Source organism: Priestia aryabhattai, from assembly GCF_023715685.1.
Lineage (GTDB): Bacteria > Bacillota > Bacilli > Bacillales > Bacillaceae_H > Priestia > Priestia aryabhattai_B.
On sequence record NZ_JAMBOQ010000002.1, the window covers coordinates 626511 to 741853 of the forward strand.

Annotated in this window: 115 protein-coding genes, 4 pseudogenes and 2 other annotated features (2 of these 121 cut by a window edge); of the genes and pseudogenes, 100 read left to right on the plus strand and 19 right to left on the minus strand. The window is 39.0% G+C overall.

Features of this window, described 5'->3' with window-relative positions:
- The 6 genes from M3225_RS10105 to M3225_RS10130 all read left to right on the plus strand — a co-directional run.
- Positions 1-404, plus strand: the 3' portion of a protein-coding gene (locus tag M3225_RS10105; protein WP_251393099.1) for a YeeE/YedE family protein. The gene continues 841 nt to the left of window position 1, outside the view; 404 of the gene's 1245 nt are visible here — the last part of the coding sequence; its start codon lies beyond the left edge, outside the window; it ends in the stop codon at positions 402-404.
- A 314-nt stretch (positions 405-718) separates the two neighbouring features.
- Entirely contained in the window at positions 719-1825 is a 1107-nt protein-coding gene (locus tag M3225_RS10110) for a CapA family protein (RefSeq protein ID WP_251393101.1), read from the plus strand.
- 92 nt (positions 1826-1917) lie between these two features.
- On the plus strand, positions 1918-2103 hold the full coding sequence (locus M3225_RS10115; RefSeq protein WP_251393103.1) for a DUF4083 family protein: 186 nt from the start codon (positions 1918-1920) through the stop codon (positions 2101-2103).
- Positions 2104-2203: 100 nt separating this feature from the next.
- Complete coding sequence (locus tag M3225_RS10120) at positions 2204-2437, plus strand: hypothetical protein (protein ID WP_251393105.1); 234 nt, start codon at positions 2204-2206, stop codon at positions 2435-2437.
- 103 nt (positions 2438-2540) lie between these two features.
- On the plus strand, positions 2541-3026 hold the full coding sequence (locus M3225_RS10125; RefSeq protein WP_251393107.1) for a GNAT family N-acetyltransferase: 486 nt from the start codon (positions 2541-2543) through the stop codon (positions 3024-3026).
- A gap of 127 nt (positions 3027-3153) precedes the next feature.
- Positions 3154-4488 (plus strand): TIGR00366 family protein, encoded by a 1335-nt coding sequence (locus tag M3225_RS10130; RefSeq protein ID WP_251393109.1) that lies wholly within the window; start codon positions 3154-3156, stop codon positions 4486-4488.
- Between the two features lie 80 nt (positions 4489-4568).
- Here the strand turns inward: M3225_RS10130 and M3225_RS10135 are convergent, their stop codons facing one another.
- Positions 4569-5408: an SDR family oxidoreductase gene (locus tag M3225_RS10135; RefSeq protein WP_251393110.1), complete on the minus strand. Its 840-nt coding sequence runs from the start codon at positions 5406-5408 to the stop codon at positions 4569-4571.
- A gap of 221 nt (positions 5409-5629) precedes the next feature.
- Between M3225_RS10135 and M3225_RS10140 the strand changes: the two genes are divergently transcribed.
- The 3 genes from M3225_RS10140 to M3225_RS10150 all read left to right on the plus strand — a co-directional run bounded on the left by M3225_RS10140 (position 5630) and on the right by M3225_RS10150 (position 8773).
- The gene (locus M3225_RS10140) at positions 5630-6592 is read left to right on the plus strand and encodes a carbohydrate ABC transporter permease (protein WP_251393112.1); all 963 of its coding nucleotides are present in this window, start codon (positions 5630-5632) and stop codon (positions 6590-6592) included.
- The gene (locus tag M3225_RS10145; protein ID WP_013057493.1) at positions 6592-7419 is read left to right on the plus strand and encodes a carbohydrate ABC transporter permease; all 828 of its coding nucleotides are present in this window, start codon (positions 6592-6594) and stop codon (positions 7417-7419) included. Before M3225_RS10140 ends, M3225_RS10145 begins: the two co-directional genes overlap by 1 nt.
- Before the next feature lie 70 nt (positions 7420-7489).
- Entirely contained in the window at positions 7490-8773 is a 1284-nt protein-coding gene (locus M3225_RS10150) for an ABC transporter substrate-binding protein (protein ID WP_251393114.1), read from the plus strand.
- Positions 8774-8856: 83 nt separating this feature from the next.
- On the opposite strand, the gene M3225_RS10155 is transcribed toward M3225_RS10150, so the two are convergent.
- Positions 8857-9180 (minus strand): YnfA family protein, encoded by a 324-nt coding sequence (locus M3225_RS10155; RefSeq protein WP_251393115.1) that lies wholly within the window; start codon positions 9178-9180, stop codon positions 8857-8859.
- Positions 9181-9456: 276 nt separating this feature from the next.
- On the opposite strand from M3225_RS10155, the gene M3225_RS10160 reads away from it, so the two are divergent.
- Positions 9457-10443, plus strand: a complete 987-nt coding sequence (locus tag M3225_RS10160; protein ID WP_251393117.1) for an MBL fold metallo-hydrolase — start codon at positions 9457-9459, stop codon at positions 10441-10443.
- Positions 10444-10485: 42 nt separating this feature from the next.
- On the opposite strand, the gene htpX is transcribed toward M3225_RS10160, so the two are convergent.
- Together htpX and plsY are read right to left on the minus strand one after the other, a co-directional pair.
- Positions 10486-11358 (minus strand): protease HtpX, encoded by an 873-nt coding sequence (gene htpX / locus M3225_RS10165; RefSeq protein WP_251393120.1) that lies wholly within the window; start codon positions 11356-11358, stop codon positions 10486-10488.
- Positions 11359-11678: 320 nt separating this feature from the next.
- Positions 11679-12266, minus strand: coding sequence for a glycerol-3-phosphate 1-O-acyltransferase PlsY (gene plsY, locus M3225_RS10170; protein ID WP_251393126.1), 588 nt, complete (start codon positions 12264-12266; stop codon positions 11679-11681).
- Between the two features lie 657 nt (positions 12267-12923).
- Between plsY and M3225_RS10175 the strand changes: the two genes are divergently transcribed.
- The 15 genes from M3225_RS10175 to M3225_RS29520 all read left to right on the plus strand — a co-directional run bounded on the left by M3225_RS10175 (position 12924) and on the right by M3225_RS29520 (position 24114).
- Positions 12924-13112: a hypothetical protein gene (locus M3225_RS10175; protein WP_225049418.1), complete on the plus strand. Its 189-nt coding sequence runs from the start codon at positions 12924-12926 to the stop codon at positions 13110-13112.
- Positions 13113-13439: 327 nt separating this feature from the next.
- Complete coding sequence (locus M3225_RS10180) at positions 13440-13751, plus strand: hypothetical protein (protein WP_251393128.1); 312 nt, start codon at positions 13440-13442, stop codon at positions 13749-13751.
- A gap of 147 nt (positions 13752-13898) precedes the next feature.
- The gene (locus M3225_RS10185) at positions 13899-14621 is read left to right on the plus strand and encodes a glycoside hydrolase family 25 protein (protein ID WP_251393129.1); all 723 of its coding nucleotides are present in this window, start codon (positions 13899-13901) and stop codon (positions 14619-14621) included.
- 33 nt (positions 14622-14654) lie between these two features.
- Positions 14655-14981, plus strand: a complete 327-nt coding sequence (locus M3225_RS10190; protein ID WP_251393130.1) for a nucleoside triphosphate pyrophosphohydrolase — start codon at positions 14655-14657, stop codon at positions 14979-14981.
- A 39-nt stretch (positions 14982-15020) separates the two neighbouring features.
- Complete coding sequence (locus M3225_RS10195; protein ID WP_251393137.1) at positions 15021-15995, plus strand: HNH endonuclease; 975 nt, start codon at positions 15021-15023, stop codon at positions 15993-15995.
- A gap of 138 nt (positions 15996-16133) precedes the next feature.
- Positions 16134-17078, plus strand: coding sequence for a sugar-binding transcriptional regulator (locus M3225_RS10200; RefSeq protein ID WP_026106623.1), 945 nt, complete (start codon positions 16134-16136; stop codon positions 17076-17078).
- Between the two features lie 188 nt (positions 17079-17266).
- A complete protein-coding gene (locus tag M3225_RS10205) occupies positions 17267-17407 on the plus strand; it encodes a hypothetical protein (RefSeq protein WP_251393138.1) in 141 nt (46 codons plus the stop codon).
- Positions 17408-17589: 182 nt separating this feature from the next.
- Positions 17590-18891: a pyrimidine-nucleoside phosphorylase gene (locus M3225_RS10210; protein ID WP_057235789.1), complete on the plus strand. Its 1302-nt coding sequence runs from the start codon at positions 17590-17592 to the stop codon at positions 18889-18891.
- A 21-nt stretch (positions 18892-18912) separates the two neighbouring features.
- Positions 18913-19587: a deoxyribose-phosphate aldolase gene (gene deoC, locus M3225_RS10215; RefSeq protein WP_251393139.1), complete on the plus strand. Its 675-nt coding sequence runs from the start codon at positions 18913-18915 to the stop codon at positions 19585-19587.
- Positions 19588-19646: 59 nt separating this feature from the next.
- Positions 19647-20045, plus strand: coding sequence for a cytidine deaminase (locus M3225_RS10220; protein ID WP_251393140.1), 399 nt, complete (start codon positions 19647-19649; stop codon positions 20043-20045).
- Between the two features lie 19 nt (positions 20046-20064).
- Positions 20065-21246, plus strand: a complete 1182-nt coding sequence (locus M3225_RS10225; protein ID WP_221777741.1) for a NupC/NupG family nucleoside CNT transporter — start codon at positions 20065-20067, stop codon at positions 21244-21246.
- Between the two features lie 148 nt (positions 21247-21394).
- Complete coding sequence (locus M3225_RS10230) at positions 21395-22009, plus strand: AmiS/UreI family transporter (protein ID WP_251393141.1); 615 nt, start codon at positions 21395-21397, stop codon at positions 22007-22009.
- Positions 22010-22051: 42 nt separating this feature from the next.
- Positions 22052-22296, plus strand: a binding site (T-box leader).
- Between the two features lie 67 nt (positions 22297-22363).
- Entirely contained in the window at positions 22364-23593 is a 1230-nt protein-coding gene (locus tag M3225_RS10235) for an MFS transporter (protein ID WP_251393142.1), read from the plus strand.
- Between the two features lie 47 nt (positions 23594-23640).
- A complete protein-coding gene (locus tag M3225_RS10240) occupies positions 23641-23778 on the plus strand; it encodes a DUF805 domain-containing protein (protein ID WP_251393143.1) in 138 nt (45 codons plus the stop codon).
- Positions 23779-23979: 201 nt separating this feature from the next.
- Positions 23980-24114, plus strand: coding sequence for a hypothetical protein (locus tag M3225_RS29520; RefSeq protein WP_285885380.1), 135 nt, complete (start codon positions 23980-23982; stop codon positions 24112-24114).
- A 67-nt stretch (positions 24115-24181) separates the two neighbouring features.
- Here M3225_RS29520 and M3225_RS10245 read toward each other — a convergent pair whose 3' ends face one another.
- The gene (locus M3225_RS10245) at positions 24182-25231 is read right to left on the minus strand and encodes an LLM class flavin-dependent oxidoreductase (RefSeq protein ID WP_251393144.1); all 1050 of its coding nucleotides are present in this window, start codon (positions 25229-25231) and stop codon (positions 24182-24184) included.
- A 317-nt stretch (positions 25232-25548) separates the two neighbouring features.
- Between M3225_RS10245 and M3225_RS10250 the strand changes: the two genes are divergently transcribed.
- From M3225_RS10250 to M3225_RS10275, 6 genes and pseudogenes are all read left to right on the plus strand, one after another.
- On the plus strand, positions 25549-26361 hold the full coding sequence (locus M3225_RS10250) for an amino acid ABC transporter substrate-binding protein (RefSeq protein ID WP_251393145.1): 813 nt from the start codon (positions 25549-25551) through the stop codon (positions 26359-26361).
- Positions 26362-26513: 152 nt separating this feature from the next.
- Positions 26514-27323: an HNH endonuclease gene (locus tag M3225_RS10255; protein WP_251393146.1), complete on the plus strand. Its 810-nt coding sequence runs from the start codon at positions 26514-26516 to the stop codon at positions 27321-27323.
- A 185-nt stretch (positions 27324-27508) separates the two neighbouring features.
- Positions 27509-28420 (plus strand): NAD(P)/FAD-dependent oxidoreductase, encoded by a 912-nt coding sequence (locus M3225_RS10260; protein ID WP_251393147.1) that lies wholly within the window; start codon positions 27509-27511, stop codon positions 28418-28420.
- Between the two features lie 113 nt (positions 28421-28533).
- Positions 28534-28812: a hypothetical protein gene (locus M3225_RS10265; RefSeq protein WP_251393149.1), complete on the plus strand. Its 279-nt coding sequence runs from the start codon at positions 28534-28536 to the stop codon at positions 28810-28812.
- A gap of 256 nt (positions 28813-29068) precedes the next feature.
- Positions 29069-29966: pseudogene (locus M3225_RS10270) on the plus strand (DUF3231 family protein).
- Positions 29967-30130: 164 nt separating this feature from the next.
- The gene (locus M3225_RS10275) at positions 30131-30478 is read left to right on the plus strand and encodes a DUF805 domain-containing protein (RefSeq protein WP_251393151.1); all 348 of its coding nucleotides are present in this window, start codon (positions 30131-30133) and stop codon (positions 30476-30478) included.
- Positions 30479-30510: 32 nt separating this feature from the next.
- Here the strand turns inward: M3225_RS10275 and M3225_RS10280 are convergent, their stop codons facing one another.
- Entirely contained in the window at positions 30511-31695 is a 1185-nt protein-coding gene (locus tag M3225_RS10280) for an iron-containing alcohol dehydrogenase (RefSeq protein WP_251393155.1), read from the minus strand.
- A 159-nt stretch (positions 31696-31854) separates the two neighbouring features.
- Here M3225_RS10280 and M3225_RS10285 point away from each other — a divergent pair, with 159 nt between their 5' ends.
- The 6 genes from M3225_RS10285 to M3225_RS10310 all read left to right on the plus strand — a co-directional run bounded on the left by M3225_RS10285 (position 31855) and on the right by M3225_RS10310 (position 37187).
- Complete coding sequence (locus M3225_RS10285; RefSeq protein ID WP_251393156.1) at positions 31855-32955, plus strand: sugar diacid recognition domain-containing protein; 1101 nt, start codon at positions 31855-31857, stop codon at positions 32953-32955.
- Between the two features lie 126 nt (positions 32956-33081).
- Entirely contained in the window at positions 33082-34350 is a 1269-nt protein-coding gene (locus M3225_RS10290) for a GntP family permease (RefSeq protein ID WP_251393157.1), read from the plus strand.
- A gap of 20 nt (positions 34351-34370) precedes the next feature.
- On the plus strand, positions 34371-35507 hold the full coding sequence (locus M3225_RS10295; protein WP_251393158.1) for a glycerate kinase: 1137 nt from the start codon (positions 34371-34373) through the stop codon (positions 35505-35507).
- A 185-nt stretch (positions 35508-35692) separates the two neighbouring features.
- Positions 35693-36415: an HAD family hydrolase gene (locus tag M3225_RS10300; protein WP_251393159.1), complete on the plus strand. Its 723-nt coding sequence runs from the start codon at positions 35693-35695 to the stop codon at positions 36413-36415.
- Positions 36384-36839 carry a GNAT family N-acetyltransferase gene (locus M3225_RS10305; protein WP_251393161.1) on the plus strand — a complete coding sequence of 152 codons (456 nt, stop codon included), beginning with the start codon at positions 36384-36386 and terminating at the stop codon, positions 36837-36839. Before M3225_RS10300 ends, M3225_RS10305 begins: the two co-directional genes overlap by 32 nt.
- A 132-nt stretch (positions 36840-36971) precedes the next feature.
- Positions 36972-37187 carry a DUF3951 domain-containing protein gene (locus M3225_RS10310; protein ID WP_251393163.1) on the plus strand — a complete coding sequence of 72 codons (216 nt, stop codon included), beginning with the start codon at positions 36972-36974 and terminating at the stop codon, positions 37185-37187.
- 9 nt (positions 37188-37196) lie between these two features.
- On the opposite strand, the gene M3225_RS10315 is transcribed toward M3225_RS10310, so the two are convergent.
- Positions 37197-37955 (minus strand): uracil-DNA glycosylase family protein, encoded by a 759-nt coding sequence (locus tag M3225_RS10315; protein ID WP_251393164.1) that lies wholly within the window; start codon positions 37953-37955, stop codon positions 37197-37199.
- A 332-nt stretch (positions 37956-38287) separates the two neighbouring features.
- Between M3225_RS10315 and M3225_RS10320 the strand changes: the two genes are divergently transcribed.
- The 6 genes from M3225_RS10320 (at position 38288) to abc-f (ending at position 46104) form a co-directional block, all read left to right on the plus strand.
- Positions 38288-39322: a LacI family DNA-binding transcriptional regulator gene (locus M3225_RS10320; protein WP_251393166.1), complete on the plus strand. Its 1035-nt coding sequence runs from the start codon at positions 38288-38290 to the stop codon at positions 39320-39322.
- A 320-nt stretch (positions 39323-39642) separates the two neighbouring features.
- Complete coding sequence (locus tag M3225_RS10325) at positions 39643-40902, plus strand: ABC transporter substrate-binding protein (protein WP_251393168.1); 1260 nt, start codon at positions 39643-39645, stop codon at positions 40900-40902.
- Positions 40903-40991: 89 nt separating this feature from the next.
- The gene (locus M3225_RS10330; RefSeq protein ID WP_251393169.1) at positions 40992-41924 is read left to right on the plus strand and encodes a carbohydrate ABC transporter permease; all 933 of its coding nucleotides are present in this window, start codon (positions 40992-40994) and stop codon (positions 41922-41924) included.
- Positions 41924-42754 (plus strand): carbohydrate ABC transporter permease, encoded by an 831-nt coding sequence (locus M3225_RS10335; RefSeq protein ID WP_251394374.1) that lies wholly within the window; start codon positions 41924-41926, stop codon positions 42752-42754. Before M3225_RS10330 ends, M3225_RS10335 begins: the two co-directional genes overlap by 1 nt.
- 26 nt (positions 42755-42780) lie before the next feature.
- Complete coding sequence (locus M3225_RS10340) at positions 42781-44103, plus strand: alpha-glucosidase/alpha-galactosidase (protein WP_251393170.1); 1323 nt, start codon at positions 42781-42783, stop codon at positions 44101-44103.
- A gap of 372 nt (positions 44104-44475) precedes the next feature.
- Positions 44476-46104: a ribosomal protection-like ABC-F family protein gene (gene abc-f / locus M3225_RS10345; protein ID WP_251393171.1), complete on the plus strand. Its 1629-nt coding sequence runs from the start codon at positions 44476-44478 to the stop codon at positions 46102-46104.
- 221 nt (positions 46105-46325) lie between these two features.
- On the opposite strand, the gene M3225_RS10350 is transcribed toward abc-f, so the two are convergent.
- Positions 46326-48458, minus strand: a complete 2133-nt coding sequence (locus M3225_RS10350) for a GDYXXLXY domain-containing protein (RefSeq protein WP_251393172.1) — start codon at positions 48456-48458, stop codon at positions 46326-46328.
- 336 nt (positions 48459-48794) lie between these two features.
- On the opposite strand from M3225_RS10350, the gene M3225_RS10355 reads away from it, so the two are divergent.
- The 9 genes from M3225_RS10355 (at position 48795) to mqo (ending at position 56646) form a co-directional block, all read left to right on the plus strand.
- Positions 48795-49148 (plus strand): YwqH-like family protein, encoded by a 354-nt coding sequence (locus M3225_RS10355; protein ID WP_251393174.1) that lies wholly within the window; start codon positions 48795-48797, stop codon positions 49146-49148.
- Between the two features lie 6 nt (positions 49149-49154).
- Positions 49155-49427, plus strand: coding sequence for a DUF5344 family protein (locus tag M3225_RS10360; RefSeq protein WP_251393176.1), 273 nt, complete (start codon positions 49155-49157; stop codon positions 49425-49427).
- Between the two features lie 208 nt (positions 49428-49635).
- Complete coding sequence (locus tag M3225_RS10365) at positions 49636-50391, plus strand: LXG domain-containing protein (protein ID WP_251393177.1); 756 nt, start codon at positions 49636-49638, stop codon at positions 50389-50391.
- Positions 50392-51549: 1158 nt separating this feature from the next.
- On the plus strand, positions 51550-51945 hold the full coding sequence (locus M3225_RS29895) for an HNH endonuclease (RefSeq protein WP_374109825.1): 396 nt from the start codon (positions 51550-51552) through the stop codon (positions 51943-51945).
- Positions 51946-51960: 15 nt separating this feature from the next.
- A complete protein-coding gene (locus tag M3225_RS10375) occupies positions 51961-52401 on the plus strand; it encodes an SMI1/KNR4 family protein (protein ID WP_251393179.1) in 441 nt (146 codons plus the stop codon).
- Between the two features lie 633 nt (positions 52402-53034).
- A complete protein-coding gene (locus tag M3225_RS29820; protein ID WP_251393197.1) occupies positions 53035-53661 on the plus strand; it encodes an EndoU domain-containing protein in 627 nt (208 codons plus the stop codon).
- A gap of 29 nt (positions 53662-53690) precedes the next feature.
- Positions 53691-54026: a tRNA-Val4 gene (locus M3225_RS10385; RefSeq protein WP_251393198.1), complete on the plus strand. Its 336-nt coding sequence runs from the start codon at positions 53691-53693 to the stop codon at positions 54024-54026.
- Between the two features lie 148 nt (positions 54027-54174).
- Positions 54175-54390: a hypothetical protein gene (locus M3225_RS10390; RefSeq protein ID WP_251393199.1), complete on the plus strand. Its 216-nt coding sequence runs from the start codon at positions 54175-54177 to the stop codon at positions 54388-54390.
- Between the two features lie 756 nt (positions 54391-55146).
- The gene (mqo, locus tag M3225_RS10395) at positions 55147-56646 is read left to right on the plus strand and encodes a malate dehydrogenase (quinone) (protein ID WP_251393200.1); all 1500 of its coding nucleotides are present in this window, start codon (positions 55147-55149) and stop codon (positions 56644-56646) included.
- Positions 56647-56792: 146 nt separating this feature from the next.
- On the opposite strand, the gene M3225_RS10400 is transcribed toward mqo, so the two are convergent.
- The gene (locus tag M3225_RS10400; RefSeq protein ID WP_251393201.1) at positions 56793-57359 is read right to left on the minus strand and encodes a DUF6434 domain-containing protein; all 567 of its coding nucleotides are present in this window, start codon (positions 57357-57359) and stop codon (positions 56793-56795) included.
- A 270-nt stretch (positions 57360-57629) separates the two neighbouring features.
- Here M3225_RS10400 and M3225_RS10405 point away from each other — a divergent pair, with 270 nt between their 5' ends.
- From M3225_RS10405 to imm48, 10 genes are all read left to right on the plus strand, one after another.
- Positions 57630-58562: an ADP-ribosylglycohydrolase family protein gene (locus M3225_RS10405; protein ID WP_308215737.1), complete on the plus strand. Its 933-nt coding sequence runs from the start codon at positions 57630-57632 to the stop codon at positions 58560-58562.
- A 58-nt stretch (positions 58563-58620) separates the two neighbouring features.
- Positions 58621-58788, plus strand: coding sequence for a hypothetical protein (locus M3225_RS10410; protein ID WP_251393203.1), 168 nt, complete (start codon positions 58621-58623; stop codon positions 58786-58788).
- A gap of 591 nt (positions 58789-59379) precedes the next feature.
- The gene (locus M3225_RS10415) at positions 59380-59685 is read left to right on the plus strand and encodes a PTS sugar transporter subunit IIB (RefSeq protein ID WP_116071691.1); all 306 of its coding nucleotides are present in this window, start codon (positions 59380-59382) and stop codon (positions 59683-59685) included.
- 11 nt (positions 59686-59696) lie between these two features.
- On the plus strand, positions 59697-61043 hold the full coding sequence (gene celB / locus M3225_RS10420) for a PTS cellobiose transporter subunit IIC (RefSeq protein ID WP_251393204.1): 1347 nt from the start codon (positions 59697-59699) through the stop codon (positions 61041-61043).
- A 39-nt stretch (positions 61044-61082) separates the two neighbouring features.
- Complete coding sequence (locus M3225_RS10425) at positions 61083-62411, plus strand: 6-phospho-beta-glucosidase (protein WP_251393205.1); 1329 nt, start codon at positions 61083-61085, stop codon at positions 62409-62411.
- Between the two features lie 99 nt (positions 62412-62510).
- Positions 62511-63419, plus strand: a complete 909-nt coding sequence (locus M3225_RS10430) for a phosphotransferase (protein ID WP_251393206.1) — start codon at positions 62511-62513, stop codon at positions 63417-63419.
- Positions 63420-63498: 79 nt separating this feature from the next.
- On the plus strand, positions 63499-65211 hold the full coding sequence (locus M3225_RS10435) for a TcaA NTF2-like domain-containing protein (RefSeq protein WP_251393207.1): 1713 nt from the start codon (positions 63499-63501) through the stop codon (positions 65209-65211).
- A gap of 602 nt (positions 65212-65813) precedes the next feature.
- Entirely contained in the window at positions 65814-67862 is a 2049-nt protein-coding gene (locus tag M3225_RS10440; protein WP_251393208.1) for a T7SS effector LXG polymorphic toxin, read from the plus strand.
- 13 nt (positions 67863-67875) lie between these two features.
- Positions 67876-68367, plus strand: a complete 492-nt coding sequence (locus M3225_RS10445) for a hypothetical protein (RefSeq protein WP_129710112.1) — start codon at positions 67876-67878, stop codon at positions 68365-68367.
- 9 nt (positions 68368-68376) lie between these two features.
- On the plus strand, positions 68377-68781 hold the full coding sequence (gene imm48 / locus M3225_RS10450; protein WP_098546773.1) for an Imm48 family immunity protein: 405 nt from the start codon (positions 68377-68379) through the stop codon (positions 68779-68781).
- Positions 68782-68875: 94 nt separating this feature from the next.
- On the opposite strand, the pseudogene M3225_RS10455 reads toward imm48, so the two are convergent.
- Positions 68876-69070 (minus strand): annotated as a pseudogene (locus M3225_RS10455) (IS3 family transposase); the annotation flags it as partial.
- 261 nt (positions 69071-69331) lie between these two features.
- On the opposite strand from M3225_RS10455, the gene M3225_RS10460 reads away from it, so the two are divergent.
- From M3225_RS10460 to ileS, 4 genes and pseudogenes are all read left to right on the plus strand, one after another.
- The gene (locus M3225_RS10460; protein WP_251393209.1) at positions 69332-69778 is read left to right on the plus strand and encodes an SMI1/KNR4 family protein; all 447 of its coding nucleotides are present in this window, start codon (positions 69332-69334) and stop codon (positions 69776-69778) included.
- Positions 69779-69991: 213 nt separating this feature from the next.
- Positions 69992-70192: pseudogene (locus M3225_RS10465) on the plus strand (phosphorothioated DNA-binding restriction endonuclease); the annotation flags it as partial.
- A gap of 102 nt (positions 70193-70294) precedes the next feature.
- A complete protein-coding gene (locus M3225_RS10470; protein ID WP_251393211.1) occupies positions 70295-71281 on the plus strand; it encodes a GIY-YIG nuclease family protein in 987 nt (328 codons plus the stop codon).
- A gap of 89 nt (positions 71282-71370) precedes the next feature.
- Positions 71371-71613 (plus strand) — a binding site (T-box leader).
- A gap of 52 nt (positions 71614-71665) precedes the next feature.
- Positions 71666-74764, plus strand: a complete 3099-nt coding sequence (gene ileS / locus M3225_RS10475; RefSeq protein WP_251393212.1) for an isoleucine--tRNA ligase — start codon at positions 71666-71668, stop codon at positions 74762-74764.
- A 43-nt stretch (positions 74765-74807) separates the two neighbouring features.
- Here ileS and M3225_RS10480 read toward each other — a convergent pair whose 3' ends face one another.
- Positions 74808-75311 carry an immunoglobulin-like domain-containing protein gene (locus M3225_RS10480; protein WP_251393213.1) on the minus strand — a complete coding sequence of 168 codons (504 nt, stop codon included), beginning with the start codon at positions 75309-75311 and terminating at the stop codon, positions 74808-74810.
- 96 nt (positions 75312-75407) lie between these two features.
- On the opposite strand from M3225_RS10480, the gene M3225_RS10485 reads away from it, so the two are divergent.
- From M3225_RS10485 to M3225_RS10495, 3 genes and pseudogenes are all read left to right on the plus strand, one after another.
- A complete protein-coding gene (locus tag M3225_RS10485) occupies positions 75408-76115 on the plus strand; it encodes a Type 1 glutamine amidotransferase-like domain-containing protein (RefSeq protein ID WP_251393214.1) in 708 nt (235 codons plus the stop codon).
- Positions 76116-76199: 84 nt separating this feature from the next.
- Positions 76200-76783 (plus strand): annotated as a pseudogene (locus tag M3225_RS10490) (hypothetical protein).
- Positions 76784-76838: 55 nt separating this feature from the next.
- The gene (locus tag M3225_RS10495; protein WP_251393216.1) at positions 76839-77081 is read left to right on the plus strand and encodes a hypothetical protein; all 243 of its coding nucleotides are present in this window, start codon (positions 76839-76841) and stop codon (positions 77079-77081) included.
- A gap of 53 nt (positions 77082-77134) precedes the next feature.
- On the opposite strand, the gene M3225_RS10500 is transcribed toward M3225_RS10495, so the two are convergent.
- Positions 77135-77800 carry a cupin domain-containing protein gene (locus M3225_RS10500; RefSeq protein ID WP_251393217.1) on the minus strand — a complete coding sequence of 222 codons (666 nt, stop codon included), beginning with the start codon at positions 77798-77800 and terminating at the stop codon, positions 77135-77137.
- A gap of 228 nt (positions 77801-78028) precedes the next feature.
- On the opposite strand from M3225_RS10500, the gene M3225_RS10505 reads away from it, so the two are divergent.
- The 4 genes from M3225_RS10505 to M3225_RS10520 all read left to right on the plus strand — a co-directional run bounded on the left by M3225_RS10505 (position 78029) and on the right by M3225_RS10520 (position 82681).
- On the plus strand, positions 78029-78859 hold the full coding sequence (locus M3225_RS10505; protein WP_251393218.1) for a glycosyl transferase family 2: 831 nt from the start codon (positions 78029-78031) through the stop codon (positions 78857-78859).
- Positions 78860-79000: 141 nt separating this feature from the next.
- A complete protein-coding gene (locus M3225_RS10510; RefSeq protein WP_251393219.1) occupies positions 79001-79885 on the plus strand; it encodes a superoxide dismutase in 885 nt (294 codons plus the stop codon).
- A gap of 470 nt (positions 79886-80355) precedes the next feature.
- The gene (locus M3225_RS10515; RefSeq protein WP_285885466.1) at positions 80356-80913 is read left to right on the plus strand and encodes a 3D domain-containing protein; all 558 of its coding nucleotides are present in this window, start codon (positions 80356-80358) and stop codon (positions 80911-80913) included.
- Positions 80914-81193: 280 nt separating this feature from the next.
- Positions 81194-82681, plus strand: a complete 1488-nt coding sequence (locus M3225_RS10520; RefSeq protein WP_028413037.1) for a DHA2 family efflux MFS transporter permease subunit — start codon at positions 81194-81196, stop codon at positions 82679-82681.
- 32 nt (positions 82682-82713) lie between these two features.
- Here the strand turns inward: M3225_RS10520 and M3225_RS10525 are convergent, their stop codons facing one another.
- A complete protein-coding gene (locus M3225_RS10525) occupies positions 82714-83394 on the minus strand; it encodes a YetF domain-containing protein (protein ID WP_251393220.1) in 681 nt (226 codons plus the stop codon).
- Between the two features lie 158 nt (positions 83395-83552).
- Between M3225_RS10525 and M3225_RS10530 the strand changes: the two genes are divergently transcribed.
- From M3225_RS10530 to M3225_RS10545, 4 genes are all read left to right on the plus strand, one after another.
- Positions 83553-84197, plus strand: coding sequence for a LytTR family DNA-binding domain-containing protein (locus M3225_RS10530; protein WP_014459738.1), 645 nt, complete (start codon positions 83553-83555; stop codon positions 84195-84197).
- A 131-nt stretch (positions 84198-84328) separates the two neighbouring features.
- Complete coding sequence (locus tag M3225_RS10535; RefSeq protein ID WP_251393221.1) at positions 84329-85843, plus strand: acetyl-CoA hydrolase/transferase family protein; 1515 nt, start codon at positions 84329-84331, stop codon at positions 85841-85843.
- Positions 85844-85962: 119 nt separating this feature from the next.
- Positions 85963-86925: a quinone oxidoreductase family protein gene (locus M3225_RS10540; RefSeq protein ID WP_251393222.1), complete on the plus strand. Its 963-nt coding sequence runs from the start codon at positions 85963-85965 to the stop codon at positions 86923-86925.
- A 104-nt stretch (positions 86926-87029) separates the two neighbouring features.
- Positions 87030-87800, plus strand: coding sequence for an SDR family oxidoreductase (locus M3225_RS10545; protein WP_251393223.1), 771 nt, complete (start codon positions 87030-87032; stop codon positions 87798-87800).
- A gap of 23 nt (positions 87801-87823) precedes the next feature.
- Here the strand turns inward: M3225_RS10545 and M3225_RS10550 are convergent, their stop codons facing one another.
- A complete protein-coding gene (locus tag M3225_RS10550) occupies positions 87824-88606 on the minus strand; it encodes an SDR family oxidoreductase (protein WP_251393224.1) in 783 nt (260 codons plus the stop codon).
- Positions 88607-88917: 311 nt separating this feature from the next.
- Between M3225_RS10550 and M3225_RS10555 the strand changes: the two genes are divergently transcribed.
- Together M3225_RS10555 and M3225_RS10560 are read left to right on the plus strand one after the other, a co-directional pair.
- Positions 88918-89115, plus strand: a complete 198-nt coding sequence (locus M3225_RS10555; RefSeq protein ID WP_014459743.1) for a hypothetical protein — start codon at positions 88918-88920, stop codon at positions 89113-89115.
- Positions 89116-89257: 142 nt separating this feature from the next.
- Positions 89258-89530 (plus strand): hypothetical protein, encoded by a 273-nt coding sequence (locus tag M3225_RS10560; RefSeq protein WP_251393225.1) that lies wholly within the window; start codon positions 89258-89260, stop codon positions 89528-89530.
- A 29-nt stretch (positions 89531-89559) separates the two neighbouring features.
- On the opposite strand, the gene M3225_RS10565 is transcribed toward M3225_RS10560, so the two are convergent.
- The gene (locus tag M3225_RS10565) at positions 89560-89796 is read right to left on the minus strand and encodes a hypothetical protein (protein WP_251393226.1); all 237 of its coding nucleotides are present in this window, start codon (positions 89794-89796) and stop codon (positions 89560-89562) included.
- A gap of 278 nt (positions 89797-90074) precedes the next feature.
- Between M3225_RS10565 and yjcZ the strand changes: the two genes are divergently transcribed.
- Positions 90075-90212 (plus strand): sporulation protein YjcZ, encoded by a 138-nt coding sequence (yjcZ, locus tag M3225_RS10570; RefSeq protein WP_013057409.1) that lies wholly within the window; start codon positions 90075-90077, stop codon positions 90210-90212.
- A gap of 193 nt (positions 90213-90405) precedes the next feature.
- Here the strand turns inward: yjcZ and M3225_RS10575 are convergent, their stop codons facing one another.
- Positions 90406-90606 (minus strand): cold-shock protein, encoded by a 201-nt coding sequence (locus M3225_RS10575; protein ID WP_013057408.1) that lies wholly within the window; start codon positions 90604-90606, stop codon positions 90406-90408.
- Between the two features lie 282 nt (positions 90607-90888).
- Here M3225_RS10575 and M3225_RS10580 point away from each other — a divergent pair, with 282 nt between their 5' ends.
- The 3 genes from M3225_RS10580 to pdxR all read left to right on the plus strand — a co-directional run bounded on the left by M3225_RS10580 (position 90889) and on the right by pdxR (position 94590).
- Positions 90889-92589: a pyruvate oxidase gene (locus tag M3225_RS10580; protein ID WP_251393227.1), complete on the plus strand. Its 1701-nt coding sequence runs from the start codon at positions 90889-90891 to the stop codon at positions 92587-92589.
- A gap of 140 nt (positions 92590-92729) precedes the next feature.
- Positions 92730-92882, plus strand: a complete 153-nt coding sequence (locus M3225_RS10585; RefSeq protein ID WP_251393228.1) for a hypothetical protein — start codon at positions 92730-92732, stop codon at positions 92880-92882.
- Positions 92883-93159: 277 nt separating this feature from the next.
- Positions 93160-94590, plus strand: coding sequence for a MocR-like pyridoxine biosynthesis transcription factor PdxR (gene pdxR / locus M3225_RS10590; protein WP_251393229.1), 1431 nt, complete (start codon positions 93160-93162; stop codon positions 94588-94590).
- A 207-nt stretch (positions 94591-94797) separates the two neighbouring features.
- On the opposite strand, the gene M3225_RS10595 is transcribed toward pdxR, so the two are convergent.
- Positions 94798-94998, minus strand: coding sequence for a cold-shock protein (locus M3225_RS10595; RefSeq protein ID WP_013057405.1), 201 nt, complete (start codon positions 94996-94998; stop codon positions 94798-94800).
- A 348-nt stretch (positions 94999-95346) separates the two neighbouring features.
- Here M3225_RS10595 and M3225_RS10600 point away from each other — a divergent pair, with 348 nt between their 5' ends.
- From M3225_RS10600 to M3225_RS10665, 14 genes are all read left to right on the plus strand, one after another.
- The gene (locus M3225_RS10600) at positions 95347-96225 is read left to right on the plus strand and encodes an NAD(P)-dependent oxidoreductase (protein ID WP_251393230.1); all 879 of its coding nucleotides are present in this window, start codon (positions 95347-95349) and stop codon (positions 96223-96225) included.
- Positions 96226-96248: 23 nt separating this feature from the next.
- Entirely contained in the window at positions 96249-97043 is a 795-nt protein-coding gene (locus M3225_RS10605) for a GDSL-type esterase/lipase family protein (protein WP_251393231.1), read from the plus strand.
- A 13-nt stretch (positions 97044-97056) separates the two neighbouring features.
- The gene (locus tag M3225_RS10610; RefSeq protein ID WP_251393232.1) at positions 97057-97968 is read left to right on the plus strand and encodes an ABC transporter ATP-binding protein; all 912 of its coding nucleotides are present in this window, start codon (positions 97057-97059) and stop codon (positions 97966-97968) included.
- Positions 97961-98941: an ABC transporter permease gene (locus M3225_RS10615; RefSeq protein ID WP_251393233.1), complete on the plus strand. Its 981-nt coding sequence runs from the start codon at positions 97961-97963 to the stop codon at positions 98939-98941. Before M3225_RS10610 ends, M3225_RS10615 begins: the two co-directional genes overlap by 8 nt.
- Before the next feature lie 392 nt (positions 98942-99333).
- Positions 99334-99780, plus strand: coding sequence for a DUF6376 family protein (locus M3225_RS10620; RefSeq protein WP_251393234.1), 447 nt, complete (start codon positions 99334-99336; stop codon positions 99778-99780).
- A 484-nt stretch (positions 99781-100264) separates the two neighbouring features.
- Positions 100265-103903 carry a multifunctional 2',3'-cyclic-nucleotide 2'-phosphodiesterase/3'-nucleotidase/5'-nucleotidase gene (locus M3225_RS10625; protein ID WP_251393235.1) on the plus strand — a complete coding sequence of 1213 codons (3639 nt, stop codon included), beginning with the start codon at positions 100265-100267 and terminating at the stop codon, positions 103901-103903.
- A 288-nt stretch (positions 103904-104191) separates the two neighbouring features.
- Positions 104192-104788, plus strand: coding sequence for a TerD family protein (locus M3225_RS10630; protein WP_251393236.1), 597 nt, complete (start codon positions 104192-104194; stop codon positions 104786-104788).
- Between the two features lie 23 nt (positions 104789-104811).
- Positions 104812-105390: a TerD family protein gene (locus tag M3225_RS10635; RefSeq protein WP_251393237.1), complete on the plus strand. Its 579-nt coding sequence runs from the start codon at positions 104812-104814 to the stop codon at positions 105388-105390.
- A gap of 35 nt (positions 105391-105425) precedes the next feature.
- Complete coding sequence (locus tag M3225_RS10640) at positions 105426-106004, plus strand: TerD family protein (RefSeq protein WP_251393238.1); 579 nt, start codon at positions 105426-105428, stop codon at positions 106002-106004.
- A gap of 94 nt (positions 106005-106098) precedes the next feature.
- Positions 106099-107715, plus strand: coding sequence for a YceG family protein (locus tag M3225_RS10645; RefSeq protein ID WP_251393239.1), 1617 nt, complete (start codon positions 106099-106101; stop codon positions 107713-107715).
- Positions 107716-107733: 18 nt separating this feature from the next.
- Positions 107734-108825 carry a toxic anion resistance protein gene (locus tag M3225_RS10650; protein ID WP_251393240.1) on the plus strand — a complete coding sequence of 364 codons (1092 nt, stop codon included), beginning with the start codon at positions 107734-107736 and terminating at the stop codon, positions 108823-108825.
- Between the two features lie 724 nt (positions 108826-109549).
- Positions 109550-110320 (plus strand): DeoR/GlpR family DNA-binding transcription regulator, encoded by a 771-nt coding sequence (locus M3225_RS10655; RefSeq protein WP_251393241.1) that lies wholly within the window; start codon positions 109550-109552, stop codon positions 110318-110320.
- The gene (locus tag M3225_RS10660; protein WP_251393242.1) at positions 110317-111351 is read left to right on the plus strand and encodes an oxidoreductase; all 1035 of its coding nucleotides are present in this window, start codon (positions 110317-110319) and stop codon (positions 111349-111351) included. The genes M3225_RS10655 and M3225_RS10660 overlap by 4 nt, the downstream gene beginning before the upstream one ends.
- A 13-nt stretch (positions 111352-111364) precedes the next feature.
- Entirely contained in the window at positions 111365-111838 is a 474-nt protein-coding gene (locus tag M3225_RS10665; protein WP_251393243.1) for a heme-degrading domain-containing protein, read from the plus strand.
- 36 nt (positions 111839-111874) lie between these two features.
- On the opposite strand, the gene M3225_RS10670 is transcribed toward M3225_RS10665, so the two are convergent.
- On the minus strand, positions 111875-113134 hold the full coding sequence (locus tag M3225_RS10670) for an erythromycin esterase family protein (RefSeq protein ID WP_251393244.1): 1260 nt from the start codon (positions 113132-113134) through the stop codon (positions 111875-111877).
- 86 nt (positions 113135-113220) lie between these two features.
- Positions 113221-113379 (minus strand): hypothetical protein, encoded by a 159-nt coding sequence (locus M3225_RS10675; protein ID WP_251393245.1) that lies wholly within the window; start codon positions 113377-113379, stop codon positions 113221-113223.
- A gap of 171 nt (positions 113380-113550) precedes the next feature.
- On the opposite strand from M3225_RS10675, the gene M3225_RS10680 reads away from it, so the two are divergent.
- The 3 genes from M3225_RS10680 to M3225_RS10690 form a co-directional block, all read left to right on the plus strand.
- On the plus strand, positions 113551-114312 hold the full coding sequence (locus M3225_RS10680) for an exodeoxyribonuclease III (RefSeq protein WP_251393246.1): 762 nt from the start codon (positions 113551-113553) through the stop codon (positions 114310-114312).
- Positions 114313-114429: 117 nt separating this feature from the next.
- Positions 114430-114867 (plus strand): MarR family winged helix-turn-helix transcriptional regulator, encoded by a 438-nt coding sequence (locus tag M3225_RS10685; RefSeq protein ID WP_251393247.1) that lies wholly within the window; start codon positions 114430-114432, stop codon positions 114865-114867.
- A gap of 193 nt (positions 114868-115060) precedes the next feature.
- Positions 115061-115343, plus strand: partial view of an MFS transporter gene (locus M3225_RS10690; protein ID WP_251393248.1) — the start only. The gene runs 1373 nt beyond the window's last position; only the first 283 of its 1656 coding nucleotides appear in the window; the start codon lies at positions 115061-115063; the stop codon falls past the right edge of the window.

The window sequence follows — 115343 nt, forward strand, 5'->3', positions numbered from 1 at the left end:
GAAAAGCGATGATGGCAGTTGGGATAGATGTATCGAGCTGGGGGTTTTTCCAAGGTGCGAATGGAGAAGCGCTAACGCAAAGTGTGCTAGCGGACTCTACTAGCGTGTTAAACTTTGGGATCATACTAGGCGCCTTCATTTCAGCGACGGCGCAAGGGACGTTCAAACCTGGAAAAATTAAGCCCGGCGTTGCAGGAGCAGCTGTTGTTGGCGGCCTTTTAATGGGATATGGTGCGCGTCTTGCTTTTGGCTGTAACATCGGCGCTTACTTTGGCGGCATTGCTTCATTTAGTCTTCATGGATGGGTATGGATGGTTATGGCGATGCTTGGCACAGGCTTAGCACTATTTATCCGACCGTTATTTGGACTCAAAAACCCTAAATCTAATGATTCGATTTGTTAAGTTTAGATAAAACCTTCTTTGCATGAGCAAAGGAGGTTTTTATTTTAGGTGATGTTTGGAAATCGCTATGCTTTTTTGTAAATTACTTGACATTTATTACAGCTCATCAGTTTTCTCCTTAGCGTTTGTACTACTTTTTCTTAGCAAAAACCTCTTGTCTTAACCCAAGAAGAGTATACATAACTTCCTTTTTTTATAAAAATTTCACTTATTTTGCCGATATAACAGGAGGATTGTATGTATTTGGCGAAATGTAGAGTAAACACCATGTCCAAACACAGTTATTAAAATGTAAAAAGGGGTTTTAACGTTACATGAATAAGTATTTAAAAAAAGCTGTTATTTATGGAAGTTTGTGTTTTTTACTGGGAGCATGCGGAGGAGCAGGAGAACAAACATCTTCTGAACCGCAGAAAAAAGAAGAAGCTGTAAAATCTAAAGAAGAAGCGACAAAAAAAGACAAAAAAGAGGGCATTAATACAACCATTAAAATTAGCGCAGCGGGAGATTTTACATTAGGAAATGATGAAAGCTTCAGCTACGATTCTACTTTTAATGACGTAGCGGCAAGAAATGGCCTGCCGTATTTTACACAACATGTAAAGTCGATCTTTGAACAAGATGATTTAACAACGGTTAATTTAGAAACCACGCTGACAACTGCGACCGAAAAAGCAAGTAAAACATTTCGTTTTAAAGGTGATCCTTCTTTTGTGAATATTTTAAAACAAGGAAGTATTGAAACCGTTAACTTAGCTAATAATCATACACGTGATTATTTACAGCAAGGATATGAAGATACAAGAGAGAACTTAAAGAAAAGCGGAATAGGCTATTTTGGCTATGAAGATACATATATCACAACGGTAAAAGGAGTCAAAGTAGGATTGCTTGGATATCCGGGCTGGGATGACACAAAAGAAATAAGAAGCGAGATTAAAGACGGAATTAAGTCTTTAAAAGAAAAAGGGGCTAAAATTATCATTGTGCATTTTCACTGGGGATCTGAACGACACTATGTTCCTGATACAGCGCAGCAAGCATTGGCGAAGTATACAATTGATAACGGAGCAGATTTGATTTTAGGTCATCATCCTCATGTTGTTCAAGGAATTGAAGAGTACAAAAATAAATTTATTGTCTATAGCTTAGGAAACTTTATGTTTGGCGGAAACAAAAATCCAAGTGATAAAGATACATTTGTATTTCAGCAGACGTTTACGATTAAAGATGGAAAGCTAACGACTAATAAAGACATCAACGTCATTCCATTCCGTATTTCTTCCACAACGGCGCGAAATGACTACCGACCTACGCCTTTAACAGGAGCCGAAAAGGACCGAGTGAAAAATAAACTGATTGATGTTTCCAATCAAATCAAACAGGAAAAGTGGACGGTTTACGATGAAGATAGTAAATGAAGCTCTCAGCACTGAGAGCGTTTTTTATAAAATAAAGCGATATACATCCATAAAAATGATATAATGTAAAAAAATAGATTAAAGGTGGAACTATGGTTAATATAGGTGATGTTATTCTTCAAATCGTTATGCTGCTTATCTTTATAGGAGGAGTAGGGGCAATTATTGCATTTATTATAGGCGTAAAAAGGCTGATTCAAAAGCAAGGGGCAAATGAAAAAAGGCTTCAGCGAATGGAGCAAAAGTTAGATGATATGCTGAAAAATAAAGAGTCTTGACTATACAGAAGCACTGTTAACATATCAGTGCTTCTGCACTTGACAATTTATAAAAAAGCAGTAAGATATGTATACATCATTTATATAGGGAGGAAGTTACATGGCAAAGTCAAAAGCAAAAAAAATGCGTGATAAAATGACGCGTGAAGGAAAACGAAATCCAGAATTAAACCGCAGTCTGTTTGTATTTGCAGACATGGAAACTCGCAAAACCAAAACAAAGCAGGAAAAACTTCAGCATCACGACACAAAACATAAAAAACGATTATCAGACGGAGCGTACAATACCGGAGATGATCGTTTTTTTGTTGCATTTAATATATCTACAAAATGAAACAGCGCTTTTGGACTATCTATCTTCACTTTGCCCCAAACATTCTTACTGTAAACTTCCGCAAAAAACCCTTATGATAGTAAAAAAAGGAGATGAACTAAGAATGCTTACTATTGAAAAAGTACCTAAAAGCCAAGCGGGCGTTTTGCAAAATTTGTATTCTCTTTATCTCCACGATTTATCTGCGTATACACCTTCTTTAGATATTCGCGAAGATGGAGCTTTTCATTTTGAAGAGCTGCCGCTGTTTTGGAAAGTAGAAGGCCTCTCGCCATACTTTATTAAAGTAGATGGTGAGCTGACGGGCTTTTTCTTACTTCTTGAACAGCCCGCGCTTCAGCAAGAAGCAGATTACTGCATCAATGATTTTTTTATCTTAAACAAATATCGAGGGCAGGGCATCGCTTCTAAAACGGTAAAAGACATTTTTTCTAATCGAAAAGGAACGTATATGATTATTGAGCTTGCAGACAACAAGCCAGCTATTTCATTTTGGAAGCATATTTATGAAAGTCTACATATTTCCTTTCAAGAAAAGAAAATTGAAATTGACGGAGAGCCAACTCTTGTTCAAACATTTAATGTATAAAATCCTTCTGAAAAACAGAAGGGTTTTTTTATTGAACTAAATATTAACAATTTTCAACAAATTATGTATAATTAAAGATGCTTATCGACATTTATTCACAGGATTATTCCTGTAAAGGAGGAGTAAAATGAAAGCGTTATCTAATTTCTTTACGACGCTTGTGCAGCGTTTTTTACCTGATCCGTTTGTGTTTGCTTTAATCCTGACGCTGATTTTATTTGTATCAGGTATTGTTTTTACTCCTCACGGGCCGATTGAGATGGTTCAGTTTTGGGGAAGCGGCTTTTGGAACCTCCTAGCATTTGCGATGCAAATGAGCTTAGTGCTTGTCACGGGGCATGCGCTTGCTAGCTCGCCGCTTGTAAAGAAGTGGCTTGTAAACATAGCACTGCTAGCCAAAACTCCGGCACAAGGTGTTATTCTTGTTACGCTCGGCGCAGCCATGGCCTGTATGATCAACTGGGGGTTTGGATTGATTGTAGGTGCGCTGTTTGCGAAAGAAGTAGCTAAACGCGTTCCTGGGTCTGATTACCGTTTTTTAATTGCCTGTGCTTACATAGGGTTTTTAACATGGCACGGAGGTTTGTCAGGTTCGATTCCTCTTGTAGCTGCTACACCTGGAAATCCAATGGAAAAAACGGCTGGACTTATTCCGCTATCAGACACGATTTTTACAGGCTACAATTTATTTATTACCCTTGGATTATTAATTGTCCTTCCTATTATGACAAGACTGATGATGCCGACGGGAAAAGAAGTGGTAGAAATTGATCCAAGGCTTTTGGCAGAAGATGAAATGGCTCCGGCGACAGTTGTTGAGACGACTTCTTCTAAGCCAACATTTGCTGTGCGCATGGAAAACAGCAGGTTTTTGAGCTTGACGATTGCGCTTCTTGGGTATTCATATTTAATTTATTATTTTGCTACAAACGGTTTTAAAATGGATATTAACACAGTGAATTTATTGTTTTTTACGACGGGTATTTTGCTTCACCGTACACCTTTATCCTATATGAATGCAGTTTCTAATGCTGCGAAAGGAACCGCGGGAATTGTGATTCAGTTTCCATTTTACGCAGGTATTCAAGGCATGATGGAGCTATCAGGCTTAGGTGGGAAGCTAACGAACGCATTTATCTCGATTTCAAATGAAACGACATTTCCATTTCTGGCGTTTTTAAGTTCCGGCGTTGTGAACTTTTTTGTTCCATCAGGAGGAGGACACTGGGTTGTACAAGGACCTTTTATTATGCCGGCAGCTGAACAGCTCGGTGTAGATCCGGGAATCGCTGCGATGGCAATTGCCTACGGAGAAGCGTGGATGAATATGGCACAGCCGTTTTGGGCATTGCCTGCACTAGCCATCGCAGGACTCGGAGCACGAGATATAATGGGTTACTGCGTGACGACGTTAATTGTATCAGGCTTTATTTTTGCTATAGGACTAACGTTTTTCCACTAAGAAAAGGTCAGCTGAAAAGCTGACCTTTTTTATTAGGGAAAAAGTGTTCCATTATTCGCTTCTTTCCTGCGCATTCTACTTTATAAGCCAACTTCGCGTGTGCTCCAGTTCCAGAATTCTTCTGCCAGCTGTTCATTTTTTGCTCTTGAAGAAGGGGGCGTCACGCGTTTTTTATAAAAATAAGCACCGCTAATATGCGTCACTTCAGGGCTGTTTGCTAAATAAATCGCTGTTTCGGCACCTTCAAAAGGCGTTAAAAAGAAAGGGCGAAGCACAGCGTGAACGCTTTTTCCAAAACCCGTTTGACGGTTAACGCCGATAGCGGTAGAGACTGCTCCCGGGTGAAGGCAATTTACTGTTACAGAAGTATCTTTTAGCTTTTTACTTAAATGGACCGTAAATAAGTTATTCGCTAATTTAGACTGAGAGTATCCTCGCCATATTCCGAATCCTGTTGTTAAGTGAGGGTTGTTGAAGTCTATTTTTCCAGCTTTATGAGCACCGGAGCCAACATTTATAATGCGTCCTTGCTGAGATTTTTTCAACGGATCGAAAAGTAAATTAGTTAACAAAAAGTGACCCAAATGATTAACACCAAGCATCATTTCAAATCCGTCTTGTGTTGTTTCACGCTTGATTGTCACGACGCCCGCGTTATTAATCAGCACATCAAGCACGCTGTAGCGAGACGTAAAGTCTTCAGTGAAAGCTCGGATACTATCGAGAGAAGCTAAGTCACAGGTCATAAGAGATATGGAGTCCGATTCGCTTTGGCGTTTCGCTTCTTCTAACGCGGCATTTCCTCTTTCTTCATTTCGGCACACCATAATAACCTCGAATCCTTTTTTGGCTAGTTTAATCGTTGTGGCCAGCCCCATTCCCGAATTGGCACCCGTAATTAACGCTCGTTTTGCTGTCATGAGTATGTTCCTCCCAACTACATCTTTTTTCTAGTGTATAAGATAAGAAGATACGTCGTCCACTTCTAGCTTTTTCTTTTATGCTTTAAAAAAGTATGTAAAATGTGCACAGGGGAGAAAATGTTGCACAAAGGTCAATATTTTACACCCTACTTGTCAATTAAAGCGGTTTCATAAATAACGGATTTCGCTAAAATAAGACATAGGGAGGTGCTAGTAAGATGAATAGCCAAAGTAAATTACAGGAGACAGAATATGTTCCTTTAGAGCAAGAACTTAAAAGAGAACCATCAATTAATACGAAAAAACGTAAAAATTTAAAAAATGTAGGTTTATTTGCTCTATTTGTAGGGCCCGCACTATTAGCGTTTTGTGTGATTGTACTTATACCATTTTTTACAGGGATTTATTATTCATTTACAGACTGGAACGGAGTAAACGGTACGATTAACTGGGTGGGGCTTGATAACTTTAAGTACTTGTTCACCGAAGATAAGCAGTTTCAGCAATCATTTTGGATTACAACGAAATACACGGTCGTTGCGATTATCTTAACCAATGTGGTCGGATTCGTGTTAGCGATCCTTGTTACTCAAATGTTAAAAACACGAAACATTTTACGTACGGTTTTCTTTATGCCCAATTTAATTGGCGGACTTTTACTAGGATTTGTATGGCAGTTCATTTTCGTAAAAGGATTTGCATCTATCGGACAAATCACGGGAATTTCGCTTTTTGAACTTCCTTGGTTGGGAGATGCAAAAACAGCATTTTGGGGCATTGTGATTGTAAGTGTATGGCAAGGCGCAGGTTATATCATGCTTATTTACACAGCAGCACTGCAAAACGTACCGCAAGAGCTTATTGAAGCAGCAAAAATTGACGGAGCAAGCAGATGGCAAATTCTTCGTCACATTACAATTCCAATGGTAGCACCGGCAATAACGGTTTGTTTATTCTTAACGATTTCATGGTCATTCAAAGTATTCGATGTCAACTTATCATTAACAAACGGTGGTCCATTTAAATCAACAGAAATGTTAGCGCTTAATATTTATACAGAAGCATTTGTTAATAACAGATACGGTCTAGGTGAAGCAAAAGCCTTAATTTTCTTCATCGTTGTAGCAGCGATTACGATTATTCAAGTAACATACACCAAGAAGAAGGAGGTTGAATCGTGATGGGAAACAAATATACGAGCAAAACCTTTATTGTTGAAATTTTAGCGGTCCTGCTTGGATTGGTGTTCTTGGTTCCATTTTATTACGTGCTGTCAAACTCGTTGAAGTCATTTGCTGAAATTTTATCAAACACATCGGCTCTTCCGACAACGATTCAGTTTCAAAACTTTGTCAATGCATTTAACCAAATGAATTACTTAAAGGTGCTTAGCAACTCGCTAATCATTACAGTCATCAGTAACGCAGTTCTAGTAATCTTCTGTTCAATGGCAGCTTACATGCTGGTTCGAACAAAGAAAAAAATCAGCAGCATTATCTTTATGGCGTTCGTAGCGGCAATGGTTATTCCGTTTCAATCCATCATGATTCCACTTGTAAAAGTAGCAGGAAACTTAAACTTGTTAAACAGCATTTGGGGTATTGTGATCATGTACTTAGGCTTCGGTTCTGGTATGACGATTTTCTTATACCACGGATTTATTAAAGGAATTCCAGTCGAGCTAGAAGAAGCGGCAATCATCGACGGATGCTCACGTCTAGGCGTGTTCTGGAGAATTGTATTCCCATTATTAAAGCCAATTACAGTAACCGTTGTCATCTTAAACAGCCTATGGATTTGGAATGACTTCTTACTTCCGTCTCTTGTTCTGCAAGATCCTGAACTAAGAACGATTCCGCTTGCGACATTCTTCTTCTTTGGTCAGTATACAAAGCAGTGGGATTTAGCACTAGCAGCACTCGTTATCAGTATTATCCCGCTATTAATCTTCTTCTTTGCAATGCAAAAACACATTGTTAAAGGAATTACAAGCGGTTCAATTAAATAATAGAAACGGCAACAGGGCTGGTTTTGAGGCTTAGGTATCAAAACCAGCAGCAAATAGGGAGGAACGGAAAATGGCATTTAAAATGAAAAAATGGCCTTTAGCGGCAGGGATTTTATCGGCTACGCTTTTATTTTCAACCGCATGTTCAAACGAAAGCGCATCGGGGAATAAAAAAAGCGGCGGAGATCAAGTGGTAGTAGATGTATTTCAAGGAAAAGTAGAAATTGCAGATCAGTTAAAAGCTCTAACTGACCAGTATACAAAAGAACATCCAAACGTAAAATTTAATATCCAAACGGTGGGTGGAGGAGCTGATGGCGCAGCTGCTTTAAAAGCGCAGTTTGCTTCAGGTAATGCGCCTGACCTTTTCACAAACGGCGGATATCAAGAGGCAAAAACATGGAAAAATAAATTAGAAGATTTATCAGACCAGCCTTGGGTAAAAGATGCATACGATAACACACTTACGCCCATGACGATGGACGGTAAAGTATATGGACAGCCGATCAGTCTTGAAGGCTACGGATTTACATATAACAAAAAGCTGTTCAAAAAAGCAGGAATTAAAGAACTTCCAAAAACGTATTCAGAATTAGAAGCAGCGGCTAAAAAACTAAAAGCTGCCGGGATTACGCCATTTTCTATCGGCTACGGCGAGTGGTGGGTACTTGGAAATCACGGCTTAAATATTCCATTTGCCAGTCAAAAAGATCCGGATGCTTTCATCAATGGATTAAATGACGGCAGCACTAAAATCGCAGGAAACGAGCAGTTCAAGCAATATGTAAAGCTGCTTGATTTAACGGTGAAATACGGAAACAAAAATTCATTAACGACGGATTACAACACGCAAGTAACGAAGTTTGCGAATGGTGAAGCAGCGATGATTCAGCAAGGAAACTGGATTCAGCCAATGCTTGATAAAATTACGCCGAACATGGATGTAGGTATTCTACCTATGCCGTTAAGCGACGATGCAGCTGTATCTGACAAGCTTGCAATCGATGTTCCAAGCAACTGGGTTATTCACAAACAAGCACCGGCGGCAGATAAAAAAGCAGCAAAAGACTTCTTAAATTGGATGGTCACATCTAAAGAAGGTCAAAAAGCGCTAGTAGAAGACTTCAAGTACATTCCAGCCTTTAAATCAATTGAAGCAAAAGACATTGGACCTTTAGGCGAAGAACTTCTTAAATATTCAAAAGATCAAAAAACGCTCCCTTGGGAATGGACAAAATTCCCTGAAGGCGTAACGCAAAAATTCGGAGCGGATGTACAAGAATACATCGGCGGCCAAACATCTGAAGATGAACTATTAAAATCATTAGATAAAAGATGGGCTGAACTGAAGTAATGGAAAAGACAACATAACTGTATCTATATAAAAAAATAAAAGGCGGCAGAATCTATGTGTTCTGCCGCTTTCTGCCTTATCACTTAACTTCTCGGCCAAAGCATAACCGCTACGCCAATTAGACACACAAGTCCGCCAATCCAATCGTATGTATCGGGCATTTTTTTATCAACCCACCACGCCCAAAACAAGCTTAAAACAATAAAAATACCGCCGTACGCTGCATATACACGCCCAAAGTCCGGGAATGACTGCCACGTGGCTATGATACCGTATAACACCAAAGCAATACCGCCTAGCAGCCCTAACAAGCTTGAAGCTCCTTCGCGCAGCCACTGCCAAATAAGATAGCCTCCGCCAATTTCAGCAAGACCCGCCAGGATAAAAAGAAAAATTGCTTTAATCATAAAATATACTCCTTATGTTATCATTTCGTCTCTTTATTCTATCTTACTTTTTTAGTTTGATGAACCCGTAGTACGCTTCAAATAAGTCGTACTGGAAAGCATTCCTTTATCAATTTGTCTTCAAACCTGCTAAACTATTAATAGTATGAATTCATGTGAAACTTTTGTAAAAGTATTGAGAGCCATCCAATTATTGTTGCTCAGAGCTCTTAAGAGGTAGAGGTTAGTAGTAAATGCACTATATATAAAAGAATGCAGATATAGGGGTTTGGTAAAATGAGTTTAGATAATAAAGTGATACGAATTGAGCTGCCTACACCATTTCCAATTGGACCAGTTAATGTGTTTTTATTAAAAGCAGAAAAGTTAACGTTAATCGATGCAGGTATGAAAACAAAAGAAGCGTGGAACGTTTTTGAAGAGGCATTACGTAAAGAAGGATATGAAGTAAAAGACATTGGACAAGTTATTCTTACTCATCAGCATCCGGATCACACTGGATTTTTAGAATGGCTGCCGGGTGATATACCGGTTTACGGCCATAAGCTTGTGGAGCCTTGGATTTACCAAGATGAAGAGTTTGTTCAGCAGCATAGCGAGCTATATCGTAATTTTCTTAGAGAGTTTGGAGTCAGTCATGATGAAATGGACGAATGGCTTCGTAAAGCAACGGCTGCCATTCAAGTACATTCACCTAAAGGGCAGAAGCTAGCGGGGTATTTAAAAGAAGGAGATACACTTCCGTATGCGAGTGATTGGGAAGTGATTGAAACGCCGGGACATTCCTTGAGTCAGCTGATGTTTTACAATCGGAAAGAAAAAGTTGCGTTTGGCGGAGATCATATTTTGCCAAAAGTACCGTCAAATCCATATTTAGAGCCGACGATTCAAAATCCTAAGCCAACACCGCTATTGGACTACTTAGCGTCTCTTGAAAAAACGTTAAACTGCGACATTGATCTGATTTACAGCGGACATGGTGAACCGCTTAGCGACATTCATTCTTTAATTATGGATCGTATTCAAAAGCAGCATAAATGGGCGCTGCGCGTGTTACAAGCGATGGGTGAAGGGAAGAAAACAACGCTTGAAGTAAGCGCTGCTTTTTTCCCGGATATGTATAAAAAAGCACCGGACTTTATTTTCTCAGAAGTGTACGGTCAGCTTACGTATTTAGAAAAAGAAGGCTACGTTGAATTAACAAAAAATGAAGACGGCGTCTTACTGTGGGAAGCTACACGTGTGCTTGTTTCTCAGTCATAACATAACAAAACCAGCTTCTATAAAGAAGCTGGTTTTGTCTGCTTATAGTGAATGCAAGCGCTCAATGCGTTTTTCAAGCGGCGGGTGAGTAGAGAATAAGCGTGAAAACTTTTCTTTACCGCTAATTTTAAAAGCAGCAATTGATTTTTGACGGTCATCTACTAATGAAGTAGTATGACGAAGCGATTCTAACGCATAAATCATCTTTTCTTTTCCTCCGAGTTTAGCTGCAAGCTCATCGGCCTTGAATTCACGTCTTCTTGAATGCCAGAAGATAATCGGGCTGCTTAAAATACTAAAGAGAATCTCAAATACAATGGATGTAAGGAAATAGACAACCATCGCAAACTCTTCTCGAACAAAGTTTGACACCACTTTGGCTACTAAACGAGAGAAGAAAATAACGAATGTATTTAATACTCCTTGCAGCAGCGTAGTTGTTACCATATCACCGCTTTTAATATGCGCTATTTCGTGGGCGATAACGCCGCTGATCGCATCGCGGTCCATGCGTTCAAGCATTCCGCTTGAAACCGCAACAAGTGAACGTCTTTTACTTGGCCCCGTTGCAAAAGCGTTAACTTCCGCCGAGTGATAAATTCCGACCTGAGGCATTTTTCTTAGCCCTGCAACAGATGCAAGTCGGTGCGTTTCTTCTAAAACAAATCGTTCGTATTCACCTTGAGGAGAACGTTCATCAATAACTTGAACACCCATCATCCATTTTGCCATCACTCGTGACATCATGAGAGAAATAATCGCCCCGCTGAAGCCGGCAATTACGCTAAATGCCAGCAAGCCGCCGTAACCGCTGCTTCCTATATAGCCTTGAACACCTAATAAAGATGTAATCGTTGTGATTGTAATTAATACTAAAATATTAACGAAAATAAACAGTGAAATTCGTTTTAGCACAAGTCTTCCTCCTTTAACTAATACGTGCATGGTAGGTATACGGTTGGCAGAGAGAAAAGGTTTCATTTATTTATTCAAAGTTATTAAAAAGGTCATTATGTTAAGTTATTAAATAGTAAATATCAAATTACAAAATGAGATACAAGAAGTAGCGGAATATATTATTTACTCTATAACCAAGAGCATTTTTCAAAAGAAATTTCATAATTTACGTCTAACTTGGGACGAGAAGTACTAAAATAATTAAAAAAGGTGTTCAAACTATGGACACCTTTTTGTTAAAAATATTTAAAGATTAATAGTAAATAACTTTATTACTTTTAAAAAATAACCTTAGGTTCTGTACCTAACTTAATGCGTTTGAAGTTTTTTATATGCTTCCATGTAATGAAAACAAAAATAATGGCTGCAAATACCATTAATGCTACATCGCCTACATAGATTGATGTTAAAAAGGCAACCAATGCGCCAATAGGTGAAGATAGGGATACGTATTTGGAAATTTTTAAAGAAATTAAAAAAGCAAGAATCCCTAGAATGAAAGCTAATGGTGAAAATGCAAGGAATACACCAGCGGCAGTTGCTACAGATTTTCCTCCTTTAAACTTTGCAAAAACCGGATAGCTATGTCCAAGAATAGCAATAAATCCAGGGACAAGCATATGTAAGTGGCTATTCATAATAAGCGGTAAACAGACAGCTAGCGAGCCTTTTGCTATATCACCGATCAATACTATAATACCTGCTTTCTTTCCTAAAGTACGAAAGGTATTAGTGGCTCCTAAGTTGCCGCTTCCGTGCTTACGAACATCGGTTTTGTAAAAGCCCTTTCCAATCACTAAAGCAAAAGGAATTGATCCAATTAAATAAGCTAATAAGATAATTATAGTGTTTGTTAGTACGTTCATTGTTGGCACCTCAAATTGTGTTGTTATTATTTACTTTATAGCAAGATATCAAGAGTAAAATTTATTTTGTTTCTGGCCGCTTCTAGCAGTATGTATTGCTTCCCAGCGAGTAACTTGTGGCTTCTTAAATAGTGAAAGGTAGCTCGTATATCCTTGTAAAATATAAATGCGGTAAAAGTAGTCTTTCATATGGATAGAGGGTTCTGGCTGTTTCGGTGGAGTGTTTGTAAATTCAATTGAATTTTTAATGGGATAACTCCATGACTTTTAGTATGTTAAGATGTTTCTGAACTTTTAAGTCTTGCTACGTATTAGTACAGATTGATATGTCTATTATAAATATGTAAAAAAGAGAAAAGAGGAGAGGCGGAAAGGCAAAAATAAAAAAACTTGCTACAACAACAGCGAAGTTTTTTGCAAATAAGCCGTTCTGATTTCTTTCCACAGAAATCGAAAAACTTGTAATACAATTTTAAAAATATAACATAAATATTTAAAGATGAAAAAATATTTTGGGTATATTATATTAGAAAAAAGTGTGTTGAGCATTTTTTATGAAAAATAAGATAAAAGAATTAACAAATTAAAAGAAATATAATAAAATGTAAAACAGTGTTTCGAAATATTAACTTCTTAAAATTGAAAGGAGTCCTGCACTTGTTGTGGACAGATATTAAAGAACGAGAAGTAGTTATGTACAAAAACTGCCAGGCGAAAATTTTGGAAAAAAAGGTGCCGAATAAAATAGTCGTTCGAAATCTAGAATTCCCGGAAAAAGGTGATTGGATATCAGCCGAGCTTGATTTTGAGGCTGTTGAAAAATTTGAGAAGAGTCGAGAACACTAACACAAAAAACATTTTACAATAATTCTATTTATCATATAAGAAAAAGCCGAGTTTAAGTTTTGAGGTCGGCTTTTTTGTTTATGTCTAATTAGTTATCCTTAAGAAGAGCTCCTCCATAGATAATAATTATTTGTAGTTATCACATTTAAAACGGTGCCTTTCCCTCTTATTAACTTTCCACTATTAAACTAGTCCCACATAAAAACTTGTTTTTATGTGGGACTATTGTTTTATTTTTAGTGCGTGAATTTCTGCCACTTTTTTCATATACAAACGTTCAGAAACAAAACCACTGTGCATACATTGAAGACAAAGGGGGAGGATACAATGGGAAAAGCCAGTCGTATATTGAAATGGGTCAGCGGAGGATTAGAGGCTCTTTGGGGGATTCCGCTCCTAGGTGGCACCTTGGTTATAAGCCTAGCCTACACGCCGCTTATTCTAATGCTCGCATTGCATATCGTAGGTTTAGTATTTGCGATTAAAACAAACAAAGTTCGAACAGGGCATATCATGGGAATTGTCTGTTCAGCTATTGCGTGGATTCCTTTTGTCGGTATGATCATGCACATTTTAACGGCTATTTTCTTACTTATAGAAGCAGCCAAAGATAACAAACCATCCGAAGACGCAGCATAAAAGAAAAGCCGCCTGATTTTTAGGTGGTTTTTTGTATTTATTACTAAATACTTGTAGGATCTCTTGTTTTGGAAAATCCTTTTTATGTTAGAATATTAGAAGTATTTTCTAAAAAAGGGGGTAAACACAATAAAGAAAGTATATGAAATGAAAAAAAGACAGTTTACAGCAGCGGTTGTATTATTTGCGCTTGTAAGCTTTATATTTTTCCTATGGAGTAAAGGATGGGTAATTCCCAATGCCATAAGTGCCAACCGCTATGATATAAAAGGCGTAGACGTATCTTCTTATCAAGGGGAGATTGATTGGAATGTGCTGAGTAAACAAGATATTCAGTTTGCTTTTATCAAAGCAACGGAAGGAAGTTCATTTCAAGACCCTTTATTTAAACAAAACTGGGAACAAGCAAATCGGAAAAACATGCGGATCGGAGCTTATCACTTTTTTAGTTACGATAGTAAAGGTGAAACACAAGCGGCTAATTTTATCAAAACGGTCTCTTTTAAAAATAACGATTTGCCTCCAGTGATCGATGTAGAATTTTACGGAGATAAAAAACAAAACCTTCCGTCTCAGAAACATGTATACAAGGAGCTTTCTAGTATGATTAAACATCTTGAATCTCATTATGACAAGCGCGTCATTCTTTATACGACGCCTAAAGCGTATGACTTGTATATTAAAAACAGATATCCCGAGTGTGATATTTGGATTCGCGACGTTGTGAAAAAGCCAATTCTTGAAGAACAGAAGAACTGGACGTTTTGGCAGTATACGGACAAAGGGCGATTGAGCGGCTATAAAGGTAAAGAAACGTTTATTGATTTAAATGTGTTTAACGGAACTCAAGCAGAATTTGAAAAATACTAGTTTACTAGAAAGATAAGAGATGGAGGAAAAACGATGCCTACTTATAACAAGCTAGTGCGAGATAAAATTCCCACAATTATTGAACAAAGCGGAAAAACCTTCAAATCACGCGTGCTGCAGCGGGAAGAATATCAAAATGAGCTGATGAAAAAAGCAAAAGAAGAGCTTCAAGAATACATAGAAGCCCAAACGCATCAAGAGTCTATTGAAGAGCTCGCGGATTTATTGGAAGTCATGCACGCGCTAGCAGCTGTGCACGGAGCAACACCCGAACAGCTGGAGAAAGTGCGTGAGGAGAAAGCGAAGAAGCGAGGGAAGTTTGATGACCGGGTTTATTTAGTGGAAACAGAAGAAGCGTAGTTTGGTGGTGCAAATAGTGAAGGGAGCGAGCGTTGGCAGGTGAGTTTTAATTTAAAAGTAGGAGAAATAAAAAAAGCTTATTTAACAGAACAAGAAATTTGGAAGATCATTAATCAATTTTTTGCTAATGGTCACTTTACCACAACGTATAAATATGGTTTACTGAAGGCTTTAATTGAAAACCTATATAACGTTGACAATCAGTTAGTCCTCACGTTTGATCAAATTTATTTTTCGTTTGCTAAAATATATTGGAATTTGGTTATTCATCATGATTTAAATCAATTAAATACACCCAATAGACAAGCTGGAATTCAAAAGGAATTAAAGGAATTTCAGTTAATGCATTGTGTCCCCAATGAAGTAGTATTTGATCGTTTACCAAGTAATCTTCAATTGCAATTAGTAGAAAGAACTAAAAAAGTGGGGGCAAAGTATGTAGTAGGGGCGTTATACGGAGATATGGAAGGTTCTATTTATGAGTTTGATAAAAGAACCGGGTACATAAAGTTTAATAGCAGTATGTATATTTTTTTACAAAAATATAGACAAATTGTTACTCATTTAACCAATTATCATTTAGCTAAATTTTTAGAAAAGCATAATGACAAGGATAAGTTAGAAGATGTCTTGTTAAAAGTAGAAAATATTTCAAAACGCGAATCACTGCATGCATTCTATAACATACTTTGGAAATTCGAAACAAAAGAATGTTTTTATTGTGGAAAACGTCTTTCTGATAAACGCATCGCTACTCATGTAGATCATTTTATTCCATGGAGTTATATCCAATCAGATAATATGTGGAATTTGGTGTTAAGCTGTCAAAGCTGCAACACAAAAAAGAGCAATAAACTAGCTAAGAGTGTATACCTTGAGAAGATGTTTGTTCGTAATGATAATCTTAAATTAACAGCAGTTCACAATGATTTTAACTATTATTCGGAGCGTAAGTTAAAAGCTCTTTATGAATATGCTGGAATGAATGGATACGTAGAAAACTGGTCTCCTTAACCGTGAGTATTTCTCTTTTCATCTCAGTTACAAAATCCCCTCTTGAAATTTTGTTCACCAAACAAGTAAACTAAAGACATAAGGTTGGAAAAATTGGGATAAGAAATTCATGAGGTAAGGGAGAACAAGTCGATGGAGATGGATCAAGAGAAATTTAATAAAGTGATTGAAGCGGCAAGGATGTATTATATTCTTGATTATAATCAAAGTGAAATTGCAAAAAAGCTTGGTGTATCAAGGCCTACGGTTTCTCGATTGCTGCAGACAGCAAAAGAAGAAGGCATTGTTCAAATTAAAATTGTGGATTCATCTATCAATAGTGAAAAATTGTCTTCTCAACTTGAACAAAAATTCAATTTAAAAAAAGCAATCGTAACACCGGTGCCTCAATATGAAAATCACATTATTAAAAGTCATCTAGGCGTGGCAGCAGCTGACTATCTCTATGATATCGTAAAAGATGGAGATATTATTGGCGTGACGTGGGGAACAACTCTTTATCAAGTGGCCATCGATTTAAAACAAAAGTATGTGAATGACGTGCAGGTTGTGCAGTTAAAAGGAGGAGTAAGTCATTCAGAAACGAGCACGTATGCTTCTGAAATTATGTACTTATTTGGAAAGGCATACAATACGCCTCCTATGCACCTTCCGTTGCCTGTGATTGTCGATCATGTAGTTGTCAAAAAAGCAATGGAAACGGATCGTCATATTAAGCGCATTTTAGATTTAGGCAAACAAGCCAATATTGCCGTATTTACTACGGGACCCATTAAAACGGATTCGCTGCTTTTTCAGCTTGGCTACTTTTCTGAACAAGATGTAGAGATGATTTCCTCGCGAGCAGTGGGAGACATTTGTTCACGTTTTTTTGATAAAGATGGACAAATTTGCAATGAAAGCCTGGATGAACGGACGCTTGGACTTGATTTAGAAGAACTGAAGAAGAAAGAGTACGCCATTTTAGTAGCCGGTGGGGATCAGAAAATTGACAGCATTTACGGAGCGCTGCAAGGTAAATTTGCAAATGTGCTGGTTACTGATCAGTTTACAGCGCGATTTTTGTTAGATAAGCAAGAGTAAGGGAGATGAAGGCGGTGTTTTTTCAAGAGCAAAAGCTTTACCGGATTGAAGTAATAGAAGATATTATATCTTATTCTGCATCATCTCTGCAGGCACAGCGAAACCGGTAGCCTTTTCAAGCGGACGTTTCAAAAGACCGAGTGATTGCCAAGGGAACCACGGGCTATATCATTAAACGGTGGGGAAGAATGTATTTTTCTCCTGATGCTAATCAAAAAGGAATTGAACGATTTACACCCTCTAATCAGCCACATGTATTAATTCCTTATAAAAAGGTAAAGAATAAGTACCGAATCGTTTTGTCATTTGTGATAAAAGCTGAAAAATAAGGGAAGACTTCCGAGTGCGGAAGTCTTTTTTTATTCACTAAAACAGAGGCTATAAATATTTTTGAACAAATGTAAATATATCTGTTTACAATTGTTCAAAGCTATTATATAGTAAGGGTGTAAGTTGTTGAAAACGTTTTAGTGGATGCACAATATGCAGATACTTTTAGGGGGAAAACGTCATGAGAATGGTTGACTTAATTGAAAAAAAACGTAATGGACATGAATTAAATAAAGCTGAAATTGATTTTATTATTGAAGGTTATACAAAAGGGGATTTACCTGATTATCAGCTATCAGCATTTGCGATGGCGATTTACTTTCAAGGGATGACGCAAGAAGAACGCGTAAATTTAACGCAAGCAATGGTTGAATCAGGCGATCAAATCGACTTATCAAAAATTGAAGGTATTAAAGTGGATAAACACAGCACAGGCGGCGTAGGTGATACAACAACACTTGTACTAGGACCTTTAGTAGCTGCGGTTGATGTACCGGTTGCCAAAATGTCTGGCCGCGGCTTAGGACACACTGGCGGTACGATTGATAAACTTGAAGCAGTGCCTGGATTCCACGTTGAAATTACAAATGAAGAATTCATTCGCTTAGTAAACACAAATAAAATTGCGGTTATTGGTCAAAGCGGAGACTTAACGCCAGCGGATAAAAAACTTTATGCGCTTCGTGATGTAACAGCAACGGTTGATTCGATTCCGTTAATTGCAAGCTCAATTATGAGTAAAAAAATTGCGGCTGGAGCAGACGCAATTTGCTTGGATGTAAAAACTGGGAACGGCGCATTTATGAAGAAGCTTGAAGACGCTGAAGAATTAGCAAAAGCAATGGTTGAAATCGGAAAAGGCGTAGGCCGAAACACAAAAGCAATCATTTCAGATATGAGCCAGCCTCTAGGTTTTGCGGTTGGTAATGCGCTTGAAGTGAAAGAAGCTATCGACACGTTAAAAGGCGAAGGCCCTGAAGATTTAACAGAGCTTTGCTTAACATTAGGAAGTCACATGGTTGTACTTGCTGAAAAAGCAAACAGCTTAGATGAAGCGCGTGCAATGCTTCAAGAAGTAATTAAAAACGGAAAAGCATTAGAATCGTTCAAAACGTTCTTAAGCGCACAAGGCGGAGACGCTTCTGTTGCAGACGATCCGTCTAAATTACCGGATGCAGCGCACAAAATTGAAGTGCCAGCAAAAGAAGATGGATACATTTCAGAAATCGTTGCAGAAAAAATCGGCGTAGCAGCAATGAAGCTAGGTGCAGGACGTGCAACAAAAGAATCTGAAATTGACTTAGCAGTTGGTATCATGCTAAATAAAAAAGTTGGAGATTCAGTGAAAAAAGGCGACTCTCTTGTTACAATCCACAGCAACAGCGAAGATGTACAGGAAGTTATGGATATCGTCTATGATTCTTACAGCACTGTCGCTGAAAAAGTGGAAGCTCCAACGTTAATTTATAAAGAAATTCATTAAGAAATAGAGAGGAAGAACAAAATGAGTCAAAACATTACGGGAATTATTGATCATACATTATTAAAAGCAGATGCAACAGAAGAGCAAATTACGGTTTTAGCACAAGAAGCAAAAGAATATTCATTCGCTTCCGTTTGTGTAAATCCAACGTGGGTAAAAAAAGCAGCTGAGTTATTAAGCGATGCTCCAGAAGTAAAAGTGTGTACGGTAATTGGCTTCCCTCTTGGAGCTACTACTTCAGCAGTGAAAGCATTTGAAACAACAAATGCAATTGAAAACGGTGCAGATGAAGTAGATATGGTTATCAACATCGGCGCGTTAAAAGATAAGAACTATGACCTAGTGCAAAGCGATATTCAAGCAGTGGTAGATGCTGCAAAAGGCAAAGCGCTAGTAAAAGTAATTATTGAAACAGCTCTTTTAACAGACGAAGAAAAAGCAAAAGTTTCTGAGCTTGCTGTAAAAGCTGGAGCTGATTTTGTCAAAACGTCAACGGGCTTCTCAACAGGAGGCGCAACGGTAGAAGACGTAGCGCTTATGAGAAAAACGGTTGGACCAGATGTAGGTGTGAAAGCTTCTGGAGGAGTTCGAGGCTTAGAAGATGCAAAAGCAATGATTGAAGCTGGTGCAACACGTATTGGTGCAAGCTCTGGCGTATCAATTGCAAAAGGTCAATTAAGCAACTCTGATTATTAATAAAGGACAGCAGGTTAGTACTAACTAACCTGCTGTAAACTAAGCAAAGGGTGATGACGGTGGAGCCAAAACAATTAATAGATGAAGCAATCGCAGCAAGCAAACAAGCACATGTACCGTATTCTCATTTCCATGTTGGTGCAGCTCTTTTAACAACCGATGGAAAGGTTTATCGTGGATGCAATATTGAAAACGCTTCCTATGGATTGACGAACTGCGCTGAGCGAACGGCTATTTTTAAGGCTGTTTCAGAAGGGGACAAGCAGTTTTCAGCTATCGCAGTTGTAGGTGATACGGACGGACCAATCTCTCCTTGCGGTGCATGCAGACAAGTATTAGCTGAGTTCTGTGATGATAACACACAAATTATCTTAGCAAACCTAAAAGGAGATTTTGTGATTACAAATATCAATGAAATCTTACCAGGCTATTTTTCATCAAAAGACTTACAAAAATAAGTAAGCAGTGGAGGATACTATGAAATATTTAATTGGCATCTTAGGGTTACTCGTTGTCTTTGGATTAGCGTATCTTGCAAGTAATAACCGTAAAGAAATCAAATATAAACCAATCGTCATTATGGTGGTTATTCAAGTTCTTTTATCAGCTTTACTTCTAAATACAAAGTTTGGCTTGATTATTATTAATGCCATTGCCAGCGTCTTTGGAAAGCTGCTTTCATACGCAAATGAAGGAGTAGAGTTCGTATTTGGAGGCATAGCGAATAAAGGATCAATGCCGTTTTTCTTAAACGTACTGCTTCCAATCGTTTTTATCTCTGTCTTGATTGGGATTTTGCAGCACTTTAAAATTCTTCCTTTCATTATGAAATGGATTGGTTTAGTTCTCAGCAAGATTAACGGAATGGGAAAATTAGAGTCTTATAATGCAGTAGCTTCTGCGATTGTAGGTCAGTCAGAAGTATTTATTACCGTTAAAAAGCAATTAGACAAACTGCCGCCAAACCGTTTATATACGCTTTGTGCATCAGCTATGTCGACTGTTTCAATGTCAATTGTCGGTGCTTATATGACAATGATTGAACCAAAATATGTAGTAACAGCGATTGTGATTAACTTATTTGGTGGATTTATTATTTCTTCTATTATTAACCCTTACACAGTAAAGGATCAAGAAGATATTTTAGAAGTACAAACAGGGCATAAGCAAACGTTCTTCGAAATGCTTGGCGAATATATTATGGATGGATTTAAAGTAGCGATTATCGTCGGTGCGATGCTAATCGGTTTCGTTGCGCTGATGGCAGCGATTGATAACGTATTTGAAATGTTATTTGGTCTGTCATTTCAGCATCTGCTTGGCTATGTGTTTGCACCGTTTGCATTCATCATGGGTGTTCCTGCTTCAGAAGTTGTAGCAGCTGGTGGAATTATGGCGACAAAACTTGTAACAAATGAATTTGTGGCAATGATGAGTCTTTCGGATATGGCCTCAACATTCAGCGCTAAAACACTTGGAATTGTATCTGTATTCTTAGTATCATTTGCTAACTTCTCATCAATTGGAATCGTGTCAGGAGCTGTTAAAGGTCTAAGCGAAAAGCAAGGAAATACAGTAGCGCGCTTTGGTCTTCGTTTACTGTACGGAGCTACGCTTGTAAGCGTACTGTCAGCGATTGTTGTCAGCTTCATTTTATAAGTGTAATAGAAACAGAAAGAAAAGCAGTTTCCTTTTCAAAAGGAATTGCTTTTTCTTTTTTACATCTAAACAGGAACTCCGCACATCCTAAAGAAAAACATAGACACAGAGGAGGACAAGAAAAGCTGGGGGCTTTTCTTACTGAAAAATGGATCAAATTGGACTATTGCTGTCAGGTGCAGCTTTATTTTTAAACGGGCTGATGCTGCTTGGAAAAGCAGATGAAAAAAATGTAGGCGTATTTAACTTATTTGTTGGAGCTTTTCAAGTCATCGCCCCGTTTTATTTAATTATTACGTCAGATCAAAGCAACTGGATTTTGTATGAAAGAACGGCGATTTTTTTATTTGGCCTTACGTATTTATATGTAGGCGTGACGGTATTAAAAGGAATGCAGGGAACAGGGCTTGGCTATTACTCGCTTTGGGTATCCATTATCGCTTTAGTGTACGTTACGGTTTCTCTTGTTCATTATCACGACGTAGTTAACGCCATTACATGGATTCTTTGGTCATTTTTATGGTTTTTATTCTATGTGCTGAATACGAGCAAAAGAGATGTATCTGCATATGTGGGGAAAGTCGCGATTATACAGTCGTGGGTGACGTTAACGATTCCAGCACTGTTTTCACTAACAGGCGTATGGGGAAACAAAGATATGTACAATATGTGGGGAATCGTGCTGGTGGCTTCCATCATTTATTTTGTGTATCTAGGATACCGACTATTATTTTCTCAGCAGCAAAAAATAATTTTAAAATAAAATATTTACAATAAATAGATAATAATGGTAAGGTATTAGAAATAAAATGCCGTGAAGAGAAAAGTAGGTAGCGTGTATTCTTAGCAGAGAGCTCCGGAAGCTGAAAAGGAGCAAGAAGAACGCTAGTGAAGCAAGCCTCTGAGTAGCGCATTGGATCTAACGTGATAGTGCGACGGTTGCTTCCGTTACAGAGCTAGAGTATAAGCGAAAGCCGTACTCGATAAGGTTTATATGGCGACATATGAACAAACTAGGGTGGCACCGCGATTAATAATCTCGCCCCTAAGACACATGTCTTGGGGGTGGGATTTTTTTATTGACTACAATCAATAATGGAGCGGAGGCCTTTCTTTTATGAAAAATAAACTGCTGTCTTGGAAATACCCGTTTTTATTACTGTTTGGAATTGGCACTAGCAATATCGGTGACTGGATTTATTTAATTGCTTTAAATTTACTGATGCTTGATATGACGAATTCACCGCTTGCGGTCTCAGGGCTATACATCATAAAACCGCTTGCTGCGCTATGTACAAATATATGGTCTGGAAGCTTAATTGACCGCATGAACAAACGCAAGCTTATGATGTTTCTAGATTGGATGCGCGCCGGGATTATTGCTTGCCTTCCGTTTTTCTCGTCCATCTTTATCATTTATGCGCTGGTGTTTATCATCAGTATGGCAAGTTCGATCTTTCGTCCGGCATCGATCGTATATATCACAAAGCTTATTCCAAATGAAAAACGAAAGAGATTTAATTCACTGCGCAGTTTGATTGACTCAGGGGGATTTCTTCTTGGGCCAGCCGCAGCAGGTGCGCTATTTATGATTGGAACGCCTGCGTTTGCCATTTATGCTAATGCTGCAGCGCTGGTGTTGTCAGGCGTGGTTACTTTGTTTATGCCAAATTTGGATATAAAAACAGAAGGTAAAGGAAACAAACTGTCTTTAAACACCATTCAAGAAGACTGGAAAGAGGTGTTTCGCTTTAGTAAAACGAACGGATATATTATGACGATTTATGTGTTATTCAGCTTCTTAATGGTCATGGCCACGGCAATTGATTCACTTGAAGTTTCGTTTGCAACAAACGTAATTAAGTTGTCTGAAAGCGAGTACGGATTTTTAGTAAGCGTAGCAGGCGCTGGCATTATGATTGGAGCAGTTATTAATACACTATTCGCTAAGAAGCTGTCGACGAACTTTCTAATAGGCACCGGCAGTGTAGGAGTGTCGCTTGGCTATTTGCTGTATGCTTGTTCGTCTTCTTTTGAAACCATCAGCGCAGGATTTTTTAGCTTATCATTTGCGTTAGCTTTTGCAAGTGCTGGTTTTCAAACCTTTTATCAAAACAGCATTCCCGTTGATATGATGGGTCGAGTAGGAAGTATATATGGACTGCTTGAGTCACTGCTGATCATTATTATGACATTTCTATGTGGAATGGCTGCGCACATTTTTTCGATTCAAGGAGCTGTAATTGGTGGAAGCCTGATGATGCTTTTAAGTACGGTTGTGTTGTTTTTATGTACGTTAAAGCCGGCATTTTATAAAGTGAATTTGGTCAAAAAACAAAGGATTTAACGTATGGATATTAGTGGAAAAATAAACGGAGAAGCCGATAAAAAGAAATGAATACAGGAAGAAGCGGCTGGTGGTATTTAGTTAACTTAGTTCCATTTATTGGAAGCGTTTGGCTTCTCATTTTACTTTGTCAAAGAAGCGAGGTAACAGCCAATATTTACGATACAGACACGCAGGCGTCTTAAACGTAGTATTTTTTTAGTTTAAAAAGTTAGTAAACTAACTATACAAATCGTTTTTAATTAAAAAGAGGCTGGGACAAAAGTATTTTAGGGGAAGGAAAATCCGAACGATGAATGGAGATTCTTGATTGAGAATCAACCTCGTTCGGATTTTTTTATGGTGATGGTGAACGTAGGTTTCATGTATGTAGTTGCTTCTAGCTGTTGATTGGAGGGCAAGGCGAAGACTCCTGCGGGAAAAGTGGAATAGGTGAGACCCCGCAGGAGCGTAAGCGACGAGGAGGCTCATCGGCCGCCCGCGGAAAGCGAAGTCTTGCACGGAAATCAACAGCGGTGTAAAAAGTGATCCATACTAGCTCATTTACCCAATTTGTTCGTCTTTAGATTGGATTGATTTAATTATGTCTCAATCTCTTTTTTCACTTTTCCATACGCTGCTGGGAATTTCTTTTTGAAGAACAGGTGTAATATCACTTGCAAAGCGCTCTAGCTGTTCGCGCTGTTCTGCTTCGCTTAAACCATCTACGCTGATGCTCAGCACTTCGTTTCCATAAGCGCGATGATAGTCTATTATTTTTTCAATGATTTGCTCCGGGCTTCCTACTAAAGCAGGACCATGTTGAACGATATCTTCGAGTGACGTGAACGGTGATTGATTATGTTTGGCTGCTTCTGTATTGCTAAAGGCGTTATAGTACGGGCGATAGCGGCGAATCGCTTCTTCCGTTGTATCAGAAATATATAGGCTGCTCGCCCCCGAACCGACGATGGCCTTGCTTGGGTCATGACCATAATAAGCGAAACGTTCGCGGTAATGCTCAATCAGCGCTTTATATTTAGCCTGAGGGTGAAAGGAATTGGATGAAAATAGCGGTTCTCCGTATTTAGCCGCAAGTTCTGTAGACAGCGGACTTGACGCGCTTCCATGCCAAACGGGAATAGAAGGTTGAAACGGGCGAGGCTGAGTTGTAACGTTTGTTAAAGGCGGACGATAACGGCCGCTCCACGTGACATTTTCTTCTGTCCAAAGCTGTTTCAAAAGAGCATATCTTTCAGCAAGAGACTCCCATTGCTCTTCTTCCGTAATGCCAAAAAGCGGATAATGACGCGGGTCATTGCCTTTTCCAATAATCAGTTCAAGGCGTCCACCCGATAGATGATCAAGCGTTGCATAATCTTCAGCTACTCGTACAGGATCTAAAATACTTAGAACGGTAACGGTAGTAAGGAGACGAATACGAGACGTTTTAGCAGCAATTGCACTTAAAACAACGGGAGGAGAAGAAGACAAAAAAGGAGCTCCATGTCTTTCGCCGACTCCGTAAGTGTCAAAACCTAATTTTTCTGCCAGCACTGCTTGATTTAACACATGCTGAAACTTTTCTTGAGCAGTCAATGCTTCTCCAGTAACCGGGTTCGGGATGTTTTGAATAAGGCTAAATAAAGCAAATTTCATACGTTTTACCTCCAAAAGATAAAATGGTGGACGACAATAAAAAAAGCAAACGTACACTCGTTATCGTGTCCATTTGCCTCCAGTTGACTGGTAGATATGTAGTTCCATTGTTTTATTAGTTGTATCTTAAGCGGTAGACACCGAGCTGTCAAGATAATCTTTTTTAAAACCTACTTGATTTATCGGTTAACTAGTATTATGATGTGAATAATCTTACACGAAGTAAGCCCACTGGTTAACCAGAGGCTCTTGATGAAGCATACGCTTTATCAAGAGCCTCTTTTTATTACAAACATATAGATTCAGGGGAGGAACGTATGAAAGAATATTGGCTGTTTTTACTTTCGATTGTAGTAGCTATGAGCGTGGCAGGCTGCGGAACAAACGCATCTTCAAGTGCAGGAGAAAAGAAAGAAAAAGACGTTCAAACGATTGTCGTTGGGACGGGTACTCAGTTTCCTAACATTTGCTTTATTGATGATAAAGGTAAACTGACTGGCTATGATGTAGAAGTAGTAAGAGCGATTGACAAAGAGTTAAAGAATTATAAATTTGAATTTAAAACGATGGAATTTTCAAACCTGCTTCTCAGCTTAGAAAGTAATAAAATTGATATGATTGCTCATAACATGGCTCAGAACGCTGAACGAAAGAAAAAATTTTTATTTAATGATGAAACATATAATTATTCTCCGCTTTATGTAACGGTTCCTAAAAATCGAAATGATATTCATTTATTAAAAGATTTAGAAGGTAAAAAAATGATTGTAGGAGCTACAAGCAATGCGGCTGTATATCTAGACAAATACAATCAAAAACACGGCAATAAAATCGATGTAGTTTACGCCGGTCAAGGTGCGGATGATGCTACAACTCAATTAAAAACAGGCCGAGCAGATGCTACCCTTGCAACACCATTTTCCATCGACTTTAGCAATCAAGCACTGAAATTTCAGCAAAAAACGGTTGGAGATATTGTGATTAATTCCAAAGTGTATTTTATGTTTAACAAAAAAGACGAAAAGTTAAAGTCGGAAGTCGACCAAGCGATTAAAAAACTAAAAAAAGACGGTACGTTAAAAAAACTCAGCACAAAATGGCTAGGAGAAGACTACACGGTGCAAAATTGACTATGGCTTAAAAAGCAGCTGCTTATACAGCTGCTTTTTTTGAATGATATAAATCCAAGAGATAGAAGAAACGATCTGCAAAGAAAACAAAAATTAGTGTATAGTAGAGCTATAAGTACTATAAAAGCAGGACCGCAGTAGGAGGCAATTCATTGATTACGGATTTACAGCGCGGAGATTTCTTCCAAAAAGGACAACGTTATCGCAGAAAACAAATTCATAAGCTTTATAAAGGACAAGAACAAAGCGAAATATCAACGCCAAAAGCGTCTCCATATATTTTTATTTTTACAAAAGAAAGCGGAAGTGAATACGGAACAGGACACGGATGGAATAGAGATAAAACCTCTTTTTTCTATACTGGAGAAGGTCAAAGAGGATCCATGCAGCTCATTAAAGGCAATAAAGCGCTCCGTGAACATTTTCAGTCGGGAAAAGCCGTTTATTTGTTTCACTACGTGGAGCCTGGAGTAGTCGAGTTTATTGATGAAGTGACGTATATCAATCATCAATTAGAAATTATGTGGGACTCAGATGGAGAGCTGCGTGAAGCGATTATTTTTGAACTTGAACGAAATCCTGTAATCGAGGAAAAAGCAGCAAAGCTGGATGTTTCAGCTTATTCAACTGAACAACTTCGTCATATAGCGTTAGGGAAAGAAAAAAAGACCAATGTTTATGAACAAACGGCAGCTCTTAAACAATATGTTCACAAACGCGCGGGAGGTATCTGTGAAGCCTGCGGAGAAAGCGCGCCATTTATCGCAAAAGATGGAAGCTCCTTTTTGCAAATGTACTATCTCTCAAAGCTTTCAGAGGGAGGACTCGCTAAGCCAAAAGACGCTGCAGCTCTATGTCCAAACTGTCATAGTCGTCTACGTTACGGGAAAGATAGTGAAGTATATGAAGAAGAGCTCATCACTAAAATTAACAAAAAAGAAGCAGGAGAGAAAAATGAGTAGCATCATTTTTTCTTGTGTTATAAAAAGTCGTCTCTAGGCAGTGCAGCTGCCGAGGCGGCTTTTTCGTGTTTAGAATGACTTCAAAAAAAAATAAAGACGATTAAGCGTATAAAAATAATAGAAAAACAGATAATGAAAAACTGAAGCTTTCGTTTAAAAAATAGTAAGAGCTGAGGTGATGTGCTGTGACAGACAAGTATGATTGCGTCATTATAGGTGGAGGAATTGCAGGACTTCAAGCCGCTATTCAGCTTGGAAGATATAAGCGCAATGTATTGGTTATTGATTCAAACGATGGACGTTCCAATCTCTGCAAAAATTATCAAAATATATTGGGGTGGCCTGAGGGAATAAGCGGACAAACTCTAAGAGAAACGGGAAGGCAGCAAGCAAAAAGCTACGGGATTCAATTTGTAGAAGATCGTGTTATTCAGTGTCAAAAAACAGCAGAGGGGTTTCATATTATCACCAACTCTTATACCTGCGAAGCAGCTACTTTACTGCTTGCAACAGGAGTAGTGGACCGGGTTCCGCCTGAACTTCAGCAAGAGCTACATCCCTGCATGGGAAAAACGGTATATGTATGTCCGGACTGCGACGGGTATGAAGTAAATAATAGAAGGGTATTAGTACTAGGATCCGGAAAAGCAGGAGCAAGTTTATCTCTTGTATTAACATATTGGACAAATGACATTACGTATATTAATCACGACAAAAAAGAGATTGGACCTTTAGCAAATAGCTTGATAAAAAAGGGAATTATCTATAGAGAAGAGAGAATTAAAAAAGTCATAGCTGAGGCAGGAATATTAAAAGGAGTAATCCTTCAAAATAATGAAGTCGTCTATGGAGAAAGAGGGTTTTTAGCATTTGGAGGAAATAAAGTTCGAACGAAATTAGCGCATGAGCTCGGAATAGAACTTCTGAAAAATCAGCACATTATCGTAAATCCGCGTACAAAAGAAACGAATGTTTCAAACGTGTGGGCAGCAGGGGACATTGTGGCGCACTCCGAACAAGTTACGGTAGCGATGGGAGAAGGTTTGCAAGCCGCTATTTGGATACACAAACGACTGTTAGAACTGTATGAAAAATAATTATTTTTTTATAAAAAAAGTAAGATTGCATGTTTTGTTTCCTTTTTGTTAGGGAAATGAAAATAAAAGAAAGTAGAAAATTATTAAAAATGAGGAGAAGGAGTGGCAAAAAAGTGGTATATAGTCCAGCAGTAAGAAAGCCTGAGTTTCAACAAGCGGAATCGGAAGAGTTAAATGAAGCCATTCACGAGTACATAACTCGTCGTACACGTCACAATGCACCGGTTGTGGATGCGCTTCGATATATTATGACCATTGAACATAAACATGAACGCATGCAGGTAGCAGCAGAGCTGTTCGGATCAGCTATTCAGCGTGTAAAAGATCAAGATATTATTCAATATCTAAAAAAATGCGGAAGCTACAGAAGAATTCCTGATACGATGGAATAAAAACGTTTTCTTCGAAAAAGCGCCTTTAATGGAAAGGGGCTTTTTTTGTTTCCTTCATTTAAAAGCGAGGGCAAATACATAGAATTCTTCCAGTTTGTGCATAGTAAATGAAGCAGAATTAATTGAGGAAGCGACAGAGTTTTGTATCTGACTATATGAACGAATGTTAAAGTAGAATATAGTCTTCATTTGTACAGATACCCACTCTTGAATAAATAGAGCTCTACGTATGTAGCCCTAGCAGGAGGTTTAGTGTATGAGTCAAGAAATACCGTTAAGTTCAAGCGAAATTGCTACTCTTTGGATGACCTATCAGTAAAAAACAATGACACAAAGGATTTTGGAATATTTTATTGCACAGGCAGAAGATGACGGCGCAAAAGAAATTATGCAAGATACGTACATGCAGTACATGCAAGTGGTGAACTATATTGAAGACATCAAAACAATTTTACAAAGTGAAGGGGCTGCATACGCTGCATTTAACCATGTCCTATAGAAAAGACATGATCCTTTTATATAAAGAGCTTACCGCTTTCACGCAAGGCGTATATGACAAATGTGTAGATTATCTTCAAGAAAAAGAGGTGCTTCCAAGACCTCCTGCTGTCTCAGTACCTAAAACAGCTAAGTTTGCTGAAGGCACAGATTATATGAATGGAATCCATTTATTTTCGAGTAAACGTGCATTAAATACTGTAGAAGTAGCACATATTTATTACGCTATTGAAAGCAATGTTCTTGGTATGCAAATGATTACAGGGTTTGCTCAAGTAGCAAGTGAGCCTGAAGTAAAGAAGTATTTCGTAAAAGGAAAAGAGCTGGCTAAGAAAATTGTAAGTGATTATAGCAAAATTCTTTTGCAAAGCGATATTCAGACGCCTGCGACGTGGGGAGCGAAAGCGACCGAGTCAAAAGTAGCACCTTTTTCAGATAAACTAATGATGTACTGCGTGAGTTTGTTCTGCAGTTTCGGGCTAGGAAGCAATGCTTTAGGCACTGCGTTTAGTTTACGTGGAGATCTTCCTCTTACACTTGTTAGTACGGCCAAAGACATTTTAACATACGGGCAAGACGGGGGAAAAATCATGGCCAAAAACGGATGGCTTGAGGAACCGCCAAGTATGGAAGACCGCAATGATTTAATTAAATAGAAAAAAAGCATAATGTGTGAAGAAAAACTTCTTTTTTTAAAAGGAGTTTTTTTCTTTTATGTAAAAAATGTCGTTATTTGTTCATTTAACGGTTTGTTTTTTAAATAAAAAGGATATATAAACTATAAATTTACAATTATGTGATAAAAAGGATGGTATTATAAGTGAAGTGGTACATAAAGGTATTAAAAAATTACGGGACGTTTTCTGGAAGAGCGAGCCGAACAGAATATTGGATGTTTGTGTTAGTTAACTTTGTTATTTCATTTATTCTTTCGTTCATTCAGTTCGTTATTGATAAGCCTCTTTCTCTGCTGGTTATCTATTCGTTATTGGTTGCAGTCCCTTCGTTAGCGGTAGGAGTAAGAAGACTCCACGATACGGGAAAAAGCGGATGGTGGCAGCTTATTACATTGATTCCACTCATTGGCAGTATTTGGCTAATTATTTTATTCTGCCAGCCTAGTGACCCTAAAGAGAATCGTTTTGGTACAACGGCCAAAGCGGCTTAAACAGAACTCCCCCTTGTGTAAGGGGGAGTTTTTTAGTGCAGAGGTTCTACTATAGCTCCATCATAAGCTGATTGGTAAATGGCTCGTATGTCTTTTTCATGAAGAGGCAAAGGACTGCGAGCGAGAATGCGTTTTTGCTGGACGCCATCTTCGGTCAGCTTTTGCAGTGCACTTTCTGGAATGTCAAATCCGCGAAGGGCCTGAGGAATACCGACGTCTTTGACAAGTGATTGCAGTCGTTTTACACACTGATAAGAAGCTTCTTCTTCTGATAAAGAGTTAGCGTTTCCGCCTAGTGCTTCAAAAATATCTCGCATTTTTGCCACGCAGCTGCTGCGGATATAGCCCATAACATATGGAAGCAATACGGCGTTTGATTCACCGTGAGAAATGTGAAACTGCCCGCCTAATGGATAAGCAAGCGCATGAACACCAGCTACACCTGCGTTAAAAAAAGCAAGCCCTGCTAAATAGCTTCCGTAGCTCATCTGAGTTCGCGCTTCTTTATCTTGGCCATTTTCAACAGTTGTTCTTAAAGAAGAGCTGATCATGCGTACGGCCTGTAGCGCTAAGGCGTCTGTTGCTGGATTTGCATTCACCGATACATAAGATTCAACGGCATGAGTTAATGCATCAACCCCTGTAGCCGCCGTTACTTTAGGAGGTACGCTCAGCGTAAGCTCGGGATCTACAATCGCAGCGTCCGCAAGCAAATAGTCGTGGGTCACAACGTCTTTGGTGCTTTCAAGAGATAATACAGAAATATTCGTTACTTCTGAACCCGTGCCGGAAGTGGTGGGAATTAAAATTTTCGGAAGACCTTTTTTCGTAATTTGTTTCGTGCCAGTTAAGTTCAAGTATTCTTCTACAGCTCCGTCATGAACGGCTAAAACTGCCGTAAGTTTTGCTAAATCTAATGCGCTGCCGCCGCCAACTCCAATGACTAAATCAAATTTTCGGCTTTTTGCGTAGGATACGAGTTTTTCACCAAGTGCTAAAGGCGGCTCTGGTGCTGTATCTGCATATACATCTACTTCGTATCCATTTTTGATAAGGGGGGAACTCACTTTATCTACAAGTCCAATATCTTTTAAAACGGGATCTGTGACGATTAAAATATGAGCAGGGTGATATTTTTTTACTTCCGGAAGCAGTTGCTGAAGTGATCCCCATCCTGTATAGCTAAGAGGGGTAAAAACTAGTTTTGAGATGGTCATTCTTTCATCCTCCTATATGTACTGTTTTGGTGGCGGTTTCAAAGATGTGGTTTTGCTTCTACGTATATTATAATGAAGTATCGCAAATTTTTCATTGAATGCAAATCAGCTCTCACAAAAAAATTGGGATTTTACTTCATAGAGACAAAGGGTGGGGAAATGTTGAGATACGTAACAAAAGAATTAGCTCAAAAAATTGTGTGCAGAACAATGGAGATTATTGATTGCAACATTAACGTGATGAACGAAAAAGGAGTCATCATTGGTTCGGGTGACAAAAAGCGGATCGATCATATTCATGAAGGAGCATTGATGGTATTAAAAGACGGCAGCCCATATGAAATTACTCAGCAGCAGGCTGACTCGCTGCGCGGAGCCAAACCGGGCGTAAACTTGCCTATTTTATTCAACGGAGAAATTGTTGGAGTAGTGGGATTAACAGGACTACCAGAACAGATTCGGAATTACGGAAAGCTCGTGCGTATGGCTGCTGAAATGATTTTTCAAGAAATGATTTTATTAGAGGAAATTCAATGGGATGAACGATTAAAAGAAGAGCTGGTTCATCAGCTTCTTCAACAAGAAGAGCCGCTTGATTCCTTATTTTTTGACCGAGCGAATCGCTTTGATATTAACTTATACCTTCCAAGAATGGCACTCATTGTTACAGCTGAAAATCGCCATAAAGTTATGAAGCTCGTAAAGAAATATATAACTAATAATGACTTATATGCTATGCTTCCAGACGGAGTGGTCCTCTTAAAATCTCTAGAAGTCGGTAGCGCTAGCAGCTATGCTGAACAGCTGGAAAAACAGCTTCTTGCGTCCGATTTCCCCTATAAGTTATCTGCAGGATCTGTTCAAGCTGACTTTAAGGGCCTTCATGTATCGTATCAGCAGGCGAAAGATACGCTTGCCGTCGGTTCAAAGCTTCATCCAGAAGCTACTTTCTACTGCTATTCTGATTATCAAATTCCTGTACTGTTACGTCAACGTGCCGGTTTTCAAGAAAATCATGATCTGTTGCATCATTATGAAAAGCTTAAGGAATACGACAAGAAAAAAGAACTTATCGAAACGTTAACGATCTACATAGAAGAAAATGGCGAAGGAAGCACGGTAGCTAAAAAGCTTTTTATACATCGAAATACACTGAGCTATCGCCTAGATAAAATTCAAAGCATTACAGGAAAAGATCCAAGAAAAGTAAAAGAACTTCTCGAACTGTATGTAGCGATGCTTCTATCAACCATTTCATAATTGTGCACGTGCATAAAAGATCTTGCGATAGTAAGGTCTTTTTCTGTTGAAATGACTAATGAAAGAATTAAAGATAGCGCTTACAATGAACGTTAAGGATAGGAGAAACAAGGAAGGGGATGCTTTATGGACGTTCAAGTAAGCGCATTAGGCGCTATTTGTGCATTAGTGATTGCCATTATATTAATCTTAAAAAAAGTGGCTCCAGCATACGGAATGATAGCCGGAGCTTTAATTGGAGGATTGATTGGCGGAGTTAATATTGCTGATACCGTTAATTTAATGATTGAAGGAGCGCAAGGCATCATTCCGGCAGTGCTGCGGATTCTTGCAGCTGGGGTATTGGCTGGGGTATTAATAGAATCAGGTGCTGCAGCGGTTATAGCAGAAACCATTGTAAAAAAACTAGGGGAAACAAAAGCTCTTTTAGCTCTAGCGCTAGCCACACTTATTCTTACGACAGTAGGGGTGTTTGTTGATGTTGCTGTTATCACAGTGGCGCCTATTGCTTTAGCCATTGCTAAACGTACGGGTATGTCAAAGCCCGCTATTTTATTAGCGATGATCGGAGGAGGAAAGGCAGGGAATTTAATGTCTCCTAATCCTAACGCTATTGCTGCTTCAGATGCATTTAATATTCCGCTTACATCTGTAATGGCTGCAGGAATTATTCCCGCTATATTTGGCGTAGCGGCTACTTATATAGTAGCCAAACGATTAGTGAAAAAAGGAACAATGGTTCAAGTTGAAGAAATAGATACAATGAATGCAAGCGACCTTCCACTATTTTTAACGGCCATCATAGCACCAATTGTTACCATCGTGCTGCTGGCGCTACGACCGCTTTTTGATCTTAATATCGATCCGATGGTTGCGCTTCCTGCAGGAGGAATTGCTGGTGCCATTGTGATGAAAAAAGGAAAACAACTTAATACATACGCTATTTCGGGGTTAGGGAAAATGTCAGGCGTAGCCATTATGCTTCTCGGAACAGGGACATTAGCAGGAATCATTGCTAACTCTCAGTTAAAAGATGTTATTATTCAAGGTTTGTCTGCAATTGGATTACCAGCTTATATTCTAGCTCCGGTTTCAGGCATTTTTATGTCGGCCGCAACCGCTTCGACAACTGCAGGAACAGCAGTAGCAAGCCAAGTTTTTGGATCGACGATTTTAGAGCTAGGCGTTTCTGCTCTAGCTGGAGCTGCTATGGTTCATGCCGGATCGACCGTGCTTGATCACCTCCCGCACGGAAGCTTTTTCCACGCAACGGGCGGAAGTGTAAACATGAAAATGAAAGAACGTTTGAAATTAATACCTTACGAATCGCTTATTGGACTCATTATGGCGATTGTATCCACGCTTATATTTGGTGTATTAAAGCTATATGGGTAAAAACAAAAAGGAGTGTTCCTATGAAAATTGTTATTGCACCGGATTCATTTAAAGAGAGCTTAACGGCTCTGAACGTTTGTGAAGCCGTGGAAAAAGGAATAAAAACTCATTTTCCAGACGCGGAGATTAGTAAAGTACCTATGGCAGACGGAGGGGAAGGAACCGTTCAGTCGCTTGTAGACGCGACGGGTGGAGAGGTAATACAAACGAGGGTAACCGGACCGTTAGGGGAAACGGTGGAAGCTTTTTACGGAATTCTTGGAGACGGCAAAACAGCTGTTATTGAAATGGCAGCCGCTTCAGGCCTTCACCATGTCCCTATGGATAAACGCAATCCGCTTATAACAACAACGCGAGGAACCGGCGAGCTGATTATTAAAGCGTTAGATCATAAAGTGGAGCATATTATCATTGGCATTGGAGGAAGTGCTACAAATGATGGAGGAGCCGGTATGGCAAAAGCTTTGGGCGCAAAACTTCTTGACGCTAAAGGAGTAGAAATTAAAGAAGGAGGCGGCAGCTTAAAACAATTAGCTTCTATTAATCTTACAAACTTGGATTCTCGGCTTGCTGGAGTCAAAGTAGAAGTGGCCTGCGATGTAGACAATCCGTTAACGGGTGAAACCGGAGCATCTTCGGTATTTGGTCCTCAAAAAGGCGCAACTCCTGATATGGTTAAACAGCTTGACCGTAATCTAGCTCATTACGCGGCGGTTATTCAAAAAGAAATGCATATTCATATTCAGAACGTTCCTGGTGCTGGAGCGGCAGGAGGACTTGGCGGCGGCTTGCTGGCATTTTTATCCGCTGAATTAAAACCAGGTGTAGACATTGTCATTGAAGCAACTCAGCTAGAAAGCTATATTGAGAATGCCGATCTTGTCATTACCGGTGAAGGAAGAATAGATGGTCAAACCATTTACGGAAAAACACCCATCGGCGTAGCCAAAACAGCGAAAAGGCATAGCGTTCCCGTTATAGCAATAGCGGGAAGCATTGGAGCGGGAAGCGAAGCTGTGTATGAAAACGGTATTCATGCTTTATTCAGCGTCGTGCCCGGAGCGGTGACTCTGTCAGAAGCGTTGGAAAAAGCCGATGAAAATATTGAAAGAACTGCTAAAAACGTAGCGTCAGTTATACGTTTGGCAATAAAATAAGGGAGTTAAAGTTTTTATTTCTAGATTTTAAATATTTTCTTCAGTAAATGTTAAAAGGTCTCTGTCATTAGAAGAGACCTTTTTTCTTGTACAGGGAAGAATTAAAGATAGTTTATTAGTTTTATAGCTGAAAATGTTATAATTAACCAATCGTTAAATCGATTTATATATAAAGGAGGAAAACCATGATTAAAGCCGTCATTTTTGATTTAGATGGGACATTATTAGATCGAGACAGTTCATTGAAACTTTTTATTCAAAACCAGTATGAGCGATATAGTAAAGAACTAGCACACATACCAAAGCAAGAGTACATATCTAGATTTATTGAGTTAGATCACAAAGGTTACGTATGGAAAGATAAAGTATATCAGCAGCTTTTGACTGAATATGATATTCCAAGCTTAACGTGGGAAGGGATGCTAGATGACTACCTTCACTATTTTCCAACTCACTGCGTCCCATTTTTACATATGGAGCATGTACTGAAAGAGCTAAAGAAAAAAGGGCTGTTACTAGGAATGATTACAAATGGTTTTACAGACTTTCAGTGGATGAATATTAAAGCGCTTGGAATTGATCATTATTTCGATACCATACTTGTTTCTGAACAAGAAGGCATCAAAAAACCGCATAAAGATATCTTTTTACGAGCATTAAAATCGCTTGGTGTGTCTGCTGAAGAAAGTGTATACATCGGAGATCATCCAGAAAATGATGTGTTAGGCGCACGAGGTGCGGGCATGCATGCTATATGGAAAAAAGCCGCTTTCTTTGACGGAAGTTTTACAGATTCATATGTAATAGAGGATTTAAAGGAACTGTTGAACGTAATAAATGAGTTTCAAAAGAGCAGATGGGAAAAGGAGAAACATGATGAAAAGTCAAGTTCGTTTACTGACAGATGAAGAATTAGAAGCAGCAGCAAGCATCTATACAAAAGTTTTTAGTGAGACACCGTGGAATGAGCCTTGGAGTATGAACACTGCCTATGCCCGTTTATATGATATAAGTAAAACTCCAGGATACATAGGAATAGGTTGTTTTCATCGTGAAAATAATAAATTAATAGGCTTTATAGTAGGAAATGAAGAACAATGGGCGAACTATAAGACTTTTTATTTAAATGAAATTTGTGTGTTAAGCAACATTCAGCAGGCTGGCATAGGAACGAGTCTTTTAACTTTTCTCACAGAATTACTTGTACAAAGAGAAGTGAAAGAAGCGTATGTGTCTACTGAAAGAGGTCAAGGCAAGCCAGCATGTTTCTTTGAAAGGAAGGGCTTTATCATCCATGAATCCCGTATATTGATGACGTTAAATATAGATTGAATTTAAGTGAAAGAATGTAGGAAATCTGCTTTGTCGTTTTAGCCGAGAAGATCCAAATTCAAGCTTCTGGCTAAGCAGAGAAGGTTCAATAACTAAAAATAAGCAGTGTATTAAATTAGGAGGAAATAATCCATGGCTTTTTCGCTACTAGTTTTAGTCGCTATTTTAATGGTTAGTATTCCGCTGATGATCATTATCGTTAAAAACGTCTGGCACCAAAAGCTTCCTCGTAATTACTACACGCCGTTTGATTATCTTGCTGCACAAACAGAAGAAGAATTTCATGAAGAACAAAATGAACGAGAAAAAGAAGAAAGAGAAGGAGATGTTATAAAAAGAAAGAGCTGAAAGTCGTTTTTAGCTCTTTCTTTTTGCAGCCCACTTCTCCACAATTTCCGTAAATTCGTTTAGATGTTCTTCAAATATCCGTTTTCGATGTCCGTTTGCTCCGGACGGATGAGGAAAGCCAAATAAATAAGTATGCCGAGAAAGCGAAGGTTCACGTGAGAGTTTTCTTAGGACCTGTTCCACCGCTTTTCCTAGGGGAACAATTAAGCACGGATTCTTTATTTCGTTCAATTCATGTAGAAACACTTCAAAGGCATAGTGAGAAAGAAGCGCTGAGCGTTCAATTGGCGGCTGATGGCCGGTATAGTTTTTTCTTTTATAAAACACGGGATATTTTAATACGGACGTTGTATGCAGCAAATGTCGCTGTGAAGCAAATAACTCAGCGGCACTGTTAATTCCTGCAGCTTTTTGAATCCCGCATCGATCTAACATTGCTATTAAATTTGCTCTCATGGTTCCGCTAAAGCTAGCGGCTTTTTTTGTTTCATACAGCACTTCTTCAAGTGAATGATGATGAGACAGACTGGAAGTGCATTGTTTAAAAGCTGTTTTCATTTGAAACCAGCCGGGTGTGATGCCGGCAATGACGATATGAGCGTCTGGATTTATGTAGTCGTTATGAGGCGAGTAGTACATGCTTAGTTCATTTTCTTGCCGGATTAAAAAGTCCTTTTGCAACAGCTGTTCTTTAGTGAAATTTGTATGAGTATATAATTGTTGAATGGCAGGCAGACATTGTTGAAAATAGGAATGTTGGCTAATCATATTTTCTCTCTTTCCTTATCAGTATTTCTTCTTTTATTTTCCCCAACAAACAGTTTTATATCAAAAACGAACAAATTCTTATAAAAATTAATATTTACTAAAAGTTTACTTTTGTTTTAGTGCGATGCGATAAAAATAAAGTAATTATAGTAGCATTTTTGTCATTTTATAGGGATTGTCAACAAAAGAAATGAAGGATTTTAGAGAATGTTTAAATAAATTTACTGAAATTTTAAAAATATTTATTGAAAGCGTTTTATTAGTATGCTATTCTTCCAATATAAGAGATAAATATTTAGTAAAATAGAAGATTGTAATAGAGAGGTAAAAAGATGGCAACTTTAAAAGATATAGCGGCGTACGCTAATGTTTCGAGTTCAACGGTATCAAGAGTACTAAATAATGATCATACGCTTTCTGTATCTGAGGTTACCCGTGAGCGCATTTTGCATGCAGCCAAGGAGCTGCGATATACGCCCGTGAAGATACGAAAAGGAACGGCAAACGGCAAAGACATAGAAGCTCCAAGAATAGGTATTATTTTTGCTCAGTCCCTTGAAGAAGAGTTAGTAGACCCTTTTTTCTCCTCTATTCGCCATGGGATAGAAAGTGAATGCTCAGAAAAAGAAATTTTTACAGTAAAGTCATTTAGGCTAAAAGGCATGAAACAAGAAGAGCTGCTGCAGGATCTTGATGGAGTGATTGTAGTGGGAAGAGTTAGTCCAGAAACGGTTCAAGAAGTGAGCAATCATTTAGATAATATTGTTTTTATCAATCACAAAGCGGATGAGGATTTGTACGATTCGGTGATGATTGATTTTGAGAAAGCTACTAAACATGCGTTAAATCATTTATTTGACCTCGGTTATAAAAGAATTGGCTATATCGGAGGCACAGAAAGAGAACATTATATCAATGGAAGCTCTATTATTGAAGATCAGCGTCAAACGGTTTTTGAACGCGTTATGCATGAAAAAGAACTGCTTGATTCTGAGAAAGTTTATATCGGTGAATATTCAATGACTGAAGGATATGAGCTGATGGGACAAGCGATTAAGCAAGGAAATCTTCCTCAGGCATTTTTTATCGCAAGTGATGCAATGGCAATAGGAGCGATGCGTGCCTTGCAGCAATCAAATATAAAGGTTCCTGAAGACGTAGCGATTGTAAGCTTTGATGATGTGGATATCGCAGCATTTGCTAGCACCCCGCTCACAACGGTTAAGGTATATACCGAAGAAATGGGAAGGCAGGCTGTTAAAATGTTAGTTGATCGGTTAAGCGGCAGATCCGTTCCTTTAAAAGTCATGGTGCCGACTAAATTAATTTATCGTGAAAGCTGCGGGGCTTCATTCAGGCAAAAGTAGCACGAAAGTTTAAAAAACGAGGCTTGAAAGGGGGTGGTAAAAAAGAAGAATTCATACATAAAGAGTGATAAGGGGGAAGAAAAATAGAAAAAAACATAGAAAAAGCAGGTTAAAAAGCCCTGGAAACTACATACTTATTGGCAGATAAGTATGTAAATGAAAAAAACTTTTTCATCTCTAGGACTCTTTGAACCTTTGTAAAAGTATAGGACTAAATTATAAGTGACTTTATTTCTTTGTGCAATGAATTTGTCTACGGATAAAATACTGAATATTCAGTTATTTGTAACTTGATAGAGTATAAGGAGGAAAGAAGATAAATGAAAAAGCTTACGTATCTTTTCGTTCTATTACTAGTCTTTTCTGTTGTGGCAGCGGGCTGCGGAAATAAAGAAGCGTCAACAGGCGGAAATGGGAAAACAACGTTAACGCTTTTTTCTACGATGAGTAATAAAGGTGAGAGAAAAGCGCTTCAAAACGCGATTGCAGAGTTTGAAAAGCAAAATCCAGATATTAAAATTGATGCGAATTTTCCCGGTAACGGCTATGAAGATATGCTTCGTGTGAAAATGGGCGCAAATGATATGCCAGATTTATTTGATACGCACGGGTGGTCTCAACTTCGCTACGGGGAGTACGTAGCGGATTTAAAAGATATGGACTGGGTTCAGCATTTAGATCCGGCGCTGAATCAAATTTTGAAAGATAAAAGCGGCAAAGTGTATGCGTATCCTTTAAATCAAGCGAAAGACGGAATCAGCTATAATGCAACGCTACTGGAAAAATACGGAATAAAACCTCCTAACACAATGGATGAGTTTATAACGGCGTTAGAAACAGTAAAAAAGAAAAGTAAAGGAGAAGTAGCGCCTCTATGGATTCCTGGAGGAGAAAACGGCAATATTGCTCAAGTTTTTGATCAGCTGGCTACACCTCAGCTTATTACAGCAAAAAATAATAACTACGCTAAGCAGTTGGAAAAAGGAACGTTTAATTGGTCAAACTACACGCCGCTAGCGGAAACGATGGCAGAAATGAAGAAAAAAGGGTTGCTGAATAAAGATGTATTAACCGCAAAAGTATCTCAGGCAACGGAATTAATGGCTCAAAATAAAATTGCTTTTACATTTGTTGGAGGATCTCTTGGACCGGATGCAACAGAATTAAATCCTGAAGTAAAAGTAGGAACGCTACCGGTGCCGGCTATTCATAAAGGTGGTACGCAAAGCTGGATTGGCGGAGAGCGCTTTACCCTTGCTGCGTGGAAAGATTCTAAGCACCTTAAAGAAGCGAAGAAATTTATTGAATTTGTGTCACAGCCGGAAGTTGCCAAAAAGATTGCAGAAGGAACGTCTTCAGCATCGGCTCTAACAAACAATAAAACACAAAACTACTACTCTGAATACTACGATAAGTATAACGATATTAAAGTAGAGCCATACTTCGATCGAAAGTATTTACCGAGCGGCATGTGGGCAGTGATGTCTTCTGCAGGTCAAGAATTGCTAGCTGGAAGTTTAACGCCAAAGCAATTATCAAAGGAAATGGAAAAAGAGTACAAGCGTCTGAGTAAACAATAAAATAATGTGCAAAAGTTCCTTGTTCGCCAAGAAGCAGGGAGAGAGGCGTCTGCTTCTTTTCATCACAAGCTGAAATAGGAGTGAACACGATGAATGAATTAGTCAGGAAAGAGCGTTTTTCCGTAGTAAGAGATACGGAAAAACGAAAGAAAAAATTAAAAACAGAATCCTCTTTATGGTGGATGTATCTTCCCGGCTTAGTAATTATCACCGTTTTTATTATCTATCCTTTTATTAACGGAATTAGACTTTCCTTTACTAATTGGAATGGTTTTTCACAAACATACGATTGGGTTGGACTCCAGCAGTATAAACGTTTGCTTGCAGATCCAACGACTTGGCTTGTGATAAAAAATACGCTGCTCTACGGAATAGGCAGCACCATTTTTCAAAATATTATTGGCTTGTTATACGCTTTACTTCTCAATCAAAGCATTAAAATGAAGGCTTTAACGAGAACAATTGTCTACCTCCCGGTTATTATCAGCCCAATCATTATGGGGTATATCTGGTATTTCTTCTTTGCCTACCAAGGAGGCGCTTTGAATGATCTTCTTGTATTTTTAGGATTTGAGAAGATTAATGCTTTGGGAACTCCTGAGCTCAACTCTTGGATTATCGTGTTCGTCAATACGTATCAATTCGTTGGAATAGCAATGATTATTTATTTAGCAGGGCTGCAAAGTATTTCAAAAGATTACTACGAGGCAGCACAGCTTGACGGAGCATCAGCTCTTCAGCAGTTTAAAAACATCACGCTTCCACTGCTTATGCCTTCTATTACAATTAACGTCGTTTTAAATATTATCGGAGGTTTAAAACTGTTTGACGTAATTGTTGCGCTGACAGGAGGAGGACCTGGAGATGCATCGCAGTCGATGTCTACTTTTATGTATGATTTATATTTTAGAAGACAAGACGCCGGCTATGCAGCAACTCAAGGTGTGTGCATGGCGCTTATTATCTTAGTAATTAGCTTATCAGCACTTATGTACTTTAAGCGAAAGGAGACAGAAGCGTGATGGACTATACAAATAAACGGAAAAAACGATTTTTTACCTTTCTAGCTCTTTGTATAACGCTCGTTCATATTGTCCCTTTTTATATTCTAGTTACGACTTCTTTAAAGGCAACCGGGGATTTTAGTTCAAAATGGGTATTTCCAAAAAGCATACATCTTGAAAATTTCACAACGGCTTGGGAGCAAGCAAATTTAGGAAACTCTTTTATGAATACGTTTATCATTACATTCATTTCGGCGATTCTGCTTATTTTTTTAGGATCAATGGCTGCGTATCCTTTAGCGCGCCGGCAAACGAAATTAAATAAGTACGTCTATTTTATCTTTATTGCCGTGATGGTGATACCGCCTCTGACAGCGTTAGTTCCGCTGTACAAAATGGTGGTCAATATGGGAATGATGAATACGTACCAAATTGCTATTTTAAATAATGTTGCAGCATTTTTGCCGCTAACGATCTTTTTGTATGCGGGCTTCATTCGCTCCACTATTTCTAAAGAGCTCGAGGAAGCAGCAAGAATTGATGGTGCCGGTACGTTAACGATTTTCTTTAAAATCGTATTTCCACTGTTAAAGCCCGTCACTGCGTCCATTTTAATTATTGCCAGCGTCTATATTTGGAACGACTATCAGTTTGCAATTTTCTTCCTTCAAGATAAGGAAATGCATACATTAACCGTTACATTAGCAAGCTTTTTTGCCGAAAATCAAAATAACCTTAGCCTAGTAGGAGCAGCTGCGATTATTGCGATGCTTCCAATGACTATTTTATTTTTAGTGCTACAAAAATACTTTATTGCAGGGCTTTCATCAGGATCTGTGAAAGGATAAAACCAATACGAGGAAGGAAGATGACGATGTCTAAAATCACATTTATCGGAGCAGGAAGTACAGTTTTTGCAAAAAATATTTTAGGAGACTGCATGTTTGTACCTGCCTTAGCTGGCTTTGAATTTGCTCTTTACGATATAGATGCTGAGCGTTTAAGAGATTCGGAAAATATGCTAAACAATTTAAAAGAAAACTATAAAGTGAATATTACGGTTAAAGCCTATTTAAACCGCAGAGAAGCCTTAACAGGAGCAAAGTATGTGATCAATGCGATTCAAGTAGGCGGATACAAACCAAGCACCGTCATTGATTTTGAAATTCCTAAAAAATACGGCTTGCGTCAGACGATTGGAGATACAGTAGGAATTGGAGGAATCTTCAGATCACTGCGCACGATTCCGGTGCTCTTTGATTTTGCAAGAGATATTGAAGAAGTATGTCCAGATGCGCTGTTTTTAAATTACACCAATCCAATGGCAACCCTGACAGGTGCAATGTTGCGCTATACCAATGTAAAGACGGTAGGCCTTTGTCACAGTGTTCAAGTATGTACAAAAGATTTATTTGATTCTCTTGGAATGGATCATGAAGGAATACAAGAGAAAATTGCAGGTATTAACCATATGGCATGGCTGCTGGAAGTAAAAAGAGATGGACAAGATTTATATCCAGAAATCAAGCGTCTAGCAAAAGAAAAGCAAAAGACAAAGCATCACGATATGGTGCGTTTTGAGCTAATGGATAAGTTCGGTTATTATATTACCGAATCGTCTGAGCATAACGCAGAGTATCATCCATACTTTATTAAACATAAATATCCAAATCTTGTTGATCAGTTTAACATCCCTCTTGATGAATATCCGCGCCGATGCGAAGAGCAAATTAGCAATTGGGAATCCATGAGAGAAGAAATGGTCAACAACAGTCAGTTAACTCATACACGTTCACATGAGTACGGCTCTAGAATCATTGAAGCAATGGAGACAAACGTGCCGTTTAAATTTGCTGGTAACGTATTAAATATCGGAGGCTTAATTAGTAACCTGCCGACAAAAGCGTGCGTAGAAGTTCCTTGTGTCGTAGACCGAAGCGGTATTATGCCGACTTATGTAGGAGACTTACCTGAGCAGCTTGCCGCGTTAAATCGTACGAATATTAATACTCAATTGCTAACAATTGAAGCAGCGGTCACTAGAAAAAGAGAGCATATCTACCAAGCAGCGATGCTAGATCCTCATACAAATGCGGAATTATCCATGGATGACATCATTCGTATGTGCGATGATTTAATTGAAGCTCACGGTGAGTGGCTGCCTGATTTTACAGGGAAAGTAAATCAATACGTGTAACAAAAAAATCCTCGGCTATTATCAGCTGAGGGTTTTTTGTGCTTAGAAAAAGAAGGGAATATCATCCAAATTGATATTGACATTTAAAAATCTTCATCATACACTGTAAGAAGCAAGTCATTTTATACTAAGAAAGGAAAGGTACCGTAGACAATGGATAAGTAATCCTATTTTTTTAGACATTCTTTTAAAACTTTATTTTAAATGAACATTTGTCTAGATAGGATTAGTCTGTACATTTTTAGGTGCCATTTCTATATGTCTTATATGAATTGATTTCTCCCTTTTTTTTACTCTATAAAAAGGGTGCATATTTGCGTATGCCTAATTATGACCTCTAATCCTCTCTAGAAATGCTAGGGAGGTTTTTTTATGTTATTGCTAGAAGCTATAAATATTGAAAAAAGCTATGGAGACCGCCTGCTGTTTCAAGCAGAGAAGCTTCAAGTATATCGCGGAGAACGAATTGGAATTGTTGGGAAAAATGGAGAAGGCAAATCGACCTTGCTTCATATTTTAATGAAAAAAATGAGTCCGGATCAAGGCATTGTTCAAACGTATGGCCGTTCCGCACTGATTCCGCAGCTTGACGTTCAAACTCCAGGAGCTGTATCTCCTGAGATGAAAAGTCAGTGGAACGTGCCAAATGAAGCGGACTTTCTCAGCGGAGGAGAAGAAACAAGAAAGAAAATTGCTGCTGCTCTTTCATCCGGCGCAGAATTGCTTGCAGCGGATGAGCCGACGAGCCACTTAGATGTAAAAGGCGTAGAGAAATTTGAAGAAGAAATGAAAGCTTTTACAGGCAGTTTGCTGCTGATTTCACATGATCGAGAATTGTTAAACCGCCTCTGTACGTCTATTTGGGAAGTAGAAGACGGCAAAATTCACTGCTATGAAGGCAATTACCAAGAATATGTGACGCAAAAAAAACATGCAGTTGAAAGACAGCAGTTTGAGTATGAGCAGTATGTAAAAGAAAAGCAAAGGCTTGAACTGGCGTCTGAAGAAAAAAGTCAAAAATCAAAGTCTCTTAAAAAAGCGCCGAGCCGCATGGGGAACTCTGAAGCGAGACTTCATAAACGAGCGGTCGGAAAACAAAAAGCGAAGCTAGATAGAAGCGCAAAAGCGATTGAAACAAGAATTGAAAAGCTGGAGAAAAAAGAAAAGCCAAAAGAAATGGAAGAACTTCATTTTGACCTATCGCAGTTTCATCAAGTGCACAGCAAGCAAGTACTAAGCTTTGACAGAGTCTCGGCATCAGCTGGCGACCATACCTTGTTTCAAGGTCTAAAAGGCGGTGTGAAGCCAGGTGCGAAAGTAGCGATTGTCGGTCAAAACGGTGCCGGAAAATCTACGCTGCTGAATATGATTGAGAAGCAAGCAGAAGGCATCACGGTTGCGAAGCCTGTAAAACTTGGCTTTTTCCATCAGCGCCTTGAAAATCTAGATCCCGCTAAAAGCATTTTAGAAAACATCAAAGAACACAGTCCGTACACTGAGCAGTTTATTCGTACGGTACTATCACGTCTACTGTTCAAACGTGAAGACGTGTATAAAAAAGTAGAGATGCTAAGCGGAGGAGAACGAGTAAAAACGGCATTAGCAAAAGTCTTTTTAGGAAACTATAACGTTCTTCTTTTAGATGAACCGACCAACTATCTTGATCTTCATACAAAAGAAGCGCTGCAGGAAGTGTTAAAAGCTTATCCAGGGACGATTTTATTTGTGACTCATGACCGTTACTTTGTTAAAAAGCTTGCTACACATGTGATGACGTTAAAACAGTCCAAAGTGGAGCTAATGGCGATTGAAGATACGGGAAAAAGCAAAAAAGCGTCTCAGCAGCAAAATGAAGCCGAGAAACTTGCGCTTCAACTAGAATTAACAAAAGTTATTAGCCAGCTTTCTATCACGGCAGAAGGAAAAGAAAAGCAGCTGCTTGAAAAAAGATATGAAGAGCTGTTAGAAGATAGAAAACGATTAAATAGAAAGGAAGGATAATACCACATCGCCTAACAACGAATACAATGATGTTACTGAACATCAAAAGCGCTTTGAAGGGAAAATAACGGATATTAATGTAAAAGAAACACCAAAAAGAATGAAATGGATTGGCTACGGAATAATGGTTTTCCTTGTTATCCTCATTCTAACGATGATCATCGGCGTATTTATCAATTAAAATAAAAGACAGCCGCTTCAATGTTGAAGCGGCTGCTTTTTTATTTACCTACTTTTGTAACGATCGCATCTCCGTTTTTTCCAACTCGGACAGTGGCAAAATGAGCTTCGCTTTCCACTTTGCTGCCGGTTCCTTCTGGAATGAAGTAATGCTCAATTCCGTAATGAATTCCCCAGTCATGATAGCTGCCCGTAATGACAACGTTTTTCCCTTTAGAAGTGTACGGCTTATTCCATTCATCATCCGCTTGATAGATTTTTGCATATTCATATACGCCTTGTTTGTTCGGGCGAAGAACAAGTTTCACTTTTTCGCCGTCTTTTACATGAGGTAACTTAACGTGCGCAATGTCGTAATTCAGCTCAACATAATCGCCTTGCAGCAGTGAGCGCGGATCAATCGGCTGTAAAGCGAGCTTAATTTCTTTTCCATTTTGAAGAAGCACTTCGTTTTTAGTAAAAATTCCGCCAAGAATAATGAGCTGAACAAGGATGATGACCCATACAGCGGTTCGGCTGCGGTCAAGAAACGACGGCTGCGGCTGGTCAGGCGTTGACAGGTCCCATTTCTTGCTTAGGAAAAGAAAGATAAGACCTAGAATAATGAGCACAAGTGATTTATTAAATAAATCCCACACAAAGTCGTAATATTTCATAGCTAAAAAAACAAACCAGAAAATCATGCCGACAATAAAATCGTATTTTGGCTCTTTTCGCACCGTCAAAAACAAAAAGAGAGTTGAAATCACAAAAAACACCATGCAGTAAATAATATTTAAGAAAGACGGTTCGCTTAATTCAGTCAGCGACAGTAAAAAGATAAAAGCAAGAAGCAGCGCCGCTTTTTTAAACGCGTGATGTACCTTTACTGTATACACAACGGCATTTAATAGAAACAAAGCGAGCAGCACATAATCTAGTTTGATAGTGTTATAGTAAGTAACCGGAACCTTTATTAACAGCAGCCCTTGCACTAGCACAAAAAACAACAGGCGAACGGGCGTATGCTTGGTGAACACTAAAAGCGCCATAAGTGCGATAACGTAGATGAAAAACAGAATGTCGTGCACAAAAAAAGAAGCAGCACTGCTAATTAATACGCCCATCATTAAAAGCGTATATTTTACCGTTGGAATATCTGCTTTAATCAAATAACATGCCACAATCAACAAAACGCCAATTACAAGCATTCCGTTCGTTGGGTACGTTCCTGTAATAAGAGTAACGAGTCCTCCTAAAGAGCTGCTGCCGATTACCGATGCAATGGCTGTAATACCAATTACTGCTATTCGTTTGATCACGCGCAGCGAGGTTTTTTGTGCTGAAGTGTGGGCGGTGAGCCATTTAACAAACCACACGCTTGCACCAATAAATAAAATCACGAACCCTAAAGCTAAAAACAGCGACCATTCAGCGTAGTGTTTAAAAATAAAAGAGAAAAACTGTTCAATTACAAATAAAGCAAATGCCACGATTGAAATGCCTAAAAACGGCTTTTGCGGCTCCACTTTTGAAAAATAAAAAAAGGAGCTTAGTAAAAACAGCAAATAAAAAAAAATTAGGCCAATCCGTAAGCTAGAGCTGCCTGCAAAATCTGGCAGGGAAAGAGTTAAAAAAATGTAGTGAAACAAACCAAACGCTGCATACATTACCACAGGAGACGAGAGGTGTTTCTTTTTTATAATCCAAAAAATAATCAAGTTCACAAACGCCATTCCTGCGTAAAGTAAAAGCGTCTCATGTTCACCTCGCTGTGAAATTACGCTGCTTGGTGAAATGAAAAAAGCCATGGTGAATTGAAATAAAATAAACGATAACACGTAAAACGGCTGATATTTCGTAAAGAGGCTAAACAGAATAACCGGCACAAGCCAAATTAAAAACAGCCAGTACGATTCAGCGTGCGTGTTGTAAATTTGAGAAAGAAGCGCAATGCTTAATCCAAATGAAAGAGCGCCAGCCAAAAGCGTCCAGTGACTTAAAAACGCCTGCTGAGGAATCAGCCTCCGCACCGCAAATGCACTTCCGTAAAACAGCAGCATCAGCCCCACGCTCAGCGCAATTTTAGTATAGCGGTCAAAGCCTTGCCAGTTCGATGCGAAGAAATACAGAATGCCTGACAAAACAAGAGCCAACCCCAGTAAATAACCGAGTCTTACGAGCTTTTCTCTCATACCCAACCTCCTCTTTATATTATGTATATACTAGCGCATGTTTAAATATTTGGAAATAGAAAGAATGAATGCGTTTTAACAAAAAAATTGTGTAAAAAGGCCTTTTAGTGGCGTGGAAATAACAAGTGAAGTAGTCCAAAAATCTTGATAAATTGTCAATGGTAAGATAGTTTTGGTTATTTTATCCTGAAGAGTGGGTATTGAACTAAAAACCTACATTATTTCCAAAAAATATAAGAAAACATGCCGATGTGCCTTCTTTCTTTATTTGATACGCTATAAAAGGAAATTACTGTTAGAAGAACCAAGAGATAGATATAAAGGAAGTGTCATCATATGAATGAGATGTTTGTTGCTCATCTGTATACCCAAGTGAAGCAGGCACATGAAGATATCCAGGAGCTTATGGCAAGTAAAAATACATTAACGGAAGTCAAAGGAGAGCTTGAACGTGCAAAGGGAAAGGTAAAAGAACCAGAGCTCACTTCCGCCACTTGGTCAGGCAGCCTTGCTGTTGGGTTTGAAGACATCCGTACGGCTATGTTAGACGAATACGATGATTTGCTGACCCGTCAGCTGACGGATGCCATTACGACAATTGAAGCAAAAATCACGGCGCTTCAATCAGATATACAAGGGATGGAACGTGCCATTAAAATGCAAGAAGACGAAGCAAAAGATAAGGTGTGATGCAATATGGCAGATGAAATTAAAGTAATAGATGGTGAAATTAATAGAACGCTTGGTGACCTAAGCGCTGCTGCGCAGCAGTTTCAGGCCCTTTTTCCGTTTCACATAGGAAGCGGACAAGAACTAGCGGTGCTCGATGAATTAAATCAGCTTAATCAGCAGCTTCAAACGTTAATTATGGACTACAAGCAAACGCTCCTCGATGATCTTAACGCTACCAAAAAATCCGTGCAGTCCATGAAAGAAGCAGATGAAAAAGCTGCAAACGCCGCTAAATAATATTCATATTTTATATAAATCTATTAAAAACAACAAAACAACCTTTCAAACAGCATGAATTTAGCTTTTAAACAAAAAGGTTTTATCTAGCGGATGATGCAAGCCTTGTAAAGAGGAGCGTCCGCTTAGGTTTAGAAAAATGACGGGCGATTGTTCTTTAACCGTTTGTTGTTTTTCTACATCGGTACAGCTAGGAGGTTACAGGTTATTGAAAACACTTGATGTCGATGCTTTTCACGAAAATATTCAAGCTATCTTGGACTCTATTAAAAGTCAAAAAGAACAAATTCAGGGCCTGATTTCACAGGTGCAGGCATTTTCAAGCTTAGATGATGCGTTTAAAGGAAAAGGAGGAGAAGCGATTCGGTCTTTTTATGAAACGGGACATGCTTCTTTTTTAACGCTGTATCATTCATTACTCACTTCCTATGAAGCTCGACTAACTCAAATCACACATGCGCTGCGCTCCTTTGAACCGAGCGAAGACGGCTACATCACGCAGCCGTTTCTACAAGATACTATTCCTGCGCATTTAAATCAAACGAGAAATACAATCGTTTCGCTTGTCGATCAAGCGAATGCAGCGATCCAAAAAGTAAGTCACATTGCTTCTGTCTCAGCACTTAACGATCAAGGTTTCCTATCAGAAGTAGAACAAGCTAAAAACAAAGCGGACAAAACGATGAACGATTTAGTTAGTTTTGACGAACAGCAAACGCAGAGCCTTTCAGCCATTCAAGATCAGCTGACGTCTTTAAATTCGCTGCTTTCTAAAGTGAAAGCTGGGTTTCAAAATGGTTCCATTCAGCCAGGTAATGTAAGTGAGCTGAGCGCTTTGGCGAAAAAAGCGCTGAATGATTCAGGAGGCGTCTCGGTTTTTGAAACAGGTATTCAAACAACCTTGACAATAAAAGAAAAGCAAGAGAAAGTGATAAAGGAAGTAGGTCTTGAAAAACTAATTTAACTTCAGGCGATGACCCCTGCTGAACAGTTAAAAGAAATTCACAAGCTTGAAAAAACGTCGCCTTACATAAGAGAAGTGCTAACACAAATTCAGCAGGATACAGCACCTGCTAACATGAAAAAACTAGCGGAACTGTCACCTGCAGAGCAAGCAGTGGAACTTGAAAAAAGTCCATATCTGCAGGCGCTCAACGATTCTTCAACTGTGGGCATGCTAACGTCTCAACAGATTCTTCAAAACGCTACGGGCGTTGAGGGAATGCTTATGCAGTCGGTGGTGCGTCAGGGTCAGGTTAGAGATGTGGCACCTAAAAAAACAGCTGAATCCTTTAATTTTACAGAAATCTGTGAGAACCCTGCGGCTAAAAAAGAAGAAACCGGTATAAAAGCTGTAGTCAAGGACGTAGGAGAAGGTGCTATAACTTTAGCAAAAGGCACAGTTACGGGTACTAAAGGAGTAGCACAAGACGTTTGGGCCGGTATGGGAGAGCGAGCAGATAAACGGTACAACTCCTTGTATGACTTTGGAAACTATATAACGATGGGTGGATTTGATGGAGCTGTTGCCTTCAAAGAGGGGTTGAATGAACGAGGGAAAAAATCGTTGGATTCACCGTATGACTTTGTCAATCACGCAACAATGGGACTTTTAGATGTAGGAAAGCAGGCACTTAATCCTGAGAAACCTCTCTCAAAAGAGCACTGGGAAATCAGCATGTTTCTGTTTGCGAGCGTAATTGGAGGAGCGAAACCCGCAGGCGCCGTAAAATCCGTTCCAAAAGTAACAAACGTTCCGCGTGTACCTGCACATAAAGCAACCAAAACATTAAGTGACATGCGGAATGCCGTCAGTACACAAGCAGCAAGTAATTGGTCGAAAAAGGTATATGAACCGTTTCAAAAGCAGATCAAACCTGTACTAGATGTGGGGATACCGAGTTTACGTCCTCAACTTCAACTGTCAGGAGTAGGAGAGGTGTTACCTCGACAGACCTTTGGTGAAGCGTTAAATGGGTTAACGACGTATAAGATTGGACCTGTTTCAAAAGGCCAGTCGAAAGCGTTGGGGAAAGTAGAAAAACCTGGTGGTAAGGCGAATGTTGAAGGGGTTTATGATCAGGAGGCTGTTGCTAAGAGTACGGGTGAAAATTCAGAAATAGTGAAGTTTACAGAGGAACAATTATCTACTAAACCCCCATATTCTAGAGATCCTGAAAAATGGCAGAAAAAAGGTGGAAAAATCGAAATTGGCGAGGAAGGAATATGGACTTATATTGATTGGGATATTCCTCCAAATCAAGTTTCTTATCCTGGAGGTTTTCCGGACTTTAAATCTGCTGGGTTGGTAAGACAAGAAGTTCCCATAGGTGAATTTAATAGATATGACATTGATTTTGCTAAGGCTGATGAATTAGCTCCAAATGGACCGAAATTAGATGAAAACACGTGGCACCATCATCAAGATTTAACAACAATGCAAGAAGTTAATAAAGAGATGCACAGAAGATTTCGACATATGGGTGGAATGTCATTAGCTAGGAAGTTAAAAGATTAAATGGGAGTGAAATAAATGAATTTAAATGCTTTTGGTAAAGCAACTGAAGAATCGATTGAAGAATTAGAAGAGTTTTTAGGATTTTTACTTCCGGAAGATTATAAAAAATTTTTAAGTGAATATAATGGGGGGACTTCGAAAGTTAGGTATAGTAAATTTTTTGTTGAAGAATTAAATCAGGAAATCCCTTTAGATGTCTTGTATGGTATAGGTGTAAAAAGAACTTTTGACTTAAGTGAATGCTATGAAGAGTTTGAAGAAGATATGTTACCGAATAGTTTAATAATAGGAGATGATCCAGGTTCAGGATTAATTGTACTTATTACAGATACTGAAAACCATGGTGTATATTATTGGGATCACTCTTTTTATTTTCCACAGTCTAATGAAGAAGAAAATACATATAAAATAGCTGATAGCTTTAAGGGTTTTATTAATGGATTAAAGAATCCTTAGTTACCAACTTTTATATGTTGTAATTAATAATTTAAGAGATTAAGCAAATATACGAAATGAATTATAATGACTTTATAGATGCTAAAACTATACTTTACACATGAGAAAGCCAAAAAATGTGGTTTGTAGTTAAAGGTAACAAATATATATGTGAGTGAGTAGAAAATAAAGTGTATTTGCAGTCGAAAGAAAAAGAGTAGACTATTAAAAAGTGCATACTTCATGAATGGAGTATGATGTGCAATGATAGAATAGAAAAAGAAGTACGAGATTAGGCGAGATGACGTTTTACTGGGTGATGAATATAAACAAACACCTAGAATAGACATGAAATTAACGAACTCGTAAGTTTTGGTGTAATACTGTTACTATAACACTTACAAATTTAATGATACTTAAAAACAGATGAACTTAAAGCACTTGATTGTCTTCTAGACAATAGGTGCTTATTTGCTTTTATTTAACAAACTCGTCCGGTTTACAAATGTAGGGTGTGCAAAATCCACAGGTGCCATAAAAGCTGTTTCAAAAGTAACAGAAGTTCGGAGCATATATACACCTAAAACGACCAAAACATGAAATAATAGGCATAATGTCGTCAGCCCAAAAGCAGCAAGCAATTGGTCGAAAAAGGTGTATGAACCGTTTCAAAAGCAGATCATACCTTTACTAGATGCGGAGATACCGACTTTACGTCCTCAACTGTCAGGAATAGGAGAGGCGTTACCTCGACAGACCTTTGGTGAAGTGTTACATAGGTTAACGACGTATAAGATGGGGAGTGTTTCAAAAGGTCAGTCTAAAGCGTTGGAGAAAGTGGAAGGGTCAGGTAGTAAGGCGAATGTTGAGGGGATAAATGATCAGGATGCGGTGGTTAAGAGTGAAGGTAAATATAATACAGGAACGATGAAACATATTTATCATGGTGAAATTAATAGGCGCGGAAAAGCGGTTGGATATCATCATGAAAGTATGATGGGTGGAAAGATTATTCCTGGAACCGAGAAAGAACCTGATAAAAACGGGGTTTATGAAGCCAAAGTCGAAATTGATGGGAAGAGAAAAGTAGCCAAATCAAGTTTCTTTCCAAAGGAATGGAATCGTGTTGATGTGTTAAGGGCTATTGATGATGCCTATCAAAATAAAAAACAGATTGGTTCTAATAAGTATATAGCTGAGACTTCATCAGGAATTAAGATAGAAATGTTCTTGAATAAGGACGGCTCAATAGCTACAGCCTATCCATTATATAATAAATAGCATTGAAAGCATAGAAGGTGATAAAGAGTATGAAATATTCATATGAATTTAAAAAAGATCCATTAGGTATAACTAGATTAAAACTATCTGAAGAATTAAGTGTATTCTCGGATGTTTTCGAGGATATTTCAACAGAAGAAGAAGCGGATGAATATATCGGATACATTAAGAAAGTTTTAGAAGGAGGGTATGAAGACTTTGAAATCACGTTGAATGCCACGAGTGTATGTATAAAGAAAAACGTGACAATAGCTGAGCATCATTATCGAATTGATGAACCTTTCGAGAGTACAATGGAAACTGAGGAATTTTTGGAGTTGATGTCAGTATGGAAAGAGAGAATAGCAGAGGTATTCGAGGATTGATAATACTATAATTTAATACCTTAAGCACTTGATGGCATATTAGGCAACAAGTGCTTATTTTTATGCTAAATATTAATGACTAGCAACAGAATGAAGAATGGTGTTATGCATCCTGCAAAATTCCTAAAGGAGTATCAAGCTAGTATTCATGGAACAGGTTCACCAGCAAACACACTATGCTACAGTTGTTTCTGGTGCAACAGAGAATCATTTGGATGGAAATATTTCACCAGGAGAAAAACAAATCGGGATTTCGACGTTTGATATACCCAAAGAAGGCGATTTTAAGTTTGAATTTAGCGGCTTTAGCAAAAATCGTGGTATTTGGACGTTTACACAAGATGACATCCAACCGGCTCAATAAGAACCAAAACAAGTCACGTGCGAAGCGTGGCTTATTTTGGTTGAACTCAGCAACAACCATGGCACATGAACAAGGCAATTAAACAAATCTAAAATGAAAGAAGCATGTGAAGTACTGTTCTTTATCAACAAGTATGTCTATGTAAAAGTCAACATACATGTTAGGTTTTATAACATAAATTTCTGAATAATCATTTACTTATTCACTTATTTCATGGTATGTTATATGACATAGATATTGTAACTTGCAATATGGACTGAAAATTAGCTGTTGCAATATGTACTTATTTTTCTAAATATGCACCTGGACGAGCTGGTGCTCTATACATATATATACGTCTATGTATAACTAGTCAAAAAGAATACAGGCATTTCTATTTATAGTGCTGTTTGTTCTTTCAAATGAGTATAGTTATAGTAGGTGAAATTTTAAAAAAAGTTATTTTGGTTTTTAAGCTGAATTTTTGGAATAGTTTGTTATTTTACCGATTCTTGTTTTGACACTTAAAAGTAGGTCTAACAGTTTACTAATAAAAGAAAATGCAGACGGAATTTAATAAGTTTTTTAGAATTTGTGGGCGATTTTCTCACTTTTTTATCATTTTTGAATAGTTTATAATCATCAGACAATTATACTGTGATATAGTTATAAGTGAGACAGAAAAAGGTGTGTTCTTAGGTCGCACCTGAATTTTTTTACTACGTAAGCAGGAGCGCCTACATCTTTTTACAAATATAGGGGATGAGGAAGGTTATAATGAGCAACGTACAGAAAAAAACAGACGTTATCTTAATTGGTGCCGGAGTCATGAGCGCAACTTTGGGATCATTACTCAAAGAGTTAGCACCTGAATGGGACATTAAAGTATTTGAAAAACTCGCAGACGCAGGGGAAGAAAGCTCGAACGAATGGAATAATGCAGGGACGGGCCATTCTGCGCTGTGCGAACTAAACTATACATCAGAAAAAGCTGATGGATCTATAGATATAACGAAAGCGATACGAATTAACGAGCAGTTTCAGCTTTCAAGACAGTTTTGGTCTTATCTTGTAAGCAGTAAGTTGATTCGCAATCCGCAAGATTTTATCATGCCAATTCCGCATATGAGTTTGGTACAAGGGGAAAAAAATGTATCGTTTCTGAAAAAGCGTTTTGAAGCGCTATCAAACAATCCGTTGTTTCAAGGAATGGAGTATTCCGATAGTCCTGAAAAACTAAAAGAATGGATTCCGTTAATCATGAAGGGGCGTACGTCAAAAGAACCGATTGCAGCAACTAAAATTGATTCGGGAACAGACGTAAACTTCGGCGCTTTAACACGCATGTTGTTTGACCACCTGAAGAATAAAGGCGTTAATGTGCACTACAAACGAAGTGTAAAAGATATCAAACGCAAGGACGGTATGTGGGAAGTAAAAGTCGCCGATGTAGACAGCGGCAAAGTTGAATACCACACGGCAAAGTTCATCTTTATCGGAGGCGGAGGCGGAAGCTTGCCTTTACTTCAAAAAACAGGTATTCCTGAATCCAAGCATATTGGAGGATTCCCGGTAAGCGGATTATTTATGGTATGCAATAACCCTGAAGTGATTGCGCAGCATCACGGGAAAGTATACGGAAAAGCCAAAGTCGGAGCTCCGCCAATGTCGGTTCCACACCTTGATACACGTTATATTGATAACAAAAAGACGCTGTTGTTTGGTCCGTTTGCCGGTTTTTCGCCTAAGTTCTTAAAAACAGGTTCAAACTTGGATTTAATCAGTTCTGTAAAGCCGAATAATATTTTAACAATGCTAGCAGCAGGCGTCAAAGAAATGGCGTTAACGAAATACTTAATTCAGCAAGTGCTGTTATCAAATGAAAAACGTGTGGAAGAACTGCGTGAGTTTATCCCGAACGCTAAAAGCGAAGACTGGGATATCGTCGTAGCGGGGCAACGTGTGCAAGTAATCAAAGACACGGAAGCCGGCGGAAAAGGAACGCTTCAGTTTGGTACCGAAGTCGTAAGTGCCGCTGATGGTTCTGTTGCTGCACTTCTTGGAGCTTCTCCGGGTGCGTCAACAGCTGTTCACGTTATGCTTGAAGTATTGGAAAAATGCTTCCCGCAAAACATGAACAAATGGGAGCCAAAAATAAAAGAAATGATTCCTTCCTATGGAATGTCACTAGTTGATCACCCAGACTTCTTTAACGAAATCCATGCTTCTACATCACAGACGCTTGGTTTGATTAAAAAAGAGTCCGTTTATAGCTGATAATTTTAAATACATGTTGCCGTAACAAACAGCACATGTGTATGTGAAGAAATCTACAGGTGTGCACAAACACCACCTTTTCTTGAGGTGGTGTTTTAATGGCGTTTATATGTAGATTTGCCTCAAATTCGTTCCTCAGCTAGTAGTTAAGAGCGGTATTGATTACTTCCAGGCTGAAGTTTTAAGTGTTTCCACGCCGCAATCGCATCATCACGGCTTTTTCCTTTATTTTTCGGATCATTAAAAAAGTCGCGGATAAAGCGGTTGTACTCAAACTGAGGCGCAATTTCTTTTTGATAGAAAGGCTGCTTTTTTCGCTCTTCTTCCTCATACCAAGCCTCTACCACGTCTCGATAGGTTTTCCCTGTATTTTCTTTAAAATAGTTTTGAATATATGTTGAGAAATGAAACGTAGGATGAATGGCTTCTTTAAAAAATGCCCGTACTTCTTGACTGCAGCGGTGATTTTCCGTAATGACGGTATCTAATGTTAGCGGAGCTTGCGTTTTAGAGGAAGAGCGTCTTTTAGAAGGTGCTTTTGAGTGTTGAGTGTCACCGGTTGTTAGAAACACTTCAATTCTTTTTGACAGTTCCATTTTAGATCCGGACGGGCTCATGTTGTTTTCTCGGCAAAATTGCTGCAGCTCGGTTTTTAGCCAGTAAAAGTCCGTAAAGTCGTTGATAGGTAAGTCTTTTGTAAGTTCAGGTCTCATTGTTTTCACCTCCATATATTTACAAAAATAATTATAGAACATTTGTTCCTGTTGGTCAATTGTTTTTAAAGTAATATGAATGAATTTCTTTGATATTTCTTCTTTGCATTTCTCACGTGCCAGTTTACACCTCATATGTTTTTTCACCTCTTATTAAATGAAATAAACGCTGGTAAATTCCTTTATAAAAAGAAGAAAAAGCGTCTAGGCAAGAGGTCTCTTGCAAATTCCAAAATCAAACAATTACAATAATAGAAAGGAGTTGATTACATAATGCTACATAACAAAGTACTTTCTACGATTCTAGGAGGAGCTGTGGGAGACGCTTTAGGTGTTCCGGTTGAGTTTAAAAAGCGCGATTCATTTCGGATCACGACTATGACCGGATACGGTACATACAATCAACCTGAAGGAACATGGTCAGATGATACGTCTTTAACAATGTGCTTGATTAATAATCTAATAGAAAAACAAGATGAATATGATTTAATGCAAAAGTTTGCGAACTATTGGTCGGATGGCTACTGGACGCCATACGGAGAAATGTTTGATATTGGCATCGCAACAAGCGAAGCGATTCGCCGCTATAAAGGCGGGCTTCCTAAAGAAGAGTGGGGAGGAAGCGCTGAGTACGACAACGGAAACGGAGCGCTTATGCGTATTGCCCCGCTTGCGTTTACACTATGTCAGGAACCTAGCTTTACAAAAAGAAAAGAAGAAATAGAAAGAATTGCTCACGTCACGCACCGCCACGTGCGTTCTACTCTTGGCTGTATTATATATGTGGAACTGCTCATTCGTCTTCTTCACGGAGATCAGCCCTTAGAAGCATATGAAAAAGCGATAAATCTCTGTCAAAAGCAGTTAACAGGGACGGAGTATGAACACGAATTTTCTGCGTATGAACGAGTATTAAACCTAAGCTTGCCACAAGCAGCGAGAAATGAAATTCAATCAACAGGATACGTCGTCAGCTCGCTAGAAGCATCGCTTTGGTCTTTTCTTCAAAGCGACGATTACGAAGAAGCTGTACTTACTGCTGTAAATTTAGGAGAAGACACAGACACAATAGGCTTCATTACAGGTACTCTAGCAGGAATGTATTATCAACTGGATGGTATTCCCGAAGAGTGGATTTGTAAGCTTGCTAAAAAAGAAGAGTTGATAGGAACTTGTAAGAGATTTGCAGATGTGTGTGTATGAAAAAGACAGTGCACACAAGATGTATCTCGTGAAAAGGTTAGGTAAGGAGTGTTTTTTTTTGAAAAAGATTTTTCTCATAGCTAGTATCTTGATTATCGTATTCGCTGGAGTATATACATTTGTTAAAGTGAGTGCGTCATTGGAGGCTAAAGCTGCTGGTTTTGCTAAGAACAAAAAAGTTCAGCTAATTTCTATAGGTAATAAGAGCTCCCTAGGAGATATTTAAATAGAACAAGTCCGCATAAACGGAAACAAAACACTCAAATACGTAAAAATACAAGTAAGCAATGATAAAAAAGGGTTAATTCTTGGAGACTTTGCTAGCGAAGAAACAAAAGGCTATACGTTTAAGAACCTACAAAGTGTGAAGCTGCAGCCGCATACAGGCCATGACGAACAGCTAGAAAGACTGCATAAAGGAAAAGAAAGTAATCAAATATATGCGCTTTCTCTTATAGACAACATAAGTATACAAGAAGTAACCATTTCATACCTCCACCTAGGAGTTTCACATCAGCAGACAATTTCTACGGGTTCACAATAAAAAGAAAAGTGTAAAGTACGATAAGCAGCTTACCTAGATGGGTGAGCTGCTTATCATTTTTTAAGAAGCTACCACAATCCGTTTTGATTTACAATCTCTTTTCTTTTAAATTTAAAGAATATTCAAATAATATTTTTCCTTTGATAACGGAAAAATATTACGTTTAATTGAAAGCGTTTTCAATATATAGTGAAGGTATCAAGAAAATATCTTAGCAAGATACCTATCTCACTTATGGATGTTAATCAATTACTTATCAAGGGGGAATTGTAAATGAATATTTTACTATGCTGCGCAGCAGGGATGTCTACAAGTTTGTTAGTAACTAAAATGGAAAAAAGCGCAAAAGAAAAAGAGACGGCGTGCAAAATTTGGGCAGTACCAGGAGACGCGGTTAGAAATCATATTGATGATGCAGACATTTTGCTTTTAGGTCCACAAGTGCGCTACTTACTTCCTCAAATGAAAAAGCTAGGAGAGGAAAAAGGAATTCCAGTAGAGGTTATTAATCCGGTTCATTACGGAATGTGTAACGGAGAAGAAGTGTTAAAATCTGCTGAGCAGTTAGTTTCGAAATAGGAGGGAATCAATTGAGCAAAATGAATCGTGTACTTGAAACATATATTATGCCGCTTGCTGGCAAAGCTGCTCAGCAGCGCCATCTTCAAGCATTACGAGACGGTATGGTCCTGACGATGCCGCTTATTATTATCGGTTCACTTTTCTTAATTTTAGCCAATTTACCTTTTCAAGCCTACACAGATTTTTTAACAGAACATCCTAAGCTAAAAGCAAGCATTTTATATCCGTACAGAGGAACGTTTGAAATTATGGCTTTAGTAGCTACGTTTGGCATTGCCTACCGCTTAGCGGAATCGTATAAAGTGGATGCACTTGCTTCAGGTGCAGTGTCTCTAGCTGCTTTCTTTGTCGGTACACCTTTTGTTTCGTATACGATTGGAGAAAACGCAGATGGAACGGCCATGGTCGAAACAGCCTACCAAACGGCGATGTTTACAAGTAAAGGTCTTTTTGTGGGGATGGTCATAGCAGTTATCGCCACGGAAATTTACCGGATGATTATTCAAAAAAATATTGTGATTAAGCTTCCAGAAACCGTTCCGCCAGCTGTTGCTCGTTCATTTTCAGCGTTAATACCAGGGTTTGGTGCTGTGATGGTTATATGGATGTTACGTTTGCTTGTAGAGAACGTCGGCGACTTTGGAAATTTGCATAATGTCGTGACGGTTTTGCTGCAGCAGCCTTTAACTCATATTGGTACAAGCTTAGTTGGTACGATTCTTATTTTTATCTTAATTACTCTTATGTGGAGTACGGGGCTACACGGTGCGACGATTGTTGGCTCTGTCATGACGCCTGTATGGCTTACGCTAACAACGGAAAACGCAACGGCTCTTGCTTCTGGTGAACCAGTGAAGTATATTGTAACGAATGAATTTAACGATATTGTGTTTGTGGGAGGATCCGGCACTACGCTTTCTCTTGTGCTGGCCATGGTGCTGTTTGCGAAAAGTCAGCAAATGAAGCAGCTAGGAAGATTAAGCATCGGACCAGGCTTCTTTAACATTAACGAACCAGTTATTTTTGGAATGCCTATCGTATTAAATCCGATTATGATTATTCCGTTTATTTTGGCACCACTTCTATCGGTCATCATTACCTATGTATCCATGGATATCGGTCTCGTGGCAAAGCCAATAGGAATTGTAACGCCGTTTACAATGCCGCCGGTGATTAGCGGCTATTTAATTACAGGAAGTGTGTCAGGAGCTGTTCTGCAGATTGTGTTAATGGCGGTATCGTTTGGTGTCTATTTTCCATTCTTTAAAATGTGGGACAAACAAAAACTTATAGAAGAAACCGGGGCTTCTATAAATCGTTCACCGGTAAAAGAAGAGCAGCAAAGTATTGTATAACGTATTTTTAAAATCATTGATTATAGCGGAGGGGTTGTAATGACAAAAGGAATTAAAATTGTAACCATTGGCGGAGGATCAAGCTATACGCCGGAGCTTGTCGAAGGATTTATTAAGCGTTATGACGAGCTGCCTGTACGAGAACTTTGGTTAGTAGACGTGGAAGAAGGAAAAGAAAAGCTAGAGATTGTCGGAAATCTGGCAAAACGAATGGTTGAAAAAGCAGGCGTGCCAATTGACATTCATCTTACGTTAGATCGAAGAAAAGCGTTAAAGGATGCCGACTTTGTTACAACACAATTTCGCGTAGGATTGTTAGACGCAAGAATGAAAGATGAACGAATTCCGTTAAAATACGGTGTGATTGGGCAAGAAACGAATGGACCTGGCGGCTTATTTAAAGGGCTGCGCACAATTCCTGTTATTTTAAGTATTGTAAAAGATATAGAAAAACTATGTCCAAATGCGTGGCTTGTGAACTTTACGAATCCTGCTGGTATGGTGACAGAAGCCATTTTACGCTATAGCAATCATAAAAAAGTAGTGGGCTTATGCAATGTGCCAATCGGTATTCGTATGGGAATCGCTAAAGCGCTAGAAGTAGACGAAAGCCGTGTACAGGTGAGCTTTGCCGGGTTAAATCATATGGTCTTTGGATTAGATGTCTTTTTAGACGGAGTGAGCGTAAAAGATCAAGTCATTGACGCCATGGCAGATCCAACAAATGCGATGTCTATGCGAAATATCAAAGGGATTTCATGGGATCCTGACTTTATTAAAGGACTAGGCATTATTCCGTGCGGCTATCACCGTTATTACTATAAAACAAATGAGATGCTGCAAGAAGAACAAAATGCAGCTGAGCTCGAAGGCACACGAGCAGAAGTAGTGCGCGCGTTAGAAAAAGACTTATTTGAGCTCTATAAAGATCCTAATCTTGCAATTAAACCTCCTCAGCTTCAAAAGCGCGGAGGCGCGTACTACAGCGACGCAGCCTGCAGCTTAATTTCATCTATTTATAATGATAAAGGCGATATCCAGCCTGTAAATACCATTAACAATGGTGCTATTGCGAGTATTCCAAATGATTCTGCCGTTGAAGTGAGCTGTGTTATTACAAAAGAAGGGCCAAAACCAATTACAGTCGGCGACTTACCTGTAGCTGTTCGAGGACTTGTGCAGCAAATTAAGTCATTTGAACGCGTCGCAGCCGAAGCAGCCGTTACCGGCGATTACAACACAGCGCTTGTTGCGATGACAATCAATCCGTTAGTTCCGTCTGATACCATTGCTAAACAGCTCTTAGATGAAATGCTAGATGCACATAAATCTTATTTACCGCAGTTTTTTAATTCCGTGAATGTCTAATATGTATAAAGTGAAAAAACCTTTGACAACGAGTCAGAGGTTTTTCACTTTTATAGTATACTTTACATACAAAACACACGTTAAAGACAGGTGATCACAATGCCACACGCATGGGATGCAGAACAAATCGTATCAGCACCGCTTGCCAAAACGTTAATCGAGACGCAGTTTCCAGAACTTGCGCCTGCTGAGATTTCACTGCTTGGCTACGGCTTTGACAATACGGTTTATCAAGTAAACGGCCGCTTTGTTTTTCGATTTCCTAGACGAGAACTTGCAGCAGAACTATTAAAAACAGAAAATCAGCTTTTACCAACTCTTGCTTCTCAGCTGCCTCTATCAATTGCAGAGCCGATTTTTTTCGGCAAGCCGAATGGGGTATATCCTTGGCCGTTCACTGGCTATCACTATCTTCAAGGAAATCCGCCTGCGCGATTAACGGAAGAAGAACGCATCCAGTCCGCTTCTGTACTAGCAAGATTTCTTCGCACGTTGCATCACTATCCTTATTCAAAAGCGCAAGAGCTCGGTGTACCGTTTGATGAGTTAAATCGGCTTGATATGATGAAGAGAAAGCCTGCGCTAGAGAAGTATGTCAAGCAAATGAAGGAGCGTAATCTTTATTCTAAACAAGATATTCTTGAAACCTATGTAAATAGCATACATGAAATTCACTATCAAGAAAAAAACGTACTGGTTCACGGAGATCTTCATATTCGAAACATGATTGTCGATCAGAACAATATTGCGTCAGGCATTATTGACTGGGGAGATGTTCATATTGGTCACCCGGCAGTTGACTTAGCGATTGCCTATAGCTTTTTACCCGCTAAAGGAAGAGCGCGTTTTTTTAAAGAATACGGTGAAGTAGACGAAGAAACGCACAGACTTGCAAAATGGAAAGCAGTATTTACAACCGTAGTCTTGGTAGCACACAGCTACGACCAAGGAGACAACCAAACGTTAGAAGCGGCTCTAGAAAGCTTGGACCTCATTTTTCAAGAGTAATAAAACTGTAATAGAATTTCTGTTAAATTCCTGTATAGTTAAAAAAGGATAAAAATAAAAACAACAGGTGAAGCAAACGATGAATACAAGCCACTGGAATGAATCAGCAGCACAACTGCTAGAAACATGGATACAGCTATATAAAGAAAAGAAATCGCTTATTGGAGAAACAGAATCTTTAAAAATGCTAAAAACAGAAGTAGGCAGGATGGATCAAGAAGAATTTCTCTCGATAGTAGAACGTCATCTGCAGAAAGTGTATGAAGAACTAGAAAAAGAACGTATGAAATACAATATGAACAACATTGAATATACAATGGTCACATTTCTTTCAAGCGATTATCCGGAGTACATAAAAAAGCGACAAAATCATATGGAGCAGCTACAACATTTAACAAGCATACATAGAAGTATCATAGATCTTTTCGGAAAAGAACTCGCTTCTGAAGCGGATATGGTGGCATTTAGAAATGACTTTTTTCAACTAACAGAAAAATATGCTAAAACGTTATCGTTTAAAGAAATCAAGGAAAGCTGGAATACGTATTTGCCGGCGTTCGTTGACTTTCAAAAAAAGCATGAAAATGTGAAACAAGCGATAACGACAGTACTTGAAGAAGACAAGAGCTTAAAGCAAGAATGGAATCAGTTAAGTAAAAATAAGTTTGTGACCAAACAAAAAGCTACCGCATTTCGTACAAAGCAGCATGAGCTAAATGAAAGTATTCGAAAAGCAACGACTGCACAAAAACAATTACTCGAACTTCACTGGCCTGATATCCGCAGTCAGTTTGATGCACTGCAAGAAAAAATGAGCGAGAGCCTTTACGCTGTGCTGAAAGAAATGGAACGTAGTATGAAAGTGATTTGCCAACACGATGCAAATGAACACGCCAAGTTAAAACAATCACTTAGCGACCTAAATACAGCCCATAAAGTCAACGTTCATCAAACATGGTTAGCGGCTTTTATTAAAGAGTACCGACCATTTTTTAACAAACTTAGTGAAGAAATAAAGGATACTCCGTGCCTAGAACTATGGAATCGAATTTATGACATGTATAAAGGAATAGCAGTAAACGAATTTATTGTTACATACGAAGAATTTTTAGCACTTCAGCCGCTTGGCAGTGTAAAAAGCATTGAGGTGTCAAAACCATTAGCTCAGTTAAAGATAGATATAAAACCTGTTACACTGCCAGCCTACGCCGATTTTCCCGTGCTTAAAAAGCAGCAAGCATCACGACGTACTTTTCCTATTTTAATCGGAACCGTTATTGGACTTCTCTTATTACTTACGATTGTATACATGAATCGTGACAATCAAACCGAAGAAACAAGCTCAAACATAAAAGCCACGACCAGCACCAAACCGTTAAAAAATGAAGAGCCAAAACCAGCTGACGTAAGCAAAACGGATCTTGAAAACTTTTTTATCTCCTATAAAGCCGCTTACTTTTCAAGCTTAAACAGCGGCGACTTTAGTGCGATGGCGCCCTATATTGACTCGAATCAGCCAGTCTATAAACAGCTGAAAAGCTACATTACATCACTTGCTGGCAAAAACGTATCGTTCGCCAACGATCAGTTTTTAGTGACAAAAACAGAATCACATGACGACGGAACCTACGATATCTACACAAACGAAGTATATACGTTCACTGATTCCTACGATGCAAGCACGCAGTTTAAAAAAGAACGAATTTATCATGTGAAAGCTGCTGGCAAAGACAAACTTCAAATTACTAAAATTGATACATTAACAGATGAACAGACGCCGGTGGAAGAGTGAGTGGTTTCTGAGAAATTATGAACAACCGCTAGTTCCTTTTTGGAGCTAGCGGTTGTTGTGTTTGGGGCGTTGAAAGTGGTTAGGATGACTGCTACGCTGCCAGCGTGGAAAATGAAGTTTCCTGTAGTTTTCTAATGTACTCGTAAATGCCTTTATATCAATGTTTCAATGGGGTTTTTGATATTTAAATAAACTATAGTTTCCCCTGATTTTCTGTAGTATATGACCAAAATATGACCAGAGTGTGACCAGTATTTTGGAGATGAATATAGCTTTTCTTTTTTAGAATGAGATGATTTTGAGATGTGATAGTATGCCGTAAGTTACCTTTCTACTTAGGTGGAATTATAAGAAAACAATTAGGAATAATGTAGTCTGACCATGAAGCATAGTGTTTTTATACGTAATATAAACTAGAAATAAATATTTATACCTATGACTATTCTCTTCTACATTGAAATTATATCCTTTTTAACGCATCCACAAACTTATAAAAGGGCTTATTATCCTATTTAGATAGTGTATTGGTAATTTTATAATGGATAATAGAGGAAAATGTCGAATCAAAGATGTATTAATCATAAGGTAAAAGAGGGTTTATAATGGGAAAAGTATATGAAGCCAGTACACTTATGGCCTATGCAAAAGACAGGGTACAAGCGTACAAAGCATTTGACGAGCAGCTAGATACATTAAAAAAGGCTCTTCATGCCGTGGCCACACTGGATCATGAATTTCAAGGGAAAGGTGCCGACAGCATAAAAGGCTTTTATACATCACAAGTAGATATCGTCACACATTGGAAAAGTCTTGTTTCTTCACATCAAGCCTATTTTAATAGTATTGCAGACTATGCTGAACGAGCTAAATTAGAAGGTAATACGGTTGTAGACGTATCTTTTTTAGAACAAGAGCTGGCTGTCGCCAATGATCGTTCCAAGCAGATGGTCGAACAGCAGCACGCTGAACTTGAATCGATTTTAAGTAATATTGAAGATATTATACATATTACACCGTTTTCCAAAGACGCATTTGAAGAAGATTTAAGCGCAACTGAGAAAAAAAGAACAGATACCATTACCGCAGTAGAAGAACTAGATAATCAACTTTCGAGTGAATATGGAATGTTAGATAATTTCTACGAATCTGTGCAATTTAGCGTAAATGGTTTGGAACAGCTGACTTCTCAAGGCGGCAGCGCTTATCAGCTCACTTTTGATGCCAAAGCTTACAAAAATAGTGAAGCATACAAAACACAGCAGCAAATTGATAAAGTCGCTTCAGGTTATGTAGAAGGAAAAGCTGAACAAAAACAAGAAGTTAAAGAAAGAAAAGCAGCCATTGAAGCTGAGAGACAAAGACAAATTCAAGCCAATAAGCCGTGGTATGAAAAAGGCCTGGATATTGCAGGAGAACTTACTGGATATTATGATTTTAAACGAGCCGCAGACGGAGTCGATCCGGTTACGCATAAGAAACTGTCTGCTACCCAGAGAGTCACGGCTGGAGCAATGGCAGCAGCTGGATTCATCCCGTTCGTAGGCTGGGCAGGACGAGCGGTAAAAGGCGGAAGCGTTGTCTACAAAACGGCAAAAGGCATGAGTGCTGCGCATCATGCAATGGCTCTTTACCAAACACCTAAAGCTTTTAAAGTGCTTGAACAAACAGAAAAAGGATTGTATGGACTTGTCTTAACAAATGGCATGTATGAGTATACAATGGGGAAGGACTTACTAGGAAATAAGCTTACTAAAGAAGAGCAGCAGGCTAGTTTGTTTCAATCCTTGGGGATTGCAGCAGGCGGTTTACTTGCTGCAAAAGCATCCACTCAGTTTGTCGAAAAAAGTGCACAGGCAGTCACGAAAAAGTTCAATGATATGCGCAACGTAGTTCGTACAAGTAAAGTGACTCAATATGGAAAAGACATTCAGCAGGCGATGCGAAAAATGCCAGCAACTGGTATTGATAAAGCCAAAAAAATGTATGATGCTGTATTAGATGCGAAAGTACCCAGGTTCTTACCGCAGGAAGCACCAGTGGGTGTGAGTGTAGACTTTGCGCAGCAAACTGTACGGGATGTGTTGAAGAGTACAGCTAAAGATACGATGCATTTTATGAAGAGTACTAAGTTATCTCATAATAGCAAGCACATGCAGAATTCAGAGTGGGGAGTTAAAAGCGATAAGGTTACTGTCGGAACTGAAAAACTTGTAGGTAATTTAGAAGATGTAGATGAATTACTTATTGATACGTATGCTAACATGAGGAAAAACAAAGAAGTTACAGGACAAGCGCATCACTTGAGTCAAGACGCAGCTTTTAGAGATGTTATTCCTAGAAAAGAAGGATTAGCTATAGAACTGTCTGGAAATATCTTTAAAGATATCGGTAGTCCACATTATTCAGCTCATGAAAGTCTAGAGGCTTTTTGGAACTCTTATAGAAGGAACGGAGAATCGTTTGGTGAAATACCGATGGTTTCAGAATATAATGACGCATTATACGAATCTTTGAAGTCAGCTGGTTTAAGCGATACTCAGTCTCAGCAAGCTGTCCAACGAGCATTTGAACAGCAAGTATCTTATGGATTGAATAAAGATTCGTTTGTCCCAAGAATACCTGGGAGAATTAATTTACCTAAGCTTAAATAGAGGAGAAAACTATATGGAACTAAATAATGCCGTAGTTGAAGCAATAACATCTAATAATTGGCTAGAATACTGTGGAGTTGAAACTAATCTTCCAAAAGGAAGTAATTATTCTTATTTATCAAATAAAAAAGTAGTTAATAAGAATGTAAAAGGAGTGAAATGGGAAAATATTTGTCTTGAAGAGAGAAATAATTTAACGGGTTATTTAGCCAAGAATAAACCGGAGCTGTATAATAAAAATTGGAATGTATTAGTGAGAGAAGTTAAAACAGAGGTATTACCTAAAGTTATTGATAAAATCGAAAGCCAAGTAAGCATATTAGGGTTATCAAGTGATATAGTGAATTCTGTTAAATTTGATATTATCAACATCATTATGGTGCTTACATATGAGAAATATTATAATTCAGATTTTTACACCAATATGTTAGACATCTATTTAAGTGGTCATATTCCTTGTGGATGGGACGGAGATTATCCAAATGGAAAAATATTAGTATATTAGGAGGAAAAAATGGAGCGTAATTTAGCATATTATAGCGAGATGAAAAAGGTGGTTAATCATTTTTTAGAAATATGCCAATTAACCCCGGAAAATTTAGATGAACAAGAAAAACAAGTTGTATCGACATTTTGTTTCGGTATGATAAACAGCTATTCTCTTAAAGAGAAAAAAGATGCTGTACAGATTCAGGGAGCTACCATAAATATACTTATAGAAGTATTTTCTTATTCTCCCTCAGCTAGTGCAGAGTTTTTTGATTTTTTAATTGAGTGTACAGATAAGTCGTTTCATCCTACCATGAATGCTATTATTCATAGGGGAATTCAGGCATATCATCAGTATAAAGAGAATAGGAATCAAGAATTAAAAGAAAACATTCATAATATAATAGATATAATTAAAAGTGGTTCCTAAAGAACTTTTATCCATTAAATATTAGTAAGCTATAATCTGAAAAGAGCCTTAAGTTTTGAAGTGATCCCATAAAGTTAGACAGGTTATTTTGGCAGGCAACTTGCAGGGCATGAGTTCGGTATTGGACTGGACTCATGCCTTTTAATTTTGTTTTGATCCCTCTATGCTTATAGTAAATACACTTCTTCAATTCCTTTTTAAAATGTTCAACATTTTAAAATTGCTTTAAATAAAGAGGTTCAGACTTCATAATTCCAAAGAAGATTTCGACTATACCATTATCGTGACATACTCTGTGTAATCCCTTATTGATTTAGAGAATAGGGGGGGCTTTATTACTATATTATTAAATGCGAAAGTGCTGAGGCTGTTACCGTAAGAAACACTAGTTGGGTTAAGTGTAGATTTTGATCAGCGTTTCATGATACATTGATAAATATGTTTAAGAATATAATACACTTTATTGGATAATCTACTGCACTATATAGAGGTCTCAAAAGTAAGTTATAGCGAACTTATTGTAGAGGATTTTAATGAGGAGAGAAATAATTTGAACCAAAAAGAAATGAGTGAATTTATTCAATTCAATTCTGAGATTAATGATTTTACTGGAGGAGTCTCAGACGAAATTATTAAAGAAGTTGAAAAAGCACTTAAAGTGAAATTTTCGGATAGTTATATCTGGTTTCTTGAAAATTATGGTTCTGGAGGGCTGTTTGGAGTAGATATACTTGGCTGTGGAAAATCCGCGACTCCATCTGTAATAACAAACACTGAAAGATTTCGGAACATTGGATTGCCAACTCAATACGTAGTTGTTGAAAACTGTGAAGAGTTTGTATATTGTTTAGATACTGAAAACCTAATTGACGCTGAATGTGTAGTTGTGTCGTGGGACAGAATTGATGGATATAGTGGAAAAAGAGCAGATAACTTTTATGAGTTTTTAACAAATAGACTTCTTGATGCCAAAGAAAATTGGGACGAAGACTTTTAAAATTAATCTATATGGTTGTTAAGTTATTTAACCTTGATTGGCTCTATAGATTTCAAGGTTTTTTATTATGTTCAAATGTATAGGGATGTCTGAAACTTTAAAACCTATGGTATAAACAAGATGAGCACTTCAAAAAGTTATTCTGTTAATTATTAGAAAACGCCAAGAGAAAAGCTTTAGGAGGAAATTAAAAGGAAAAATCGAGCAAATTTCTTTTCAGATCAGAATGAGCTGTTAGTGGCGACTCAAGCACACGGGACAAATGGATTTGAAGAGTGGCTTATGAAATTTCACGGACAAAAGCTTAGAGACCCTATTCACCCGGCGTATCAGCCGAGTGAAGATCTTCTTGGATGGCATGTTAGAGAGGTATTTAGAGGTCCTGATAGATATCAAGCAAATGATATAAATTAATTTTTGTGAATGATAGATAGCTATGTTTATACTTAGGAAGTAATTTACATATTGTGGTGCCATTTAAAATACGGTAAAGAAGATATAAACGGAGGAAGAAAGATGTTACGAAAAAGCGGTGCGAAACGAATACAGACTTGGTTTTACGATGACGATCCAAATGGGATTAAAGTATCGGAAGTACCGAATACAACGATACAGGCTGTATTCATTCCTAGAAATAGTTTGAAAGATTTAAAGGGTGAAAGTGAAGTAGAAAAGCCCGGCATTTATTTTTTATTTGGAGAAGATAAAAAAGCATATATTGGAGAGGCAGAAGTAGGATATGAGCGTTTAAAGCAGCATGCTAGTCCATCAACAGGTAAAAGCTTTTGGGATGTGGCCGTGTTAATTGTGTCTAATGCTTCTCAAGATCAATTAGATAAAGTTGATGTAAAATACTTAGAGCATATTTCTTATCTAGCAGCCATGAGCTCTGGTACATATGATATTAATCAAACCGTTCCGACAAAACCGTTTGTGCGTGAATTTAGGCGAGACGACCTGACAGATATCTTTAATGTTATTAAGGTTTTACTTGGTGGGGTAGGCTTTTCAATTTTTGGGTATGCTTCAAGTGGAATAGAATATGAAAGTGAAGTTGTACAGTCTGGTGAAGTACCAAAGATTGAAACAGAGCAACCGATAGAAAAAATTGTTCAAGTTGAGACACATCTGTTAAAAGATACAAAATCAGTAGTGGTAGAGGACGTTCTATATTGTAAACGCCGCGATGCGTATGCGAGCGGGAAATATGTTAGCGATGGATTTCTTGTCTATAAAGGAGCTTTGCTTGCAAGCGAACAGCAGCTAGAAGGAGCTAAACTTAAAAGGCAACAAGACTATATTAATACTTTCCTAGCAAATGGTGTACTAGAAATAAAAGATGATAGATACGTACTGGTACAAGATCAAATTTTTTCTTCTATATCAGCTGCGGCAGTGTTTGTGACACAGCGAAGAAGTAGTGGAACTTCTGAATGGAAAGATAAGAACGGGATAACAGTGCGTAATAAAATCGATCAAATGTTAAATGCAGAAACAAAATAACCTGTATCTAAAGCTTTTAATTCCAATAAGTATTTCAAAACATTGACATTCCTTTCCAAAACGCATACAATAGCTACTAATAAAAGCACACAAATTCGTTGAAGAGAACCAGTACGCTGCAAGTTTGTTCCACAGAGAGCCGGTGATGGCTGAAAGCCGGTGTTCAAGCTGCAGGGGAATATCCTCTCTGAGAAGTCAAACTGAACTTATAAGTAAGTTTGAACGGTAGTCTACCGTTAAAAAGAACGCGTATGATTGTACGTTGCTGAGTGCTATTGATGAACGGATCAATAGAAGCCAGGGTGGTACCGCGGTTGAAACCCGTCCCTAGTCATAGGGACGGGTTTCTTTGTGTGCTTTTAACTTTAAAAGGAGTGGTATCACATGAAAGAAGTGAATGTAAGGGAGCCTTCGCAAGAGCGAGAACAGCGTATCCAACAGCAGTGGCAAAAGGGAAATGTGTTTCAGCAGTCGGTTCAAAACCGAGAAGGGCAGCCTTCGTTTGTATTTTATGAAGGGCCTCCAACAGCAAACGGTTTGCCTCACGTCGGGCACGCGTTGGGCCGGACAATTAAAGACGTCGTGGCTCGTTATAAGACGATGACAGGGCATCAAGTGATCCGAAAAGCAGGCTGGGATACGCACGGACTGCCGGTTGAACTCGGTGTCGAGAAGCAGCTCGGAATTTCAGGGAAGCATGACATTGAAAAATACGGCGTAGAAGCTTTTATCAACAAGTGTAAGGAAAGCGTATTTGTGTATGAAAAGCAGTGGCGCGCGTTCACGGAGCAGCTTGGCTATTGGGTTGATATGGAAGACCCTTACATCACCTTGGAGAATTCATACATTGAAAGCGTATGGAACGTGCTTGGCACGATGCATGATAAAGGACTTCTTTATAAGGGCCACCGCGTATCACCGTACTGCCCGAGCTGTCAAACGTCATTGAGTTCGCATGAAGTGGCTCAAGGATATAAAGATGTAAAAGATTTAACCGTAACGGTGAAATTTAAAGTGAAAAACCGCGATAATGAGTATTTTTTAGGCTGGACAACGACGCCTTGGACGCTTCCGTCAAACGTGGCGCTTGCCGTGCACGAAGAAATGAACTATGTCCGCGCCGAGCAAGGCGCCAGCGTGTATATTGTTGCAGAAGCGCTCGCAGACAAAGTGTTAAAAGGAGAGTATACCGTTTTATCTCATCATAAAGGAAATGAGTTAAAAGGGATGTCGTATGAGCCGCCGTTTAATTTTGTGAAAGTGGAAAAAGGGCATGAAGTGGTAACGGCTGATTATGTAACGGACCAAAGCGGGACGGGTGTTGTTCATTTAGCACCTGCTTATGGCGAAGATGATTACAGAGTGGTAAAAGAAAACGGTTTTTCGTTTGTGAACGTAGTGGATGAAAAAGGACAGTACACGGCTGAAGTGCCGCCGTTTCAAGGACGTTTTGTGAAGGACTGCGACGTTGATATCGTGCGTTACTTAGCAAATCAAGACGTGCTGTATCATAAAGAAAAGCATGAGCACAGCTATCCGTTTTGCTGGAGATGCGACTCGCCGCTTCTTTATTACGCAAATGAAAGCTGGTTTATTCAAACGACGGCGTTAAAGGAACAGTTTTTGAAAAACAACGAAAGCGTGACGTGGTACCCCGAGCATATCAAGCACGGCCGCTTTGGCAACTTTTTAGAAAATATGGTGGACTGGAATATCAGCAGAAAGCGCTACTGGGGAACGCCGCTGAACGTATGGGAATGCGGGGAATGTCAGCATCAAGTAGCGCCAAAAAGCATCAATGAGCTTCAGAAACATGCGTCTCATTCAGTTGATGACAGCATTGAACTGCATAAGCCTTATGTAGATGACGTGCAATTAACATGTCCGGCCTGCAGCGGAGAGATGAAGCGCACGCCGGAAGTAATTGACGTTTGGTTTGACAGCGGCTCGATGCCGTTTGCGCAGTATCACTATCCGTTTGAAAACAACGAATTGTTTCAAAAGCAGTTTCCGGCAGACGTAATTGCAGAAGGAATTGATCAAACGCGGGGCTGGTTTTACAGCTTGATGGCGGTTTCGACGCTGTTTACAGGAAAAGCACCTTATAAGCGCGTTCTGTCTCTTGGCCACGTGTTAGATGAAAACGGTCAAAAGATGTCTAAAAGTAAAGGGAATGCGCTGGATCCTGTTGATCTTATTCATACATTTGGTGCCGATGCGCTTAGATGGGCGCTTTTAGCAGACAGTGCGCCTTGGAACCCGAAGAAATTTTCAGAGCGCGTGGTGCAAGAAGCGAAATCAAAAGTCATTGATACACTAGTGAACGTGTACGGCTTTTACGTATTATACGCCAAGCTTGACGGCTATGATCCGGAGCAAACGTACGAATTGAAAAAAACAAAATTGGATGAATGGATTCTTTCACGTTTGCACAGCACGGTTAAGCGCGTAACGGCACATCTTGAAGATTACGGGTTTACAAGTGCGGCGCGTGAAATCGCGTTCTTCATTGAAGAGCTAAGCAACTGGTATGTACGCCGTTCCCGCGACCGTTTTTGGTCAGAAGGAATGGACGGAGAAAAAGCAGCGGCTTACGATACGCTTCACGAAGTATTAGTCACGCTCAGTCAGCTGTTAGCGCCGTTTACGCCGTTTGTTGCGGATGATGTTCATGAAAATCTGACAGGAAAAAGCGTTCATTTAGCAGACTATCCTGCGTATGATCAAACGAAAGTGAACGAAAAGCTGGAAAAAGAAATGGCAGCGGTGCTTCAAGTAGTTGAACTAGGCCGGAACATTCGAAATACGCATTCGTTAAAAGTAAAGCAGCCTCTGCAAAGTCTTTCACTTGTTGTAACAGAAGGAAACGTGGATTGGAATGCGTATCGTGATGTAATCAAAGATGAGCTTAATGTAAAGAACTTTAACGTGGAGCAAGACGACGACAAACTTGTTTCGTATGTATTAAAACTGGACTTTAAACAGGCTGGACCGAAGTTTGGAAAACAAGTGAATGAGGTAAATCAAGCGTTGAAAAACCTTTCAGAAGATAAAGGAAAAGAGTTTGTTGGGCAAGGCAAGCTGAGTGTTACACTTGCTTCAGGAGAAAACCTAACGCTTGAAACGGCTGACGTGCTCGTTGAAAAAGTACCAAAAGAAGGTTTTGCAGTTGCATCGAACGGTACGTATACCGCCGTGTTAGATACTGCGTTAACCGAAGAACTCGTGCAGGAAGGCGTCGCTCGTGAAGTAATTCGAGCGGTTCAAGATTATCGCAAAAAGTTGGATTTACCCGTGAATTTACGTATTGATTTGGAACTTAGCGGAGACGAAGAAGTTCAGAAAGCCGTCGAGACGTTTGAAACGTTGCTTCAAGAAAATCTTCTGTTGCACAGTCTTCGTGTTACAGAAGATATCGAAAACGGAGAAACGGTGAAAGTTGGAACAAAGCAAGTTACGCTTCGTGTCTTAAATCAGAACTGATAAAAAGCACTTACCTAATGACGGGTAAGTGCTTTTTTAGCCTTTAATCAAACTGCCCGAGAACATTTTTAAGGCTCGGCCAGACAATTTCAAATGGAGCAGCTAATACATACTCTTTGCCGTTTTCGTCTTTAAAGTGCTGAACAAAGCGGTATTTTCCTACCTTGTAGTTAGGAGTTGCGATATCTTGTTTGAATGATTTCCCTGGCTTCAGCGTGATAGTTTTATCAGGAAACTCTAGCCCGTTTAGCACAACTTTGTACCACTTTCCGTCTTTTAAGTGATCCGCTGTATTTTCGTAAGGAATTGTTAAGGTATGCGTCGAGTTATTTTGAATAACAAAAAAGCCAAACTGCGTTTTATCGTATTTCTTACTTACAGCAGATAGTGTAATAGTTCCTCCATCAGTGTTAATGGAAGAAGGAATGTTTTTTTCTTGTTTGGCTCCTAGCTCCATTTTTTGACCGTTATAATCGATATAGCCGAAGATGCAAAATAAGATAATAAAAATGCCTAGTATTAGTATAAGGGTTCGTACTACTTTCAAAAGCTTTACACCACCTTTTTGCCACTCTTCCATTATACGGAAAATCATCTATCGGAGATAGTTTTATCTATTACCTTTTTGAAAGGACGGCGTAGGATGAGACAAATTATAGCCATGGGCGGCGGAGGCTTTTCAATGGAGCCGGATAACCCGCTGCTAGATCAATACATACTTTCACAAGCTCATACAGATATGCCGAAAATCTGCTTTATCCCTACAACAAGCGGAGATGCGGATAATTATATAGAAAGGTTTTATGAAGCGTTTGAGAAGTTAATATGCAAACCGTCTCATTTATCGCTGTTTTCTCAAAACTTTATGGATTTAAAAGCATATGTGCTGCAGCAGGATATTTTATATGTAGGCGGCGGTAATAAAAGGAGTATGCTTCTTTTATGGAAAGAGTGGGGACTTGATACGATTTTAAAAGAGGCTTATGAAAAAGGAATTAGCTTGGCAGGAATAAGCGCAGGTTCAATTTGCTGGTTTGAAGAAGGCATCACTGATTCCATGAACGACACACTGTCTAAGATAGACGGTTTAGGATTTTTAACTGGTAGTAACTGTCCTCACTACGACGGAGAAAGCGATCGAAGACTTTGTTACTATGAATTGATTAAAAGCGGAAAAATGGCAGGAGGCTATGCTGTAGATGACGGAGTCGCGCTGCATTTTAAAGATGAAGAGCTATCAGCATCGGTTAGCTCAAGACCTACAGCAAAAGCGTATGCTGTTAATCGAAAAACGAACAAAGTCATTGAACGTGAACTCCCGGTGACCTATTTAGGTGATCGCAAGCAATAAATGGCCGCTTCCCATGTTCTTCTGTATAAAATGGAGCTTATTAGTACATACATAAGCAGAGACTCTATATAGGAGGTTACTTCAGTGAGTTATGAACGATACTGGGGAAACATACATGAACAAAGCGATAAGCTGCAGAATTTATTATCGTCGTATTGGCATCAGTATTCGGATTTTGAAAACTGGCAGTTTTGGGTAGTGCTTGCTTCGCTCGTTCTTCCTCTTGTGTTGTTGTATTTTACCGTAGACCGAACGCGGCCTTTTGAGGTGTTTTTCTTCGGTTACACAGTACATATGCTTTGGGCATATATTGATATTGCACTTGGACGAAGCGGTCATTTAACGCACACGTTTTTCTTAACGCCTTTGCTTCCAAACGCAACGAATATTACCGCTTCTATTTTGCCGGTAGGGTTTCTTCTGCTTTATCAATATTGCACGAATCATCAAAAAAATTTCTATCTTTATACAATTCTTTTGAGCGCTGTTTTTTCATTTGGACTGGCCCCCTTGAACATTATTTAGGATTTATTGATTCAGGAAAAGGAATGAGCTTGTTTTATATTTTTCTTATTGATATAGGAATAACGTTAGTGGCGTACTGGTTTACGGTGCTGCTTGTAAAAGTGAAAGCCGCAGCATATCGTACAGGAGAAAAAGAACGCTGAAAAAATGTTTTAAAATCATTAGTTAAGGGTATAAATACATTTAAGATAAATTGAGGTGAGAAAATTGTATTACTACCGCATTTCAGAAGGACAAGACGAAATGTACTCTGAGACAATTGTTGTCCATGAAGAACAGTTTGATCAAGGTACATTCGAAGAAATGGTAAAAGAAGCGATGGTCGATAAGCCCGGCAAAATCGACCAGGTGGACATTGTGAAATATTTAATTGGACATTATCATTTCCAAGTTGCATATATTGAAGCAGCCTTTCATAGCACGTATATAGAAGAACAATAACGTTATGTATTCGTTAAAAACCCCTTTGCATCGACAGCGGGGTTTTCTTGTCTTTACCAATATCGATAGTGATAGGGGTTTTGAGGGGAGTAATAAGGATTCTGAGGCGGAGGATACGTATAAGGAGGCGTCTCGTGGTTAACGGAGCCTGCTTGTTTTTTCTTTTTGTAAGGTCCTTTTTCTACGCATTCGTCCGTTGGTCCAATCACGATAGTTTGATTTTTTAACGGAGCCAGCGTTTTCTTTAGTTGCTCCGGATCTAAGCAGTACGTATGAGCAAGTACTTCAATAGGCGTCTTATTTAAAATATCTGATCCAAAAATGTATTCCGGGTACGGAGCGTCAAAAATGGCGAGTAAATGGGTCTTGTCTTCAGAAGCGATTTCCCAGTGCCACCAGCCTTGAAGGATATTGGCTACTTGACCGGGAACAATCGGAATGTTTGTCACTTCATTGTTAAACGGATTGATTAATGAAACGACAGCTGAGCCCGAAATGCAGTAGACAAGCTCAGCGGCATTTTGATGATAGTGCGGTTCGACCACGCGGCTTTCGCTTAAGTAAATATCGAGTAACGATACATTTCCAAGGGTATTTAGCACATCTCTTCCTAGCCGGTTAATATAGTTTTCATCATTGCGCGTATTGAGTCTATTTTTATTCACATCAGAAAAGTATTGTACGTTCGGATTATTGTAATCCATATAGGACGTTTCCAAGGGTCTTCAGCTCCTATCCTTGAATTTTTCATGATGCTGTATCGTATGTAGAGAGTTTTATTTTGTGACAGAAGCCTAGGAAGATGTAGGTAACCGCCTCTTTTGGATGAAGTGTACAATCATTTGCCCGCTGGTTTTCATATACTGTAACAGGTTTTTTTCACAGAACCATGATCAATGTCAGGAACATACGACAGATCATTTTAAGGAAAGTGAGTTGCAGAGCTGTTGCTTGATCAATATGAAAAAATAAATAGTACGTACGAAAAGCTGGATGAACTTCAGCTACCGTTTGACAAGCCGGTCTTAGTGGGAATCGAGTGGAACGGAGTGCTGTTTGAGTTTTTAGTAAGGCTGAAAAAAGAGTCTTCTCATTTGCTTGTGTTTGGTTCAGGAGGAGGAGCGAGTCAGGAAATGCCGGCAGGGCCTCCATATTTTCAACGCCATTCGTGGATGAATGAATTTGAAGATTCGATTATTTACTATAACGATCCTACGCTTTATTTAGGAAAGGTGTCGCTTGCGTGGGGACAAGGGACAAGCAACCGTTTTTATTTAAAAGACATTGCCGTTTTAATTGAAAAATTCATGAAAAAAGTGCAGGTGAATTCGTCTAACGTGTTGTTTTACGGATCTTCAGGCGGCGGTTTTATGTCGATGTTTTTGGCAGGATACGTAAAAGGAGCAAAAGCGCTTGTAAATAATCCGCAGACCTGTTTAACTAAGTGGCTGAAAACGCCGGTTCGGCAAGTGTTTAATTTGTCTTATCCCCATCTGACAGAAGAGGAAGTTATAGCCTCATACGGTGAGCGAATCAACGTAGTAAAGTTTTTTCGTCATATTAACTATGTGCCAAAGGTGTATTACTTGCAAAACGGGGCGTTTGAATATGATATGAGCAATCACTTGATTCCATTTTTAACGGATTTGCAGGATATGCCGAACGATTGTGAAATCAATAATATAAAAGTGGAGCTCTACTATAATCTAAAGCTAAAACACGCGGCTGTTAGTAAGCAAGAAACGATTGATTATGTGAATATGGCGAAAAATATATAAGAAAAAAGGCAAGAGTTTACGCTGTAAGGAGCTCTTGCCTTTTTTTATGTCGAATTTTCTAACTCAATAGATACAAGTAGGAAGTTATGTTGCTTTTTCTTTTGAATATGATAGTGAAGATGAGGTGTAAGGAGGGAAAGTATGGCCGATCAAGATGAGAAAAAAAAATACTTGATGGAAGTTCAGACCTGGCTTGAACAAGTATGTGATCCTGTATTTGAAGAAGCCATTACAGAAGTAGATATAACGTCATATATAACGCGCACGCAAGAAGACGTTCTTGAATATTTAAGTGAAGAAGATGTTAACGAATATACGTTAGAAGAAATCAATAATGCAGTACGGCATATTGATAAAGTCTTAAAAGAGCGACTTGGAGACGACGGAAGGGAGCGGGAATCGATAGCGCCAGGGCAGCACGAGCTGCCACCGCTTGGCTATAGTTACTCAGCTCTTGAGCCGTATATTAACCGGGAAATTATGCGTCTTCATCACAGCAAGCATCATCAAAGCTATGTAGATGGATTAAATAAAGCAGAGCTCATGCTGCAGCAAGCCCGTAACACAAATAATTTTGACCTCATAAAACATTGGGAACGGGAAGCTGCTTTTCATGGATCCGGTCATTACTTGCATACAATCTTTTGGGAAATTATGAGTCCAGAAGGAGGAGGAAGGCCGAGGCGCCAGCTGTTGCAGCAGCTTCAAAAAGACTTTGGCAGCTACGAAAAGTTCATGATGCACTTTTCTCAAGCTGCTAAAAAAGTAGAAGGTGTTGGCTGGGCTATCTTAGTATGGTCGCCGCGTTCGCGCAAGCTTGAAGTCTTGCAAGCTGAGCGCCATCAGCTTCTCACGCAGTGGGATACGATTCCACTGCTCGTATTAGACGTATGGGAACACGCCTATTATTTACAGTACAAAAATGAACGTGATCCGTACGTTGATAATTGGTGGAAAGTAGTTTACTGGCCAAATGTAGAAAAAAGATTCGAGGCAGCTAGAGTGCTTCAGTGGCAGCCATATTAATAAGTAGTGTAACCATCATAATTTAAAGATAAAAGAGGCAGGGACAAAAGTATTTTAGTTGAAGGAAGATCCGAACGAGTTTGATTCTTGATTGAGAATCAAACTCGTTCGGATTTTTTCATTGGATTGATTTAGTTATGTCTCAATCTCTTTTATTTTTAAACACGGGGATTTATTATTTTTAAATAAACTATGTTCTAAATAATTAATAAAAGACAAAATATAAGTCTCTAGAATCAGCGAAATGTTACAAATGAAATAATTACGTATAAATGTGTGTAAAAGCACCGTTATATACCTAAATATGTATGTTTATGGAGTGTGAAAGTGATTAATTTACTAGTTTAAAAGGAAGAATATTTATTTTTACTGTAACTAAACTATCAAACTATTGACATGATACTGAAATATACCTGTAATATTCATGTGTTATTTTTTATGTATTGGTAGATAAAGGGGAAATCAAATACATGAAAAAGACAATGATTACGTTCAGTTTAGTTCTAATGTCACTGTTCGGAGTGGCAAGTGGTGCGTCAGCTGCAACAAATACATATACAGTAAAAAGCGGAGATTCGCTATACAAAATTGCAAAGACATATAAAGTATCGGTTAGCCAGCTGAAACAGTGGAATAACTTAAAGTCAGATAGCATTCATCCAAAACAAGTATTAAAAGTATCTCAAGTAAAATCAAGCACGCCTGCTAAAGCAACGCCTGCGATGTCTTCAAACGTTGTGAAAGAATTTAAAGTAACAGCAACAGCGTACACAGCGAACTGCAAAGGATGCAGCGGAAAAACAGCGATTGGAATCGACTTGAAAAAGAATCCAAATCAAAAAGTTATTTCTGTAGATCCAAAAGTGATTAAGCTTGGTTCAAAAGTATACGTAGAAGGTTATGGCACGGCAATCGCAGCTGATACAGGCGGCGCAATTAAAGGAAATAAAATTGACGTTCTTCTTCCTTCTCAAAAAGAAGCATTAAAATGGGGAAGAAAAACAGTAAAAGTTCAAATCTTAAAATAAGTATTCCTTAAGGAAATGAGAGCCTTCGTTGAAAGGCTCTCATTTTTTTCTTCATTAAAGGGCATGCTACTTTATATATAATGATGGAAAAGTTTTACGAAAATGATCATATTTGTTGACAAATATTTCGGAAACGGATATATTTATTCGGTATATAATTAAGTTCATTAAATATTCGTGACATAAATTAATAGAATGAACACATAAAATATATTCTTAAACTGTTTGTCATCTGAAGATTTACATACAGATAATTTTAAAAGGGAAAGGTCTTGTTAAAATGAATACACAAACACAACAGTCCGATCAAGCCCGAACTCGGTCTATTTTTGGCGTAATGATAATGGGAGCGCTCGTTGCTTTTTTAAATCAAACGCTGATTAACATTGCGCTTCCGCAAATGATGGATCACTTTCATGTGACGGCGGCTACGGGCAACTGGTTAACAACCATCTTTATGTTAGTAAACGGAATTGTTATTCCAATTACAGCATTTTTAATGAATCGATTTACTACAAGGCAGCTGTATATTACAGCAATGGGGCTGTTTACAGTAGGAACGCTGCTTTGCGGTATCGCACCGACATTTTCTGTTATTTTAGTGGGACGCGTCGTGCAAGCAGCAGGAGCAGGAATTTTATTTCCGTTAATTACAAACGTTATTTTTACGTTATTCCCGCCTGACCGCCGCGGTTTTGCGATGGGGATTTTTGGTGTAGCGATGAACTTCGCACCGGCAGTAGGTCCGACGCTTTCTGGTTTAATAGTTGAGCACTACTCATGGCGCGTTTTATTCTTTATGATGTTTCCAATTGCACTTATCAACGTGATTGCGGCGATTATTTTAGTGAAAAACGTCACAGAAACAAGCCGACCGAAGCTAGACGTGCTTGGTGTTATTTTATCAACAATTGGATTTGGCGGCTTACTGTATGCGTTCGCTACGGGCGGTACAAAGGGCTGGACCAGCACCGAAGTGTTAGCTATGTTCATTGTAGGCGGTATTTCAATTCTGTTCTTTATTTTCCGTCAGTTAAAAATCGATCAGCCGCTTCTTGAATTCCGTATTTTCCGTTACCGTATGTTCACGCTGACAACAATCATTAACGTGATTGTGACAATGGCAATGTTTTCAGGTATGATTTTAATGCCGATTTATATGCAAAACGTACGCGGCTTTTCACCGTTTCTTTCAGGCTTGCTGTTACTGCCAGGGGGAATTGTAATGGGGATTATGTCTCCAATTACAGGACGGCTGTTTGATAAGTTCGGAGCAAGATGGCTTGCTGTTATTGGTTTAGCTATTACCGTTGTGACAACATATGAATTAACAAAACTTGAAACCACAACGACATTTATGTACGTAATGATTGTCTATACCGTTCGTATGTTTGGTATGTCACTGCTCATGATGCCAATCTTTACAGCTGGATTAAATGAGCTTGCGCTTAGCTTAAATAAATACGGCACGGCGATGGTTAATACGCTTCGAATGGTTGCCGGAGCTGTAGGAATGGCGTTCTTTGTATCTATTATGATGAATCAAGGTGAAAAACACGTGAAAAACATCGTAACAAATCAACAAATTTTGCCGACAGATAAAGGCAGTATGGCTGAAGCTGTGAATCAAGGTACAGCAATGGGCATTAACGATGCGTTTATGATCGCAACCATTTTAAGTGTAATCGCGTTTGTTTTAGCCTTCTTTATTCGCAAAACCTCACCAAAAGAAGATACCATTACAAACCGTGTGAAAAAAGCAAGCTAATAAAAAATCCGTGCCTTATGGTACGGATTTTTTTACGGCTTAAATTTGTCCTTTTTATAGTCAATATAAAGCGATCCGTTCGACTGAACTTCAGCGTAAAAGACTTCATCAAGTGATTTGACTCCTGCTTTTTCTAGCTGTTTATGCAGCCAGTTATTATCTACGTGCAGGTCCTTCAAAGCATCTTCATTCGCTTTCCCATCGTAAATAACGCCGGTTGAAGTGGGGAATAAAAGCGTTTTTGACCATGAGTTTGGCTTTTTATCTTGTTTTTGCATAACGGAAAGGTTTCCGTTGATTTCTAATATGGCGTATTCTACATCTTTTATGGAAAATACGTTTTGCTGCCTCAGCATGCCCAAAAGAGATTCAATATCTAGCCGTACTTGTTTTAACGCCTTCTCCATCACTTTTCCTTGCTTAATCACAATTTTAGGCTCACTGGTAATAAGATGCCGTGCTTTTTTTGATTTCATTCCAATATAGCCCATAGCAATTGTTAAAAATGTCCATCCTAGCAGTGAATAAACCCCTTTATCAATCTCTACTCGCTTATCGGTGGAGAGTGAAGAAGCAATATTACCAATCGTAATCGCCGTAATAAATGTAAACACATTTAACTGGCTAATTTCTGTTTTTCCCATGAGCCGCGTTAAAAAGAGCAGCACAAAAAATGAACAGGCGATTCGAAACGTCGATTCAGCATAGCCCATACATTTCATCCTTCCTTCATTTCATTGTTTTATGTTGTGAAAAAATAGAAATTTTATGCAGTTGAACGGATAAATTCCATGCTTCTTTCCCAATAGCTTATGCTTTTACGCTACAATAAAGGAGCAACGTGTTTGACTAGACAAAAGAAGGTGAAAACATGAAACCATTTAAAGCATCAGCGTTACTAGACGTTATCAGTGAATTGTTCTCCGATGAAGCGTCGATTGCCGTTTCAGATCTAGAAACGTACGTGTATTACCGGGCAAGTAAACGAATTAATTTAAAAATTAGCCCTGGAGATCAAATTAAAAAAGGAACGATTACATATAAAGCATTAGAAAGAAAGCAAAAAGTATCGGAATTTATTCACCGAGATGTGTTTGGCACGCCTTACTACGGCATGGCGGTGCCTTTCTTAGATGAAGGAGATGTTCAAGGGTGCGTGACGGCGATTTTTCCTGCGTTAACGAGTGGAAAGTCAGTTGTGACGTTAAAGGTGAACGAGGGATGGATACCGGTTCCTTTCTCAAAAATCATCTACGTGGAAGCACGTGATCGAAAAACATATGTATATGCCCAGAAGTATACAGGTACTCATAAATACACGTTAAATGAATTTGATTATGTGCTTCCAAAAGAAGAGTTTGTTCGCTGTCATCGTTCCTTTATCGTCAATGTGACGCAAATTCAAGAAATTTATCCTGATACACATTCAACTTTTTTATTAGTGATGAACAACGGAGAAAAAATTCCGGTCAGTCAGTCGTACGCCAGCTATTTTCGAAAGCTGCTTGGGTTTTAGCCGTCATTTTGCTTAATTATCATCAAATATGCTGTTTTATCGCTATTTTTGTCAATTTCATTCCAAAAACTCTTGTGGACGCTTGCTTTACAGTAAAATGGTAAAAAGAGAAAAAACAAGGAGTGAACAGAATGGAAAACTTTTGCAATCGAATTAAGCATGAAGCATTACAGAATCGTGTTGTCTCTGCTGAAGAAGCAGCGTCTTGGATTCAAGATGGAATGACGCTTGGTCTAAGCGGCTTTACGCGCGCAGGGGATGTCAAAGCTGTACCGTTTGCGCTAGCGAAACGAGCGGAAACGGAACCGATAAAAGTCAGCGTGTATACGGGTGCTTCACTTGGGTCAGATGTGGATAAGTTATTTGCAGAAAAAGGCATGTTAAACAAGCGCCTGCCGTTTCAAGCCGATCCGACGATGCGTAAAAAAATTAATGAAGGTGAATTTCAGTTTATCGACCAGCATTTGTCTCATACCTCTGAATGGGTGCGTTCAGGCGTGTTAGACTCTATTGATTTCGCTATTTTGGAAGCGGTTTCTATCACGGATGATGGAATGATGATTCCAACAACTTCAATCGGTAATTCAATGGTGTTTGCCAAGCACGCCAAATCTATTATTATTGAAATAAACACAGCGCAGCCAGAGCTGTTAGAAGGTATTCACGACCTGTATGACCCGGGCATTCAAGGGCAACGAGATGCTATTCCTTTGAGAAAATCTGATGACCGTATTGGTTCGCTTGGTATACCAATCGATTTGGATAAAGTAAAAGGCATTGTGTTTACGAATCAGCTAGATTCACCATCTACGATTGTAGCACCTGACGAAGAAACGGTTGTGATGGCTCAAAATTTGATTTCATTTTTACGTGAAGAAATTAAAGAAGGGCGATTAACTGAATCGCTTGCGCCTTTACAATCGGGAATTGGGTCTGTGGCGAATGCCGTTTTTCACGGTTTGTTAGATTCAGAGTTTCATGATTTAGAAGTGTATTCAGAGGTATTGCAAGACGCTGTGTTTGATTTATTTGATGCAGGAAAAGTCACGTTTGCTTCTTGCTGCTCGATTACGCTTTCAGCGGATAAAATGGAACAAGTTTTCTCGAATTTTGAAACATATCGAGATAAACTCATTCTTCGTCCGCAGGAAATTTCAAATCATCCCGAGATTATTCGTCGCTTAGGGCTGATTTCAATTAATACCGCGCTAGAACTAGACATTTACGGAAATGTTAATTCAACCCATGTGATGGGAACAAAAATGATGAACGGCATCGGAGGTTCAGGAGATTTTGCTCGAAATGCGCGCCTTGGTATTTTTGTGACAAAATCCATTGCTAAAAACGGTGATATTTCAAGCATAGTGCCGTTTGTTTCACACGTTGATCATACGGAACACGATGTGGATGTGATTGTAACAGAGCAAGGATATGCAGACTTACGCGGACTCGCCCCAAGAGAACGAGCAAAACGCATCATTGAAAATTGTGCACATCCAATGTACCGCGATCAGCTTATGGCTTATTACGAAGAAGCGCTCACGCAAGGCGGCCAAACACCGCACGTTCTTGAAAAAGCCTTTTCTTTTCATACGTCTTATCAACAAAATGGAACGATGCGAGAAATCGTACCGCAAACAAATTAAAAAAACGCTTTGTCTCATGAGGAGACAAGGCGTTTTTTTGCTGAGTAAGAAACTTGTGTTTGTTATCTCATTGAATTACGATGAAAGGGAATACATAAAGAAAACGAGGTCATTTACATATGAAAGCATTAGTATTTGAAAGGTTTGGAGGACCTGACATTCTTCACTATCAAGATATACCGAATCCCTCTATTGGACCAAAGGACGTATTAGTAAGCACAAAAGCAATTGGACTTAATTTTGCTGATGTGTATCGAAGAAAAGGGAATTACCACTTAACAGGGACACCACCGTATATTTTAGGATATGAAGGAGCAGGCGTAGTGGAAGAAGTAGGAGCAGAAGTAAGTCACGTTAACGTAGGAGATCGTATTGCGTTTGCTGACGTTCCTTTTGCAAATGCAGAGCTTGTCGTGGTGCCGCAAGATAAAATGATTGCTGTACCCGACAATATTTCGTTTGATGCAGCTGCTTCTGTACTTTTGCAAGGGTTAACCGCTCACTATTTAACACAAGACAGCTACAGCATTCAACCCGGCGATTATGTACTTGTTCACGCAGCTGCTGGAGGTGTAGGTCAACTTTTAGTTCAAATTGCCAAGCTTTTAGGCGGGCAAGTCATTGGCTTAACGTCATCTTCTGAAAAAGCAAAAGCAGCGGCTCAAGCAGGTGCTGACTATGTCTTTTTATATGAGGATAACTGGGTAGAACAAGTGAAAGAAGTAACGAAGCGAGGTGCAGATGTTGCGTACGAATCTGTAGGTATTACGCTAGAAAAAAGCTTTGAAGCCGTAAAAACGGGCGGAACAGTGGTGTTTTACGGAATGGCAGGAGGCGATCCGGCCCCGGTCGACCCGCGTATGCTGATGGATACCTCTAAAACGCTTACAGGCGGAGACTTGTGGAACGTGCTTGTATCTTACGAAGAACGAAAAGTACGCTCACAGCAGCTATTTGAGTGGATCAGTAAAGGTCAGCTTGTGCTAACTGATCCCGTGGTGTTTGACTTAAAAGACGGAGCAAAAGCACATGAGCTGCTTGAAAGCCGAAAAAGCATAGGGAAAATTTTGTTAAGGCCGTAAAAGAAAGGCCCTTTAGTCAAGGGCTTTTTTACGTCAGTAAAGGAAAAATCAAAGAGCTGTCTAATATATATAGTAGACAAGTAGAGCGAAAGAGGTGAAGGCAGATGAAACATGCATTGATTACAGCAGGTCATAAAGGTATTGGAAAGAAGGTGACAGAACAGTTTCTAAAAAAGCAGTATTCTGTTACCGTCCATTTTCGCAGTGATAAAAATAAAGTGCGAGAACTACAAGAAGAATGGCATCACTATAAAGATAACGTACAGTTTGTAGAAGGAGATATAACAAATAAAGCAGATATTGAACATGTCGTTGCGCGGGCCATGGAGCAGTTTGGACGTATTGATGTTTTAATTAATAATGCAGGTCCTTATGTATTTGAACGAAAGAAATTAATAGAGTACACAGACAGTGAATGGTATGAACTGTTGGAAGGGAATTTAAGTTCTGTTTTTCATTTTATAAAAGCTGTTGTTCCTATTATGAAAAAGCAGCAGTTTGGAAGAATTATTACATACGGTTTTCAAGATGTAGAGCATACCCCTGGATGGATGTACCGCGCGGCTTTTAGTGCCGCTAAGTCAGGACTAGCTTCTCTGACCAAATCGCTTGCTCTAGAAGTAGCTGAATATGGGATTACAGCCAATATGGTCTGTCCCGGAGATATTGTAGGAGACATGAAAGAAAATGATATCATAAAAGCAAGATTACTAGAAGACAAAGCAACTCCTGTCGGGCGATCAGGGACAGGAGAAGACATTGCGCGTATTATTGAGTTTCTTTGCGATGAAAACTCAGATATGATTACAGGAAGTATTATATCCGCTTCGGGTGGAGTAGACGTTGTTCATAAAAGCAAAAAAACAAGCCCCTGACAGTTAATCCAGGGGCTTGTACGTTACAGCAGCGATTCTCCGCCGTCAATAAACATTTCACTTCCCGTAATGTGTTTGGACGCGTCAGAAGCTAAAAAGAAGATTAAATCTGCTACTTCTTCCGGTTTAGCCGAGCGTTTAGCAAGCGGCTGATTGCCGTTTGGATATTCAATTGGAATCGCGACTTCTTTTAATTTGTCTTCTTGGCGGAACGTATTGCTTTCAATATTTGTATCAACTGCTCCTGGACAAATGACGTTTACCCGTATCCCGTATGTAGAAAGTTCGAGGGCTGCCATTTTGCCAAAGGCCATTTGACCAGCTTTTGAGGAACTGTATGCGCTCATGCCGATATTTGAAAATGTACGGTTGCCATTAATCGAGCTAGTAATAATAATGCTTCCTCCTTGAGCTTTCAAATAAGGAATAGAATGTTTCACGGTTAAAAAAGTACTCGTTAAATTTGTATCAATCGTTTGCGTCCAATCTTCTGGTGATAATTCTTCAATAGAAGAGAACGTACCGTTGATGCCTGCATTAATAGAAACAATATGTAATTGACTCCATAAGCTACTAATCGTTTCGATACTTTCTTTTATACTTTCAGAGTCAGATACGTCTGTTTTAATGGCTATACACTCTCCGCCGCTCGCCATAATGGTCTCTTTTACTTCTTGTAATTTTTCTTCCTCTAAGTCTAAAAGAGCAACGCGCGCTCCTTGTTCAGCTAATGTAATGGCTGAAGCGCGTCCAATTCCAGACGCCGCTCCCGTCACAAGCGCAACTTTTCCAGTTAATGCAATCATTTGTAACCCCTCCATATAAAAATGTTGTTTCCTTTCTTTAACCTATAAGAAGGAAATAAAAACCTCTTTTAAAATATTTGTGTTTAAATTTGCTAAAAGATGCCAAAAGGAAAAGAGAAAACAGCGGCGAATTATTAATATGACGTCATGACACGAAAAGGGCCGCTGCCAAATGAGCTTGCTTAGGTAGCGGCCAAAGATGTACTCTGTCTTTTCAGAAGAATGTTTATATAAAATTTTACATCAGAGGGACTTGCAAATCGTTCCTTGAAAGCTTACACTAGTAAAGCACAGAAAAAGGACGGTGTTTTATGAAGAAGAAAGATAATGTGATTCCATTCCCGCAAAGAAGGGAAGCGGCTGCTTATGTTCCCGCTTCTATTAGCTTAGATAAGGATATTGTGGAGTTTTTAGAAATTATGAATTTTGAAGATCGCAATGATTTTTTAAATGAAATGATTGATTCATTTTTTAAATATGTAAAAGGTGAAGAAGACGAAGTAAGATAAAAGGTAACGTAAAGACATCCAAAGAGATGTTTTTTATTTTGTGACCGATTGCTTAAAAGGCATGCTTAAGCCTCGTATAGTTATTTATGGTATAGTATACATTAAATACTATCTAGCAGGTACAAATGCGAGGAGTGATAAGATGAGTGGATTTAAAAAAGACATTCGTGCCGGATCTGAAGAACCACACTCACTAGAACAATTAAAGCATGAAATGGAGCAAAGCCTGTGGAATTTAAGAAAAGATTTGCGAAATGAAAATCGTTCGGAAACGGAAATGGAAATGATCAAAATTTCGCTGCTGTCACTATTTGAGGAGCAGGCAAATAAATTGAGTGAAACTGAGCTCGTAGATTATTTTGCCGACTACCATAAAAGAGTCGAGCAATTATTCGACAGGTATAGCTATAAATAAGACAAGCATCCTTGCGGGGATGCTTGTTTTTATTTGAGCAAAATTCGTTTGTATTCGTGGCGCTTCAGAGGTTTGGATACATATCCGTCGGCTTCTAGCTGATAAATAATGGTGGTAGCTGCATACACGCTAAAGGCATGATCAAGCCCAAAATAGTCTTGCAAAGCGGCCACGCTCACTTCCTCTTGAAAGATTTTACTGCGATTGGATAAAACGATAGGGTAGACGTTTTTAACGATTTGTTTTGAAATTTCGAGTGTTAACATATGGAATCCCTCCCTGTGTGAGTGTACATAACTAAAGGTATTCAGCACGGTGTACATTCATGAAAAAGGGAGCGATTACATTTTTAAAAGATAAAGAAAAGAGGAGTAAATGCCCATAAAATCAGATGTTTTATTCAGTTGTTTTATCTTTGCGGGACTTGTTTGAAAAACTCAGTATTTTAGTGTATGACAAACATTTTCAAAAGTTCTATGGAATTATTAGGAGCAATTTAACTAAATCCACATATCTTAAAGTATAGCAAATGGAGGTGAAACACATGGGATACTACGGAGGTTACGGATACGGTTGTGGTTATGGCGGCGGTGGCTGCGGCGGCGGTTTCGCTTTAATCATTGTACTTTTCATCTTATTAATCATCATCGGCGCTTCTTGCTTCGGCGGCGGCTGGTGCTAATTATTAAAAAATGATGACGATGCAACATCCCTACTTTATTTCTTCAACTATTTCTTCCACAAAAGGTCTCTTCGGGATGAAGAGACTTTTTTAGTTTATTATTTATAATAACGTGTACAAACTAAATGTTAAAAAGATTTTATGCGTAGTTCTACATGAAAAAAAAGACTCTGAAATCAGAGTCTTTTTCTACTTATGCTTTTTGAACGTTAGCAGCTTGAGGTCCGCGTTGACCTTCTTCAACGTCGAATGTTACAGCTTGACCTTCGTCTAAAGATTTGAATCCTTCGCTTTGGATTGCTGAGAAATGTACGAATACATCGTCGCCGTTTTCGCGCTCGATAAATCCGAAACCTTTTTCTGCGTTAAACCATTTTACTGTACCTTTTTCCATGAATGTTGCCTCCTCGTGTGCTATGCACACATTGTATTACTATCCTTGCTCATGATCAAAATCTTTAAGACGAAAGTATTCACCTATCGATTGTTGCCGAACAAAAATAATTCTTCTTATAGAATAGCAAAAGATAATGATAATTGCAAGGAATGAAGAAAATTTAACGAAGATGGTTCATTCATTTAACGAAAGAAAACGAAAATTATACGAGTGAAAATAAGTAAGAAAGAGCGTATCAGGTCACACTATCTCTATATATAAGAAGAAAGGGGTAGTAATATGTTTAAACAGAAAGCTGGAGAAAAACTGATTGAACTGTTAATTGAATGGGGCGTTGATCATATTTACGGCATGCCAGGAGACTCTATTAATTCAATTATTGAACCGCTTCGCAAAGCCCAGGATAAAATTAAATTTATTCAAGTGAGGCATGAAGAAGCAGGAGCTCTCGCAGCGGCTGCATATGCAAAGCTAACGGGTAAAATCGGTGTATGCACGGCTATTGCCGGACCGGGAGCGATTCATTTACTGAATGGTTTGTATGATGCAAAATTAGACAAAGCTCCCGTTTTAGCACTTACGGGGCAAGTGGAGTCCGATCTTATCGGAAGCGATGCGTTTCAAGAAATTAATTTAGAGCGAATGTTCGATGACGTTGCTGTATATAACCAGCGAATCATGTCCGCTGAACAGCTTCCCACTGTTGTCAATCAAGCGATTCGAACGGCTTATGCTAAAAAAGGCGTTGCTGTGTTAACCATTCCCGATGATATCCCTCGCTTTGAAGTCGGATCAGAAGCACGAGAAACATCAAGCATAATCGTTAAACAAGACATTTTTCCGCATAGAGAAGACCTTGAAAAAGCAAAAGATTTGATTGATAAAGCGGAAAGTCCGGTTATTTTAGCAGGTCGAGGCACACATGAAATGAGAGAAGAGCTGCTTACGTTTGCAGAAAAAATCGCGGCACCTATTGTCCTTACGCTTCCTGGGAAAGGCGCAATCCCGGATGAACATCCATATTGTCTCGGAGGACTTGGATTGATCGGAACAAAGCCAGCGTATGAAGCGATGCAAGAAGCCGATACGCTCATTATGATTGGAACGTCCTATCCGTTTACAGGCTTTTTACCAGACCATGCGAAAACCATTCATATCGATATTGATCCTGCACAAATTGGCAAAAGATATCCTGTAGATGCAGGGCTTGCCGGAGAAGCGAAAACAACGATTCAGTGGTTCTTAGAAAACGTTGACCGCTCAGAGCATCGCCAGTTTTTAGAACAAAGTCAAGCACGTATGAAAAAGTGGTGGAATCAGCTTGATGCACAAGAAGCAAAAGAAAGTGTACCTATCAAGCCTCAGCGAGTGATTCGAGCGCTTCAGCACGTAGCGGCTGATAACGCGGTCTTGTCTGTAGATGTAGGAAACGTCACAGTATGGATGGCACGTCATTTTCGTATGACAAATCAGCAGTTTGTGATTTCAAGCTGGCTAGCGACTCTCGGCTGCGGGCTGCCGGGCGCAATTGCTGGAAAAATTGCTTATCCCCAAAAGCAGGTGTTTGCGGTATGTGGAGACGGTGGCTTTGCGATGACAATGGCAGATTTTATTACAGCTGTTAAATATGATCTTCCGCTAGTCGTAGTGCTATTTAACAATCATAAAATCGGCATGATTAAATTTGAACAAGAAGTAATGGGAAATGCTGAATTTGGAACAGATTTAACAAATCCGAATTTTGCTAGGTATGCAGATATTTGCGGAGGTGTTGGCTACCGAGTGGAAAAGGAAGAAGAGCTGCTGCCGGCTTTTGAAAATGCTGTTAGACAGAACAAGCCGTGCATTATTGATGTAATTGTTGATGCAAATGAAGCGCCTATGCCAGCAAAAATTACGCTAGGGCAAGCAACGGGGTATGCCAAGCACATGGTGAAAGAATTGTTTCAAGAAGGAAAGTTGGATTTACCTCCTCTATAAAAAAGAGGCTGTGACAAAAGTATTTTAGTTGAAGAAAGATCCGAACGATGAATCGAGATTCTTGATTGAGAATCAAATTCGTTCGGATTTTTTATTGGTATGGTGAATGTAGGTTTCATGTATGTAGTTACTTCTAGCTGTTGATTGGAGAGCAAGGCGAAGACTCCTGCGGGAAAAGCGGAATAGGTGAGACCCCGCAGGAGCGTAAGCGACGAGGAGGCTCATCGGCCGCCCGCGGAAAGCGAAGTCTTGCACGGAAATCAACAGCGGTGTACCAAAGTGATCCATACTAGCTCATTTATCCCATTTGTTCGTCTCTAGATTGAATTGATTTAGTTATATCTTAATCTCTTTTTAGGGACTATAGTTTATTTAGTTTGATTAACTATAAAATTATTATGTAAACTTAAATTGTCAAAAATGAAAATAGTTGATATCATATTTTTTTGTAAAGTGGATGAGTAAAAAAACACTGGATTGGATGGTCTTTTTTTATGAAACTGCTTTAAGATAAGGGAGATAAAGGATAAACTAATAATAAGAAAGTTTAAATGTAAGGACTGATGCCGCATGAACTGGAGACCAGATCGCGCTAGCAAAAAAGCGATTTATAAACAAATTGCAGAATATATTGAAAGCTGTATTTCATCGGGAGCTTTTCCGCCGGATTCTATGCTGCCATCAGAACGAACGCTTGCCGCTGAGCTAAACGTGAACAGAAGCACGGTAGTAGCTGCTTATGAAGAGCTCCAGGCACTTGGAATCGTAGAACGTAAAAAAGGGAGCGGCACGCGAGTTAGTTCGAGCATCTGGGGAATTTCCCGTAAACGTATTCCAAACTGGGGGAGATATGTAGAAGACGGTTCATTTTTGCCTAATTTGCCGCTCGTACAGCGAATCAGAAGCGAAGCTTTGCGAACAGATTTTGTGAACTTAGCCAGCGGAGAGTTAGCTCCTAGCTTATTTCCAAGCGAAGATTTTCAGCAAATATTAGCAGGCATGCCTTTTAATGAACATTTAGGCTATGATCATCCTCACGGCAATGAACGTTTGCGCGATGCTATTGCTGCTCATGTTCATGAGTACCGGAAAATCTCCACGGATTCTAATTCTATTTTAATTACATCAGGTGCACAGCAAGCACTTCATTTGATTGTGCAGTGTCTGTTAAAACCAGGGGATGCAGTAGCGATTGAAGATCCGTCCTATAGCTATTCACTGCCGCTCTTTCAATCAGCAGGTTTACGAACGTTTTTACTGCCTGTAGATAAAAATGGAGCCAACCCGGACGACTTAGTAGAATTACATAAAAAGCATCGCATTCGAATGGTTTTTTTAAATCCGTATTATCAAAATCCGACCGGTATTGTGTTATCAGAAGCGCGCCGAAAGCGGTTTTTAGAGCTTTCTTCAGAATATGGCATTCCGCTTATTGAAGATGATCCTTATTCACTCACAGCATTTGATGGCAATGTACATCAAACGCTGAAATCGATGGACGAGAACGGAAATGTCCTCTATATCAGCTCGCTTTCTAAAATTGTTGCATCAGGCCTTCGAATTGGCTGGATTGTGGGGCCAGAGCAAGTGATTCAGCGCCTGGCAGATGCTAAGCAGCAAATTGACTTTGGTCACAGCATCTTTCCCCAGTGGATTGCTTATCAATTCTTAAATTCTCCTACGTTTTCTTCTCATATCGAAAAGCTTAGACAAGAGCTCAAAAAGCAAGAGTATGCTCTGTCGTCTAGCCTGCACGAATTGCTCGGATCAAAAGTATCTTTCGATTCGCCTCAAGGCGGGATTCACTTATGGTGCAAAGTGAATCAGCCGGTCGATGATTATCGTCTATTGGAAGAATCACTTAAAAAAGGAGTGGCTTTTGTTCCAGGAAGCGTGCTGAGTTCTCAAAGCGGAGCTATTCGCTTTACGTTTGGCAGAGGGGAAGAAGAGGTCATTCGAGAAGGAATTGAACGTTTTGCCAGCGCGCTAGAGAGTCTGTAATAGCTATAAACATAGATAAACGTGCCGGATGAAAGTTTTATTTTATTATTTCGTATAGATTGTTGGGATCTTGTGCTATACTAAGAGTACCATTAACTTTACTTCTGTATTTGTACCGACTGGCCCTGTTGAAAAACAGGGCTTTTTTGTGTTTGTACACAAAAAAACAGATCCTTTAAAGGATCTGTTTTTGATATGTTGTGTTTCTTATGCTTTTTGAACGTTAGCAGCTTGAGGTCCGCGTTGACCTTGTTCTACGTCAAATGTTACAGCTTGACCTTCGTCTAAAGATTTGAAACCTTCGCTTTGGATTGCTGAGAAGTGTACGAATACATCGTCTCCACCTTCGCGCTCGATGAATCCAAAACCTTTTTCTGCGTTAAACCATTTTACTTTACCTTGTTCCATAATTGTTGCCTCCTCGTGCGGACTCGCACATTGTGGTACTATTCTTGCTCAAATCTAAAGACGAAAAGTGACAATACTCATACATCCCCACCGAACAAAAATAATTCTCTTACATCTTAGCAGAAATTTCCTATGTTTGCAAGCGCTTCATTTAAAAATCATTCGTATTTTTTTGACAATTTTTTTACAAGCCATGTCTAAAAAATGTCACATTTTGAACATTTTAGAAAGGCTATTCTTTGTATTCGCTTTTATTGTAGTTATATAATAATGAAAATATGCTTTTTCTAAAGATAGACGACAAGTATAAGAAACATACATACTGCGTACTGAAATGGAGTGGTAAAGATGAAAGTGGGTTTAATTGGTTTAGGAAATATGGGATTACCGATGGCGGAAAATATGATAAAAGCGGGTCATGAACTTGTGATTTATAACCGGACTGCTTCAAAGGCGGAAAGTCTTGTGAAAAAAGGAGCAAAGGTTGTGGAGACACCTGCTCAAGCAGCACAAGAAGCGAATCTTGTCTTTACGATTCTTTCAAATGATGAGGCTTTAGAAGAAGTAACGCTGTCACAAGATGGTATACTTGCAGGTTTGAAAGAAGGCGGTATTCACGTCTCTGTGAGTACCATTAGCGTAGATCTTTCGGAAAAATTAACAAGCGCACATGCTGCATCAAGACAGCATTTTGTCGCTGCGACTGTTTTAGGTCGCCCCGAAGCAGCAGCAGCTGCTGCTCTCAAAGTAATAGTGGCAGGTAATAAAGAGGCAAGAGAGCATGTTTGGCCAATATTTGAAGCGATTGGTCAAACTATTTTTACTGTAGGAGACGAGCCTTACTTATCAAATGTAGCTAAGCTTGGCAATAACTTTTTATTAGTATCGATGTTAGAAGCAATTTCTGAAGCAGTGGTAATGGTAGAGCAGTATGGCATGCAAGCCGAGCAGTTTCTTGAAGTGGTCAATAGCTTATTTGCATCTCCTGTGTATAAAAATTACGGCAATTTAATTGCCAAAAGAGACTTTGATCCAGCCGGGTTCAAGCTGGAGCTTGGACTAAAAGATGTAAACCTGGCTATCGATGCAGCAAAAAAAGTGTCCGCTCCGCTTCCGTTAGGAGAGCTTGTGAAAGGTCATTATGAACAAGGAATCGAAAATGGCTGGGGTCATTTAGACTGGTCCGCTTTAGTAAAAACAGTTGAAGCTCTAAAAAAAGATAACTAAAAAGACGAAAAGGAGTGCAGCCAGTGAAAGCGAAAGGAAAGTGGGTATGGATTGTATCCTTTATTTCGATTATTTCGTGTCTGCTGTTTGCAGCAGGGCTTGGAATGTCTATTTATAACTATGTTAGCGCCTCAAAAGCCAGCGTAAGGGAAATGCCAAAGCCGAAGCAGGAAACAAGCAGCAGTACCAAAAGCACAAAAGAATATACGATTGTCGCTTTAGGAGATTCACTGACAAGAGGAACGGGAGATGCAGCGGGAAAAGGATACGTTGGGTATTTAAAAGACAATCTTGAAGAAAAAACGAAGAAGAAAATTCTGCTAAGTAACTTTGGAATAAAAGGTCAAACCTCTTCGCAGCTGGCAAGTCAAGTACAGCAGCAGCAAATTCAGCGGCAGATTAAGTCTGCAGATACCGTGTTGATTACCATCGGAGGAAATGACTTATTTCAAGGCGGCCAAACGCTGCAAAACTTAAATAAAAGCAATATTCAAAAATTAGAAAATGACTATTTAAAAAACGTAGACAGCATCTTAAAAAGCATCCGGTCGGCAAATAAAGACGCGACGATTTATTTAATTGGTTTATATAATCCGTTTAGTAACCTGCAAGACGCGAAAGCCACAACAGCTATTGTACGAGAATGGAATTACAATAGCAGTGAATTAAGTGCTAATTATAAGCAAACTGTTTTTGTTCCGACTTTTGATTTGTTTCAGCTAAAGGTAGACGACTACTTATATACCGATAAATTTCATCCGAATGCAAAAGGCTATAAGCTTATTGCAGAACGTGTAGCATCGCTTATTACGTGGTAAGGGAGGGAATGATATGAGTGAAGTAACACTTTCAGTAACAGGACTCAGAAAAGCAATAGGAAAACGTGAAATCATCAAAAATATTGATTTTGAACTAAAAAGAGGCGAAGTATTCGGTTTTTTAGGACCAAATGGAGCCGGCAAAACGACAACCATTCGAATGCTTGTCGGCTTGATTCGTCCGACGTCTGGTTCGATTTCTATTTGTGGATACAGTGTATCCAAGCAGTTTACAAAAGCGATGGAGCATATCGGCTGTATTGTTGAAAATCCTGAGCTGTATCCATACTTAAGCGGCTGGGAAAATCTCCAGCATTTTTCACGCATGATTCCTTCTATGACGGAAGACCGTATTCACGAAGTTGTGGAATTAGTTGGCTTACAAGAGCGTATCCACGACTTAGTTCGCACGTATTCGTTAGGCATGAGGCAGCGTTTAGGAATTGCGCAAGCGCTTCTCGGAAAGCCAAAAGTGCTCATTTTAGATGAGCCAACGAACGGACTCGACCCATCTGGGATTCGAGACATGCGTAAATTCATTCGCTTTTTAGCTGAAAGTGAAGGCCTAAGCGTCTTAGTATCGAGTCATTTGCTGAGTGAGATTCAGCTGATGTGTGACCGAGTAGCGATTATTGCAAAAGGGGAAGTTATTCACACAGAATCGGTGAAGACCCTGTTAACCCAGCAAGAGCGCTTACTGTGGAAGCTAGATCCGCAGCCTGCAGGAATAGACGTCTTAAAACAAGTGACGGACTTTGTGCAAGTGCAGGGAGAATACGTCACGACGTTTTATGAAGAAGCTGAAGTCGGAGAGTGGAACAAACAGCTCATTCAAGCAGGAGTAACGGTAAAAGAAATGAATCGAAAGCTTCCAACTCTTGAAGATTTATTTATCGAAATGACAGGAGGGGAATCGATTGATTAGTTTGGTTCAAAATGAAATGATCAAGCTCGTTCGAAAAAAACGGCTGTTAATCGTTACCCTTATTATGGGCGTTTTAATTTCAATGTTCACCTATGCTCAGCTTCGCGAAACGCAGCGCCTTCAAGAAAAGCTAGGAACGACCGATTGGCGCAATACGCTACAGCAAGAAATTATCGATACGCAAAACCGGTTGAGTGGAAGCCAAATTTCAGATGATTGGCGCAAGCAGCTTGAAATTCGCGTGGCGCAGCAGCAGTATTACTTAGATAATGATATCAACCATTCAGAACCGGGAGCACCGACTTTTGTGCGAGGGTTCATTGAAAACGCCATTCAGCTTTTGCTGCCGCTGATGATTATGATTATTGCAGCGGATTTAGTGTCTTCAGAGTACAGCTTGGGATCCATCAAGGTCCTGTTAACGAGGCCTGTGAAACGGTGGAAAATCCTGCTTAGCAAATATATCACGCTCGTCATGTCCGTCTCATTTTTAATTTTAATGTTTGGCGTTTTGTCGTATCTCATTTCTGGCATTGTATTTGGATTTAAAGGCTGGACAGCTCCCATTCTTACGGGATTTAGCGTGCAGGGAAATGACTTGAATACAGCGGACGTCCATTTAATTTCGCAGTGGAAATATATTTTAATGGAGTTTGGCCTTGCTTGGTTTGTGTCACTTGTTGTTGGAACGCTTGCTTTTATGCTGTCTGTTTTAATTAAAAGTACAGCTGCTGGTATGGGTGTGATGCTTGCTTGTTTGATTGCAGGTACGATTTTAAGCAGCATGGTTTCTTCGTGGCACTCGGCTAAGTACTTGTTTATGGTCAATTTAAATTTAACTTCTTACCTGCAAGGCACAGTTCCTCCAACTGAAGGAATGACGTTAGGGTTTTCCCTGCTTGTTTTAACCATTTGGGGACTTGCCGGGCTGCTCGTGTCGTTTCTTGTGTTCACAAAAAAAGATGTGTACTAATTCCGTATAAGTTGACGATGCTTAGGAACGTACGTTATGATTGTTTTAACAAAAAATGCTGTTTTGCTCAAAGGGGAGTAGCTCTTGCAGTAAAGTCGTCATTTCGAGATTGTTATCTCCGGCTTTATTGACAATGCAAATTGTTAGCGAGACCTTTGCCAATGTTACCATTGGTAAAGGTCTGGATAAAAACACCTTTACCAGATGTGATAAAGGTGTTTTTTGTTATTTCAAAATGAGAGAGGAGCTTAAAAATGTCAAAACTATCGAGACTGTTAAAAAGCCCCGCTGTAAAAAAAGGAATAAAAAAAGCTGTACCAATTATTATGAAAGAGTTAAAGAAACGAAAATCGAAAAGAAGATAGCAGAAAATGAGAAAGGTTGAGTGCTAAGTGAAAAAGTGGATGCTAGTGATATCAACTGTTGTTCTTTTTATGGTCGGCGGCTGTTCTTTTCTTGAAGATACAAGCAGTACCCTGACCTATGCAAACGATGCAAAAGATTACGTTAGTGAAGCACAAAAGTTTGCTGAAGAAATACCGCCCCTAGCGGAAAAAGCTATCAATGACGACGAAGCAATGAAAAAGCTGGAGCAAAAGCTGCAGGAAATGAAAGGGAAAGCTGAAGAATTTAATAAAACAAAAGCTCCTGACATCGCTTCTGATGTGCATGATCAGCTTGTTCAACAAAACGAAAAGATCATTAGTGGAATTGAAACGTATGAAGCAAATATAAAGAATGGCAGCTTAAATCCAGAAGCGCTAAAAAACAGTGAATTATTTCAATCAATTCAAGATGTATCAAGTATTATGAACCAAATTAAAGAATTGACTCAGTAAGAAAACAAGCGTGCCTTTTAGAGAAGGTGCGCTCGTTTTTTGTTATAAATGTAAAATTATATGAATATATCTATTTATTAGAAAACAAAAGCCTGCCTTTACTTTTTTTCTTCTACGAAATTTTGTTAGAAGCTGTGACAAACTTAATGCCTGGTTTTAATATCCTATGTATAGTACCTATATATACACCGCTTGAAATAAATTTTTTTTAGATCAAAAGAGGTCGTGGGAATCTTCATAAATTAGGGTAATAAGACTTATTTAAAAAGGAGGGTTCATCCAATTAATAAAAACTATAGTCCTTTATTTTAAAGGGAGAAACTGAAAAAAATTTTTTGGTTTACAAAAAGTTAATAAAACGCATACAAATGGTGTACTAAAAAATCAAAAAATTTACATCCTTCGCAAATCTTTTCTGCTATACTATTTTTGAACAGTTGCTAGATTCATAGCGATGATAATTTACTTGAAAGGTGAATGGTAGATGAAAAAGAACAAAAGTAGCAAAACGAAAAAAATCCTATCCACATCACTGGCACTTTCTCTATTATCTATGCCTCTTTTAACTACACAGGCAGGAGCGGAAGAACGTCACTCTGGACAAAGCTCGCAGCAAAGCGAGCACCAAGGCCACAATAAAAAAGATGCGCTTGTGAACATACGCCTGATGGAAACAACCGATGTTCATACGAATCTATTAAACTATGATTATTTCAAAGACGCCTCTTATGAAAAAGTGGGTTTAGCTAAAACCGCTACCTTAATCAAAAATGCTCGAAAAGAAGTGAAAAACAGCTTATTAGTAGATAACGGAGACCTCATTCAAGGAACGCCTCTAGGCACGTATAAAGCCAAGATTGATCCACTGAAAAAAGGCGAAGTTCATCCTGTATTCAAAGCGATGAATCAGCTGGATTATGATATTGCAACGCTTGGAAATCATGAGTTCAACTATGGATTAGACTTCTTAAAAGAAGCTTACAACGATGCGAACTTCCCTTACATAAATGCCAATGTCTACGTTGACGATCATGACAACAATTCAAAAAACGACAAAAACAAATTTACGCCTTATAAAATTATGAATAAAAAAGTCGTCGATGAAAATGGTAAGAAACGAACGATTAAAGTTGGTTTCATTGGCTTTGTGCCTCCTCAAATCAATGACTGGGATAAAGCAAACCTTGATGGAAAAGTCATTACAAAAGGTATTGTTGAAACAGCCAATAAATACATTCCAGAAATGAAGAAAAAAGGTGCGGACGTAGTTGTCGCGATGGCTCACTCTGGATTTAGCGGCAACAAACAAAATACAGAAGATGTGATTTACTCATTAAGTGAAGTAAAAGGCATTGATGCTATTACGTTTTCACATACGCATAAAGTTTTTCCTGCTAAAACGGAAGCTGCGCTAGACGGTTTGTTCCTTGGAGCAGATAAAAAACCTCTTCCTGGCGTTGATAATGCAAAAGGAACGATAAACGGCGTTCCGGCTGTCCAAGCAGGTTATGGCGGAGGGTCACTTGGTTTAATTGACTTAACGTTAAAAGAAGAAAAAGGAAAATGGAAAGTAGTAAGCTCTCAATCGTCCACGCGTGAAACGTATAAAGACGTAAAAGACGCGTCAGGAAAAACGGTTACGCAAAGTACGGTAGAACCGGATAAAGGCGTTGTTAAAGCGGTTCAAAAAGATCATGATGCAACGGTAAAATATGTGAATACACCAATTGGTAAAACGACGGATGATATCCACAGCTATTTTTCTCTTGTGCAAGATGATCCATCCATTCAAGTTGTGACAAACGCACAAAAAGACTACGTGGAAAAATATGTTTCTCAAAACAAGCCGGAATACAAAGACCTTCCAATTTTATCAGTCGGAGCACCTTTTAAAGCAGGAAGAAACGGCGTAGATGAATATACGGAAATTAAAAAAGGTGACTTAACGATTCGAAGCGCAGGTGACCTGTATCTATATGACAACACATTAAAAGCGGTCAAAGTAAAAGGTTCTGTTGTAAAAGACTGGATTGATATGTCTGCCGGTAAATTTAATCAAATTACACCGAATAAAACAGAAGAGCAGGAATTATTAAATCCAAGCTTCCCTGTTTACAATTTTGACGTAATAGATGGTGTTCAATACCAAATTGATGTAACAAAACCAGCAAAATACGACGTGAATGGAAACGTGATTCACGGAGGTTCAAGCCGCGTCATCAACTTAACGTATAATGGTAAACCGGTTGATCCCAACCAAGAATTTATTGTTGTGACAAATAATTACCGAGCTGGCGGAGGCGGAAACTTTCCTGGTCTCAAAGGAAGCGAGCTTGTAGTGGATTCAGCGGATGAAAACCGTCAAATTCTAATGGACTACATCACAGAGCAAAAAGAAATCACGCCGACAGCTGATGATAACTGGTCAATTGCACCGATTAACGGAACAGCTAACGTGATGTTCACAAGCTCACCGCGCGGAGAAAGCTATTTAGCTGAAGGAAGCAACATTACGTATACAAATAAAACGGACGACAAAGGATTTGGCATTTACAAAATTAATTTAAACGGGGAATCAAAAGATAATACAAAAATTCAGCTGTTAGGCATGAACGACCTGCACGGTCAGCTGGATACAGATACAAAAATTACATCAAATGGCCAAACGCTGTTAGCTGGAAATATGAAATATACAGCAGCGGCTATTCGTAAACAAGAAGCTGAAAATCCGAATACGCTTTTAGTTCATGCAGGAGATATGATTGGCGGAAGCCCATTAGTTTCAGCGCTGTTTCAAGATGAACCAACGGTTGAAGTTATGGAATCACTTGGATTTGATGTAGGTACGCTTGGAAATCATGAGTTTGATGAAGGCATTGCTGAGCTTCACCGTATGATTGAAGGCGGAGACCATCCAAAAGGAACAAAAGGATACGACGGCATGAATTTCCCGGTCGTAGCGGCAAACGCGTATGATACCTCAACTGGAAAGTTAATTACGGAGCCTTACGCGATAAAAGAAGTAGGCGGCAAGAAAATTGGCTTCATCGGAGTTGTGACACAAGAAACGCCAAGCATGATTGTTCGTAAAGGAAATGAAAACTTAAAAATTACAGACGAAACAGAAGCGATTGATAAATACACGGCCGAGTTGAAAAAGCAAGGTATCAAAGCAATTGTGGTACTAGCTCATAATCCTTCGAATCAAAATGGAACGCCTACTGAATTTGATGCAGCGGACATAGCTAAAAAAGTTGATGATGAAGTTGACGTTATCTTTTCAGCTCACAATCACGTATTAAATAACAAAGTAGTAGATAATAAACTAATTGTTCAAGCTTATTCATACGGTTCAGCGTTTTCTGACGTAGACGTTGAAATTGATAATACGGGTGACATCGTGAAAAAAGATGCAAAAATCGTGACCGTTTACCAAAAAGACTATACGCCAGACCCTGAAGTTTCAAAGATTATGCAAAAGTATGAAGACTTAGCAGCGCCTATTAAAGCAGAAGTTGTTGGGAAGTCATCTACCGCTCTAGCAAAAGGCTATCCGTCTAGCGGAGCAATAGGCGATATCGCGCTTGGAAACTTAATTGCTGACGGTATGAAAGCGGAAATGAACGCCGACTTTGCTTTAATGAATGGCGGAGGCGTTCGTTCACAGCTTGATGCCGGGGAAGTGACATACGGTGATTTGTTTGCGATTCAGCCGTTTGGCAACGTCTTAAATAAAGTAAAGCTAAGCGGAGCGGATTTAGAAACGGTGTTAAACAATCAAATCACATCATCGGGGCTAGATTTCCATATTGCAGGCTTTAACTATAAGTGGGATGGAAGCACCAATAAAGTAGTCGATATCACGCTTCCAGACGGAAGTAAAATTGACAAAGAAAAAGAATACACGGTAGTAGTCAATAACTATATGTACGGAAATGAAAAATACGGTATTGGCGCACTTTCTTCAGATATGGAAGTGGGACCAGAAGATTTACAAGCAACGGTAGACTATATTAAAACACTTAACAGTCCGTTTGAATACAAAGCAGAAGGACGTATTCAAAACGTGGCAGCTGCTAAAACAGCTGAACAGCAAGAACCTACTTTAAAAATAGCTCAATAAGCCAAAAAAGACTGTCTCATAACTCGGGTTTCGAGTTTAGAGACAGTCTTTTTTTAGTAGGTAAACTTAACTTTTAAACTTTAAATCAACTAATTTACGTCATAATAGACAGCTTAATTTTTGAAGCAACCACCAAATTGTGGTATTCTTTCCATGGAAAGAATATTTACGTGAACGTTAAAAATAGTATAAGGGATTTCACTATTTTTTCATTTATCTGGGCTATTATATAGAGCTATATAGAACCTGAAAAAGAATGTGTTAGTTACAGCAAAGGAGTAAATAAAAGTGGCTATTAATCTACAAAAAGGTCAAAAAATTGATTTAACAAAAGGAAGAGAAGGCCTATCTTCTATTACTGTTGGGTTAGGATGGGATCCTGTAAAAAAACGCAGCTTTTTTGGTTTCGGAGGAAACGGAGCGAATATTGACTGTGATGCATCTGTCCTTATGCTGGATTCAAACGATAAACTTGCGAGTAACACAGCCGTTGTGTATTTCGGAAATCGTCAGAGCAGCTGCGGGAGTGTGAGGCATTCAGGCGATAATCTTACTGGAGCAGGTGAAGGGGACGATGAACAAATTTTTGTTGATTTAAAAAAGGTTCCTGGAAATGTACATAAACTTGTGTTTGTGGTTAACATCTATCAGTGTGTTGAGCGAAACCAAGATTTTGGTATGATTAAAAACGCGTTTATTCGCGTTGTAGACAGTACTAAAAACGAAGAGCTTGTCTACTTTAATTTATCTGAAGACCATTCAGGAGCAACAGCTTTATTTGCAGGTGAAATTTACCGGTATGGAAAAGAATGGAAGTTTTCAGCAACTGGCGATGGCACAAGAGATACCGGATTAGGTGAAATTGCAAATAAATATACAAAATAAACAACTCGAAAAGAGGGAATATAATGGCTATTAATCTTTCAAAAGGACAAAAAGTAGATTTAACAAAAACAAATCCAGGATTAACAAACGTAGTGGTAGGTCTTGGATGGGATGTTAACAAGTATGACGGTGGAAACGATTTTGATTTAGATTCATCTATCTTTTTATTAAACGGAGCAGGAAAATGTTCTTCAGAATCTGATTTTATTTTTTACAATAATACGACCGGTGCAAACGGAGCAGTTGAACATACCGGAGATAACCGTACAGGCGTAGGTGAAGGAGACGATGAGCAGGTTCAAGTAGATTTGAAAAATGTGCCTCAATCTATTGAACGTATTGCGTTTACCATTACGATTCATGAAGCGGAAGCACGCGGTCAAAACTTTGGCCAAGTAAGCAACGCCTACGTTCGTATTTTAAATGCAACAAATGACGAAGAGTTAATTCGTTATGATTTAGGTGAAGATTTCTCTATCGAAACGGCGGTCGTGGTAGGAGAGCTGTACCGACACGGTGGAGAATGGAAGTTCAATGCTATTGGCAGCGGCTATCAAGGCGGTTTAGCGGCACTTGTGAACGACTTTGGTTTAAATGCCTAATCATTAAAGTAAGAAAACGTACGGAGGATGTTTTTATGTCAATTTCTTTATCAAAAGGTCAGCGTATTGACCTAACCAAAACCAATCCAGGATTAAAGAAAGTAATAGTAGGTCTTGGGTGGGATACAAATAAATATGCCGGCTCTCAAGATTTCGATCTAGATGCAGGTGCATTTTTAGCTAATAAATCAAGCCAAGTTGTAAATGACGAGGAGTTTGTTTTTTACAACAATTTAAAAAGTCCAAATGGAGCTGTGGAGCATACCGGTGACAATCGTACAGGTGCGGGAGATGGAGACGACGAGCAAATAGCCGTTGATTTTTCTCTTCTTCCTGACCACGTTGAAAAAATCGAAATTAGCGTCACGATTCACGACGCAGATGCTCGCGGACAAAACTTCGGACAAGTATCCAATGCGTTTGTTCGTCTGATTGACGCTGAAACAAATGAAGAAGTGCTTCGTTATGATTTAGGCGAAGATTTTTCGATTGAAACAGCTATCGTTGTATGTGAGCTATATAAACACGGAAACGATTGGAAATTTAACGCCATTGGCAGCGGATTTTCAGGTGGATTGGCGGACCTTTGCCGCAACTACGGATTATCCGTATAAAAAAGGTGATGGATAAATGGAATGGAAAGGGTGCTTTAACGAGTACCCTTTCTTTTTAGCATGTATATGTCTGAGAAGAAAGGAGCTGTAAGGTGTGAATAAATTAATCAATCCTTATATGATTAATCTCAATGAGCAGGGTGGAACTGCACTTTTTTCTAAAGATATTTCTCTGCGAGGTGACTTTATACAGAATGAGGAACAAATTTCCTATAAACAAGTGGCGGGCAGATATTTAGGCACTCATCTTGATACCGACGATTACGCAGCTTTTCTTTATGAACTTGCACATTCATCATCATCCATCATTGTCCTGCACGATAAGCTTGATAAGTCCATTTCTAATGATAGATTAAAAGAAGTTCAAACGATCCTTAAAATTAATCAAGAAGAACGCGGCCTTTCTGTAAATCGACTGTTTGCTTTTTTAGAAGGAAAAAAGCTGATAGTGAAATCAGAAAATCCCGCTATACATAGACGAGTACGTGAAAAATTTATTGAAACGTTAACGTGTTTTAAAGAACAGCACGCAGAGGGCTTTATGGATGGGCATTTTCAACGAGTATTAATCGATTTAATAAAGTGGCAGTGGAATCATGTAAAACCTTGGCTGCTGGATAAAGCATTTCCAGAACACGCGCCTCGCATCATGTGGTACGGAGATGCGAATAAAAGCGAGCAGTATTTTCTCTATTATTTGATTTTACTAGGTTTTGACGTCCTGACCTTTCATCCAGAAGGAAAAGATAATTTAAAAGAAGTGGATGAAAATCAAAATCTAACAACTGTTCATGCGTTTCCTTCTATTAGCTCGCTTTTGCCTTTTCCAACAGATAAACCGGTTCGAAAAGGAACGGTAGCATTTAGAGCTTCTCAAGAAATTGAGCAAGTGCTTCATTCAGAGCAGTCCATGCTGTATAAACCGTGGCAATTTCGTTCTTATTTTCCCACTTCAGTTACTCTTAAAACGACGTATGATGAGATTTTTTTATTAATGAGAGAACGGGCGTTTATTCGTCCTAACTTTGAAGTGTCAAAGCCATATGTACACGTGCCTGTTTTGTTTTCAAAAGTACTTGGCATTTCTAAAAACCGAAAAGAGTACTGGAGTAAAGTGCACGAGCTCATGCATACAGAAAATGAGTTAGCCTTGACTATTGGTTCTGTTCCTTTTGCCAAAAAAATAGAAGGGAATAACCACTTTCATTATCAAGGAGCTCTCAGAAGTGATGGTACGCTCAGTCCTGATAAAATGATTGCAAGCAACTGGTGGCGCTATAAAGAGCTGCCTATCGGGCTTCAGCAAGGACTAGCTGCAGCCATTTCTAGGTATTGTACACATTCAAAACTCCTTCGGTTGGATCATGAAGATGCGTATCAGCATCAAATGTACTTGTTTAATCAGTCTTTGAAGCTTCCAAACAATGTGCTTCGCATGCTTCAAAAATTTGATTATACGCAGCACGTCCCCCGGTTGATTATTTATCATGGAAATGAACATGAAGCGTTTACGCGTGAAGATGCAGCTTTACTGCTTCTATTAAATGAATTTGGCGTTGATATTGTCCTTTTTAATCCGACCGGTCAAATAGATATAGAAGCGTTCGTCGAAGAAAAATATTTCGATATGCACTGGCTAGAAGATATTAGCTTTAATGAAGAATTCAAAGAGCCGTCGCTCATTCAAAAATGGTTAAAACGAATCTTTTAAAGAAAGAAGGGTTTTTAAATGGCAACAAATGAATTACAGCCTTTAGATTTAAACGAAGCCGAAGAAGTTTTAGAAACAAAACCTAATGAAGTAAAAGCAAAACTGCGAGAAGAGCCGGAAGTACGTCGCTTAGCAGAACAAATTGATTATAAAAATCAGCTAGCTCTACTTGAGTATGGGAAAGAAACAGCAAATGAAATTTCCTCGTTTTCCGGAAAAGTGCTTAGTACAATTAAATCGTCTAGCATGGAAGAATCAAGTCAATTATTAAAGCAGCTTGGAAAGATTATGGATAAATTTGACGCGAAGGATTTTGTCGAAGATAAAGGGTTTTTCTCTAAGCTTTTTAAACGTGGTCAAAAAATAGTGGATAAGCTGTTTCAAAAATATGAGACGATGGGCTCTGAAATTGATAAAGTATATGTTGAAATTACAAAATATGAAACCGAAATGAAGCACTCAACCATAACGCTTGAACAGCTTTACGAGCAAAACTATCAGCATTATATGGAGCTTGAAAAATACATTGTAGCGGGCGAAGTGAAAGTAGAAGAGTTAAAACAAGAGCTAAAGGTACTTGAAGAAAGAGCGTCGAGTGGAAATCAGCTAGCGGCAATGGAGCTTCAGACCTTAAAAAATGCGGTCGAGTTGATGGAGCAGCGATTATATGATTTAGAAATGGCAAAACAAGTATCTTATCAATCCGCTCCTCAAATCCGTATGTTGCAGCGAGGAAATACAAAGCTGATCGGCAAAATTAATTCGGCGTTTATTACAACGATTCCTATTTTTAAAAATGGGCTTATTAATGCAATTGCAGCGAAACGTCAAAATTTAGTAGCCGAGTCAATGAACGAACTAGATAAACGAACGAATGAGCTACTGGTTCGAAATGCAGAAAATATTTCACAGCAAAGCGTTAAAATTGCCAAAATGTCAGGTGCACCTAGCGTAAAAGTAGAAACGATGGAACAAACATGGAATATTATTATGAAAGGAATGCAAGAAACAAAAACGATCGAAGAAGAAAACAAACGTCTGCGTGAAGAAGGACTTGTTCGCTTAGAGCAATTTCAAGAAAACTTCAAGGCGCTTGAACATAAGATGTAACGATAAAGAGGCTGGGACAAAAGTATTTTAGTTGAAGGAAAATCCGAACGAGTTTGATTCTTGATTGAGAATCCAACTCGTTCGGATTTTTTCATTGGTATGGTGAACGTAGGTTTCATGTATGTAGTGGCTTCTAGCTGTTGATGGGAGGGCAAGGCGAAGACTCCTGCGGGAAAAAGCGGAATAGGTGAGACCCCGCAGGAGTGTAAGCGACGAGGAGGCTCATCGGCCGCCCGCGGAAAGCGAAGTCTTGCACGGAAATCAACAGAGGTGTAACAAGCAATCCATACTAGATCATGTATCCCATTTGTTCGTCTTTAGATTGGATTGATTTAGTTATGTCTCAATCTCTTTTTTTGGTTGTACGTTTGTTAGGCTGAAACACCGTTAAAGACAGGGCTATGGCTAAAACAACAATACATACGAAGAAAGGAAATTAGAAACTTCGGCATTCGTTGACTACAAGTCTGAATCCTTTAGAAGCGATTAGTGAAAAGCATGAAAGGGTATCAGATATAGAAGAAGTATTATCCAAAATACGCTGGTTCTTACCAACAAGCGTTTGTACACTTTTTATGCTTTTTTTCCTAATTTATTTAAATGATTTTCTACAATTTAAGTTAAAAACGTAAAAAAAATAATTAATTTAAGTTTTTTTACTGGTTTTTAATGTTTCTTTGCGCTACAATGAACTCATATCAAAGTAAAAAAGGAGGGTATTTCAATGTATCAAGAGCAGCGAATGAGTACGATTGTTGAATACCTTCATACACACCGTACGATTACATTAGAAGAAATTTGCGATATGTTCACCGTTTCAAAAGATACGGCGAGACGTGATTTAGTGAAGCTTGAAGAACACGGTGAGGTTATGAGAGTCAAAGGCGGGGCGACACTATCGTCCAGTCATATCGTTGATTATAGTGAACGAACCCCTACAAAAGCCAAAGAACAAATTGCTAAAGAAGCAGCTTCGTTTATTTCCGAAGGGTATGACGTGCTTTTAGATACGTCTTCGACAATCGCACTGATGGCGAAGTATATGGATGTAAAGCATGTAACCGTTATTACGAATTCCATTGATAATGTTGATTTGCTGGATCAATATACGCCGTGTGACACGTTTTTGCTGCCGGGCAAGTTTAACGGTAAAAATCGTAACGTCACCGGGCCAAGAACGATTTCTACTTTACAAGAATATAAAGTAGATCAGCTGTTTTTAGGTACGTGCGGCATTGGTGCAGATGGTATTACATCTCCAAGTGAAGAAGAAGCGTTTTTAAAAAGACAGATGATTCAATGTGCAAGACAAGTTATTATGCTTGCGGATCATACGAAGTTTGAACGTGAATTTTTACACCGAGTATGTGATATTAGCGACATTGATGTCATGATTACGAATAAAGAACCAGAAGCGGATGTAAAAGAAAAAATAGAACAAAATCAAGTGAGGCTTATCGTAACAGATTTTGATAAAGGAGAGGAAACACGATGAAGAAAATAAAAGTAGGATTAGTAGGATACGGTTTTTCAGCAACGGTCTTTCACACGCCGCTTTTAAGCGTGTTAGACGAATTTCATATTTCAAAGGTAATGAGTTCAAATCCTGAAAAAGTGAAGAGTGACTTAGAGGATGTTGAAGTAGTAAGCACTCTATCTGAACTTCTAGAAGATGACAGCGTTGACTTAGTTATTATTACAACGCCTAGCGGCATGCACTATGAAATGGTGAAAGACGCACTGCGCGCAGGCAAGCATGTGATTGTTGAAAAGCCGATGGTGGTATCGGAAAAAGAAGCAAATGAATTAATTCAATTAGCAAAAGAACAAGATGTTCAACTAAGCGTCTATCATAACCGCAGATGGGATAATGATTATTTGACGGTGAAGCAGCTGATTGAAGAAGGAAAATTAGGCGACGTTAAAATGTATGAAGCCCATTTTGACCGCTATCGTCCAGCTGTTCGAGACCGCTGGAGAGAAAATGAAGGACCTGGGTCAGGAGCGCTTTATGATTTAGGATCTCATTTAATTGACCAAGCCTTACATCTTTTTGGAATGCCTGACTTTGTTCAAGCCGATGTGTTTGGTCAGCGAGACCATGCACGTACGGATGATTACTTCCATGTGGTACTTGGATACGGTTCTCTTCGCGTCATTTTACATTCAAGCGCCATTGTGCCAAGCAACGGACCTCGCTTTCAAGTTCACGGAACAAAAGCAAGCTACATCAAATACGGCATTGACGGCCAAGAAGATATGCTAAGAGCCGGCAAGAAGCCTTTAGATGATACGTGGGGAGCCGACAGCCCTGAATACTACGGAAAGCTGACAACAGGCGAAGGAGAAACCGAAGAAATTAAAACTCTGCACGGTTCTTATGTGACTTATTATAAAAAAATAGCCGACAGCCTGCTTAGAGGAGAAGAACTTCCGGTTTCGGCAGAAGAAGCCCGTGACGTGGTTAAAGTTATCGAAGCAGCGTTTGAAAGCAGTAAAGAAAAACGAGCGGTCTATTTTAACTAAGGAGCGACAAACAGTGAGTAATCATTCGGTAGAGACACTGCTTGAAAAAGTAGTTCAGCAAGAAAAAGAACTGATATTTCATCAGTTTACAAATGACCAAGCCTTGCAGATAGGAACAGCTATTATTAATGAAGCAAAAAGTAAGGGGAAGGCAGTTACCATAAATATTAAACGAAATGGTCAAACCTTATTTCACCATGCAATGGAAGGGGCAATTCCCGATCATGAAGAATGGATTAAACGAAAATCAAACACCGTTCTTCGCCACCATCACAGCTCGTATTATATGAAATTGTACTGCGAGTTAAAAAATCGTTCCTACGCTCAGTTTTATGCAGCTAACCCTCAGGAATTTGAAGCGGTGGGCGGTTCATTTCCGATTTCGGTTAAAAACGTTGGGGTAATTGGAAGCATCACCGTATCAGGCATGTCGCAAGAAGAAGACCACGCACTTGTGACGGAGACGATTCGGAGCTTTTTACAATAAAAACAAGCGGACTTCTTTAGAAGTCCGCTTATTTGATTAAAAGGCGAGTGGCGATAAAGAATGTGTTTCTTCTACATAAATAAAAGCATCATATCGTTTTGACAAGCGAGAAGGAACATAATTTCCGTATTGTTCAATCTCTGGGTCATATACAACACCAATGGCGCGATGGCCTATGGTTGAATTAAAAAATGGTTGATTTGCTTCCGTGAACATGAGGTATTGATCAAAAGCACCTGCTCGGTGAATGGTATCTTCCCAGCTTCCTTTTATAGCTGGAGGAACAGTTAATTCCTGGTGTGGATTACCCCAGCTATCAGAAGCAATGACCGTGCCGTGATGAGTTCCAAATCCGACGGCATAAACATGCTGCTGTCCGTATTCTTCACGGGTAAGCTGACCTACATTCACCATGCCGCTGCTTTTCATGTCCGTTGCTCTTGCATCTCCGATGTGAGTGTTATGCTCCCATACAATTCCTTTAGCACTACCCTTGTAGTAAGATTGAATATATTTTAAAGCCTCTACCATATGACGATCGCGAATATTCCACGATTCATTGTCATTGGTAATCATCGTATGATAATAAGCTTCAGCATTGCTCGCTACCAGCGCATTTACCTGCATACTAAGCGCAGCCTCAGGCTCATGAGTATAGATGTCTTTCTTTTGCTGAATGGTTTGTAAAAGCTCCAGGATTTCTACCATGCAGTTTTTTCCGTAAAGAGCAGAAGAAATTCCGTACATCTGTGCTTCACGGTGAAAAGGTTCAAAGCATTCAAATGCTTTTTTTGCTTTCTGTGCATCAGAAGAGTGGTTGTTTTCTAAGTACTCAATAATAGCTTCCATCGATTCCCACAGGCTGTATACATCTAAGCCGTAAAAACCTACTTTTGGCTGATGTGCCGGCAGGTTGTGGTTATAAACACGAAGCCATTCAATTAATTCTTTTATTTCTTGATTGGCCCACATCCACGAAGGCCAGCGGTTAAAAGATTTTAAGACATCTTCGGTATTTGCGTATTGATTTGTATAGCCTTTAATATAGCGGTTGACTTCAAAACATGAAGGCCAGTCTCCTTCTACTGCTATAAAGGAAAAGCCGTGATGCTGAATTAATTCTTTCGTAATAGCTGCTCGAATGTTATAAAATTCAGATGTGCCGTGCGATGCTTCGCCGAGAAGAACGTATTGAGCGTGGCTTGCTTTGTTAATAAGCGGCAGTAAGTCATCGACATTAGCAAAGGGCATGGAATGTTCTTTAATGGCTTCTATCATTTGATTGGTTTTTAGCATATGATCACCTTGTTTTTAAGAAATGGATAGCAAGAGCTCGATGTAACAAGTCTTGCTACCAGTTAACGGGTTCTTATTTCTATGGATTACCTGCTGAAATGTTTAATGGCAGAATCATTTAAAGAAAAATCTTCTTTAGTGAGCGCCGTTTGATCTTGTGTTTCACATTGTTTAGTAGGGTGTTCTTCTTTTTTAGAAACAGCAGAAACTTCTTCGGTATTGTTATATCGATTGTTTGTTGACATTGCTTTTCACCTCTTATATCTAGTGTTTGTGGTACGGAAAATAAAATAAGAAGAAATATCAGGAATACCTTGAAAAGAAAAGTATATGCTTTGAATTATTTGAACTCATATAAAAAATTGTCTACACTAAAAACTGATACATAAATTAAGCGAGGAGAACGTGGAGAGTTTATGAAGTTGATTTCGTGGAACGTAAATGGCATTCGCGCGTGTGTGCGAAAAGGATTTTTAGATTATTTTCAAGAAGTGAATGCGGATGTATTCTGTATTCAGGAGACGAAGCTGCAGGAAGGACAAATTGATTTGCAGCTAGAAGGTTACTATCAGTACTGGAATTACGCCGTGAAAAAAGGCTATTCCGGAACGGCTGTTTTTACAAAGCAGAAGCCTTTATCCGTTTCATACGGTGTTGATAAAGAATCGGAAGATGAAGGGCGTATTATCACACTCGAGTTTGACCAATGCTATGTAGTAAATGTGTATACGCCAAATTCTAAAAGAGATTTAGCGAGGCTTGAAGAAAGGCTTCAATGGGAAGATGATTTGCTCGTGTACTTAAAAAAATTAAATAGCCGTAAAGCAGTGATTTTATGCGGAGACTTAAACGTAGCACATGCAGAAATTGATTTGCGCAATCCTAAGCCAAACCGAGGAAATTCCGGTTTTACAGTAGAAGAGCGAGGGAAAATGACGACGCTTCTTACTAGCGGATTTCTCGATACATTTCGTTATTTATACCCGCATCAAGAAGGAGCATATACATGGTGGTCGTATATGAACAAAGTGAGAGAACGAAATATCGGATGGCGCATTGATTATTTTATCGTATCAGAGAGGATCAAAGACGTTATTCAAGAAGCTGCTATTCATCCGCATGTAATGGGAAGCGACCACTGTCCTGTGATGCTACAATTAAATGTACCCTATCTATGATTTCTATCTATACAATAGAAGAAAAGCGGAAAAAAGGTTGGTTCACGCGAACGGTTGCGGTATAGTAAATATATCAAAAATTACAGAATGTTCTATGAGATAAAGGGGGAGACAGAGGTGAAGCGAGACTCGCTGCAAACCATTGAGCACGAAATTGCGCTGCTTGTTCGTCTGACAACGACGCACAGTCCCAAGCTTGGAAGCTTGGACCGTTCTGAATATTTACTTTTAAGCGAGCTAGATCAGCGCAGTCCGCTCGGGATTAATGCATTAGCTGAAAATTTAAAACTAAGCTTATCTACAGCTAGCCGGCAAGTATCTGCGCTTGAGGCTAAACAGTTTGTTCGCCGCTTTCCGAGTCCAGAAAATGGTCGGATCAGTTTAATTGAAATGACGGATTCAGGGAAAGATATTTTGCAGCATGTACAAAACAAGCGTAAACAAGCCTATGCTGAAGTATTAGAAGATTGGTCGGAAGAAGAGATTTTAGCACTGGAAAAAAGCTTATCCCGCTTGAATCACAACTTTAAAAAATGGCGCAGTAATGGATGTTAAAGCGAATACATATAAATGAACAAAAAGGCTATTGAAAAATAGTCTTTTTAAGTTGAAACAAAGAAGTTGATTTCTTCTTTAAAAGATGTATAATATGTAGTGCTGCCATAACTTGCATTATACAACTTGTACAATAAAATATGTAAGGAATTGTTAGTCATATGAAAAGAATTTAATAAAAGGAGGAATAAATATGAGTCAGAATAATCCAGCAGTAGCCTCCGACAAACAAGGTTTAAGCGTACCTAAATACTTAATTATGGCGATTTTAACGCTATTTTCGATTGGCCCTCAGTATTTTTTGAATTTATCTTACACGGTCAATCAAGTATTGATTCAAAATCGATTTGATGCGAGTACACAAAGCTTACTATTGCCATCTATTATTTCTAACTTGGCATTTGGACTCGGGGTACCTATTGGTCCGATGCTCACGAAAAAATATGGCGTGCGTAAAGCATACTTAACGTTCGTTT

Bases quoted from the DNA above. Each gene is read 5' to 3' on its own strand.
- M3225_RS10110 (WP_251393101.1), top strand. From the start codon at position 719: ATGAATAAGTATTTAAAAAAAGCTGTTATTTATGGAAGTTTGTGTTTT.
- M3225_RS10115 (WP_251393103.1), top strand. From the start codon at position 1,918: ATGGTTAATATAGGTGATGTTATTCTTCAAATCGTTATGCTGCTTATC.
- M3225_RS10120 (WP_251393105.1), top strand. From the start codon at position 2,204: ATGGCAAAGTCAAAAGCAAAAAAAATGCGTGATAAAATGACGCGTGAA.
- M3225_RS10125 (WP_251393107.1), top strand. From the start codon at position 2,541: ATGCTTACTATTGAAAAAGTACCTAAAAGCCAAGCGGGCGTTTTGCAA.
- M3225_RS10130 (WP_251393109.1), top strand. From the start codon at position 3,154: ATGAAAGCGTTATCTAATTTCTTTACGACGCTTGTGCAGCGTTTTTTA.
- M3225_RS10135 (WP_251393110.1), bottom strand. From the start codon at position 5,408: ATGACAGCAAAACGAGCGTTAATTACGGGTGCCAATTCGGGAATGGGG.
- M3225_RS10140 (WP_251393112.1), top strand. From the start codon at position 5,630: ATGAATAGCCAAAGTAAATTACAGGAGACAGAATATGTTCCTTTAGAG.
- M3225_RS10145 (WP_013057493.1), top strand. From the start codon at position 6,592: ATGGGAAACAAATATACGAGCAAAACCTTTATTGTTGAAATTTTAGCG.
- M3225_RS10150 (WP_251393114.1), top strand. From the start codon at position 7,490: ATGGCATTTAAAATGAAAAAATGGCCTTTAGCGGCAGGGATTTTATCG.
- M3225_RS10155 (WP_251393115.1), bottom strand. From the start codon at position 9,180: ATGATTAAAGCAATTTTTCTTTTTATCCTGGCGGGTCTTGCTGAAATT.
- M3225_RS10160 (WP_251393117.1), top strand. From the start codon at position 9,457: ATGAGTTTAGATAATAAAGTGATACGAATTGAGCTGCCTACACCATTT.
- plsY (WP_251393126.1), bottom strand. From the start codon at position 12,266: ATGAACGTACTAACAAACACTATAATTATCTTATTAGCTTATTTAATT.
- M3225_RS10180 (WP_251393128.1), top strand. From the start codon at position 13,440: ATGGGAAAAGCCAGTCGTATATTGAAATGGGTCAGCGGAGGATTAGAG.
- M3225_RS10185 (WP_251393129.1), top strand. From the start codon at position 13,899: ATGAAAAAAAGACAGTTTACAGCAGCGGTTGTATTATTTGCGCTTGTA.
- M3225_RS10190 (WP_251393130.1), top strand. From the start codon at position 14,655: ATGCCTACTTATAACAAGCTAGTGCGAGATAAAATTCCCACAATTATT.
- M3225_RS10200 (WP_026106623.1), top strand. From the start codon at position 16,134: ATGGATCAAGAGAAATTTAATAAAGTGATTGAAGCGGCAAGGATGTAT.
- M3225_RS10205 (WP_251393138.1), top strand. From the start codon at position 17,267: ATGTATTTTTCTCCTGATGCTAATCAAAAAGGAATTGAACGATTTACA.
- M3225_RS10210 (WP_057235789.1), top strand. From the start codon at position 17,590: ATGAGAATGGTTGACTTAATTGAAAAAAAACGTAATGGACATGAATTA.
- deoC (WP_251393139.1), top strand. From the start codon at position 18,913: ATGAGTCAAAACATTACGGGAATTATTGATCATACATTATTAAAAGCA.
- M3225_RS10225 (WP_221777741.1), top strand. From the start codon at position 20,065: ATGAAATATTTAATTGGCATCTTAGGGTTACTCGTTGTCTTTGGATTA.
- M3225_RS10230 (WP_251393141.1), top strand. From the start codon at position 21,395: ATGGATCAAATTGGACTATTGCTGTCAGGTGCAGCTTTATTTTTAAAC.
- M3225_RS10235 (WP_251393142.1), top strand. From the start codon at position 22,364: ATGAAAAATAAACTGCTGTCTTGGAAATACCCGTTTTTATTACTGTTT.
- M3225_RS10240 (WP_251393143.1), top strand. From the start codon at position 23,641: ATGAATACAGGAAGAAGCGGCTGGTGGTATTTAGTTAACTTAGTTCCA.
- M3225_RS10245 (WP_251393144.1), bottom strand. From the start codon at position 25,231: ATGAAATTTGCTTTATTTAGCCTTATTCAAAACATCCCGAACCCGGTT.
- M3225_RS10250 (WP_251393145.1), top strand. From the start codon at position 25,549: ATGAAAGAATATTGGCTGTTTTTACTTTCGATTGTAGTAGCTATGAGC.
- M3225_RS10280 (WP_251393155.1), bottom strand. From the start codon at position 31,695: ATGACCATCTCAAAACTAGTTTTTACCCCTCTTAGCTATACAGGATGG.
- M3225_RS10285 (WP_251393156.1), top strand. From the start codon at position 31,855: ATGTTGAGATACGTAACAAAAGAATTAGCTCAAAAAATTGTGTGCAGA.
- M3225_RS10290 (WP_251393157.1), top strand. From the start codon at position 33,082: ATGGACGTTCAAGTAAGCGCATTAGGCGCTATTTGTGCATTAGTGATT.
- M3225_RS10295 (WP_251393158.1), top strand. From the start codon at position 34,371: ATGAAAATTGTTATTGCACCGGATTCATTTAAAGAGAGCTTAACGGCT.
- M3225_RS10300 (WP_251393159.1), top strand. From the start codon at position 35,693: ATGATTAAAGCCGTCATTTTTGATTTAGATGGGACATTATTAGATCGA.
- M3225_RS10305 (WP_251393161.1), top strand. From the start codon at position 36,384: ATGAAAAGTCAAGTTCGTTTACTGACAGATGAAGAATTAGAAGCAGCA.
- M3225_RS10310 (WP_251393163.1), top strand. From the start codon at position 36,972: ATGGCTTTTTCGCTACTAGTTTTAGTCGCTATTTTAATGGTTAGTATT.
- M3225_RS10315 (WP_251393164.1), bottom strand. From the start codon at position 37,955: ATGATTAGCCAACATTCCTATTTTCAACAATGTCTGCCTGCCATTCAA.
- M3225_RS10320 (WP_251393166.1), top strand. From the start codon at position 38,288: ATGGCAACTTTAAAAGATATAGCGGCGTACGCTAATGTTTCGAGTTCA.
- M3225_RS10325 (WP_251393168.1), top strand. From the start codon at position 39,643: ATGAAAAAGCTTACGTATCTTTTCGTTCTATTACTAGTCTTTTCTGTT.
- M3225_RS10330 (WP_251393169.1), top strand. From the start codon at position 40,992: ATGAATGAATTAGTCAGGAAAGAGCGTTTTTCCGTAGTAAGAGATACG.
- M3225_RS10335 (WP_251394374.1), top strand. From the start codon at position 41,924: ATGGACTATACAAATAAACGGAAAAAACGATTTTTTACCTTTCTAGCT.
- M3225_RS10340 (WP_251393170.1), top strand. From the start codon at position 42,781: ATGTCTAAAATCACATTTATCGGAGCAGGAAGTACAGTTTTTGCAAAA.
- abc-f (WP_251393171.1), top strand. From the start codon at position 44,476: ATGTTATTGCTAGAAGCTATAAATATTGAAAAAAGCTATGGAGACCGC.
- M3225_RS10350 (WP_251393172.1), bottom strand. From the start codon at position 48,458: ATGAGAGAAAAGCTCGTAAGACTCGGTTATTTACTGGGGTTGGCTCTT.
- M3225_RS10355 (WP_251393174.1), top strand. From the start codon at position 48,795: ATGAATGAGATGTTTGTTGCTCATCTGTATACCCAAGTGAAGCAGGCA.
- M3225_RS10360 (WP_251393176.1), top strand. From the start codon at position 49,155: ATGGCAGATGAAATTAAAGTAATAGATGGTGAAATTAATAGAACGCTT.
- M3225_RS10375 (WP_251393179.1), top strand. From the start codon at position 51,961: ATGAATTTAAATGCTTTTGGTAAAGCAACTGAAGAATCGATTGAAGAA.
- M3225_RS10385 (WP_251393198.1), top strand. From the start codon at position 53,691: ATGAAATATTCATATGAATTTAAAAAAGATCCATTAGGTATAACTAGA.
- M3225_RS10390 (WP_251393199.1), top strand. From the start codon at position 54,175: ATGGAACAGGTTCACCAGCAAACACACTATGCTACAGTTGTTTCTGGT.
- mqo (WP_251393200.1), top strand. From the start codon at position 55,147: ATGAGCAACGTACAGAAAAAAACAGACGTTATCTTAATTGGTGCCGGA.
- M3225_RS10400 (WP_251393201.1), bottom strand. From the start codon at position 57,359: ATGAGACCTGAACTTACAAAAGACTTACCTATCAACGACTTTACGGAC.
- M3225_RS10415 (WP_116071691.1), top strand. From the start codon at position 59,380: ATGAATATTTTACTATGCTGCGCAGCAGGGATGTCTACAAGTTTGTTA.
- M3225_RS10425 (WP_251393205.1), top strand. From the start codon at position 61,083: ATGACAAAAGGAATTAAAATTGTAACCATTGGCGGAGGATCAAGCTAT.
- M3225_RS10430 (WP_251393206.1), top strand. From the start codon at position 62,511: ATGCCACACGCATGGGATGCAGAACAAATCGTATCAGCACCGCTTGCC.
- M3225_RS10435 (WP_251393207.1), top strand. From the start codon at position 63,499: ATGAATACAAGCCACTGGAATGAATCAGCAGCACAACTGCTAGAAACA.
- M3225_RS10440 (WP_251393208.1), top strand. From the start codon at position 65,814: ATGGGAAAAGTATATGAAGCCAGTACACTTATGGCCTATGCAAAAGAC.
- M3225_RS10445 (WP_129710112.1), top strand. From the start codon at position 67,876: ATGGAACTAAATAATGCCGTAGTTGAAGCAATAACATCTAATAATTGG.
- imm48 (WP_098546773.1), top strand. From the start codon at position 68,377: ATGGAGCGTAATTTAGCATATTATAGCGAGATGAAAAAGGTGGTTAAT.
- M3225_RS10470 (WP_251393211.1), top strand. From the start codon at position 70,295: ATGTTACGAAAAAGCGGTGCGAAACGAATACAGACTTGGTTTTACGAT.
- ileS (WP_251393212.1), top strand. From the start codon at position 71,666: ATGAAAGAAGTGAATGTAAGGGAGCCTTCGCAAGAGCGAGAACAGCGT.
- M3225_RS10485 (WP_251393214.1), top strand. From the start codon at position 75,408: ATGAGACAAATTATAGCCATGGGCGGCGGAGGCTTTTCAATGGAGCCG.
- M3225_RS10510 (WP_251393219.1), top strand. From the start codon at position 79,001: ATGGCCGATCAAGATGAGAAAAAAAAATACTTGATGGAAGTTCAGACC.
- M3225_RS10515 (WP_285885466.1), top strand. From the start codon at position 80,356: ATGAAAAAGACAATGATTACGTTCAGTTTAGTTCTAATGTCACTGTTC.
- M3225_RS10520 (WP_028413037.1), top strand. From the start codon at position 81,194: ATGAATACACAAACACAACAGTCCGATCAAGCCCGAACTCGGTCTATT.
- M3225_RS10525 (WP_251393220.1), bottom strand. From the start codon at position 83,394: ATGGGCTATGCTGAATCGACGTTTCGAATCGCCTGTTCATTTTTTGTG.
- M3225_RS10530 (WP_014459738.1), top strand. From the start codon at position 83,553: ATGAAACCATTTAAAGCATCAGCGTTACTAGACGTTATCAGTGAATTG.
- M3225_RS10535 (WP_251393221.1), top strand. From the start codon at position 84,329: ATGGAAAACTTTTGCAATCGAATTAAGCATGAAGCATTACAGAATCGT.
- M3225_RS10540 (WP_251393222.1), top strand. From the start codon at position 85,963: ATGAAAGCATTAGTATTTGAAAGGTTTGGAGGACCTGACATTCTTCAC.
- M3225_RS10545 (WP_251393223.1), top strand. From the start codon at position 87,030: ATGAAACATGCATTGATTACAGCAGGTCATAAAGGTATTGGAAAGAAG.
- M3225_RS10550 (WP_251393224.1), bottom strand. From the start codon at position 88,606: ATGATTGCATTAACTGGAAAAGTTGCGCTTGTGACGGGAGCGGCGTCT.
- M3225_RS10555 (WP_014459743.1), top strand. From the start codon at position 88,918: ATGAAGAAGAAAGATAATGTGATTCCATTCCCGCAAAGAAGGGAAGCG.
- M3225_RS10560 (WP_251393225.1), top strand. From the start codon at position 89,258: ATGAGTGGATTTAAAAAAGACATTCGTGCCGGATCTGAAGAACCACAC.
- M3225_RS10565 (WP_251393226.1), bottom strand. From the start codon at position 89,796: ATGTTAACACTCGAAATTTCAAAACAAATCGTTAAAAACGTCTACCCT.
- yjcZ (WP_013057409.1), top strand. From the start codon at position 90,075: ATGGGATACTACGGAGGTTACGGATACGGTTGTGGTTATGGCGGCGGT.
- M3225_RS10575 (WP_013057408.1), bottom strand. From the start codon at position 90,606: ATGGAAAAAGGTACAGTAAAATGGTTTAACGCAGAAAAAGGTTTCGGA.
- M3225_RS10580 (WP_251393227.1), top strand. From the start codon at position 90,889: ATGTTTAAACAGAAAGCTGGAGAAAAACTGATTGAACTGTTAATTGAA.
- pdxR (WP_251393229.1), top strand. From the start codon at position 93,160: ATGAACTGGAGACCAGATCGCGCTAGCAAAAAAGCGATTTATAAACAA.
- M3225_RS10595 (WP_013057405.1), bottom strand. From the start codon at position 94,998: ATGGAACAAGGTAAAGTAAAATGGTTTAACGCAGAAAAAGGTTTTGGA.
- M3225_RS10600 (WP_251393230.1), top strand. From the start codon at position 95,347: ATGAAAGTGGGTTTAATTGGTTTAGGAAATATGGGATTACCGATGGCG.
- M3225_RS10610 (WP_251393232.1), top strand. From the start codon at position 97,057: ATGAGTGAAGTAACACTTTCAGTAACAGGACTCAGAAAAGCAATAGGA.
- M3225_RS10625 (WP_251393235.1), top strand. From the start codon at position 100,265: ATGAAAAAGAACAAAAGTAGCAAAACGAAAAAAATCCTATCCACATCA.
- M3225_RS10635 (WP_251393237.1), top strand. From the start codon at position 104,812: ATGGCTATTAATCTTTCAAAAGGACAAAAAGTAGATTTAACAAAAACA.
- M3225_RS10640 (WP_251393238.1), top strand. From the start codon at position 105,426: ATGTCAATTTCTTTATCAAAAGGTCAGCGTATTGACCTAACCAAAACC.
- M3225_RS10650 (WP_251393240.1), top strand. From the start codon at position 107,734: ATGGCAACAAATGAATTACAGCCTTTAGATTTAAACGAAGCCGAAGAA.
- M3225_RS10655 (WP_251393241.1), top strand. From the start codon at position 109,550: ATGTATCAAGAGCAGCGAATGAGTACGATTGTTGAATACCTTCATACA.
- M3225_RS10660 (WP_251393242.1), top strand. From the start codon at position 110,317: ATGAAGAAAATAAAAGTAGGATTAGTAGGATACGGTTTTTCAGCAACG.
- M3225_RS10670 (WP_251393244.1), bottom strand. From the start codon at position 113,134: ATGCTAAAAACCAATCAAATGATAGAAGCCATTAAAGAACATTCCATG.
- M3225_RS10675 (WP_251393245.1), bottom strand. From the start codon at position 113,379: ATGTCAACAAACAATCGATATAACAATACCGAAGAAGTTTCTGCTGTT.
- M3225_RS10680 (WP_251393246.1), top strand. From the start codon at position 113,551: ATGAAGTTGATTTCGTGGAACGTAAATGGCATTCGCGCGTGTGTGCGA.